At 69.9% G+C, this 115343-nt stretch carries 96 protein-coding genes, 3 rRNA genes, 1 other RNA gene and 1 pseudogene (2 of these 101 running past the window's edge); 35 read left to right on the top strand and 66 right to left on the bottom strand.

Features of this window, described 5'->3' with window-relative positions:
• Window positions 1-3051 carry the 3' portion of a multifunctional oxoglutarate decarboxylase/oxoglutarate dehydrogenase thiamine pyrophosphate-binding subunit/dihydrolipoyllysine-residue succinyltransferase subunit gene (locus tag JQS43_RS05060; RefSeq protein WP_239677890.1) on the top strand. Its footprint begins 810 nt before the window's first position, so only the last 3051 of its 3861 coding nucleotides appear in the window; its start codon lies off the left edge, out of view; the stop codon is at window positions 3049-3051.
• A 62-nt stretch (window positions 3052-3113) separates the two neighbouring features.
• Entirely contained in the window at window positions 3114-3290 is a 177-nt protein-coding gene (locus JQS43_RS05055; RefSeq protein ID WP_239677889.1) for a DUF6104 family protein, read from the top strand.
• A gap of 64 nt (window positions 3291-3354) precedes the next feature.
• Here the strand turns inward: JQS43_RS05055 and JQS43_RS05050 are convergent, their stop codons facing one another.
• The 6 genes from JQS43_RS05050 to JQS43_RS05025 form a co-directional block, all read right to left on the bottom strand.
• Window positions 3355-4326, bottom strand: coding sequence for a zinc-binding dehydrogenase (locus JQS43_RS05050; protein WP_239677888.1), 972 nt, complete (start codon window positions 4324-4326; stop codon window positions 3355-3357).
• 80 nt (window positions 4327-4406) lie between these two features.
• A 5S ribosomal RNA gene (gene rrf / locus JQS43_RS05045) occupies window positions 4407-4523 on the bottom strand.
• A gap of 72 nt (window positions 4524-4595) precedes the next feature.
• A 23S ribosomal RNA gene (locus JQS43_RS05040) occupies window positions 4596-7728 on the bottom strand.
• A gap of 224 nt (window positions 7729-7952) precedes the next feature.
• Window positions 7953-9480 (bottom strand): 16S ribosomal RNA (locus JQS43_RS05035).
• The 16S, 23S and 5S rRNA genes sit together here, the layout of an rRNA operon.
• Before the next feature lie 403 nt (window positions 9481-9883).
• Complete coding sequence (locus JQS43_RS05030; protein WP_239677887.1) at window positions 9884-11587, bottom strand: glycine/sarcosine N-methyltransferase; 1704 nt, start codon at window positions 11585-11587, stop codon at window positions 9884-9886.
• A gap of 342 nt (window positions 11588-11929) precedes the next feature.
• Window positions 11930-12265, bottom strand: coding sequence for a S24 family peptidase (locus JQS43_RS05025; RefSeq protein ID WP_275581076.1), 336 nt, complete (start codon window positions 12263-12265; stop codon window positions 11930-11932).
• A 107-nt stretch (window positions 12266-12372) separates the two neighbouring features.
• Between JQS43_RS05025 and sodN the strand changes: the two genes are divergently transcribed.
• Both sodN and JQS43_RS05015 read left to right on the top strand, forming a co-directional pair.
• A complete protein-coding gene (sodN, locus tag JQS43_RS05020; RefSeq protein ID WP_239677885.1) occupies window positions 12373-12777 on the top strand; it encodes a superoxide dismutase, Ni in 405 nt (134 codons plus the stop codon).
• Complete coding sequence (locus JQS43_RS05015; protein ID WP_239677884.1) at window positions 12774-13178, top strand: ATP-binding protein; 405 nt, start codon at window positions 12774-12776, stop codon at window positions 13176-13178. The genes sodN and JQS43_RS05015 overlap by 4 nt, the downstream gene beginning before the upstream one ends.
• Window positions 13179-13198: 20 nt before the next feature.
• On the opposite strand, the gene JQS43_RS05010 is transcribed toward JQS43_RS05015, so the two are convergent.
• Window positions 13199-13666, bottom strand: coding sequence for a hypothetical protein (locus JQS43_RS05010; RefSeq protein ID WP_239677883.1), 468 nt, complete (start codon window positions 13664-13666; stop codon window positions 13199-13201).
• On the opposite strand from JQS43_RS05010, the gene JQS43_RS05005 reads away from it, so the two are divergent.
• Together JQS43_RS05005 and JQS43_RS05000 are read left to right on the top strand one after the other, a co-directional pair.
• Window positions 13665-14600 (top strand): diacylglycerol/lipid kinase family protein, encoded by a 936-nt coding sequence (locus tag JQS43_RS05005; protein WP_239677882.1) that lies wholly within the window; start codon window positions 13665-13667, stop codon window positions 14598-14600. The genes JQS43_RS05010 and JQS43_RS05005 overlap by 2 nt on opposite strands.
• Window positions 14601-14996: 396 nt before the next feature.
• Window positions 14997-15251 (top strand): WhiB family transcriptional regulator, encoded by a 255-nt coding sequence (locus JQS43_RS05000; RefSeq protein WP_239677881.1) that lies wholly within the window; start codon window positions 14997-14999, stop codon window positions 15249-15251.
• 146 nt (window positions 15252-15397) lie between these two features.
• Here JQS43_RS05000 and JQS43_RS04995 read toward each other — a convergent pair whose 3' ends face one another.
• From JQS43_RS04995 to JQS43_RS04965, 7 genes are all read right to left on the bottom strand, one after another.
• Window positions 15398-16207, bottom strand: coding sequence for a sirohydrochlorin chelatase (locus tag JQS43_RS04995; protein ID WP_239677880.1), 810 nt, complete (start codon window positions 16205-16207; stop codon window positions 15398-15400).
• Window positions 16207-16926 (bottom strand): phosphoadenylyl-sulfate reductase, encoded by a 720-nt coding sequence (locus JQS43_RS04990; protein WP_239677879.1) that lies wholly within the window; start codon window positions 16924-16926, stop codon window positions 16207-16209. Before JQS43_RS04990 ends, JQS43_RS04995 begins: the two co-directional genes overlap by 1 nt.
• Window positions 16923-18593, bottom strand: a complete 1671-nt coding sequence (locus tag JQS43_RS04985; protein ID WP_239677878.1) for a nitrite/sulfite reductase — start codon at window positions 18591-18593, stop codon at window positions 16923-16925. Before JQS43_RS04985 ends, JQS43_RS04990 begins: the two co-directional genes overlap by 4 nt.
• A gap of 332 nt (window positions 18594-18925) precedes the next feature.
• Window positions 18926-20458: a sensor histidine kinase gene (locus JQS43_RS04980; RefSeq protein WP_239677877.1), complete on the bottom strand. Its 1533-nt coding sequence runs from the start codon at window positions 20456-20458 to the stop codon at window positions 18926-18928.
• 69 nt (window positions 20459-20527) lie between these two features.
• Window positions 20528-21562: an SIS domain-containing protein gene (locus JQS43_RS04975; protein WP_239679320.1), complete on the bottom strand. Its 1035-nt coding sequence runs from the start codon at window positions 21560-21562 to the stop codon at window positions 20528-20530.
• Window positions 21563-21593: 31 nt separating this feature from the next.
• Window positions 21594-22169 carry a GNAT family N-acetyltransferase gene (locus JQS43_RS04970; RefSeq protein WP_239677876.1) on the bottom strand — a complete coding sequence of 192 codons (576 nt, stop codon included), beginning with the start codon at window positions 22167-22169 and terminating at the stop codon, window positions 21594-21596.
• Window positions 22166-22381, bottom strand: a complete 216-nt coding sequence (locus JQS43_RS04965; RefSeq protein ID WP_239677875.1) for a biotin/lipoyl-binding carrier protein — start codon at window positions 22379-22381, stop codon at window positions 22166-22168. Before JQS43_RS04965 ends, JQS43_RS04970 begins: the two co-directional genes overlap by 4 nt.
• 130 nt (window positions 22382-22511) lie before the next feature.
• On the opposite strand from JQS43_RS04965, the gene JQS43_RS26245 reads away from it, so the two are divergent.
• Window positions 22512-22589 (top strand): 50S ribosomal protein bL37, encoded by a 78-nt coding sequence (locus tag JQS43_RS26245; RefSeq protein WP_420847679.1) that lies wholly within the window; start codon window positions 22512-22514, stop codon window positions 22587-22589.
• A gap of 134 nt (window positions 22590-22723) precedes the next feature.
• On the opposite strand, the gene hisN is transcribed toward JQS43_RS26245, so the two are convergent.
• The 3 genes from hisN to aroA all read right to left on the bottom strand — a co-directional run bounded on the left by hisN (window position 22724) and on the right by aroA (window position 25973).
• A complete protein-coding gene (gene hisN / locus JQS43_RS04960) occupies window positions 22724-23557 on the bottom strand; it encodes a histidinol-phosphatase (protein WP_239677874.1) in 834 nt (277 codons plus the stop codon).
• Window positions 23558-23594: 37 nt separating this feature from the next.
• On the bottom strand, window positions 23595-24521 hold the full coding sequence (rsgA, locus tag JQS43_RS04955; RefSeq protein ID WP_239679319.1) for a ribosome small subunit-dependent GTPase A: 927 nt from the start codon (window positions 24519-24521) through the stop codon (window positions 23595-23597).
• A gap of 126 nt (window positions 24522-24647) precedes the next feature.
• Window positions 24648-25973, bottom strand: a complete 1326-nt coding sequence (aroA, locus tag JQS43_RS04950) for a 3-phosphoshikimate 1-carboxyvinyltransferase (protein ID WP_239677873.1) — start codon at window positions 25971-25973, stop codon at window positions 24648-24650.
• 92 nt (window positions 25974-26065) lie between these two features.
• On the opposite strand from aroA, the gene JQS43_RS04945 reads away from it, so the two are divergent.
• The 4 genes and pseudogenes from JQS43_RS04945 to rsrA all read left to right on the top strand — a co-directional run bounded on the left by JQS43_RS04945 (window position 26066) and on the right by rsrA (window position 28894).
• Entirely contained in the window at window positions 26066-26851 is a 786-nt protein-coding gene (locus tag JQS43_RS04945; protein WP_239677872.1) for an SOS response-associated peptidase, read from the top strand.
• A gap of 171 nt (window positions 26852-27022) precedes the next feature.
• Window positions 27023-27367, top strand: a pseudogene (locus tag JQS43_RS04940) (WhiB family transcriptional regulator); the annotation flags it as partial.
• 458 nt (window positions 27368-27825) lie between these two features.
• Window positions 27826-28620 carry a sigma-70 family RNA polymerase sigma factor gene (locus JQS43_RS04935; RefSeq protein ID WP_420847651.1) on the top strand — a complete coding sequence of 265 codons (795 nt, stop codon included), beginning with the start codon at window positions 27826-27828 and terminating at the stop codon, window positions 28618-28620.
• Between the two features lie 4 nt (window positions 28621-28624).
• On the top strand, window positions 28625-28894 hold the full coding sequence (rsrA, locus tag JQS43_RS04930) for a mycothiol system anti-sigma-R factor (RefSeq protein WP_239677870.1): 270 nt from the start codon (window positions 28625-28627) through the stop codon (window positions 28892-28894).
• Window positions 28895-28904: 10 nt separating this feature from the next.
• On the opposite strand, the gene JQS43_RS04925 is transcribed toward rsrA, so the two are convergent.
• The 4 genes from JQS43_RS04925 to JQS43_RS04910 all read right to left on the bottom strand — a co-directional run bounded on the left by JQS43_RS04925 (window position 28905) and on the right by JQS43_RS04910 (window position 33078).
• On the bottom strand, window positions 28905-30281 hold the full coding sequence (locus JQS43_RS04925; RefSeq protein WP_239677869.1) for a dihydrolipoyl dehydrogenase family protein: 1377 nt from the start codon (window positions 30279-30281) through the stop codon (window positions 28905-28907).
• A gap of 170 nt (window positions 30282-30451) precedes the next feature.
• Window positions 30452-31459 (bottom strand): glycine betaine ABC transporter substrate-binding protein, encoded by a 1008-nt coding sequence (locus JQS43_RS04920; protein ID WP_239677868.1) that lies wholly within the window; start codon window positions 31457-31459, stop codon window positions 30452-30454.
• Between the two features lie 198 nt (window positions 31460-31657).
• A complete protein-coding gene (locus JQS43_RS04915) occupies window positions 31658-32371 on the bottom strand; it encodes an ABC transporter permease (protein WP_239677867.1) in 714 nt (237 codons plus the stop codon).
• Window positions 32368-33078: an ABC transporter permease gene (locus tag JQS43_RS04910; protein ID WP_239679318.1), complete on the bottom strand. Its 711-nt coding sequence runs from the start codon at window positions 33076-33078 to the stop codon at window positions 32368-32370. The genes JQS43_RS04915 and JQS43_RS04910 overlap by 4 nt, the downstream gene beginning before the upstream one ends.
• 82 nt (window positions 33079-33160) lie before the next feature.
• Between JQS43_RS04910 and JQS43_RS04905 the strand changes: the two genes are divergently transcribed.
• On the top strand, window positions 33161-34144 hold the full coding sequence (locus tag JQS43_RS04905) for an ABC transporter ATP-binding protein (RefSeq protein ID WP_239677866.1): 984 nt from the start codon (window positions 33161-33163) through the stop codon (window positions 34142-34144).
• Between the two features lie 118 nt (window positions 34145-34262).
• Window positions 34263-34562: a hypothetical protein gene (locus JQS43_RS04900; protein ID WP_239677865.1), complete on the top strand. Its 300-nt coding sequence runs from the start codon at window positions 34263-34265 to the stop codon at window positions 34560-34562.
• Between the two features lie 37 nt (window positions 34563-34599).
• Here the strand turns inward: JQS43_RS04900 and egtD are convergent, their stop codons facing one another.
• The 6 genes from egtD to JQS43_RS04870 form a co-directional block, all read right to left on the bottom strand.
• Complete coding sequence (gene egtD / locus JQS43_RS04895) at window positions 34600-35571, bottom strand: L-histidine N(alpha)-methyltransferase (RefSeq protein WP_239677864.1); 972 nt, start codon at window positions 35569-35571, stop codon at window positions 34600-34602.
• A gap of 27 nt (window positions 35572-35598) precedes the next feature.
• Window positions 35599-36360 (bottom strand): ergothioneine biosynthesis protein EgtC, encoded by a 762-nt coding sequence (gene egtC, locus JQS43_RS04890; protein WP_239677863.1) that lies wholly within the window; start codon window positions 36358-36360, stop codon window positions 35599-35601.
• Window positions 36360-37676, bottom strand: a complete 1317-nt coding sequence (gene egtB / locus JQS43_RS04885) for an ergothioneine biosynthesis protein EgtB (protein ID WP_239677862.1) — start codon at window positions 37674-37676, stop codon at window positions 36360-36362. Before egtB ends, egtC begins: the two co-directional genes overlap by 1 nt.
• On the bottom strand, window positions 37673-38944 hold the full coding sequence (gene egtA, locus JQS43_RS04880) for an ergothioneine biosynthesis glutamate--cysteine ligase EgtA (protein ID WP_239677861.1): 1272 nt from the start codon (window positions 38942-38944) through the stop codon (window positions 37673-37675). The genes egtB and egtA overlap by 4 nt, the downstream gene beginning before the upstream one ends.
• Window positions 38945-39105: 161 nt before the next feature.
• Window positions 39106-39282 carry a hypothetical protein gene (locus JQS43_RS04875; RefSeq protein ID WP_239677860.1) on the bottom strand — a complete coding sequence of 59 codons (177 nt, stop codon included), beginning with the start codon at window positions 39280-39282 and terminating at the stop codon, window positions 39106-39108.
• A 329-nt stretch (window positions 39283-39611) separates the two neighbouring features.
• Window positions 39612-43964 carry a S8 family serine peptidase gene (locus tag JQS43_RS04870; RefSeq protein ID WP_239677859.1) on the bottom strand — a complete coding sequence of 1451 codons (4353 nt, stop codon included), beginning with the start codon at window positions 43962-43964 and terminating at the stop codon, window positions 39612-39614.
• Window positions 43965-44172: 208 nt separating this feature from the next.
• Here JQS43_RS04870 and JQS43_RS04865 point away from each other — a divergent pair, with 208 nt between their 5' ends.
• The 7 genes from JQS43_RS04865 (at window position 44173) to JQS43_RS04835 (ending at window position 53514) form a co-directional block, all read left to right on the top strand.
• A complete protein-coding gene (locus JQS43_RS04865) occupies window positions 44173-46041 on the top strand; it encodes a transketolase (RefSeq protein ID WP_239677858.1) in 1869 nt (622 codons plus the stop codon).
• 76 nt (window positions 46042-46117) lie between these two features.
• Complete coding sequence (locus JQS43_RS04860; protein ID WP_239677857.1) at window positions 46118-46477, top strand: hypothetical protein; 360 nt, start codon at window positions 46118-46120, stop codon at window positions 46475-46477.
• Between the two features lie 12 nt (window positions 46478-46489).
• Window positions 46490-48997, top strand: coding sequence for a hypothetical protein (locus JQS43_RS04855; protein WP_239677856.1), 2508 nt, complete (start codon window positions 46490-46492; stop codon window positions 48995-48997).
• 26 nt (window positions 48998-49023) lie between these two features.
• Complete coding sequence (locus tag JQS43_RS04850) at window positions 49024-49752, top strand: hypothetical protein (protein ID WP_239677855.1); 729 nt, start codon at window positions 49024-49026, stop codon at window positions 49750-49752.
• A 146-nt stretch (window positions 49753-49898) separates the two neighbouring features.
• The gene (locus JQS43_RS04845) at window positions 49899-51287 is read left to right on the top strand and encodes an extracellular solute-binding protein (RefSeq protein WP_239677854.1); all 1389 of its coding nucleotides are present in this window, start codon (window positions 49899-49901) and stop codon (window positions 51285-51287) included.
• Window positions 51288-51296: 9 nt separating this feature from the next.
• Window positions 51297-52676: a carbohydrate ABC transporter permease gene (locus JQS43_RS04840; protein WP_239677853.1), complete on the top strand. Its 1380-nt coding sequence runs from the start codon at window positions 51297-51299 to the stop codon at window positions 52674-52676.
• Window positions 52677-52686: 10 nt separating this feature from the next.
• Window positions 52687-53514, top strand: a complete 828-nt coding sequence (locus JQS43_RS04835; protein ID WP_239677852.1) for a carbohydrate ABC transporter permease — start codon at window positions 52687-52689, stop codon at window positions 53512-53514.
• Window positions 53515-53587: 73 nt separating this feature from the next.
• Here the strand turns inward: JQS43_RS04835 and JQS43_RS04830 are convergent, their stop codons facing one another.
• From JQS43_RS04830 to JQS43_RS04815, 4 genes are all read right to left on the bottom strand, one after another.
• Window positions 53588-56560, bottom strand: a complete 2973-nt coding sequence (locus tag JQS43_RS04830; protein ID WP_275581023.1) for a UPF0182 family membrane protein — start codon at window positions 56558-56560, stop codon at window positions 53588-53590.
• Between the two features lie 55 nt (window positions 56561-56615).
• On the bottom strand, window positions 56616-57635 hold the full coding sequence (locus tag JQS43_RS04825) for a YlbL family protein (RefSeq protein WP_239677851.1): 1020 nt from the start codon (window positions 57633-57635) through the stop codon (window positions 56616-56618).
• Window positions 57636-57700: 65 nt separating this feature from the next.
• Complete coding sequence (locus JQS43_RS04820) at window positions 57701-58915, bottom strand: zinc-dependent metalloprotease (protein WP_239677850.1); 1215 nt, start codon at window positions 58913-58915, stop codon at window positions 57701-57703.
• Between the two features lie 53 nt (window positions 58916-58968).
• Window positions 58969-59475 (bottom strand): M48 metallopeptidase family protein, encoded by a 507-nt coding sequence (locus tag JQS43_RS04815; protein ID WP_239677849.1) that lies wholly within the window; start codon window positions 59473-59475, stop codon window positions 58969-58971.
• Between the two features lie 211 nt (window positions 59476-59686).
• Between JQS43_RS04815 and JQS43_RS04810 the strand changes: the two genes are divergently transcribed.
• The 3 genes from JQS43_RS04810 (at window position 59687) to JQS43_RS04800 (ending at window position 62678) form a co-directional block, all read left to right on the top strand.
• The gene (locus JQS43_RS04810) at window positions 59687-59848 is read left to right on the top strand and encodes a DUF5679 domain-containing protein (RefSeq protein WP_239677848.1); all 162 of its coding nucleotides are present in this window, start codon (window positions 59687-59689) and stop codon (window positions 59846-59848) included.
• A gap of 213 nt (window positions 59849-60061) precedes the next feature.
• Window positions 60062-61237, top strand: coding sequence for a hypothetical protein (locus JQS43_RS04805; RefSeq protein ID WP_239677847.1), 1176 nt, complete (start codon window positions 60062-60064; stop codon window positions 61235-61237).
• A 112-nt stretch (window positions 61238-61349) separates the two neighbouring features.
• Window positions 61350-62678 carry an ABC1 kinase family protein gene (locus JQS43_RS04800; RefSeq protein ID WP_239677846.1) on the top strand — a complete coding sequence of 443 codons (1329 nt, stop codon included), beginning with the start codon at window positions 61350-61352 and terminating at the stop codon, window positions 62676-62678.
• Between the two features lie 245 nt (window positions 62679-62923).
• Here JQS43_RS04800 and JQS43_RS04795 read toward each other — a convergent pair whose 3' ends face one another.
• A complete protein-coding gene (locus tag JQS43_RS04795) occupies window positions 62924-63298 on the bottom strand; it encodes a WhiB family transcriptional regulator (RefSeq protein WP_239677845.1) in 375 nt (124 codons plus the stop codon).
• Window positions 63299-63805: 507 nt separating this feature from the next.
• Window positions 63806-65908 (bottom strand): ATP-dependent DNA helicase UvrD2, encoded by a 2103-nt coding sequence (locus JQS43_RS04790; RefSeq protein WP_275581021.1) that lies wholly within the window; start codon window positions 65906-65908, stop codon window positions 63806-63808.
• Between the two features lie 89 nt (window positions 65909-65997).
• Here JQS43_RS04790 and JQS43_RS04785 point away from each other — a divergent pair, with 89 nt between their 5' ends.
• Window positions 65998-66237: a mycoredoxin gene (locus tag JQS43_RS04785; protein ID WP_239677844.1), complete on the top strand. Its 240-nt coding sequence runs from the start codon at window positions 65998-66000 to the stop codon at window positions 66235-66237.
• 120 nt (window positions 66238-66357) lie between these two features.
• On the opposite strand, the gene JQS43_RS04780 is transcribed toward JQS43_RS04785, so the two are convergent.
• From JQS43_RS04780 to JQS43_RS04740, 9 genes are all read right to left on the bottom strand, one after another.
• Window positions 66358-67095 carry an ABC transporter permease gene (locus tag JQS43_RS04780; protein ID WP_239677843.1) on the bottom strand — a complete coding sequence of 246 codons (738 nt, stop codon included), beginning with the start codon at window positions 67093-67095 and terminating at the stop codon, window positions 66358-66360.
• Window positions 67076-68041 carry an ABC transporter ATP-binding protein gene (locus tag JQS43_RS04775; RefSeq protein ID WP_239677842.1) on the bottom strand — a complete coding sequence of 322 codons (966 nt, stop codon included), beginning with the start codon at window positions 68039-68041 and terminating at the stop codon, window positions 67076-67078. The genes JQS43_RS04780 and JQS43_RS04775 overlap by 20 nt, the downstream gene beginning before the upstream one ends.
• 3 nt (window positions 68042-68044) lie before the next feature.
• A complete protein-coding gene (locus JQS43_RS04770; RefSeq protein ID WP_239677841.1) occupies window positions 68045-68713 on the bottom strand; it encodes a winged helix-turn-helix domain-containing protein in 669 nt (222 codons plus the stop codon).
• Window positions 68714-68787: 74 nt separating this feature from the next.
• Window positions 68788-69894: an NAD(+) diphosphatase gene (nudC, locus tag JQS43_RS04765; protein ID WP_239677840.1), complete on the bottom strand. Its 1107-nt coding sequence runs from the start codon at window positions 69892-69894 to the stop codon at window positions 68788-68790.
• The gene (locus tag JQS43_RS04760; protein WP_239677839.1) at window positions 69891-71204 is read right to left on the bottom strand and encodes a M16 family metallopeptidase; all 1314 of its coding nucleotides are present in this window, start codon (window positions 71202-71204) and stop codon (window positions 69891-69893) included. Before JQS43_RS04760 ends, nudC begins: the two co-directional genes overlap by 4 nt.
• The gene (locus tag JQS43_RS04755) at window positions 71201-72541 is read right to left on the bottom strand and encodes a M16 family metallopeptidase (RefSeq protein ID WP_239679315.1); all 1341 of its coding nucleotides are present in this window, start codon (window positions 72539-72541) and stop codon (window positions 71201-71203) included. Before JQS43_RS04755 ends, JQS43_RS04760 begins: the two co-directional genes overlap by 4 nt.
• An 82-nt stretch (window positions 72542-72623) precedes the next feature.
• Window positions 72624-75227 (bottom strand): TRAP transporter permease, encoded by a 2604-nt coding sequence (locus tag JQS43_RS04750; RefSeq protein ID WP_239677838.1) that lies wholly within the window; start codon window positions 75225-75227, stop codon window positions 72624-72626.
• Window positions 75228-75240: 13 nt separating this feature from the next.
• Window positions 75241-75759 carry a DUF1850 domain-containing protein gene (locus JQS43_RS04745; protein ID WP_239677837.1) on the bottom strand — a complete coding sequence of 173 codons (519 nt, stop codon included), beginning with the start codon at window positions 75757-75759 and terminating at the stop codon, window positions 75241-75243.
• Window positions 75756-76769: a TAXI family TRAP transporter solute-binding subunit gene (locus JQS43_RS04740; RefSeq protein ID WP_239677836.1), complete on the bottom strand. Its 1014-nt coding sequence runs from the start codon at window positions 76767-76769 to the stop codon at window positions 75756-75758. Before JQS43_RS04740 ends, JQS43_RS04745 begins: the two co-directional genes overlap by 4 nt.
• A 120-nt stretch (window positions 76770-76889) precedes the next feature.
• On the opposite strand from JQS43_RS04740, the gene JQS43_RS04735 reads away from it, so the two are divergent.
• Genes JQS43_RS04735 through JQS43_RS04725 form a run of 3 tightly spaced genes read left to right on the top strand, consistent with a single transcriptional unit; the run spans window position 76890 to window position 80690 of the window.
• Complete coding sequence (locus JQS43_RS04735) at window positions 76890-77798, top strand: MurR/RpiR family transcriptional regulator (RefSeq protein ID WP_239677835.1); 909 nt, start codon at window positions 76890-76892, stop codon at window positions 77796-77798.
• A gap of 12 nt (window positions 77799-77810) precedes the next feature.
• On the top strand, window positions 77811-78587 hold the full coding sequence (locus tag JQS43_RS04730) for an enoyl-CoA hydratase/isomerase family protein (protein WP_239677834.1): 777 nt from the start codon (window positions 77811-77813) through the stop codon (window positions 78585-78587).
• 24 nt (window positions 78588-78611) lie between these two features.
• Window positions 78612-80690: an acetate--CoA ligase family protein gene (locus tag JQS43_RS04725; RefSeq protein WP_239677833.1), complete on the top strand. Its 2079-nt coding sequence runs from the start codon at window positions 78612-78614 to the stop codon at window positions 80688-80690.
• 2 nt (window positions 80691-80692) lie between these two features.
• Here JQS43_RS04725 and JQS43_RS04720 read toward each other — a convergent pair whose 3' ends face one another.
• The gene (locus tag JQS43_RS04720) at window positions 80693-81010 is read right to left on the bottom strand and encodes an IPT/TIG domain-containing protein (RefSeq protein WP_239677832.1); all 318 of its coding nucleotides are present in this window, start codon (window positions 81008-81010) and stop codon (window positions 80693-80695) included.
• A gap of 195 nt (window positions 81011-81205) precedes the next feature.
• Between JQS43_RS04720 and JQS43_RS04715 the strand changes: the two genes are divergently transcribed.
• Entirely contained in the window at window positions 81206-81748 is a 543-nt protein-coding gene (locus JQS43_RS04715; protein ID WP_239677831.1) for a DUF2087 domain-containing protein, read from the top strand.
• Between the two features lie 151 nt (window positions 81749-81899).
• On the opposite strand, the gene JQS43_RS04710 is transcribed toward JQS43_RS04715, so the two are convergent.
• Together JQS43_RS04710 and JQS43_RS04705 are read right to left on the bottom strand one after the other, a co-directional pair.
• Complete coding sequence (locus JQS43_RS04710) at window positions 81900-85178, bottom strand: ATP-dependent helicase (RefSeq protein WP_239677830.1); 3279 nt, start codon at window positions 85176-85178, stop codon at window positions 81900-81902.
• Window positions 85175-88444 (bottom strand): ATP-dependent helicase, encoded by a 3270-nt coding sequence (locus tag JQS43_RS04705; RefSeq protein ID WP_239677829.1) that lies wholly within the window; start codon window positions 88442-88444, stop codon window positions 85175-85177. Before JQS43_RS04705 ends, JQS43_RS04710 begins: the two co-directional genes overlap by 4 nt.
• A gap of 217 nt (window positions 88445-88661) precedes the next feature.
• Here JQS43_RS04705 and JQS43_RS04700 point away from each other — a divergent pair, with 217 nt between their 5' ends.
• Window positions 88662-89915: an ATP-binding protein gene (locus tag JQS43_RS04700; RefSeq protein ID WP_239677828.1), complete on the top strand. Its 1254-nt coding sequence runs from the start codon at window positions 88662-88664 to the stop codon at window positions 89913-89915.
• Window positions 89916-89943: 28 nt separating this feature from the next.
• Here the strand turns inward: JQS43_RS04700 and JQS43_RS04695 are convergent, their stop codons facing one another.
• Together JQS43_RS04695 and dapE are read right to left on the bottom strand one after the other, a co-directional pair.
• Window positions 89944-90702: an LOG family protein gene (locus JQS43_RS04695; RefSeq protein ID WP_239677827.1), complete on the bottom strand. Its 759-nt coding sequence runs from the start codon at window positions 90700-90702 to the stop codon at window positions 89944-89946.
• Between the two features lie 257 nt (window positions 90703-90959).
• Window positions 90960-92045 carry a succinyl-diaminopimelate desuccinylase gene (dapE, locus tag JQS43_RS04690; protein ID WP_239677826.1) on the bottom strand — a complete coding sequence of 362 codons (1086 nt, stop codon included), beginning with the start codon at window positions 92043-92045 and terminating at the stop codon, window positions 90960-90962.
• A gap of 26 nt (window positions 92046-92071) precedes the next feature.
• On the opposite strand from dapE, the gene dapD reads away from it, so the two are divergent.
• Window positions 92072-93031 carry a 2,3,4,5-tetrahydropyridine-2,6-dicarboxylate N-succinyltransferase gene (gene dapD, locus JQS43_RS04685; RefSeq protein WP_239677825.1) on the top strand — a complete coding sequence of 320 codons (960 nt, stop codon included), beginning with the start codon at window positions 92072-92074 and terminating at the stop codon, window positions 93029-93031.
• 67 nt (window positions 93032-93098) lie between these two features.
• Here the strand turns inward: dapD and JQS43_RS04680 are convergent, their stop codons facing one another.
• Genes JQS43_RS04680 through fdxA form a run of 3 tightly spaced genes read right to left on the bottom strand, consistent with a single transcriptional unit; the run spans window position 93099 to window position 95221 of the window.
• Complete coding sequence (locus tag JQS43_RS04680; RefSeq protein ID WP_239677824.1) at window positions 93099-93764, bottom strand: nucleoside/nucleotide kinase family protein; 666 nt, start codon at window positions 93762-93764, stop codon at window positions 93099-93101.
• A gap of 3 nt (window positions 93765-93767) precedes the next feature.
• Entirely contained in the window at window positions 93768-94889 is a 1122-nt protein-coding gene (dapC, locus tag JQS43_RS04675) for a succinyldiaminopimelate transaminase (protein ID WP_275581020.1), read from the bottom strand.
• 5 nt (window positions 94890-94894) lie between these two features.
• On the bottom strand, window positions 94895-95221 hold the full coding sequence (fdxA, locus tag JQS43_RS04670; RefSeq protein ID WP_239677823.1) for a ferredoxin: 327 nt from the start codon (window positions 95219-95221) through the stop codon (window positions 94895-94897).
• A gap of 82 nt (window positions 95222-95303) precedes the next feature.
• On the opposite strand from fdxA, the gene JQS43_RS04665 reads away from it, so the two are divergent.
• Window positions 95304-95540: a hypothetical protein gene (locus JQS43_RS04665; RefSeq protein ID WP_239677822.1), complete on the top strand. Its 237-nt coding sequence runs from the start codon at window positions 95304-95306 to the stop codon at window positions 95538-95540.
• 61 nt (window positions 95541-95601) lie between these two features.
• Entirely contained in the window at window positions 95602-96108 is a 507-nt protein-coding gene (locus JQS43_RS04660; RefSeq protein WP_239677821.1) for a hypothetical protein, read from the top strand.
• Window positions 96109-96273: 165 nt separating this feature from the next.
• Here the strand turns inward: JQS43_RS04660 and ssrA are convergent.
• The 7 genes from ssrA to JQS43_RS04625 all read right to left on the bottom strand — a co-directional run bounded on the left by ssrA (window position 96274) and on the right by JQS43_RS04625 (window position 102303).
• Window positions 96274-96647, bottom strand: a transfer-messenger RNA (tmRNA) gene (gene ssrA / locus JQS43_RS04655).
• Between the two features lie 88 nt (window positions 96648-96735).
• Complete coding sequence (locus JQS43_RS04650) at window positions 96736-98253, bottom strand: SRPBCC family protein (protein ID WP_239677820.1); 1518 nt, start codon at window positions 98251-98253, stop codon at window positions 96736-96738.
• 91 nt (window positions 98254-98344) lie between these two features.
• Window positions 98345-98821 carry an SsrA-binding protein SmpB gene (gene smpB, locus JQS43_RS04645; RefSeq protein WP_239677819.1) on the bottom strand — a complete coding sequence of 159 codons (477 nt, stop codon included), beginning with the start codon at window positions 98819-98821 and terminating at the stop codon, window positions 98345-98347.
• An 89-nt stretch (window positions 98822-98910) separates the two neighbouring features.
• Window positions 98911-99786, bottom strand: coding sequence for a permease-like cell division protein FtsX (ftsX, locus tag JQS43_RS04640; protein ID WP_239677818.1), 876 nt, complete (start codon window positions 99784-99786; stop codon window positions 98911-98913).
• Window positions 99787-100467, bottom strand: coding sequence for a cell division ATP-binding protein FtsE (gene ftsE / locus JQS43_RS04635; RefSeq protein ID WP_239677817.1), 681 nt, complete (start codon window positions 100465-100467; stop codon window positions 99787-99789).
• A 129-nt stretch (window positions 100468-100596) separates the two neighbouring features.
• The gene (prfB, locus tag JQS43_RS04630) at window positions 100597-101718 is read right to left on the bottom strand and encodes a peptide chain release factor 2 (RefSeq protein WP_239677816.1); all 1122 of its coding nucleotides are present in this window, start codon (window positions 101716-101718) and stop codon (window positions 100597-100599) included.
• 69 nt (window positions 101719-101787) lie between these two features.
• Window positions 101788-102303: a PadR family transcriptional regulator gene (locus JQS43_RS04625; RefSeq protein WP_239677815.1), complete on the bottom strand. Its 516-nt coding sequence runs from the start codon at window positions 102301-102303 to the stop codon at window positions 101788-101790.
• Window positions 102304-102782: 479 nt separating this feature from the next.
• Here JQS43_RS04625 and JQS43_RS04620 point away from each other — a divergent pair, with 479 nt between their 5' ends.
• Window positions 102783-105230, top strand: coding sequence for a helicase-associated domain-containing protein (locus tag JQS43_RS04620; RefSeq protein ID WP_239677814.1), 2448 nt, complete (start codon window positions 102783-102785; stop codon window positions 105228-105230).
• Window positions 105223-106377 carry a galactose-1-phosphate uridylyltransferase gene (gene galT / locus JQS43_RS04615; protein ID WP_239677813.1) on the top strand — a complete coding sequence of 385 codons (1155 nt, stop codon included), beginning with the start codon at window positions 105223-105225 and terminating at the stop codon, window positions 106375-106377. Before JQS43_RS04620 ends, galT begins: the two co-directional genes overlap by 8 nt.
• On the opposite strand, the gene JQS43_RS04610 is transcribed toward galT, so the two are convergent.
• From JQS43_RS04610 to JQS43_RS04575, 8 genes are all read right to left on the bottom strand, one after another.
• Complete coding sequence (locus JQS43_RS04610; RefSeq protein ID WP_239677812.1) at window positions 106355-107362, bottom strand: hypothetical protein; 1008 nt, start codon at window positions 107360-107362, stop codon at window positions 106355-106357. The genes galT and JQS43_RS04610 overlap by 23 nt on opposite strands.
• Window positions 107362-108666, bottom strand: coding sequence for a M48 family metalloprotease (locus JQS43_RS04605; RefSeq protein ID WP_239677811.1), 1305 nt, complete (start codon window positions 108664-108666; stop codon window positions 107362-107364). The genes JQS43_RS04610 and JQS43_RS04605 overlap by 1 nt, the downstream gene beginning before the upstream one ends.
• 140 nt (window positions 108667-108806) lie before the next feature.
• Complete coding sequence (locus JQS43_RS04600; protein ID WP_239677810.1) at window positions 108807-110021, bottom strand: NADP-dependent isocitrate dehydrogenase; 1215 nt, start codon at window positions 110019-110021, stop codon at window positions 108807-108809.
• A gap of 52 nt (window positions 110022-110073) precedes the next feature.
• Entirely contained in the window at window positions 110074-110757 is a 684-nt protein-coding gene (locus JQS43_RS04595) for a uracil-DNA glycosylase (protein WP_239677809.1), read from the bottom strand.
• 10 nt (window positions 110758-110767) lie between these two features.
• The gene (locus JQS43_RS04590; protein WP_239677808.1) at window positions 110768-111307 is read right to left on the bottom strand and encodes a hypothetical protein; all 540 of its coding nucleotides are present in this window, start codon (window positions 111305-111307) and stop codon (window positions 110768-110770) included.
• Window positions 111304-111642, bottom strand: a complete 339-nt coding sequence (locus JQS43_RS04585; protein WP_239677807.1) for a hypothetical protein — start codon at window positions 111640-111642, stop codon at window positions 111304-111306. The genes JQS43_RS04590 and JQS43_RS04585 overlap by 4 nt, the downstream gene beginning before the upstream one ends.
• Window positions 111643-111695: 53 nt before the next feature.
• The gene (locus JQS43_RS04580; RefSeq protein ID WP_239677806.1) at window positions 111696-112988 is read right to left on the bottom strand and encodes a sensor histidine kinase; all 1293 of its coding nucleotides are present in this window, start codon (window positions 112986-112988) and stop codon (window positions 111696-111698) included.
• Window positions 112985-113641, bottom strand: a complete 657-nt coding sequence (locus JQS43_RS04575; protein ID WP_239677805.1) for a response regulator — start codon at window positions 113639-113641, stop codon at window positions 112985-112987. The genes JQS43_RS04580 and JQS43_RS04575 overlap by 4 nt, the downstream gene beginning before the upstream one ends.
• Window positions 113642-113827: 186 nt before the next feature.
• On the opposite strand from JQS43_RS04575, the gene JQS43_RS04570 reads away from it, so the two are divergent.
• Entirely contained in the window at window positions 113828-115225 is a 1398-nt protein-coding gene (locus JQS43_RS04570; protein WP_239677804.1) for a DUF418 domain-containing protein, read from the top strand.
• Window positions 115226-115301: 76 nt separating this feature from the next.
• On the opposite strand, the gene cutA is transcribed toward JQS43_RS04570, so the two are convergent.
• Window positions 115302-115343: the 3' end of a divalent-cation tolerance protein CutA gene (gene cutA / locus JQS43_RS04565; RefSeq protein ID WP_239677803.1), read on the bottom strand. Its footprint extends 282 nt past the window's final position; 42 of the gene's 324 nt are visible here — the last part of the coding sequence; its start codon lies beyond the right edge, outside the window; it ends in the stop codon at window positions 115302-115304.

The raw sequence follows: 115343 nt of genomic DNA, 5'->3' as shown, positions 1-115343 counted from the left end.
GACCTCGCCCGGCCGGACGGCTCCCGGACCCTGGTCGTGCCGAACATAAAGGCCGCCGAGGTCATGGACTTCCGGCAGTTCTGGCAGGCGTACGAGGACGTGGTCCGCCGCGCCCGTCGCAATGAGTTGACCATCGCCGACTACAACGGCACCACGCTCACGTTGACCAATCCCGGCGGGATCGGCACAATCCACTCCCAGCCCCGGCTGATGGCCGGGCAGGGCACGATCATCGGCGTCGGCGCGATCGAGTACCCCGCGCCGTACCAGGGCATGTCCGAGGAGACGCTGGCCGACCTCGCGGTCAGCAAGATCGTCACGCTCACCTCCACCTACGATCACCGGATCATCCAGGGCGCCCAGTCCGGGGAGTTCCTCCGCACCGTCCACGAACTCCTCCTCGGCGAGCACGGTTTCTACGACGAGATCTTCACCGCGCTGCGGATCCCCTACGAGCCGGTCCGCTGGACCACCGACCACCGGATCAGCACCGAAGGCCAGATCGACAAGAACGCCCTGGTCATCGAGTTGATCCGGGCCTACCGGGTGCGCGGCCACCTGATGGCCGACACCAACCCGCTCGGTTTCGAGATCCGCCAGCACCCTGACCTGGACATCCTCGAACACGGCCTCACCCTGTGGGACCTGGACCGGATCTTCCCGGTCGGCGGTTTCGCCGGCAAGCAGACCATGAAGCTGCGCGACATCCTCGGGGTGCTGCGCGACTCCTACTGCCGCCGGATCGGCGTCGAGTACATGCACATCCAGGACCCGGAGGAGCGGCGCTGGATCGCCGACCGGGTCGAACACCGCTACGAGAAGCCCGCCACCGAGGCCCAGAAGCACATCCTGAATCGGCTCAACGCCGCCGAAGCGTTCGAGACCTTCCTTCAGACAAAGTACGTGGGGCAGAAGCGGTTCTCGCTCGAGGGCGCCGAATCGCTGATCCCGCTGCTGGACGAGGTGCTGCAGGCGGCCGCCGCGGCCTCGCTGGACGAGGTCGTCATCGGCATGGCACACCGCGGCCGGCTCAACGTCCTCGCCAATATCGTCGGCAAGCCGTACGAGCAGATCTTCTCCGAGTTCGAGGGTCACATCGACCCGAGCTCAACCCAGGGCTCCGGCGACGTCAAATACCACCTCGGCATGACCGGCAAATACACCACCCCGGCCGGCGACGAGGCCACCACCGTGTCGTTGGTGGCCAACCCGTCGCACCTGGAGGCGGTGGATCCGGTCCTCGAAGGCATCGTGCGGGCCAAGCAGGACCGGCTCGACCTCGGGCTCGAGGGCTACACGGTGTTGCCGCTACTGGTCCACGGCGACGCCGCCTTCGCCGGCCAGGGCGTGGTCGCGGAGACCCTGAACCTCTCCCAACTGCGCGGCTACCGCACCGGCGGCACCGTCCACGTGGTCGTCAACAACCAGGTCGGTTACACGACCGCGCCGCACTACGCTCGGTCGTCGCTCTACTGCACCGACGTCGCCCGGATGATCCAGGCACCGATCTTCCACGTCAACGGCGACGACCCGGAGGCGGTGGCCCGGGTCGCCCGGCTGGCCTTCCAGTACCGACAGGCCTTCAACAAAGACGTCCTGATCGACCTGATCTGCTACCGCCGGCGGGGCCACAACGAGGGCGACGACCCGTCTATGAGCAACCCCCGGATGTATCAGATCATCGACGGCAAGCGTTCGGTTCGCAAGCTCTACACCGAGGAGCTCATCGGCCGGGGCGACATCACAGTCGACGAGGCCGAGGAGCAGCTGCGTGACTACCAGCAGCAGCTGGAACGGGTCTTCAAAGCCACCCGGGACGCCGCCGCACCAACCACACCCCGGATCAGCCGACCCGCCGAGCCGGAGTCGGAGCCGCCGGTGCAGACCGCCGCACCCGAATCGGCGATCCAGGCGATCGGCGACGCCCACTTGGCGCTGCCCGAGGGCTTCACCCCCCACAAGCGGGTGGGTCAGCTCCTCAAGCGCCGACAGGCGATGGCCCACGAAGGCCAGATCAACTGGGCCTTCGGCGAGCTGCTGGCGTTCGGCACCCTGCTCTCCGAGGGCGTCACGGTGCGCCTCTGCGGGCAGGACAGCCGCCGCGGCACCTTCGTGCAACGACATGCGGTGGTGATGGACGCCGAGACGGGGGCAGAGTTCGCCCCGCTCGCCAGCGTCGCCGCCGAAGGAGCCCGGTTCTTCGCCCACGACTCGCTACTATCCGAGTTCGCCGCGGTCGGTTTCGAGTACGGCTACTCGGTCGAGGAGCCGGGCGCGCTGGTGCTGTGGGAGGCCCAGTTCGGTGACTTCGCGAACGGTGCGCAGGTGGTCGCGGACGAGTTCCTCGCCTCCGGCGAACGCAAATGGGGTCAACGTTCAGCGGTGACGATCCTGCTTCCGCACGGACACGAGGGCCAGGGCCCCGACCACACCTCCGGCCGGCCGGAACGCTGGCTACAGATGGCCGCCGAAGACAATCTCCGGCTGGCCAACCCGACGACTCCGGCGAACTACTTCCACCTGCTCCGCCGGCAGGCGCTCTCCAGCAAGCGGAAGCCGCTGGTGGTCTTCACGCCGAAGTCGCTACTGCGGCACAAAGACTGCGTCTCCCCGGTCGCCGACTTCACCACCGGCACCTTCCAGCCAGTCCTGGCCGACCCGGCGGTCACCGACCCGGCGGCGATCAAGCGGGTCCTCCTCTGCACCGGCAAGGTCTACTACGACCTGGCCGAGGCGCGGACCGCCCGCGGTATCACTGACACCGCCATCATCCGGTTGGAGCAGCTCTACCCGCTCCCCATCGCGGAGGTACAGGCGGCGCTCGCCGCCTACCCCGGCGCGGAGGATGTCGCCTGGGTGCAGGAAGAACCCGCCAACCAGGGTGCCTGGTCGTTCATCGCCCTGAACCTGCTCGAACACCTCGACGGGGTCCGACTACGGCGCATCTCCCGGCCCGCTGCGGCCGCCTCCGGTGCCGGCTCCACCAAAGTCCACGAGCTGGAACAGTCGGCCCTGCTGGAAGCGGCGTTGCCGGCCAAGCCGGGCAGCTAGACAGCCCGTCGCGGGGCCCACCGACCAGCTCGGTGGGCCCCGCGACCACGTAAGGAGCAGCAATGTACTTCACCGATCGCGGCATCGAGGAGCTCGAACAACGGCGCGGCGACGAAGCGGTGTCGCTGAACTGGGTCGCTGAACGGCTCCGCGACTTCGTTGACCAGAACCCCGAGTTCGAGACCCCGATCGAACGGCTCGCCACCTGGCTCGCCCGCCTCGACGATGAGGACGAGTAACCCGTCGAGCGGCGCACGGAGGCCGCAGACGTCGACTCGTCAGCCGGGTTGATCCAGCGGGACGCTAACTGGCGGTGTGGTCGAGCACCAGCTTGCCGAACACCTCGCCGCTCGCCAACCGAGCGAACGCCGACCGCGCCTCCGGGAACGGAAAGACGGTGTCCACCACGGGGCGGATCTTCGACCCGGCCATCAGCTCCAGCAACTCCGACAACTCGGTTCGAGTGCCCATGGTCGAGCCCAGCAACTGCTGTTGCAGGAAGAAAATCCGCCGCAGGTCGACGGTGGCCGCGTGGCCGGAGGTCGCCCCGCTCACCACAATCCGGCCACCGGGCTTGGTGGACTTGATCGAATGCTCGAGGGTAGCCGCCCCCACGGTCTCGATCACAACATCCACCCGCTCCGGCAACCGGGCACCCGGCTCGACGGTGATCGCGCCCAGCTCAGCCACCCGCTCCCGCTTCTCCGGGTCGCGGCTACTCCCATACACCCGTGCGCCCAACGCCTGGGCCAGCACCACCGCGGCGGTCGCGACCCCGCCACCAGCACCAACCACCAAGACGGCCTGATCCGGGCCGACACCGCCCCGGGTGGTCAGCATGCGGTAGGCGGTGAGCCATGCGGTCGGCGCACAAGCAGCCTCCGGAAAGCTCAACCCAGCCGGCTTCGGCAGCAGATTCTGCGCCGGCACCACCACCCGGTCCGCCATTGTGCCCTGATAATGCTCGGAGAGCAGACTCCGGCGCGGATCGAGGGTTTCGTCGCCTCGAACCGGCGAGCCGATGACCGCATGAACCACGACCTCATTGCCGTGCTCGTCCACGCCGGCGGCATCACAGCCAAGGATCATCGGAAGCTCAGCTTCGGCCAGCCCAACTCCCCGCAGCGACCACAGATCGTGGTGGTTCAGGGAACTCGCCCGCACCTCCACCGTCACCCAGTCAGGCGCCGGCAGCACCGGCTCGGGCCGTTCACCCACGACCAACCCAGCTAGCGGGTCATCGGGATGAAAGGCGGACGCAAAGACAGCACGCATACCGAACGGTAACAGGGCAGGCAGGCACAAAAAAGTGGGGGAGATACCCGGAAACCGGGTACCTCCCCCACCAACGTTAAGTCCGGCGGCGTCCTACTCTCCCACACCGTCGCCAGTGCAGTACCATCGGCGCTGGCAGGCTTAGCTACCGGGTTCGGAATGTAACCGGGCGTTTCCCTGCCGCTATGACCGCCGTAACACCTATCCACACCAAAACCGGTGTGCTCAGAATCGTATAGTGGATGCAAACATCAACAAGCGAAAAGTATATGGTCAAGCCCTCGGCCTATTAGTACCAGTCCGTTCAACACATTACTGCGCTTACGCGTCTGGCCTATCAACCCGATAATCTGTCGGGGGCCTTACCCCATCACGTGGGTGGGAGACCTCGTCTAGAAGCAGGCTTCCCGCTTAGATGCTTTCAGCGGTTATCCCTCCCGAACGTAGCCAACCAGCCATGCCCCTGGCAGGACAACTGGCACACCAGAGGTTCGTCCGTCCCGGTCCTCTCGTACTAGGGACAGCCCTTCGCAAGTCTCCAACGCGCGCGGCGGATAGGGACCGAACTGTCTCACGACGTTCTAAACCCAGCTCGCGTGCCGCTTTAATGGGCGAACAGCCCAACCCTTGGGACCTGCTACGGCCCCAGGATGCGACGAGCCGACATCGAGGTGCCAAACCATCCCGTCGATATGGACTCTTGGGGAAGATCAGCCTGTTATCCCCGGGGTACCTTTTATCCGTTGAGCGACACCGCTTCCATACGCCGGTGCCGGGTCACTAGTCCCAGCTTTCGCTCCTGCTCGACCCGTCAGTCTCACAGTCAAGCTCCCTTATGCACTTACACTCAACACCTGGTTGCCGACCAGGCTGAGGGAACCTTTGGGCGCCTCCGTTACATTTTGGGAGGCAACCGCCCCAGTTAAACTACCCACCAGACACTGTCCCTGAACCCGATCCAGGGCCCGAAGTTAGATGCCCAGAGAAGCCAGAGTGGTATTTCAACAATGCCTCCACCTCAACTAGCGTCAAAGCTTCACAGGCTCCCACCTATCCTACACAAACCACTCCAAGCACCAATGTCAAGCTGCAGTAAAGGTCCCGGGGTCTTTCCGTCCTGCCGCGCGTAACGAGCATCTTTACTCGTAATGCAATTTCGCCGGGCCTGTGGTTGAGACAGTGGGGAAGTCGTTACGCCATTCGTGCAGGTCGGAACTTACCCGACAAGGAATTTCGCTACCTTAGGATGGTTATAGTTACCACCGCCGTTTACTGGCGCTTCAGTTCACCGCTTCACCCCGAAAGGCTAACAGCTCCCCTTAACGTTCCAGCACCGGGCAGGCGTCAGTCCATATACCGCGTCTTACGACTTCGCATGGACCTGTGTTTTTAGTAAACAGTCGCTTCCCCCTGGTCTCTGCGGCCACCCCCAGCTCAAACCGCCAGGGTCATCACCAGAAGTGGCCCCCCTTCTCCCGAAGTTACGGGGGCAATTTGCCGAGTTCCTTAACCACAGTTAACCCGCTCGCCTCGGTATTCTCTACCTGACCACCTGTGTCGGTTTAGGGTACGGGCCGCGGCAGACTCGCTAGAGGCTTTTCTCGGCAGCATAGGATCACTGACTTCACCTGAATCGGCTCCGCATCACGCCTCACCCACATGCACCACGGATTTACCTATGGTGCGGGCCACACGCTTGCCCCGGCACAACCACCGGCCGGGCTCAGCTACCTTCCTGCGTCACCCCATCACTCGACTACTACCATCCAGGTTCCCACGCAAACCAACCATCACCACCCGAAGGCAGCAACAGAAGACTCGGATGGTTAGCACAAACGGATTCATCGTTGGACGCCTACACGCGGGTACGGGAATATCAACCCGTTGTCCATCGACTACGCCTCTCGGCCTCGCCTTAGGTCCCGACTCACCCAGGGCAGACGAGCTTGACCCTGGAACCCTTGGTCATCCGGCGGCAGGGATTCTCACCCTGCATTCGCTACTCATGCCTGCATTCTCACTCCCGCCGCCTCCACGACTCCCTCACAGGGCCGCTTCTCCGGCGACGCGACGCTCCCCTACCCATCCACACACCTGCACCCACCACACAACATGGCAGGCGAAGCACACGTGCAGATGCCACAGCTTCGGCGGTGTACTTAGCCCCGCTACATTATCGGCGCAGAACCACTTGACCAGTGAGCTATTACGCACTCTTTCAAGGATGGCTGCTTCTAAGCCAACCTCCTGGTTGTCTCCGCGACTCCACATCCTTTTCCACTCAGCACACACTTAGGGGCCTTAGCTGGCGATCTGGGCTGTTTCCCTCTCGACTATGAAGCTTATCCCCCACAGTCTCACTGCCGCGCTTCACTTACCGGCATTCGGAGTTTAGCTGACTTCGGTAACCCGGTAAGGCCCCTAGGCCATCCAGTGCTCTACCTCCGGCAAGAAACACACGACGCTGCACCTAAATGCATTTCGGGGAGAACCAGCTATCACGAAGTTTGATTGGCCTTTCACCCCTAACCACAGGTCATCCCCCAGCTTTTCAACGCTGGTGGGTTCGGCCCTCCACACCGTCTTACCGGCGCTTCAGCCTGCCCATGGCTAGATCACTCCGCTTCGGGTCCAGAACACGCGACTCAACGCCCTATTCAGACTCGCTTTCGCTACGGCTACCCCACCCGGGTTAACCTCGCCACGCACCACTGACTCGCAGGCTCATTCTTCAAAAGGCACGCCATCACCACACCACCACACAAGGCAGCAACACAGCTCTGACGGATTGTAGGCAGACGGTTTCAGGTACTATTTCACTCCCCTCCCGGGGTACTTTTCACCTTTCCCTCACGGTACTCGTGCACTATCGGTCACCAGGAAGTATTCAGCCTTACCAGATGGTCCTGGCAGATTCACGGCAGGTTCTCGGAGCCCACCGCTACTCGGGAACACGCACAAGGCAGCCTGACAGCTTTCACCTACCGGACTATCACCGTCTACGGTCCTGCTTCCCAACAGATTCGGCTAACCATCAGAACAAACCCCGCCCAGGTGTCAGCCCAGACGACGCACACGCCCCACAACCCCGACCACGCAACCCCTGACAGGTATCACACGCAACCGGTTTAGGCATCCTCCGCTTTCGCTCGCCACTACTCACGGAATCACTATTGTTTTCTCTTCCTACGGGTACTAAGATGTTTCACTTCCCCGCGTACCCTCCTACACCCTATGAATTCAGATGCAGGTGACACCACACAACTGGTGCCGGGTTACCCCATTCGGACACCCTGGGATCACAGCTCGGTTGACAACTCCCCCAGGCCTATCGCGGCCTCCCACGTCCTTCATCGGCTCCTGGTGCCAAGGCATCCACCGTCAGCCCTTAGACACTTGACCACAAAAACACTTAAAAGATGCTCGCATCCACTATACAAATCTCAACACACCAGCCACACACCACCAACAACCCCACCAACCGGCAGAACCATCAGCAGCGCCAGCCAAGAAAACAAACCCCACACAACCGTGAGCTTGTTCCCTCACAACCCGACAGGATGCCCCAGCAGACCGCACCACACACTCGCACCACCACAACAGCAGCGCACAGAGTGTCTCCCTAGAAAGGAGGTGATCCAGCCGCACCTTCCGGTACGGCTACCTTGTTACGACTTCGTCCCAATCGCCAGCCCCACCTTCGACGGCTCCCCCCCACAAGGGGTTAGGCCACCGGCTTCGGGTGTTGCCGACTTTCATGACGTGACGGGCGGTGTGTACAAGGCCCGGGAACGTATTCACCGCAGCGTTGCTGATCTGCGATTACTAGCGACTCCGACTTCACGGGGTCGAGTTGCAGACCCCGATCCGAACTGAGACCGGCTTTAAGAGATTCGCTCCACCTCACGGTATCGCAGCCCTCTGTACCGGCCATTGTAGCATGCGTGAAGCCCTGGACATAAGGGGCATGATGACTTGACGTCGTCCCCACCTTCCTCCGAGTTGACCCCGGCAGTCTCCCATGAGTCCCCACCATTACGTGCTGGCAACATAGGACAAGGGTTGCGCTCGTTGCGGGACTTAACCCAACATCTCACGACACGAGCTGACGACAGCCATGCACCACCTGCACCGGACGCCCGAAGGCACCCCCCATCTCTGGAGGATTTCCCGGCATGTCAAACCCAGGTAAGGTTCTTCGCGTTGCATCGAATTAATCCGCATGCTCCGCCGCTTGTGCGGGCCCCCGTCAATTCCTTTGAGTTTTAGCCTTGCGGCCGTACTCCCCAGGCGGGGCGCTTAATGCGTTAGCTACGGCACAGAAACCCGGGAAGGGTCCCCACACCTAGCGCCCAACGTTTACAGCATGGACTACCAGGGTATCTAATCCTGTTCGCTCCCCATGCTTTCGCTCCTCAGCGTCAGTATCGGCCCAGAGACCCGCCTTCGCCACCGGTGTTCCTCCTGATATCTGCGCATTTCACCGCTACACCAGGAATTCCAGTCTCCCCTACCGAACTCAAGCCTGCCCGTATCGACCGCCAACCCACAGTTGAGCTGCAGAATTTCACGATCGACGCAACAAGCCGCCTACGAGCTCTTTACGCCCAATAAATCCGGACAACGCTTGCGCCCTACGTCTTACCGCGGCTGCTGGCACGTAGTTGGCCGGCGCTTCTTCTGCTCCTACCGTCACCCCGAAAGGCTTCGTCAGAGCCGAAAGAGGTTTACAACCCGAAGGCCGTCATCCCCCACGCGGCGTCGCTGCGTCAGGCTTTCGCCCATTGCGCAATATTCCCCACTGCTGCCTCCCGTAGGAGTCTGGGCCGTGTCTCAGTCCCAGTGTGGCCGGTCGCCCTCTCAGGCCGGCTACCCGTCACCGCCTTGGTAGGCCATCACCCCACCAACAAGCTGATAGGCCGCGAGCCCATCCCCTACCGGCCGAAGCCTTTCCACCTCCCACCATGCAGCGGAAGGTCATATCCGGTATTAGCCCCCGTTTCCGAGGGTTATCCCAAAGTAGAGGGCAGGTCACTCACGTGTTACTCACCCGTTCGCCGCTCGAGCACCCCCGAAAGGGCCTTTCCGCACGACTTGCATGTGTTAAGCACGCCGCCAGCGTTCGTCCTGAGCCAGGATCAAACTCTCCAACAAAAAATCCTGGCAGAAATCACACACCATGATCCCCACCAGACAAATACAGTCCGGCGCGGACCACCAAAAGCATCCTGTCGAGATATCAAGAAACAAACACACACCGCTGATCCGACCCCATCTCTGGGGAAGATCCTCAGGGCAACCCGTGTAACTCTACCCGGGCGGCGGGACTGTGTCAACCCCGCCCCCGGCTCCCGTTCGTCCTTCCGGACTCCCGCTTGCCGGGCCGAGATGGAACTCTAGCGGACCCACAAGACCGATGCAACCCGGGGGGTCACACTATTTTCGGTAGCCACAGCAACACCACCGGTAACAACACCAACACCCACAACAAGCGACGGCCCCGGCCCCACCGCAGTGGGACCAGGGCCGTCGAGCGGTCCGGTTGATGCCCGGTCGATTACGCCTCGGCGTGGAAGAAACCCCAGGCCAGGTTGCCGGCACGGCCACCGTCGACCCAGTGCCGAAGGCCGGCCTTCATCCGGGTGCGGTACGCCTCGCTCACGTGGCCATCCAGCTCACCCTCACGGCGCTCCAGCTCCTCCAGCACCCGCTGATAGTGATTGGCCAGCTGCACGGACTCGTCGTGGAAGTCGACCGCCTTCACCCCCAGCCGGTACAGCTGCCGCCGGTAGAAGCCCGGCGAGCCCATCGACTCCAGCTGGAGCCGTTCGAGGATCGGCGTCAGCGCCGCCGGCGCGGTGTTGTCGGCCGACATCGGGTCGGTGAAGATCAACTCACCACGAGGGCGCAGCACCCGCACCACCTCCTCCAGCACCCGACCACGGTCGCCGCTGTGCAGGAAGGCGTCCTGGGACCACACGACGTCGTACGCGTTGTCCTCGAACGGCAGATCCTCGAATGATCCGTCTACCACCTCGACGAGCCCGGCAAGCCCTTGCTCGCGGTTGAGCTCCCGGTTCCGGGCATTCTCCACCTCGCTGAGGTTGAGACAGGTGACCCGGCAACCATAGGTCTTCGCCAGGTAACGCGCCGCTCCGCCGTAGCCGGCACCGACGTCGAGCACCCTGGTGTCCGCGGTCAGCCGTACCCGGCTCGCCATCCGCTCGACGGTCCGGCGGCTGGCGACCGCGATCTCCTCGGTCGGTGACTCGTAGAGGCCGACGTGGATATCCTCGCCACCCCAGATGATGGCGTAGAAGTTGTCCGCGTCCTCGGAGTTGTAGTAATCCCGGGCGGTGTTCACCGCCGAGGAGTACACCTGGGCCAACTCCTCGTCCCGCCGGTAGGCCTTCTCCGCGACGTGGATGAAGAAGTCCGGATCGTGCTTGGCGTAGGTCTCCTGGAAGTCCCCGTACGTCTCGACCCGCTGGAAGCCGACCTCCCGCATGAGCCGCCGGGTGTAGTCCTTCCGCAGCGGGTACATGTTGAGGTGGTACTGCGAACCGTCGTCGTGGAAGGTGTACCGGAACCTGGCCAGCCCCTCGTCGACATGCTCCGGCTCCGCGGACACGTTCTCGCCGCAGTAGTAGTAGGTGTGCTTGCTGGAGAATCCGTCGTCCAGGATCGCGTCGTAGTTGCGCTGATCGAGGATGAGGACACCATCATGCTTCAACATCGCATAGAACTCGGCCAGTGCCTTGCGCCGGTCGCGTTCGGAGAAGAGATGGGTGAAGGAGTTTCCAAGACAGACGATGGCGTCGTACTCGCCATGAACGTCGCGGTTCAGCCACCGCCAGTCAGCGTGCACCACCCGGAGGATGTGACCGCCGTAGGACAGACCGTTCGCGAAGGCCTTCGCCAGCATCTCCGGGCTACCGTCGGCGCTGACCGTCTCGAAGCCCTCCTCCAGGAGCCGGACCGAGTGGAACCCGGTCCCGGTGGCGACGTCCAGCACCTTCCGTACGCCCCGTGCCTTCAACTGGTCGGTGAAGAAGGTGCCCTCGCTCTCGGTGCGCTTCTTCCAATCGATCAGTTGATCCCACTTCTCCACGAAGTCGGTGACGTACTCCGCAACGTAGTGGTCGGTTTCACGGACTTCCAACGGCTTGTCACCGAAGTCCTGTGGAGCATCAGAGTCCAATGGTGACTCGGGGGGCGCCTCCGCCACCGCTCGTTGATTACCGTCGTGGTCTGTTCCCATGCTCGCTCCCGAGTGTTCATGCAGCACCGGGCGAGTGGCGGTCGCCACTGCTCCGGCGCTGACCTGGACCGCTCGTACACTGAGTCCGCAGAAGGGGAAACCCTGCTGGCGGGCCGGTAGCGGCCCGCAACGGACGCCGCGGCACAAGCCGGCTAGGGGGTCAGCTCGATGCGACGTCCGCCGGTACCCGCTGGTCGCCCTCGACCAGCTCCGCGCGGCCTCCCAGGTACTCAACTGGCCGCGCGATGTTAGCCACGCTAAAGGATTCCCTGGCCAACCGCAACAGTCGGTGGTCGGCCGACGCCACGAAGAGGCGCTCTCACCTCGACAAACAGGAACCGCTCAGGTTCGCGGTGACCGGCTGTGACGGCGCCGAAGCATGGTCGGTCGCGGCCACCAACGACACACGACTCGCCCGATCACATCGGCCACACCGTACGCCCGGGAGTCGTCTGCTGTAAAGGAATTGTCCGACTCGACCCACCAGCCGTCGCTGTGCCGACGAATCGCCCGCTTGACCACGAGCAGGTCTGGCCGGCTACGAAACCGCGCCACCACAACCTCGCCGCACCGCACCTGCCCCCGCCGGCGTACCAGGATGGCGTCGCCGTGGCGCAGGGTCGGCGCCATCGACGGACCTGCGACCTGCGCAACGAACATGACCACTCCGACCAGAATGTGACATTGCCGCGGGTCGGGGCCCGCGTCGTCGGGTTACCGAGTAGGGTCGATGATAAGAGGATCATCGCAAGAATCACGGTATTTCATCCCAATGGAGGGACCCGATGCGACTGCCGCGCATGCTGACTCCGCGCGTGACCGTCCGTGCCCACTGCGACCTGCCGTGCGGGGTCTACGACCCGGCACAGGCACGGATCGAAGCGGAGTCCGTCAAGGCGATCTGTGAGAAGTACCAGGCCAGCGAAGACCCGGAGTACCGCACCCGGGCATTGATCATCAAGGAAGAGCGGTCCGAGCTGGTCAAGCATCACCTGTGGGTGCTCTGGACCGACTACTTCAAGCCGCCGCACTTCGAGAAGTACCCGCACCTGCACCAGCTCTTCAACGAGGCGACCAAACTGGCCGGCGCGAGCGGGGCAAAGGGCTCCACCGACGTCGACGTGGCCGAGCAGCTCCTCGGGAAGATCGACGAAATCTCGAAGATCTTCTGGGAGACCAAGCAGGGGTGACCGGCGGGCACGCACCGGCGATCGCGTCGGCCGACGTCGTCTTACTGACGGTGCCGGCCGACGGCGCTTATCTAGGAGTGCTCCGGACCGCCGCCGCCGGATTGGCGGCCCGGTTGCACTTCACCCTCGACGAGATCGAAGATCTCCGGATCGCCGTGGACGAGGCCTGCGCGATGCTGATCCGACTCGCCGTCCCGGGCTCGGACCTGAGCTGCCGGTTCGCGCTCACCGGTGATGAGCTGGCGGTAGAGGTGGCGGTCCCCACCACCGCGACGGCGGCGCTGCCCGCGACATCTTCGTTCACCTGGAAGGTGTTGACTTCGTTGGCGAGCGCCGCCGCCGCGTCGGTGGCGGACCAGCGGGCGAGTATCACCATGACCGCCCGCCGGGCGGAGAGCTGACCGACCGCGATCGGCCGCGATCAGCTGGCGAGTTCGCGGTTGGTACTCGGAGTAAGCAACAAGGTGACGATCGCGATGCACAGCACCGCCAGCGGCACCCCGAGCAGTGCGCTGCCACCGGTAGCCAGGACGTAGGCGAACATCAGCAGGAGCAGCTGGAGCACGATGGCCGGGGCACGGGCCCGTGGCTTGCGGCGGGCCAACGCCACTGCCACGCCGGCCAACCCGGCCGCTAGCAACGCTACATAGCCCGCGAGCGCCAACGCGTCGACCAGGCTGGCGGGTTCCGCCGCGAGCCCTTCATATCCGAAGAACCCCGCGATCACGGTGGCCACCACCGCCTCTGCCGCGAGCAACCACACCGCCCACCGCAGTGGGCCAGGCAGGTCGGTCAGGAACACGGCAAAGACCTTACCGGCAGGTACCGCCCGCACCCGCAACGGCACAGCCACCCCGGCCGCGCTGCGAAGGGGATACGCTTCGGCCATGCGTGCGCTGCTCGTGGTCAACCAACAGGCCACCACTACCAGCCGACGCAGCCGGGATGTCCTGGCGCGGGCGCTGCGGAGCGCGGTGGATCTCGAGGTGGCCTACACGCGACGACGGGACCACGCCACCACGCTCGCCCGAGAGGCCGCTGCGGAGGCCGGTTTGGTGGTGGTACACGGCGGCGATGGCACGGTGAATGAGGTCGTCAACGGTCTGTTGACGGTAGGGGAGCGCGCCACCGACCGGCCCGCGTTGGCGGTGGTCCCGGGTGGCTCGACGAACGTCTTCGCCCGAGCGCTCGGCCTGCCCGGCGACTGGGCGGAGGCTACCGGGGCGATTCTGGAGGCGCTGCGCGACGACCGCACCCGGACCATCGGCCTGGGTCGGGCGGATGACCGCTATTTCACCTTCTGCGCCGGTCTGGGCCTGGACGCGGCCGTGGTGCGCCGGGTCGAGCAGGCGCGACGCCGGGGTCGCACCTCCAACCCGTGGCTTTACGCCCGCGCGACCGCCCGCCAGTTCGTGGCAGACCGCCGACGGCCGGCACCGATCACCGTTGAAGTGCCCGGCGGCGGGCGCGACCCCCACGCCCGGCTCGGCGCCGTAGCCACCGTGATCGTGCAGAACACCGCGCCCTGGACCTACCTGGGCCCGCGCCCGATAGACCCCAATCCGGAGGCGTCGTTCGATCTCGGGTTGGACGTGATGGCGTTGGCCTCTTCGGGCCTGGCGGGTACGGCGCGGACCTTCGGTCAGCTGCTCGCTGCCCGGCGCGCCCCGCACGGACGGCAGGTGCACCGGTGGCATGATCTCTCGGAGTTGGTCCTCCGGTCCGAGACCCCGCAGCCGTTCCAGGTTGACGGCGATTACCTCGGGGAACGAGAGAAGATCCAGCTCACAGCCGCGCCGGAGGCGCTTCGCGTGTGCTGCTGAGGGTCCGCCCGGAGGCGCTCTGCCGGATTCGCTAAGCGCCGGTAGGATCGCTGCCCGGGCAGCCCGAGACACGACCGGCATGACACGGGCCACGAAATACTGGCAAAGCCGAGCAGACCGTACTACATTGACTAGCGGCTGTCGCTGTCAGGGGGCTGGCACGGCCAGCGATTCGGGACAAACCGGTCGTGAGCTTACTCACCCAACCGGCCATTTTCCCGGGTCACCCCTTGACATTGCGGCAGTTCGTGAAAGCACTCACAAGCGGACCGCAAACGGGGGCTCATCGTCTGCTCACGCGTACCGGTCGCAGCGGGACGCCGACTGCGACGGGTCTCCGCGGACGTCCAAAGCACAATCCAAGCATTCACTCACTGAACAAGGAGCGTAGCCGCCATGGACTGGCGCCACCGTGCTGCCTGCCGAGACGAGGATCCGGAGCTGTTCTTCCCGATCGGGACGTCCGGCCCGGCTCTGTTGCAGGTCGAGCAGGCCAAGGCGGTCTGTCGGCGTTGTCCGGTCACGGAGGAGTGCCTACGTTGGGCACTCGAATCGGGCCAGGACGCCGGCGTATGGGGCGGAATGAGTGAGGAGGAACGGCGAGCGGTCAAGCGCCGCGGTGCCGTTCGACTCGGTGCGCATTCGTTCTGAACTCTCAGACCAGCAGCTCGACGCCCCGGTGGCCGATCGGCCCCGGGGCGTTCTGTTGCGCAGAATCAAACACGCTGCGCTGACCGCGCAATCACCGACACCACAGGGCATCTCGTGGTGGGCTATAGCAAGTGGATGGCCACCGGTCAGGCCGTGACGAGCAGGTCGACGCCCAGTGACAGCCGCTCTGGACTAGCCACCCCCGCATGTAGATCATCCAACCGGGACATGATGAGCCGCACCAGTTCCGGGGCGGTGCCCAGCGGTTCCGCAACCGCCACCGCGCCAGCGGTGCGCGCCCCCTGGGCCGCCGCCCGGTAAAGCCGGCCAGTGGCCAGAAAATAGGCCGCCACCCCGACCCGCGTCGCACCCTGGGCACGGAGCGTCCGAACTGCGGTGCCCGGATCCGGCGCCGCGGCTGATGCGTAGGCCGCCACACACGGCAGCCCCAGGGCGTCGCCCAGGACGGTCGCGGCAGACTCGACAGTGGCGCGCGCGCCGGCGTCTTTGGTGCCCGCCGCAGCCAACACCAGCCCGTCCACCCCGGCGCTCCCGGCGAGGGACTCAGCCAGTCGACGCCGCAGCCCGCCAAGCAACCAGTGCGGCACCGTACCAGCGACCGGCCCCAGCACCGCGCTGACGCGTACCGGCGGCAGGGTGCCACGCTCCTCCGCCGCCGTGAGCATCGCCGGCAGGTCGACCCGATGGTGGTAGGCGGCGGTGAGTAACAACGGCACCACCGTCACCCCGACCACCCCGGCACCCGCCAACGCGACCAGCTCGTCGTCCGGCCGTGGGTCGGTGTGGTCGAGGTAGGCGGTTCGTACCACCATCTCCGGCCGTGCCCTAGCCAGCTCTGCGGCGAGCGCCCGGGTCGTGCTCGCCGCCTGCGGATCGGCGCTGCCATGGGCGACCAGCAACACCGCCTCCCGGCCGGCGAGGTCCGCCGGCGACATCAGAGGTGGAGCCCGCACTCGGTCTTGTCGAACATCGCCCACCGGCCGGCGCGGTGATCCTCCCCCGCAGTGGTACGCCTGGTGCATGGCCAGCAACCGACCGAACCATAACCCTGCCGGAGCAACGGATTGACCGGCACATCCCACCGTGCGATGTAGGCGTCCACATCGGCTTGATTCCAGTCGGCGAGCGGATTGACCTTCACTTTGCCGCGCGATGCTTCGAAGTGGACCACTGGCGTGTTGGCCCGGGTGGGCGACTCGTCGCGACGCAGCCCTGCTGCCCACGCGTCGTAGTCGCCCAGAGCCCGCTCCAGCGGCTCGACCTTACGGATCGCGCAGCACTCGTCGGGCGCTCGGGAGAACAACCGCGGGCCGTGCTCACCGTCCTGTTGGCCGACGGTCAACCGGGGGCGGATCGACCGGACCCGCACCGGCAAGGTCTCGACCACCCGGTCCCGCACCCGGAGCGTCTCCGGAAAGTGCAGACCGGTGTCGAGGAATACCACCTCGGTCCCTGGGGCCACCCGGGAGACCAGATGCACCAGCACCGCGTCAGCGAACGAACTGGTGACACAGAACCGGGCGCCGAAAGTGCCCGCCGCCCACTGGACGATCTGCTCCGCGCTGGCGCCCTCCAACCGGCGACCAGCCTCAGCAGCCAGGTCGATCAGTTCGTCGACGCCCCGCGCGGGGGTGGTGGTCCTCGTCGCAGTCACCGAAGTTCCTCCTCATCTGCGCGCAGCACCCATTCAGCGAATGATTCGTCGTCCTTGCGCCCGGCCACGTAATGGCCGGCGAGCCGGGCAACGTACTCGGGAAGCTCCTCGGCGGTGGTCTTCAGGCCACGCACCTTGCGGCCGAAGCTCGCCTCCTGGCCCTCGCGCAACGCGAGACCGCCGCCGAGATGCACCTGGAAGCCTTCGACCTGCCGGCCCTGCGCATCCATCACGATCTGCCCCTTCAGGCCGATGTCCCCCACCTGGGTACGGGCGCAGGCGTTGGGGCAGCCGTTGATGTTGATCGTGATGTCGGCGTCGCTGTCGGCGAGCACCTGCTCCAACCGGGCCACCAGGTCGTTCGCGAGGGTTTTGGTCTCGACGATCGCCAGCTTGCAGTATTCGATGCCGGTGCAGGCCATCACTCCCCGCCGGACCGCCGACGGCCGCGCCTGCAGCCCGAGTTCGGCGAGCGCGGAGATCAGCGACTCGGTCCGCTCCGGCGGGACATCGAGCACCAGCACCTTCTGGTACGCGGTCAGTCGGACCCGGCCGGAGCCGTGCGCCTCGGCGACGTCGGCCAGCTGCGCCAGCAGCGTCCCGGAGACCCGGCCGGCCACCGGGGTAGCGCCGACGTAGCGCCGGCCGTCCTTCTGCTCGTGCACGCCCACATGGTCGATCGGCCGGGAGGGCAGCGGCGGCGCGGGCCCGTCGACCAGCCGGCGGTGTAGATACTCGGACTCGAGCACCTCCCGGAACTTCTCCACCCCCCAGTCTGCGACCAGGAACTTCAACCGCGCCTTGTGGCGTAGCCGGCGGTAGCCGTAGTCGCGGAACAGGCCGGTGACACCGGCCCAGACCTCGGGCACCTCGGCCAGCGGCACCCAGACGCCGAGCCGCTTGGCCAACATCGGATTGGTGGAGAGTCCGCCCCCCACCCACAGGTCGAACCCAGGACCGTGCTCGGGGTGCACCGCCCCCAAGAACGAGATGTCGTTGATCTCATATGGCAGGTCGGGCAGCCACGCCACCGCCGACTTGAACTTACGAGGCAGATTGGAGAACTCCTCACTGCCGACGTACCGGTCGACGATCTCCCGAATCGCCGGGGTGCCGTCCAGCTCCTCCGCGGCCGCCACGCCGGCCACGGAGCTGCCGAGCACCACTCGGGGAGCGTCACCACACGCCTCCGTCGTCTGCAGCCCCACCGCTTCCAGCCGGCGCCAGATCTCCGGCACGTCCTCGATCCGCACCCAGTGCAGCTGCACATTCTGCCGATCGGTCAGGTCCGCGGTGTCCCGGCCGTAGCGCTGCGAGAGCTCCGCGATGGTCCGCAGCTGGGCAAGATCCAGCTGGCCGCCGTCGATCCGCACCCGCAGCATGAAGTACTCGTCTTCGAGCTCCTCCGGCTCCAGCAGCGCCGTGCGGCCACCGTCGATCCCGGGCCGGCGCTGAGTGTAGAGCCCGAACCAGCGGAACCGGCCGCGGAGATCCTGCGGGTCGATGCTGGCGAACCCGCGGTGAGCGTAGATGTTCTCGATCCGCGCCCGCACGTGCAGCGGATCGTCGTCCTTCTTGGCTCGCTCGTTGGGGTTGAGCGGCTCGCGGTGCCCCACCGCCCACTGACCTTCCCCACGTGGTCGTCGGGGCCCGTTGGTGACCGTCATCTGTCGTCCTTTGCGATCGCGGTGGCGCTGAGCAGGGGGCTTTGGAAGCTCCGAGCACCACTCGGCTGGACGCGACTACGGCGTCGGGAGGGGAGCCCGGCGGGCACGCCCCGTCACAGAGAGCTAGGGGCGGCTAACCGGCCGGACAGATCGCGCTGCGGACACGGCCATAGTCGACGTGACGGCGGGAGGTCAACCCGCTCGACGTCGAGGTGGCGGCGTGGCGCGCGAGGCTGGTCACGCCGTTTACTGTCTCATGCCGGCGGCCCGCCGTCCACCGCCGAGCAGCCACCTCCCAGATACCGAGAGGTACCTTCCGGACACGCCACCGCTCAACCGGGCGCGACGGCCCCACCGGTGCGGGTCAACGGCACCACCAACTCCGCCTCGGTGCCGCCACCGGCGCGGGGCCGAAGGTCGATCTCGCCCCGCAACTCGCCGGTGGCGAGGGTACGGACGATCTGTAGACCGAGCCGGTCCCTCGGCGGACCGTCGAAATCCGCTGGCAACCCCGCACCGGTATCGACCACGGTCACGGTCAGCTCCCGCCGGCCACGGCGGACATTAACCACCACCTCGCCCTCGTCACCCTCGGCGAAGCCATGCTCGACCGCGTTCAGCAGTAGCTCGTTGAGGATCATCACCAGCGGCGTGGCCACCTCGGCGGGGAGCGTGCCGAAACTCCCGGAACGGCGGACCTCCACCTTCGCTTCCGGCACCGCCACCTCCGCCGCCGCGGCGGCCACCCGGTCGGCGACGGTGTCCAGCTCCACCGCGTCGTCGCTAGTCATCGACAGGGTCTCATGGACGAACGCGATCGACGCCACCCGGCGTACCGACTCCTCCAGCGCCGACCGCGCCTCCACCGCGTTCACCCGCCGGGCCTGTAGCCGCAGCAGCGCCGCGACCGTCTGCAGGTTGTTCTTCACCCGGTGATGGATCTCACGGATAGTGGCGTCCTTGGTGACCAGCGCCCGGTCCCGCGCCCGCACCTCGGTCACATCGCGGACCAACACCAACGCCCCGATCGGAACGCCCGCAGGGATCAGCGGCAACGCCCGGGTGAGCACACTGGCGTCCCGCACCGAGATCTCCCGGCGGGCCGGGGCGTCGCCGCGCAGCGCCGCCAGCACCCGGGCCGCCGCCTCCGAGCCCGCCAGCGGATCCTCTGCCAACCGACTGATCAACGCCGCGAGGTCCTCGCCGACCAGGTGAGCGGTGAGCCCCAACCGGCGAAACGCCGACTGCGCGTTCGGGCTGGCGTAGGTCACCTTGCCCGCCGCGTCCAGCCGGACCAGGCCGTCGCCGACCCGAGGGGCGCTGGTCGTCTCGCCCCGGTGCCGTGGCGGCGGGAAGGTGCCGTCGGCCACCATCTGGGCGAGATCGTCGGCGCTGGTGAGGTAGTTGAGCTCCAGATGGCTCGGGGTGCGGGCGGTGGTCAGATTGGTGTCCCGGGCCGCCACCGCGATCACCGTCCCCGGCTCCCCCTCGACGGTGCGCCGCCGAACTGGGATCGCCTCATGGCGCGCCGGAGTGTCTCCGTACCAGACCGGGTCGCCCTCGCGCCAGATTCGGCCCTGGGTGAGCGCGACCGCCAGGTGCGCCACCTCCGGTCCGCTGCGTAACCGCCCCACCTGGTCATCCTGGTAAGCGGTGGCGGCGGTGGTAGGCCGGACCTGGGCCACGCAGACAAACGCCGGACCCCGAGTAGTCGGGTCACCCCCCTCGACCGGCACCCAGAGCACCAGATCGGCGAAGGAAAGATCGGAGATCAGCTGCCAGTCGCCAGCGAGCCGATGCAGGTGATCGATGTCTTCCGAGTTCAGGCTGGTGTGCTCCTCCACCAGCATCCGCAGCGTCGACACGAGCTATCGTACCCAGCTGCCGCGAGCTGCGGCCGCCATAGCTCGACTCCACCTGATCATCAAGAACGGCTATCGCGTAGTGGTGATCTTCTGCAGGCCACGCGGCGAATCTGGATTCTCGCCGCGGGCCAACGCCAACGCCAACGCCAACTGCTGCAGCGGGAGGATGTCGAGCAGCGGGGCGTGGCGCTCATCCAACGCCGGCACCCGCAGCTGCGCCGCCGCACCTTCGACCGGGCTCGGCCCGACCGCGACCACATCCGCCCGCCGCTCCCCCAGCCGAGTCAACACCTCCCGCATCGCGGTGCCGCCTGGGCCTTCGCCCACCACCGCCAGCACGGGAACGTCCGGATCAGTCATCGCCAGCGGGCCGTGCAGCAGATCCGCCCCGGAAAAGGCCAGCGCGGCCAGGTACGAGGTCTCCATCAGCTTCAGCGCGGCCTCCCGGACCGTCGGGTACGCGTACCCGCGGCCGGTGGTGACCAGCCGGGCGGCGAACCGGTACCGCTCGGCGAGTTCGGTGGCGGTGGGGTCGGCCAGGGTGAGCGCGGCCAGCTCTGGCAGGACCGCCAGCGTGGCCCGCTCCTGCGCGGGCAGCGCGCCGTCGCCCGCCCGAACCCCCTCGACCAGCATGAGCAGCGCCAACAGTTCGGCGGTGTAGGTCTTGGTGGCGGCGACCGCCCGCTCCGGCCCGGCCGCCACGTCGATGGCGAGTTCAGCCGCCTCGGCCAGCGACGAACCGGGCTGGTTGGTGACCGCCACCGTCAGCGCACCGGCCGCCCGGGCCACCCGGAGCACCTCCACCAGGTCCGGTGACCCCCCGCTCTGGCTGACCCCGATCACCAGCGCCTCCGACAGGTCGGGGCGGGCGCCGTAGAGCGTGATGCCGCTCGGGGAGGCCAGGGCCGCCGGCAGGCCCAGCCGGATCTCGGTCAGGTACGCGCCGTAGAGGGCGGCGTGGTCGGAGGTGCCGCGGGCGGTGAGCACCACGTGGCGCGGCTGGCGCGCCGCCACCCGGGCAGCGACCGCTGCGATCGCGTCGGCGTGCTCCGGTTCGCTGAGCCGGGCGTAGACCTCGGGCTGCTCGCCGATGTCCACCGCCATACCGGTTCCCTTGGTCACACCGGATCCTTTCTTATCTACCCTCGTCGTCAGACCGCCCGGTGCCGACCTCCGGGGCGGGGGTCGGGCCCGCCAGCTGGTACCGGAACGCCAACAGCCGGATCCCCGGCTGCGGGTTCCAGTCTTGCTCGGGAATCCGCCGGAAGCCGAGCCGGGTGTAGAGCCGGTGCGCGGCGTCGGCGTTGTCCCGGCTGCAGATCACCACCGCGGTGCGCTGTTGTTCTCGGGCACGCCGCAGGCAGGCCCGGACCAGCGCCTCGCCGACGCCTCGCCGCTGCGCTGTCGGTGCCACCGCCAGGGTGCGGAACTCGGCCTCATCCGGGCCGCACAGCTCGGCGAAGCGGCTGCCGCTGCGCACATAGAGCACCGAGCCGAGCAACGCCGCGCTATCCGGATCGACCGCGACCAGCAGCTCGCCGCCGGCGGCCCGGCCGGCCACGTCGGCGAGCACGGCCTGGTAGGGGCTGCCGGGCGGCAGCTGCTGGTCATCGCGGTAGGCGGTCACGGTCAGCTCGGCGATCCGCCCGAACTCGGCCGGGGTAGCCGGCCGGATCGTGACGCCCTGCCTGCTGGCCCGCGCTCGGCTCATTCGATGACGGCGATCAGGTCGCCCTCCTGCACCACGTCGCCCTCGTTGACAGCGAGCTGGCTGATCGTGCCGTCCGACTCGGCCACGACCGGGATCTCCATCTTCATGGACTCCAGGATCACCAACGTGTCGCCGTCTTCGACCGCGTCACCGACGGACGCTACGACCTTCCACACGTTGGCCACCATCTCGGCTCGGATCTCCTCGGCCATGGGCGGGTACTCCTTAGTGTGTCGCACCGGCAGGACTGCACGCTATCCAACCATGGACCCGATGGGCAGTGCCCGCCCCGCTGGTGGGTGCTCGGCTATGCTGAGGCACCGATCGTAGGAGGTCTGTGAGATGGCCAAGAAGGCACGTAAGCGCAAGGCCCGCAAGAAGAGTTCCGCCAACCACGGCAAGCGGCCGAACGCCAGCTAGGCCGCCGCCTAGCCGGCTCGATCATGGGCTTGGGGACCTGTCGCTCCGGTGACCATGGACCTAAGTTCATGATCGGCGCAGCCGGCCGGCGGGCACAGCGGACGCCGGCATAGCGGTCAGCGCCGGCATAACGGTCAGAGCGCCACCAAACCAGATGAGTTGAGCCGCTCCAGCAGGTCGCTATGTAGCCGCCCGTTGCTCACCACCGCCGACCCGCCGGCCGGACCCGCGTTGCCGTCCAGGTCGGTGAACGTGCCACCGGCCTCGGTCACGATCGGCACCAGCGCCGCCACATCCCACAGCGAGAGCTCCGGCTCGACCATGGCGTCGACCGCCCCCTCGGCCACCAGCATGTGCCCGTAGAAGTCGCCGTAGGCACGGTTACGCCAACTGCTGCGCATGATGTCCAACACCGCTGCCAGCCGCCCGTTCTGCTCCCAGCCGATCAGGTCCGAGTAGCAGAACGACGCGTCGGCGATCCGCTTGACGCCGGAGACCGAGATTGGGCTGGCCGCCGCCGTGTGCCGCCCGGCGTACGCGCCGTGCCCCTTCGCCGCCCACCACCGGCGCCCTAACGCCGGGGCCGACACCAGCCCGACGACCGGTTCGTCGCCCTCCATCAACGCGATAAGCGTCGCCCAGATCGGCACTCCCCGGACAAAATTCTTGGTGCCGTCGATCGGGTCGATCACCCACTGCCGGGAGCCTGGCCCGGCCGCCGCCTCGGTGACCCCGAACTCCTCCCCGAGCACCCCGTCGCGGGGACGGGTGCGGGCTAACGTGGCCCGGAGTGCCCGCTCCACCGCGGTATCGGCGTCGGAGACCGGAGTCAGGTCCGGTTTCGACTCCACGTGCAGGTCCAGCGCCCGGAATCGGGCAGTGGAGATCGAGTCGGCGGCGTCCGCGAGCACATGTGCCAGCGACAGGTCGTCGGAGTACCGGGACGTCTCCCCGTGCCGAGATGTCATGGTCGCAACCTATCGGACCGGACGCTGGGCGTCCTGCTCAGGCGTCACCCGCGCCGCGCGAGCCGAGCAGCCGGCGGTACGAGGCGAGGCGACGCGGGTCGGCGCGGCCCGCCGCCACCCAGGCGTCCAGCCCGCAGCCGGGCCCGCCCAGGTGGTCGCAGCCCGGTGCACATTCGGCGCTGCCCTCCGCCAGGTCGGTGAAGCTCGCCAGCAGGCTGTCCGCCGAGACGTGCGCGAGCCCGAAGCTGCGCACCCCGGGAGTGTCGATGATCCAGCCGGACTCGGGGCCGCTGCCCGGCGAGGCCGGCAGCCGCAGCGCGATCGCGCTGGAGGAGACGTGGCGGCCCTTGCCTACCGCGCTCACCGCACCCACCGCCCGATCGGCCGCCGGCACCAGCCGGTTGACCAGTGTGGATTTGCCCACTCCGGAGTGTCCGACCAGCACTGACATCCGGCCGCGAAGCCGGCGCAGCAGGGGCTCCAACGGGGAGTCGGGCCGACTCAACAGGTACGGCAACGACAGCGCGTTGTAGTAGTCGAGCAGTTCGGCGACGGCCGGGTCGTCAGCGCCAGCGGTAAGGTCGGCTTTGGTCAGGCACAGCAGCGGGTCGATCTCGGCGTCGTAGGCGGCGACCAGACACCGGTCGATGAAGCCGGTACGCGGCGGCGGGTCGGCCAACGCCGAGACGATCACCAGCTGGTCGGCGTTGGCGACCACCACCCGCTCCAGCCGGCCTTCCGGCGTCCGCTGGTCGTCGTCGGCGGTGCGGCGCAGCGTGGAGCGGCGCGGCGCCACCCGGACGATCCGGGCGAGCTGGTCCGGGTCGCCGGAGACGTCCCCCACCAACGCGACCCGGTCGCCCACCACCACCGAGCGGCGGCCGAGTTCGCGGGCGCGCATCGCCGTCACGGCGGTCTCATCCACCACACACTGGTAGCGGCCGAGATGGACGGCGACCACCATCCCCTCGACCGCGTCGGAGTGCCGGGGCCGGGTACGGGTTCGCGGGCGGGAGGAGCGGCCCGGGCGGACCCGGACATCATCCTCGTCGTACTCCCGTGGCCGTGCCACCCTCGCCCCCTCGGCCGCTCAGCCCGCCCCGCCGGGTGCACCGGAGCTGGCCACCATCGCCGCCCAGCGCTGCGGAAAATCGGGCAGCGTCTTGGCGGTACAGCTGGCGTCGGTGAGTCGCACCCCCGGCACCGCGAGTCCGATCACCGCAGCGGCGTGGGCCAACCGGTGGTCGTCGTAGGTTTCGAAGTCGGCGCCGTGCAGCGGGCGCGGGGTAATGGTGAGCCCGTCCGGCTCCTCCGTGACCGAACCACCGAGTCGCAGAAGCTCCCGACTCAGCGCCGCGATCCGGTCGGTTTCGTGGCCGCGGATGTGAGCGACGCCCCACAACCGCGAGGGCTGGTCCGCCAGCGCGCAGACCGCGGCGATCACCGGCGTCAGTTCGCTCACGTCGGACAGATCGGCCTCGATCCCCCGGATCTCCCCGCTGCCGCGGACGGTGAGCCCGCGCTGGTCCAGCGTGCAGGTCGCCCCGAACCGGGTCAGCAGGTCCCGCAGCTGGTCTCCCGGCTGGGTGGTGGTGTGCGGCCAGCCCTCGACGGTCACCTCGCCGCCGGTCACCAGGGCCGCGGCCAGGAACGGCGCCGCCCCCGAGAGGTCCGGCTCGATCTCCCAGGCTCGGCCGGGCAGCCGACCCGGGGCGACCGTCCAGACGTCCGGCTTCCGGTCGTCGACGCCAGCACCGGCGGCTCGCAACATCTCGACGGTCATCCGCAGGTGCGGCCGGGAGGGCAGCGCCGGCCCCACATGCCGGACCACCACACCCTGCCGGTACCGCGGCGCGGCGAGCAGCAGGCCGGAGACGAGTTGGCTGGAGGCGGAGGCGTCGAGGGTCAGCTCGCCACCCTCGACCGAGCCACGTCCCTGCACGGTGACCGGCAGCCCGCCGTGCGGGCCCGCCGCCACCTCGACGCCAGCGGTCCGCAGCGCGTCGATCAGCGGCCGCAGCGGCCGCAGCCGGGCGCGTGCGTCGCCATCGAAGGTCACGTCACCGGTGGCGAGCCCGGCGACCGGCGGCAGAAACCGCATCACCGTACCGGCGAGACCGACATCGATGTGGGCCGGACCGGTGAGCGGGCGCGGGCGCACCAGCCACTGCTCGTCATCCATCGTGGACACATAGCAGCCCAGCGCCCGCAGGCCGCTGGTCATCAGCTCGGTGTCGCGGGCGTGGAGCGGGCCGTGGATCGTCGAGGGCCCGTCCGAGATGGCGGCGAGCACCAGCGCGCGGGCGGTCATCGACTTGGAGCCGGGCAACGAGACCGACCCGCGTACGGGCGCGGCGGCGACCGGCGCCGGCCAGGGCGACCCGGCCTCCGGTCCGGCGGCGGTGGGTGTCTGCACCCGTACATTGTGCCGTTCCGGTCGGGTGGGTCGGTGCAGCAGCCCTCGATCGGGCGCGGCTACCCCGCCGCCAGGGCGGTTACGCTGTCGCCATGTGCGGACGGTATGCGACAACCCGCAGCGCCGCCGAGCTCCGGACACTCTTTGCGGCGACGGCCGAGGCGCACCGCCCGGCGACCCGCGAGGGCCCGGCGGCCGGCCAAGAGCGGGCGGACGGTGACCCGGCCGACGGCGGGCCGCGAACCGCCGCGGACTGGCCGTTGCCGCGTTACAACGTCGCGCCGACTGATTTGGCGCCGCTGATCCGGATCGACCCGGACGCTCCGGGGCGGGTGTTGTCGCTGGGACGGTGGGGGCTGGTTCCGCACTGGGCGAAGGACCCGCGGATCGGCGCCCGAATGATCAACGCCCGGGTGGAGACGGTAGCCACCTCCCGGGCGTACGCCGCTGCGTTCGCGTCCCGACGCGCACTGGTCCCGGTGGACGGCTGGTTCGAGTGGCGCCGGTTGCCAGGTGGCGGCAAGCAGCCGTACTTCATCACCCCCGGCGACGGGGCAGTGCTCGCCCTCGCTGGGCTCTGGAGCGGCGGGGAGGGCCGGCGATACCCGCTGTCCTTCACCGTCATCACCACCGCCGCCGCGGGGGAGCTCCAATGGATCCACGACCGGATGCCGATCCTGCTGGCGCCGGATCAGTGGGCTTCGTGGTTGGCCGCCACCCCTTCCCCGCCGCCTACCCCGTCCGCCGACCTCGTCGCCGGGCTGGAGCTGCGACCGGTCGGGCCGGCGGTCGGCAACGTCCGAAACGACGGCCCGGAGCTGCTGGCACGGATCGATGTGGACAACCCACCGGCGGCGGTCGAACCGACGCTCTTCTAAGCCCTCGGACCGGCCCCGGCGGCGACCTCCGCCCGTGCCCATATTTCCCCAATTAGAGACGGTTCCCGAGACAGATTTTGGCCAATCTTGGGGCTAGCTCTTGTCTCCGGTCTCCGTTGTGCGATACAACACAGCGCCGGAGGAACGTTTCCCGTGAGGGAGGTGGGTCAGTTGACACGGGCGCGCACGCCCCGGCCGCACGAGGTTGATGAGGCGCGCCGCGATGAGCGGTTGCTCCGCGCGCTGCGAGAGGGTGGCCGCGATCCGGCCTGGCGCACCCGTGGTGCCTGCCAGCATGTGGATCCGGAGACGTTCTTTCCCGCACCGAGCGAGCCAGCCGACGCGGCGGTCGCCATGTGCCGGCCGTGCCCGGTGCAGGGCGCGTGTCTCGCCTGGGCGCTACAGGCCGGCGATCTACACGGCGTCTGGGGCGGCACCACCGCCCGGGAGCGACGGGCCATGGCGGTGGTGTGGCACAGCGAGGAGCAAGGATCGCCAGCGCCGGAGCTGCCCGCCAACCAGCCGGTGGTAGCCACCGCGGCGGCCGCGGGGCCAGTGCTGGCCGAGTCGGTCGGCCGCCGGCCCCACGCGGCTACCACCGATACCGCCGGGTTGCCGGGGCTGCCGGTGGGCGCGTCGATGGACCGCGCGGAGTTGCTCCGGCTGGTGAACGCCGGGTGACCCTTCCTGACTCCACGGGCTGGCGGGTGAGCCGGCCGAGAGCCAGGAAGGGTCGGGAGGTTGACGCGGTCAGCCAGTCGGCCCAAAACGCTTGTTTTGCTCTGTTTTGTCGCTTTCGTACCGTTTAACGAGCGGGTCCGCCGGCGGTAACGAACCGGTCGGCCGCACGCGGCGGAATGGTCCCGCCCGCGGCGGCGTTGTGGTCATCAGACGCGGCGCGACGAGCCGGCGGGTAGCTGACCCGGGCCGGCGCGCCGAGCTTGTGAGAGCGACGACCACGGAGAGGACGCCGAGTGCACACCCTCGCACCGAGACCAGCTGCCACGGACGCACCCACGGTGCGCGTATCCTCGGCTGGTCGGCCCACCCGGCCGGCAGTACCGACCGTGCGTCGCAGCCGGCCCACCAGCCGGCCGGCGCCTTCGACACCGGCAGAGACGAGGGTGGGTGCGAGGGTGGCCTCCACCGAGACCGAGCAGCAGCGCCAGGCGCGCTTCGAGCGGGACGCGTTGCCGTTCCTGGACCAGCTCTACGCCGCTGGTCTCCGGATGACCCGCAATCCGGCCGACGCCGAGGATCTTGTCCAGGAGACCTTCATGAAGGCGTACGCCGCGTTCCACCAGTTCGAGGCGGGCACCAACCTGAAGGCGTGGCTCTACCGCATCCTCACCAACACCTACATCAACTCGTATCGGAAACGGCAACGGCAACCGATCCAGGCCCCCACCGAAGAGATCGCCGACTGGCAGCTCGCGGAGGCCGGCTCGCACAGCTCGACCGGGCTGAAGTCCGCCGAGACCGAGGCCCTGGAGCGGTTGCCGGACAGCCACATCAAGCGAGCGTTGCAGCAGCTGCCGGAGGAGTTCCGGCTGGCCGTCTACCTCGCCGACGTGGAAGGTTTCTCCTACAAAGAGATCGCCGAGATCATGGGCACGCCGATCGGGACGGTCATGTCCCGACTGCACCGAGGGCGGCGCAACCTGCGCCGCATGCTCGAGGGCTACGCGGCGGGTCGAGGTCTGGCGAACGCCCCAAGCAGCGGCCCGAACCCCGGTAACGGGTCGGCCGCCCCGGGAGAGGAGGTGTGACCAGGTGGGCCGCGAGCAATCCGAGACCGACTGTCGCGAGGTGCTGGAAGAGGTCTATCTCTACCTCGACTACGAGTGCACCAACGATCGCCGGGCGCTCATCCACCATCACCTCGACGAGTGCTCACCCTGCCTGCGCGAGTACGACATCGAGCAGGAAGTGAAGGCGCTGGTGGGCAGGTGCTGCGGCGACGAGACCGCGCCCGATGAGCTCAAAGAGCGGTTGCGCCGCAAGCTGGCCGGGCTGGTCCCGGAACGGGAGCGCGACCGCTGACCAACCCGGGTCAGGACAGGTCCCGCACCGCGTCCAGCACCCCCCGGTGGAAGGTCGGATAGGCGTAGATCATGTGCCGCAGGGTGTCGATCGGCACCCGGCCGGCGACCGCTACCGCGAGCCCGCTGAGCACCTCGCCGCCCACCGGGCCGGCGGCGGTCGCCCCGACCAGCACCTCCTCGTCGGCGTCCGCGATCAGCTTCACGAAGCCACGATTACCCGGGCCGTGGATCCAGCCGCGCGCCGTCTGGGACACCTGGGAGACTCCGGTCAGCACCCGCAGGCCGGCTGCCCGGGCCTGCGCCTCGGTCATGCCCACCGCCCCCACCTCCGGATCGGTGAAGGTCACCCGGGGCACCGCCCGGTAGTCCGCCGCCGGCCCCGGCTCGCCGAGGATGTCGCGCACGGCGATCTCCGCCTGATACACGGCGACATGCGTGAACATCCCCACGCCGGTGATGTCACCCACCGCCCAGAGCCGGTCGCCGGCCCGCATCCGGCGATCCACCGCCACCGCTTTGGCCTCCGGATCGAGGCCGACCCGCGCCAACTGCAGCCCTGCCAGGTCGGGACGACGGCCGGTGGCCACCAGCAGCCGCTGCCCGGTGACCCCCAGATCATCGCCGCACTCCAGCCGGAAGTGCGCGCCGTCATAGCTGATCCGCGAGACCTTCGCGGCGGTGTGCACGGTGATCCCCTCCTCGGCGAGCGCCTCCTGCAGCAGCGCCGAGGCCTCCGGCTCCTCCGCCGACGCCAGCCGGTCGTGCGCCTCCACCACCGTCACCGCCGCCCCGAACCGGGCGTACACCTGGGCCAGCTCTAGCCCGACCGCGCCCCCGCCGAGGACCACCAGCGACTCCGGCACCTCCCGGGCCTCGATCGCCTCCCGATTGGTCCAGTACGGGGTCTCCGCCAGCCCGTCGACCGGTGGGATCGCCGGCCGGGTGCCGGCGGCCAGCACCACCGCCCGGGTCGCGGCATATTCGACCCCCGCTACCGAGACCCGGCCCGGGCCGGTCAGCTCGGCCCGCCCCCGCAGAAACGCGCCGCCGGCCTCCTCGAACCGGTTCCGCGCCGCGGTGTCGTCCCAGTCGGCGGTGGCCTCCTCCCGGACCCGGGCGGCGACCGGTCGCCAGGAGGGTGCGACCGTGGCGGTACCCGCGAGCTGATCGACCCGCCCGGCCTCGGTCAGCACGTGACCCGCCCGAATCATCATCTTGCTCGGGTTGCACCCCCAGTAGGGGCACTCGCCGCCCACCAGGTTCGCCTCAATGCCCAGCACGGACAACCCTGCCTGGGCGAGCTTGCCCCCCACCATCTCGCCCGCTGGACCGAGCCCGACCACGATCACGTCGACCTGGTCTGTCACACCCGTCTGGTCGGCCATCTGTTCCTCCTCGCCCGCGGCGGCTACCGAAACGGAAGCAACGGCGGAGCTGGACGTCGATGACTCTTAGGATCCCATTGGCGACGAACCCCGTGGGGCCGATCGGCCAGCCGATGAGGCGGCGACTGGCCGCACGGCAGCGGGAAGTTGTTAGTGCCGGGTCAGCCGGGTCAGTCGGTGGCGAGGTCACCGTCGGCGGAGAAGACCAGCCCCAGGCTGATCTCACCGGTGCGCAGCGCCTCCTTGGTGAGCGGCCCACCCGCATCGAGCGAGAAGAACTGACCGAAGCTCAGCCCGTAGGTCTCCTCGAGCCCAGGCTGGCAGAACGGCCGCTGGGGGCACTCCGGCGGGCCGCCGAGCAGGGTCTCGGCGCCGGCGCACTCGTCGGCGAGCTCGCTCAGGGTGGTGACGCCGTACTCGTCGGCGAACTCCTGGGTCACCGCGAAGGCGTTCTGGTTGGCGGCCTCGGAGGGCTCACCGAAGACCAGCCCGACCTCCTCGCCGAGGCCACGCAGGGCGGTCACGGTCTCGGCGACGTCGCTGCTGGCGAGCGGCTCCGGGTCGGCGCCGTTGACCTCGGCGTTGAGGAACTCGGTGAGCGTGCCCACGTACTCCGGCACGATGTCGAGCTCACCCCGCTGCAACGCGGCGGCGTAGAGTTCGCGGTTGCCGACGGTGCGCACCTCCACGCTGTAGCCCGCGGCCTCCAGTGCGATCCGGTACAGCTCGCCGATGGTCTGGCTCTCGCTGAAGTCGGCGGTGCCGATCACCACCTCGCCGGTCGCGCCGGCGTCGAGGTCGCCGGTCAGCCCCACCGTGTCGGCGAACTCCTCCGCGGCCTGCTGGGAGCTCTGCCGCTCCAGGTCGACCGCCCGGTTCAGCTCGATCAGCTGCTCGGTATCGAGCGCCGCCGAGACCGCGTCCAGGGCCGCGATCAGGTCCTCCTCGGCGGTGTCGGCGTTGACCGCCGGCACCAGGTTGTCGGCGGTCTGCAACCCCTGGTCGTCCGCCAGGACCACCAGCTGCTCGCCCGCGACCGGTGCGCAGCCTTCCCCGGCAGCCGCTGGGTCGGGGGCATCCGTGCCCGACTGACCTGGCTCACCACAGGCCGCAGCGATCAGGGCCAGGGCCGCCAGCCCCGACACGGTCGACGCGCCGCGCGCAAGGTTCCATCGCATGTGATCCGCCCGCCTTCTGTGTCCCGGCGCGACGGATCGAGCGGCAAAAACCGCCACAACCCGCCGGCCGCGTGTCCCGACGGACGGTCCGAGATGCCGTCCGCGCCAGCCCAGGAAACCTCGCGGCTCAAGCACTGACAACCGGCCTGCACTAAATGTCCGGCATCGTGACGTGATTGTGACCCGGCGGCGAGCCGGTCACGTCGCCGGCTGCGCACCGGTCCGAACCCGCAGCCGACGACGCATCGGCCGGGGCGTGACCAGCCGCTGAGCCCCCGCCAGCACCCCCTCCACCGTCAACGCGAGCAGCGCTACCAGCAGGCCGCCGGCCAAAATCTGGCCGCCCCCGGTCACCATCCCGAGCCCGAAGCCGGCGCCGATGATCTGCCCCAACCCGCCGCCGTTGACGAAGACCGCCAGCGTGGCGGTCGCCACCACCTGGACCGAGGCGGTCCGGAACCCGGCCGCGAGGTAGGGCACTGCCAGCGGCAGCTCGACCCGCCCGATCACCTGATGCGGCGCCAGCCCCATCCCGATCGCGGCCTCCCGCGCCTGCGGGTCGACCTCGGTCATTCCGGTGTACGCGGTGGCGAGCAACGGCGGGACCGCGAAGATGGCGAGCGCCACGATCACCGCCGGCCGGCCGAACCCGAGGAAGGTCAACGGCAGGATGGTCAACGTCGCCAGCACCGGGATCGCGAGCGTGATGTTGGCCAGGACCACGATCGCGGTGCCGCCCCGGCGCCGGTGCCCCAGCCAGAGCCCCAGCGGCCAGGCGATCAGGCAGGCGAGGCCGACCGCGCCAGCAGAGATCACCAGGTGCTCACCCAGCCGGTCCAGGACGCCACCCGGGTTGGTCCAGTTCAATGGGTCGTTGAGCCAGGTGATCGCCTGCGAGACCGGGTTGCTCATGCCGCCGCCCGCCGGCGCGCCCACGGCGTCGCGGCCCGCCCGACCGCGAGCAGCACCAGGTCCAGCACCAGCGCTAACGCCACACAGAGCACCGCGCCGGTCAGGATCTCGGCCTTGAAGAAGTTGTTGCGGAAGCCGCCGAGGATCAGCTGGCCCAGCCCGCCGTGGCCAACCACCACGCCGATGGTGGTCATCGCCACGGTCGCGACCGTGGCGAGTCGTAGCCCGGTGAGGATGCCGGGCAGGGCCAGCGGCAGCTCGATCCGGACCAGTTGCGCCCAGCGCCCGTAGCCCATGCCGCGGGCCGCGTCGCGGACCTCGACCGGCACCTGCAACAGACCGGTCAGCGTGTTGCGGATGATCACCAATAGGGCGTAGAGCACCAGCGGCACGATCACGGTACGCGGGCCGATCCCTAGGTACGGCGCGATGAAGGCGAAGACCGCCAGCGCGGGAATGGTGTAGAGCACGCCGGCGCTGGCCAAAATCGGCCCGGTCAACGGCCGGACCCGGTAAGCGAGCACAGCCAGCGGGATCCCCAACGCGGCGGCGAACAGTATCGCCTGCCCGGTGAGCGCCACGTGCTCGGTGAGGGCGTCGAGGATCCGGTCACCGTTGGCCTGCAGGTAGCCCCACGAGAACCAGGGGTTACTGACCGGAGCGGGCTGGGCGCCAGCCGCCGCCACCACCTGCTCCGCAGCTACCATGAGCGGAGTCGTCACCTGCGCTCCACCCGCCGGCTCCGCACTCGCCCGCTCGACAGCCGGCCACCCCGCGGAAGGAACATGCGTGGACGTTACCCCGCCGCCCCAGGCCGCGCCGAGCGCGGCGGCCGCGATCACGCTGGAGTCGATCCGCAAGCAGTATCCGGACGGCACGGTCGCGGTCGACTCGCTCGACCTGCACATCGCCCCCGGCGAGCTGGTGGTGTTGATCGGCCCCTCGGGCTGTGGCAAGTCCACCGTGCTGCGGATGGTGAACCGGCTCATCGAACCCTCCGCGGGGCGGATCCTGCTCGACGGTACGGACATCACCAGCGGCGACCCGGTGACGCTTCGGCGACGGATCGGCTACGTCATCCAGCACGTCGGGCTCTTCCCGCACCAGAGCGTTCGGGCCAACGTCGGCACCGTGCCACGGTTGTTGGGCTGGTCGCGGCGGGCCGCTCGGGCTCGGGTCGACGAGTTGCTGGAGCTGGTCGGGTTGCCGCCGGGCCAGTACGGCGACCGTTACCCGGGGGAGCTCTCCGGCGGTCAACGGCAGCGGGTGGGCGTGGCCCGAGCCCTGGCAGCGGATCCGCTGGTGCTGCTGATGGACGAGCCGTTCTCAGCGGTGGACCCGATCGTACGGGGCCGGCTGCAGGACGAGTTCCGTCGGCTACAGGCCGAGGTACGAAAAACCATCGTGCTGGTCACCCACGACCTGGACGAGGCGGTCCGGCTCGGCGACCGGATCGCGGTGCTCTCCGAAGGCGGCCGCCTGGAGCAGTACGCCACGCCGGATGAGCTGCTCCGCGCCCCCGCGACCGAATTCGTCCGCGAGTTCGTCGGGGCGGACCGGGGGGTCCGCCGGCTGGCGGTCGCCCCAATCACGGCGGAGCTACTCGCCCCCCGCCGCCCCGAGGACAGCTCCGAACTGCCAGAGGTCCCGATCGGCGCGTCTCGCTACGACGCGCTGGCGGCGATGCTCACCGCCGGGGTAGACGCGGTGGTGGTGACCGGCGACGCGGACAAGCCGCTCGGCCGGCTCACCCGGGACACGCTCTTCGCGTGACCGGCTTCACATGACGCGATTCAGGTGACGCGCTCGCCGTGACCTGGTGGTCAGCCCCCGAGTTGCTAGAATCAACAACATATAGCAACTATTGCATAGTTTAGGGAGGCTACCCGCGATGGCGGTTACTCACCAGGAGCACCAGACCCATCCCCACGAGCACGCCGCCGGCTGCGGCCACGTCGCCGTGACCCACGACGACCACGTGGACTACCTGCACGACGGCCATGCGCATCACGCCCACGACGGCCACTGGGACGAGTGCCGGCCCGAGGCGCACGTCGCCGCGGAGGAGCACGCCGACCACAGCCACGGTGAGGGCTGCGGGCACGAGCCGGTCCCGCACGGCGACCACGTGGACTACCTCCACGGGGAGCACCGCCACGCCGCCCACGGCGACCACTGGGACGAGCACTGACCGCAGCCGGTCGACGGGCAGCTCAGCGGTAGGCCGGCTACCCGGTTTCGGCCAGCGACAGACTGAACCGGCCGGCCGGATCGGTCCACCAGTGCCGGAGGTTGAAGCCGGCAGCGGCGAGTTCCTCCGCCAGCAAGTCTCGCCGGAACTTCGCCGAGATCTCGGTCCGTAGCTCCTCACCGGTGGCGAACTCGATCGTCACGCCTATGGCCGGCAGGGTCACCGACATCGCCCGAGCGGCGCGCAACCGCATCTCGATCCATTCCCGCTCGGGGTCCCACACCGCGACATGCTCGAACGCCTCGACATCGAAGTCGGCGTCGAGCTCCCGGTTCAGCACCCGCAGGACATTACGGTTGAACTCGGCGGTCACTCCGGCGGCGTCATCGTAGGCGGGGACCATCACCTGCGGGTCGGTGACCAGACCGGCGCCGAGCAGGAGCCACTCACCCGGCTCCAGGGTCGCCCGAAGCTCGGCGAGGAAGCGGGCCCGCTCAGCCGGCGCCAAGTTGCCGATCGTCCCCCCGAGGAACGCGACCAGCCGGTCCCCGCTGCCCGGCAGCAGCTTCAGATGCTGGTGAAAATCTGCCACGACCCCCTCGATCCGCAGCTGCGGATAATCCGCCGAGAGCAGCGCCACGGCATCGGCCAACGCCGCGGCCGAGACGTCCAGCGGGACGAAGGTCGCCAGGTCGCCCCGCCGGTGCAGGGCGTCGAGCAACAGCCGGGTCTTCTCCGAGGAGCCCGACCCCAACTCGACGAGGGTACGGGCCCCGGTGATGGCGGCGATCCGATCCGCCTGGGCGGCGAGCAGGTCGCGCTCCAGCTTGGTCGGGTAATACTCCGGCAGCCTCGTGATCTCCTCGAAGAGGTCGCTGCCGCGGGCGTCATAGAACCACTTCGGCGGCAGCCACTTCGGCGCCGCCAACAATCCGGCGTACGCGTCGGCGCGCAGCTGCGCGGACCGGTCGGTCTCGTCCAGGTGGATGTCTAGTTCGGGCATTATCATCTCCGTCCGACGGAAAGTACGAATCGGCTAGCCGGGGACCTGGGCGGCCTCGATGTCGGTGATCTCGACCCGGTCCGGGGTCGCGGTCACCAACGCACCAGCTGGCACCGGGCGCCACTGTGGGCCTTCATCGAGCGGCTCGGAGCAGACCACTACCCCACCGTCGAGCCGGCGCACCCACAGCGAGTGGGTCACCGTCGTGGCGACGATGGTCTCGCCGTCATTTAGCAGGAGGTTGAGCCGCGACCCGGGGGCCGCGTCGAGAACCTCGGACACGATGGTCGCGACCGCCGCCGCTGGCGCCGACCCGGCGGCCAACCGCGCCCGCAGCAACGCCCACAGCAACGCCGAATCGGTCGGTGCCGGCATCGTCATCACCTGCGTGACCGGCAGCTCCGCCGCGAGCGTGGCGAGCGACTCGGGCCAGCCGACGACACGTCCATTATGGCTGAACAGCCAGCCGTCGCCGGCGAATGGTGCGCAGGCGGCCTCGGTCACCGGCATGCCGACAGTGGCCGAGCGGACCGCGGCGACCACCGCCCGGGCGGTGGTCGCGGCGGCCAGCCCGGGAAGGTCCACATCGCTCCACAACGGCTTGTCGCGGCGGTAACGGACCGGCTCCTTGCCCGGGGCCACGAACCATCCGACGCCGAAACCGTCGGCGTTGATGGTGCCGCCGCCGCGCATCTCCCGCGGCGCGGCGGCCTGGTGCACCAGGGCGTGCGGCGCGTCGTAGAGCCAGCTGGCGAGCGTGGCCGCTGGGCCGAGGTAGGCCAGGTGTCGACACATCAGCCCAGCGCCGCCCGCTCCGCCGGATCCAGGGTCCGGGCACATCGGAAACCGGAGAAGACCTGCCGGCGGATCGGGTAGTCCCAGTTCCGGAAGGTCCCCCGGCAGGCCGCCGGGTCGGTGCCGAACGAACCGCCGCGCAGCACCTTGTAGTCGGAGCCGAAGAAGACCTCTGAATACTCCCGGTACGGAAAAGGCGAGAACCCGGGGTAGCCGGTGAAGTCGGTGTCCACCCACTCCCAGACGTCACCGATCAGCTGATGCACGCCGAGCGGCGAGGCGCCGGCCGGATAGGCGCCCACCGGCGCTGGACGCAGATGCCGCTGCCCCAAGTTCGCGTGCGCCGGGGTCGGATCGACGTCGCCCCAGGGGTACCGCCGGGAACGGCCGGTCGCCGGATCGAACCGGGCGGCCTTCTCCCACTCCGCCTCGGTCGGCAGCCGTCTGCCTGCCCACCGCGCGTACGCCTGCGCCTCATGGAAGCAGACGTGCACCACCGGCTCATCCGGCGCGACGGGAGAGGTCACCCCGAACCGGGTGTAGGCCCACCCGTCGCCGTCCGGGACCCAGTGCATCGGCGCGACCAGGCCGGCCCGCTGCCGGTGTGCCCACCCCGACTCGCTCCACCACCGCGGATCGTCGTAGCCGCCGTCGGCGATGAACTGGGCGTACTGGCCGTTACTCACCGGCGCGGCGTCGATCGCGAACGGCGCGAGCTCCACCTGGTGTGCCGGCCGTTCGTTGTCCAGCGCCCACGGCTCGGTAGAGGTCCCCATGGTGAACCGGCCCCCCGGCACCACCACCTCGCCGGCGACCTCGACCGCGGCGGGCGGCGGCGGTGGCGCGGTGAGCACCGGTTCGCCGACCCGGAGCTGGTGGGTAGCGAGCATGGTCTCATCGTGCTGCTGTTCGTGCTGCACGATCATGCCGAAGGCGAAGCCCTCGTCGACCAGCCGCCGCCCCGCCAACGGCACCCGCTCCAGCAGGTCGAGCACCTTCTCCCGGACCGTCCGCAGGTAGCCGCGGGCCTCGGTCGGGTTCAGCAGCGGCAGCTGGGGCCGTTCGTGCCGGGGATTCTGGAACGCGTCGTAAAGCTCGTCGATGTCACGGCGGACCGGCTCCCGCCCGCCCACGTCGCGGACCAGCCAAAGCTCCTCCTGGTTGCCGACGTGGGCGAAGTCCCAGACCAACGGCGACATGATCGGCGAGTGTTGCTTCACCAGGTCAGCTTCGTCGACTGCCTCGGCCAGGGCGGTGGTCCGCGACCGGGCTCGGAGCAGCTCGTCGGCGATCCGCTCGCGCAGGGTGGTAGTCATCGCGTCGCTCCCTTCCCGCCGGCCAGCCGGCGGCCGACCGTCACCGTCACCTGTTCCCTGACCGGCGCGGTCAGCTCCAGCCGGTCCAGCGCGGCCATCGCCAGCTCCGCGACGGCCGCCGCAGCCGCCCGGATGCCCGGGTGCGCCAACCCGAACCGGGCCGCCTCCTGCCATGCGCTGGCCACCGGCGCCGCCCGCTCGGCAGCGGCCGCGCCCCGATCCGGATCGGCCAGTAGCGCCGCCACCACCGCCACCGGCACGAACCACTCGCCGGGCGGCTGTGCGTCGAGAAATCGCAGCTCCAGATAGCCCCGGGGGCGTACCGGGGGGAACAGCGTGCCGAGGTGGTACTCCAGGTCCTCGACCGTGGGCGCCGGCGCGAGCGCGCCGGCGAGCCAGTCGGCGAAGGTGACCCCGGCCGGGGCGGACCAACCGCCCCCCGGCCGGCGCAGGCACAACAGCGGCGCCGCCACTGCGTACCGCCCCCAGGCGGTGGCCGGATCGGGCCCCACCGGCACCGGCGCGGTGCGGGTCGGGTCGGTCGCCAGCCAGGTCCGCATCCGGGCCGATGCCCAACCGGTATCCCGGCCGGCGTGTCGAGCCGAGTTCGCGAATAGCGCGACCAGCACCGGACCGAGCTGGTGGACCGCGCGCCAGCGCTGGCTCACCTGACTCAGGGACTCCGAACCACCCCCCGAAGGGGTCGCGGCCGCCTCCCCCGCGTCCAGGCACACCTGGGTAGCGGCGGTGGCGCACATCATGGTGAGACCGGCGGAGCCGTGCAGCGCGAACGCGGCGGCCATCGCGTCGTAGCGGGGGGTGTGCAGCAACCGGCGGGGCGGGCGATGTGGGTCGATGCCAGTGTCGCCGAGGCCGAGGCCAGCGCGGTCGAGCAGGGAGGTGAGATAGGCGAGATCCGCCTCAGTGGTGCGGTGCAGTTCGGAGAGTGACACGGCCGGCGGGGTGGAGATCTCCAGTTGGCCGCCGGGTTCGAGGGTCACGGTGCCGCCGTGCGGCAATGGCTCGTGCGGGGAGTCCGGGTCGAGGGCCGGTGGGGCGTGTGGGCCGAGTGCGTGTCGTAGGCGGGTCAGGTCGAGTGGACTGGCGGGATCGTCGAGGCGGTGGAGCAGCCACTCCAGCTCCACCCCCACCCGCCGCGGAGGGCCGGTCTTGAAACAGATCGCATGCACATGCTCGAGCGCGTCCTCCATCGTCCGCAAGACCCGGGACTCGGTGGCGACGCGCGCATGGTCACTGAGGGTGGCCATGGCGACACTCCTCTCGTCAGAAGATGTCATCAACCATAACCACCGGGTCCGACAAGAGTGCGACAAGAACTCGACGGCGACGTGAACCACCCCCGGCTTGGCACCGACCCCAGCGCCACCTGCGGCGGGTGATCGGCCAGAGGGGGCCGACGGGCGATCCGTTACTTCCGGCGGACGGTCGCCACCGCGATCCCCATCAGGACGGCGGCGATCAGACCGACCATAGCGGCGTTACCGAAAGTGACCTCGCCGTCAGTCTGGGACAGCACCCAACCGGTCACGATGCTTGCGGTAGCGAGCGACATGATCGCCACCCAGGTCAGCCGTCGCTTGGACACCCCGGCCCTCCTTCAACGCTCCCGCCCCTGTATACGCCGGTGGGCCCGTTGCCAGGCAACGGGCCCACCGGGCCGCAGTCCACCCCTTCGGAGCTCGTAACACCGTCCTTGATGGATGCGAGAGTCGCGGTCAGCACGAGACGGGGCGGGATCACCGCACCTGGCCACACCTGACCGCGCCCACCATAGCCAGCGGCCGCCGCCGACCGGCGCTGGGTCACGCGACTGTTGATCAGCTCACGTCCCCACTCGAATGATCATGAGGAAAGGTACGCCGAATGGCGCCGATCATGGACCCTTAGTCCATGATCGGCGCCATTCGTTGATGGTTAGAGCTCGGCGCACTGGCCGAGCTTGCCGCCGGTAGCGGTGTTAGCCAGACCCAGATCCGTCGGCGCCGGGTCATTACCCAGACACGACAACGAACCAATGATCGTGTTACCAGCCACCACCGCAGCCGACGCCGTCGCACCGTTCACCACACTGACCGACCCGGTCACCTGGCTAGCGAACAACGACACCGACCCGGTCGCACCCGAAACCACCACCGGACCAGTTACCTGCGTAAACGACAGATCCACCACCGCGGCACCCACCGCGGACACCGGACCCTGCACCACCGCAGCCGTCGCCACCAGACCAGCACCCGCCGACACATTCACCTCACCGAGTACCTGAGCACCCGCCGCTAGACAGGTAACCCCCTCAGTGATGGTCAACGCACCAGCATGCACTCCAGTGATCGTCTCGTCGCACACCACCGGCTCACCCGGCGGATCATCGTCCTCGACCACCGACATGCTCACCGGCACCTCCACCACCGGCGAGGCCGGATCATTCGACGCCACACACAACAGCGCCTCATAATCACCCGGCTCAACCCCGGCAGCATCGAAACTCACCGCCACCGAACTCGACCCACCCGGCTCGGTGCTACCCGACGCCGGCGACACCGACAGCCACGGCACGTCGCCCGGAGCCGCGCAGCCCTGCAGCTGCACGTGAGTGATGAAGCGGGCGTTGGCGCCCTCGATCTTGGTCTCCACCAGGCTGCTGCCGCGGTCGATCTCGTGGACACCGCCGGCGTTGGTGGTGAGGATGTTGCCGTTCGGCAGCTCGTAGACGCCCCGGTTACCGGAGACACCGGTGTAGACATCGACCAGCTCACCGTCGGCGGTCAGCTCCCACACCCCAGGGGTCACGCCCCCCAGGGTGGTGAACTGGCCCACCAGCACATTGCCGTTCGGCAGCTCCTGCAGTTGCTGCGGGAACCCGAGACCATCGAAGAAGATCGGCTGGTCGTGCGGCGTCCCGTCCAGGTGGTAACGGTGGATGTCGCCGCTTCCGCTGGCCGAGACGAGCACGTCGTCCGCGCGGAAGAGCACGTCCCAGGGCCCGTCCAGGCCGCCCGCACCGTGGTCGATGAAGGTGCCGAGGAAGTTGCCCTCAGCGTCGAACTCGGCCACCGAGTGGGCGTTGCCGCCGGCCGCCACCGTCACCAGCAGCGTGCCCTCGGCCGACACCTCGATCCCTCGCATGTTCTGCAGGATCGACGTGTCCGCGCCACCGATCGGCGCGGCGACGCCCTGCCAGTCGCCGGCCAGGTCGTACGCGTTGACCACGTGACGAATCTGGTCGGAGAGCAGCAGACCATCGTTGGTCGGGTTCGGGATCATGTGGATCGGAGTCCCGAGATCCGCCGCGGCGTCCTCCGGGATGAAGTCGGCGTCGATCAGATCCCCGGTCTCCGGGTCGAAAGCCATCACCCGGTTGCCGCTCGAGTCGGGGACCAGCAGGACCCCCTCCTCAAGCAACGCCTGGCGGTTGCTGATCTCAGCCTGGCCGATCTCCCAGTCGAGGGTGGCGTCGCCGGTGTTACCCACCGACAACTCCTGCTCCACCACCCCGTCGACCGGCACCTCCGCCGACAACGAACCCGGCGACACCTCCACCACCGGAGCCGTCACCTCCTCGACCACCAACTCCACCGGAATCTCCACCACCGGCGACTCCGGATCATCAGAGGCCACACACAAGGTCCCGGCCACCACATCACCGTCGGCAAGCCCCGCCGAGTCGAAACTAACCTCGACCACCTGCGACCCACCCGGAGCCACCGCACCAGCCGCCGGCGACACCGACAACCAACCCGGCACCTCACACGACGGCTCCGACACGTCACCACCACCGGTAACCGACATCACCACATGCATACCCGGGAACCCGATCGCCGACGTATCCGTCGGCTCCGGCAACCCACACGACCCCGACGCCAAATACGACGGCGCAGTCTGACCATCCGAATTCGACCCGATGAACAACGCCCCCGACCCCGAAAGATCCGGAACATCAACCTCCACCACCAGAGTCGAACCCGCCGCCGCCGTACCCGACACCGGCACCGTCACAACCTCCAGCTCCATCGGCTCCAGCGTCTCCTCCGCCGAACCAATCAGCTCAAAGTTGCCATACTCGAACGACCCAGCCGGATCGACCATCTCATACAGATTCACCGACACCGTCGGAGAAACCCCACGCACCACCTCGACACCGAACGACACCTCGGACACATCGAACTCGTCGGTGATCCCGAAGTCATCCAACACGAAGTGCCGCAGATACGAATTCTCCGTCGTCGACAGACCCTGATCCGGCGTACACCCGACCGAGTTCTCCGCCACAATCGACATCGACTCCGAATGCGACAACGTCACCGCATCCTGCACCACCGGCACCTCCGGCGTCGCCACCCGCGGGGACGAACCAAACACCCCACGCAACAACGACGGCGCCGTCGACAACGACGCCTCACCCGAGACCTCACCCGGCTCCACCGACGTCACCGACGTCGCACCAGGCGACCCGGCCGGCTCATCCAGAATCTCCCAGGACAGCTCCGCGTCACCCACGTTGCCGATGGTCAACTCCTGCGTCACCACCGTGTCCGGACCCTGCCCCGACGACAACTCCGACGGATCCACAGTGATCGAGGGCTGGAACGCATCCGGGTCCGCTTCGAGCGCGAAGTCCACGGTGCTGGTCTCATCCTCGACGACCACCACCTCGGTGACGGTCTCGGCGAAGTAGCCGCTCGCCGAGGCGGTCACCTCGTACTCGCCAGCCGGCAACGTGACCTGATAGCCGCCATCGGCGCCGCTGGTCACGGTCCGGGTGACCTCGCCCTCGGCGACCACCGTCGCGGCGAGCGGGTCACCGCTGTCGGCGTCGGTCACCGTGCCGTCGAGAGTTCCGGTCTCGCCCGGCACCGGCGAGGCCTCGACTGCCGCCAGGACGTCGAGCTGTCCCTGACCCCAGACGTTGTTGTTCTCCGGGGTGCCGCCACAGCTCAGGTCCTCGGTGTCGACCGCGCTGACGTCCAGCACCTCCCGGGTGGCGTCGATGTCGCCAGCGAGCTCCGGCGAGAACGACCAGAGCAGCGCCACGGCGCCGGCCACGTGCGGCGACGCCATGGAGGTGCCGCCGATCGTCTGGTAAGAGCCGTTGGCCCACGCCGAGCGCACCTGCACTCCGGGGGCGGCGATGTTCGGCTTGACCTCATCGCTGTCCCAGGCCGACGGACCCCGGTGCGAGAAGCCCGCGATGTTGCCGTTGATGTCGAACGCGCCCGCCGCGTAACTCTCCGGCAGGTTGCCCGGGTTCGACGACGACCCGCACGGTGCGGCGTTGAACGGATCGTTGCCGTTCGCGAACTGCGGGAAGATCCCCGCCGCCACCCACGACTCGACGATGCCCCGATACCACGGGTCGGTGTTGGCGCCCCCGCCCCACGAGTTGTTGACGATGTGCGGCCGCAGCTCCGGTCGCGGATTCTCGCCGTTCAGGTCGGTCGGCGCCAGCATGAACTCGCCGGAGGAGAGCAGCGCGCTATCGCTGCAGGTGTTGGACTCGCAGCCCATGGCGGCGATCCACTGCGCATCCGGGGCGACCCCGATCTGGTTGCTACCGCCGTCGTCGCCGACGATCGTGCCGGTCACGTGGGTGCCGTGACCATGGTGGTCACAGGGCACCAGCGACGGGTTAGCACACACATTGGACGGGTCATGCCAGCTGTAGGCGTGGTCGAACTCCCCGCCACCCAGGTTGCCCCGGTACTGCTCCACCAGCGCCGGGTGGTCATACAGGACACCGGTGTCGATCACACCGACCACGACCCCCTCGCCGCGTACGTCGTAGGATCCCCAGACGTCCGGTGCGTTGATCCGGTCGATGCCCCACTCGACGTTGTTGATCGACGGAGGCGCCTCGTCCGGGGTCGGCTCGGGCAGGTCGAACTCCTGCTCCGGCAGGACCTGATCCACCTCCGGCCGGGCCGCCAACTCCTCGGCGAGCGCCACATCGCCGGTGACCTGCAACGCGTTGACGATCCAGAAGGAACGGAAGTCGGCGCCGCGTTCGGTAAGCAGGGCCTGTAGGCTCGCCTGGCTCTGCTCGGCGGTGTTGGTCAGCTCGTCGTGGACCTGCTCGCCGAGGCTCGCCCACTCGTCTGCGCCGGCGGCGGCCGAAAGATCGGCCTGCTGTTCCAGCAGCACCATGAAGGTGGCCTCGTCGACCTCGTCGAAGACCGCTCGCAGCTCGGCATCGATCTCCGCCCCGGTCGGGGCGGCTTCGCTGGTGCCGGCGAACGCGGCACTGTGCCCCGGGCCGGTGAGGCCCGCGGTCACCATTAACACGGTCAGGGACGCGAGGGTGCCCGAACGCCACCACGGCGTTCGGCGCCGGGGCGCGCCGCTATGTATCCGGGGGTTGGGATGCTCCATCCAGACAGCCTCGGCCACACCGCCCAGACGTAGCTATAAGTGAAAGGGCTTAATTTATGACCGCACTCGCACCAAGGGTTTACCGAATCCAGCCCCGGGTATCACGCTCGGTATGACCTGGACCGATCTGCCGCCGGATCAACGCGCCAACCACCTGGCTGAACTGGGGCAACAGTTGCGCGTCGATGCCGTCCGTTGCGCCGCGGAGGCCGGCTCGGGACACCCGACCTCCGCGATGTCCGCCGCCGATCTGGTGGCGGTGCTGCTCGGTACCCAACTGCGTTACGCATTCGATCGGCCCGACGACCCGCACAACGACGAGTTCATCATCTCCAAGGGCCACGCCTCGCCACTGCTCTACGCCGCCCTCCGGGCCGCTGGCGCGATCACCGAGTCCGAACTCCTCACCTACCGGAAGTTGGGCAGCCGGCTGGAGGGCCACCCGACTCCCCGACTGCCGTGGGTGAAGGTCGCCACCGGTTCGCTGGGCCAGGGGCTTCCGGTCGGCGTCGGCGCAGCGCTGACCGCTGCCCGCCTGGATCGACTGCCGTACCGGGTGTGGGTGCTCTGCGGCGACAGCGAACTGGCTGAGGGCTCGATGTGGGAAGCGTTTGCGCACGCCGGCCACGAACGACTGGCCAACCTCACCGCGATCGTCGACGTGAACCGGCTCGGCCAACGCGGCCCCACCCGGCTGGAGTGGGACACCGCCGCGTACGCCCGGCGGATCAGCGCCTTCGGGTGGCACACGATCGAGATCGACGGGCACGACGTGGACCAGATCGACCGTGCCTACCAAGAAGCCACGGCAACCACCGACGCCCCCACCGCGATCCTCGCCCGCACCCGCAAGGGGAAGGGTGCGCCGCAGGTCGAGGACCAGAATGGCTACCACGGCAAACCACTGGCGGACGCGGCGACGGTGATCGCCGAACTCGGCGGTGCCCGGCAGGTCACGGTGCCGGTGGCCGGGCCAGTCGCCGAGGATCAGCAACCCCACACCTTCCCGGTCCGCGGCCAACTCTCACTGCCCGAGTACGAGGTGGGCGAGTCGGTACCCACCCGGGACGCGTTCGGGGCGGCGTTGGCCGCGCTCGGCGACGCGTACGGCGACGTGGTGGCGCTGGACGGTGAGGTCTCCGACTCCACCCGCAGCGGCGTCTTCGAAGCCTCGCACCCGGACCGGTTCTTCCAGTTCTACATCGCCGAACAGCAGTTGGTGGCGGCCGCCATCGCCATGCAGGCGCGGGGCTGGCGCCCTTACCTCGCCACCTTCGCCGCCTTCCTGACCCGCGCCTACGACTTCCTCCGGATGGCGGCGATCTCCCGAGCGAACCTTCGGGTAGTCGGCTCCCACGCTGGCGTGGCGATCGGCGAGGACGGCCCCTCCCAGATGGGGCTGGAAGATCTGGCCGCGTTCCGGGCAATCCACGGCAGCACCGTGCTGCACCCGTGCGACGCTAATCAGACCACCGCGCTGGTCCGTAGCATGGCCGACCGGGCCGGCATCTGCTACCTGCGCACCAGCCGCGGCGGTACGCCGGTGATCTACCAACCCGGCGAGCAGTTCCCGATCGGCGGCAGCCGGCTACTCCGCAGCTCCCCCGACGATCAGGTGACGATCGTCGGTACCGGAGTTACCGTCCACAGCGCCCTCGCCGCGGCCGACCAGCTCGCCGAACGAGGGGTGAACGCCCGGGTGATCGACGCGTACTCGGTGAAACCGATCGACGCCGACGCTTTGCGTACCGCCGCGCGCGAGACCGCCCGGTTGCTGACGGTCGAGGACCACTGGCCGGAGGGCGGGCTCGGCGACGCGGTGCTGGAGGTCTTCGCCGACGGCGGCGTCGACCTGCCCCGGATTCGCAAGCTGGCGGTCCGCACCATGCCCGGCTCCGCCCATCCCGAGCAACAGCTGCACGCCGCTGGGCTGGACGCCGATTCGATCACCCGAGCGGCGGCAGAGCTCACCTTGGAGTGAAGGCGCTGGTCACGGCCCATACTTGACAATCCTCGGTACGGTGAGGCGAACCGACCACCGACCCAGAGGTAACGCCGTGAGCCCGCCATACCTCCACACCGAATCCGAACCGGTCCACCAGGCCGGCCGAGACGTCGCCGCCACCGCCGGCAACTGGCAGTCCTGGGCGACGACCGCGTCGGTGGCGTTCACCGACGCCGCCGACGCTGCCCGGAACTTCGCGATCGGCTCGGCCTTCGGCGCCTACGGATCGACCTGGAACCCCACGATCGCCCGACTCGCCGGCGAGGTCGACGCGCTCGGCGGCAACGTCAGCACCGCCAGCACGGTGGTGGAGCAGGCCGACGACGACGGCGCCCACCTGCTCCACACCCAGCACCAGCATGGCGGGAATCTCGCCAGTTCCCTCCGCCGAGAGATCAACTTCGCCGTTTAAGGAGCTCCGCTCGTGGTCAGCCCGGACTTCTATCTCACCGATGGGGCTGGTGGCCCGCACAGCCCGGCCGGCCGGTCCACCGACGTCTCACTGGCACCGTTCGAGAAGCACCCCGCCGACCTCGGGGAGCTCGAAACCGTAGCCGACCGGCTCACCCGGCTCGCCGACCGCGGCATCGACCTGGAAGGGATGACCGACCGGCGGTTCCAACCAGCGGTAGACAGCTGGGACGGGCTCGCCTCGGCCGAGCTCCGCGCCGCGCCGCAGCCGGTCCGGCAACGCGCCGAACAGTCCATCGGCGCGCTGGCCTGGGCCGCGGCTCCGCTGCACTTCTGGCGCGAACAGGTCCGCCTCTTCAACTCCCGGGTCGACGGCATCGAAACCCTGCGCGCCGAGGCCCGCACCAACCGGTGGGGGGTGCCGGAGGGCGACGCCTTCGACCAGGAGCTGGTACTCGCCCGGGCCGAACACGAACGGCAGATGCGCGACCGTTGGCGCGAGGCACACCAGCAGTTCATCGACGAGGGAGCGCAGGCCGCCGCCGGGATGCTCCGGCAAGGGCCCACCGCCGACAACCTGGCCCTGCTCACCGCCGCCGGCGTCCTGCAGCGGCCGACCGGCGCGCTCGCGGTCTTCCTGCCCCAGTGGCACGACCAGGCCATGGCCGACCTGGCCGGCGAGGTCGGCGACCTGATCGACCGGATCAACGACCCGAACTACGTGCCCACTACCGAAGAGCTGGCGCAGCTCGAAGCGATCCTCGCCGAACACGCCGACGATGACGCCTTCGCCTACCACCTGATGATGGCGATCGGCCCCGACGGCCTGCTGAAGCTGACCGGCAACGTCGCCTTCGTGCAACCCGCCTACGAGGCCGACCCCGACCTGGCCCAGCTCGTCGGCTCGATCCAGAACAGCCTCGCGATCGCGCTCGCCACCGCCACCACCAAACGTGGCACCGAACCCCCCCACCCCGGTGCGCGGTACCAGCCCGGTGAGCACGAGCTGCCCAGCGAGTGGATGGTCGAGCTGCTGACGCTCGGCCGGCAGAAGATCGACGTCGGATACCCCTCGCACCCCAACTACGGTGGTCTGCACGACCAGATCTACGGCCACCAGCTCCTCGGGGTGCTGATGCAGTCGCCCGACGCCCACTTCGACAGCTCGTTCCTCACGCTGATCGGTGGGGACATGCTCGACTTCGAACGCAACGGTGGCTGGTCGGTGCAGGGCGACGGCATCCCGATCTGGATGGACACCGGGACGGTGGTGGGGCTCGGGCCGGTCCAGCTGAACTGGATCCCCGGCGGAGTCGGCAACGATGGCTACGACCCGGTCGTGGGCCTGATGAGCGCGCTGGAGCGCAACCCGGACGCGGCCCGCGACTTCTTCACCGGCCAGACGCTCTTCGACGGCACCCCCGGTGGCCGACTGCCCCGGGTCGACTACCTGCTCACCGACCGGTTCTGGTTCCCCGACTACGCCAACAACCCTGACCTCGACGGCCGCGGCACCACCCCGGGGCAGGCTCTGCTCGGCGACGTGCTGGTGCGGGCCACCACCGAGGACCCGGACGAACGCTCCCACCGGATCGTCGAATCCATCATCTACGAGATCGCGACCGACGAGACTGCCCGCGGCTTCCCGAACAACCCGATCGGCGGGGCCGAGGGCGAGCAGGCGGGACGGTTCCGGGACAGCGACATCCTCCCGGACGAACTGCGGGAGTCGATGGGCGAGATCGCCGCGTTCTACATCGACGACATGCACTGGAACATGATCGGTCGGGCTGCTCCCGACGGTGCGCCCGGCGATCACGTCGTCGACGCCGCAGAGCGCCACGCCCAGATCTTTCTCGCCGAGTTGGGCAAGAATCCCGACGCCCGGGAGCAGGTGCAGATGGCGTCGGCGATCTACTCCGGCATGGTCTACGACTACTACCTCGCCGACAGCGGCACGCCGGTCGAGGAGCGCATCGCCGAGGCGGAGCGGTTCGCCGGCCACGGCAGCGGTCTGGTCTACGGGGCGCTCGACTTCGGCCACAACAGCAATGCGGTCAGTGACCAGGAGTCGGCCGACAGCGCCTACAACGACGCGCTGCGCAACAAATACTTCTTGGCCGGGTTGGGGATGGACGCCGCCACCAGCAAACTCCCCGGCCCGGTCGGCTCGGTCATCAGCGAGATGATGAGTCGGGCGGAGGAGGCACAGCAGGCCGGCCGGATCGGCGACGCCAACTACGAGGTCGGTGACGTCCGGCAACAGGGCCGGGAGCTGACCCAGGGGATGGCCGACGCGGCCCTCTACCGCAACCTCACCCCGGAGCAGGTGGCCGCGCTCCCCGCTGACCTGCTCGAGGACGGTGAGCCGATTCCTTACCATGAGTGGAGCGACCGGCAGCAGCGGGCCTGGGACGGGTACATCAGCGAGCCAGGCTCCGGCCTGTCCGGGATCGACGACGTGGATGGCCGCTACGACGACGGTTACGACCGTGCCCAGGGCGACCTTGAGAGCTACTAGCCATACCTGTGCGAGGAGGTAACCGCATGCGGAGCCGGGTAACGTCAGGTCTCGCACCGCTACTCGGCGCCACATTGGCCTTGGCGGGATGCGGCAACGGAGCAGCCGGGCCGGACAGTACCCCGGGGCCGGAGAGCACCGAACCCGCGTCGCCGGCCGACCTCAGCGCCGATGAGGTCTACCGGCAGATCGATATCGACGGCGCCCGCGAGGACAGCCCGTTGCTCTGGCGGCTCGACGAACCCGCCGACCCGGCAGCAGCAGACGCGGTGCGAGTAGTACAACACCTGGAAGGGCTGGCGGAGGCGATCTTCGCAGAGCAGCAGCCGGTCGCCGAGACGCTGGCGCTACTGCCCTATCTGACCACCCCGCCAGAGACCGAACGGTTCGAAGGGTACGCGCGCGGCGCGTCGAACCCCGGCGGAATCGACCTCCACGGTCCCCGCTGGTACACACTGCTAAGTGCTGAGACCACCTCGGACGAAGCCCTGGTGCTGCTCTGCTACGACATCGGGTATTGGACCAGAGATGGCGCGGAGGGTGCACCGCGCGCCGACGGCCAGCGCTCCTCCGTCACCGCGTATCGCCTGCTCGCAGCCGACGACGACGCGGGCGGGCCACCGTGGCGCGTCGACGGCGTCGCCTACAACAACGTCGAGACGGCCGACGGTGCGCCCGCGCTCACCGAGGAACAGGTGGCCGAGAACGAGCAGCGCTGCGACGACTGGGCAACCCACACCCTCGACGACCGCTGACCGGGCAGCCGACCCGACCGGCCCGACAAGTTCAATCTCCGGCAACCGATGGTTGGGGCATCCGTCGATGGCGTGTCTGCCCGGCACGGTCCCATGGCGGCAGTGGTCCGCGACCCGCGCGGGCCAAGCCAACCGGGGAGGGACGGATGCGCCGATCGGAACGGTCGCGCTCACCGAGGACGCTGGCGGTCGCGCTGGCGGTCGGAGTGCTGGTAGCCGCCTGCGGCGGGGACAACGGCGACCTCGGAGACGGCGTCACCGAGGTAGACGTCTGGATCGGATTCACCGACTACCGGCTGGACTGGACCCAGGAACGAGCCGACGAGTTCAGCGCAGCGCACGCCGACTATCAGGTCAACGTGCAGGGGTACGACAGCTACGAGGCGCTCTTCCAAGCGACCACGCTCGCCGCCGGGCAGGGTGACCCGCCCGCCGTGGTGCAGTACTTCGAGGTCGCGACCCAGGAGGCGCGGGACGCGGTGGCGCCCAGCGGCGACCCGTTGTTCGCCTCGGTGGAGGGCGCCCTGGCCGGGCGAACCGAGGTGCTCGGCGAGCCGGTGGTGCTCGACGACGTGGTCGCCGCCGCCCGCGACTACTACACCACCGACGGCGAATTCAGCTCCATGCCGTGGAACACCTCCTCCACCCTGCTCTACGCCAACGGTGACCTGCTCGACGCGGCGGGCGTGGCCGAGGTGCCCGCAACCTGGGCGGAGATCGAGGCGGCGTGCGAATCGCTCGCCGACCTCGATGAGCCCCCCACGCACTGCATCACCTGGCCCAACCACGGCTGGTTCTTCGAACAGTCGATCGCCCAGCAGGGCGGCCTGCTCGCCGGCAACGACAACGGCCGGGCCGACCGGGCGGAGCAGGTGCAGCTGGACTCGCCGGAGATGCTCTCCTGGGTCGAGTGGTGGGCTGAGCTGGCCGAGAACGACCACTATGTCTACACCGGCACCCAGCGGGATTGGGACGGGACCAAGAATGCCTTCGCCGCCGAACAGGTCGCGTTCCTGCTCACCTCCTCAGGCGACGCCACCGCCGTGGTGCAGGACGGCACCGACGCCGGTTTCCCGGTGGAGGTGGCCCCGATGCCCTACAACCACGACGTCCCGTACGCCGGCAACCTGATCGGCGGGGCGACGCTGTGGCTGATAGCTGGCCTGGACGAGGTCACCGAAGACGGCGCGCTGGCGTTCCTCCAGTTCCTGAACAACCCCGAGAACGCCGCCGACTGGCACCGGACCACCGGCTACATCCCGATCACCGAATCGGCGGTAGCGCTGCTCGACGACGAGGGCTGGTTCGAGGAGAATCCGTACCACCGGGTGGCGAACGAACAACTGGCGGCGGCCGACGGCTCGCCCGCCGCACAGGGGGCGCTACTCGGAGCCTTCGTCGGCATCCGGGATGTGATGACCCTGGCCATGGAGGATGTGCTGGTCTCCGGCGCTGACCCGCGGTCCCGGTTCGCCGAGGCGACCGAGGAAGCGCAGGCGCTGCTCGACGAGTACAACTCCCTCTACGTCGGCTGACCTGCTCCGTTGCCGGTCTATCCTGTGCTGCTGCCGCTCTTCGCGGTCGCGGCGGTCGCCGGCGCCATGATCGGCCGGGCGGCCTGGCGATTCGCCGGGCTGCCCGGCTACCGAGGGGCGCTGATCGTCGGTGGGGCGGGGGCGGCAGGCCCGCTGCTGACCATGGTGCCGCTGCGTGCCTGCACCTTCGAACCTGGTCGCACCGCGCTCGACTACGCGGTGGGGGTGGTCGCTTTCGCCGCCGGGGCAGGGGTGGCGATCGCCGCCGCGGTCTGGCTGGGGCGGGCGCTAGCTGTCCCGGGCGGAGTCTCGCGGCTCGACCAGGGCGACCGCAGTGGCACCTTCCGCACCGCCGCGTGGCTCCCGCTCGGGCTGCTGCTGCCGACGTTGGCCATCCTCGCGCTCTTCCTCTACTGGCCGCTACTTGAGACGCTGCGAATGTCGACCCACACGGTCCGGCTCGGCGCGCCGCGGCAACCGTTCGCCTGTGTCGACAACTACACCCGGTTGCTGGGGCCCACCTTGGAGTGGTGGCTGCTGCTGCCGGCGCTGCTGCTCGGGGTGGCGCTGCTGCTCGGGTTCGTCACCCGGGGTGGTGCCGAGTGGCCCGGCAGCGGCGCGCTGCCGCGGGTACGCGGCTGGCTGACGATCGCCACCGTCCTGGCGGCAGCCACCGCGCTGTTCGGACCGGCGTACCGCAGCGTCTTCGTCACCACCATGATTCTCACCTCGGGCACGGTGGTGATCGGCCTAGCCGTGGGCCTCGCCATCGCGGTGCTGCTCTCCCAGCCGGTACGCGGTCGCGGGATCTACCGCACCCTGCTGATCTGGCCGTACGCGATCAGCCCGCCGATCGCCGGCATCCTCTTCTTCGTCATCTTCGATCCGCTCTCGGGTATCGCCGGGCAGGTGGTGGAGACCCTCACCCCGTGGCAGCTGCCGAACTACCGCACCGACCCATCGTTGGCGCGGGCGGTGGTGATTCTCGCCAGCGTCTGGAAGACGCTCGGCTTCACCATCCTCTTCTACATCGCCGGGCTGCAGAACGTCTCATCCGAGATGTTGGAGGCCGCGCACTTGGACGGGGCGAACGCCTGGCAGCGATTCCGCTGGTTCGTGGTGCCCGCGCTCAGTCCGATCACCTTCTTCCTGGTGGTGACCAATGTGACGTACGCCTTCTTCGAGGTATTCGGCACCATCAACTACCTCACCCGGGGCGGCCCGTCGGGGGCCACCACCGATGCGATGACCTCGATCGTGCAGGTGGCGCAGGTCCAGGGATCGTTCGGCGACGGGGCGGCGCGGTCGATGGTGTTGTTCGCGATGGTGTTGGCGGTGACCGCCTGGCAGTTCCGGTCGACCGGCCGCCGGGTCAGCTACAGCAACTAGAAAGGATCCGATGCTCGTCTCTGGTCGGCGGCCGCGCCGCACGCTGCATCTCCACCTACTCCTGTGGGTAACCTGCGCGGTGCTCTGCGCGCCGGTGCTCTACGCGATGCTGGCGGCGACCCAGAACAACGCCCAGCTGGTCAATTTCCAGCTCTGGCCAGGTGATTCGCTGGCCCGGAACTTTGAGATCGTCTGGCACAACCGGAGCCTGGGCCAGTTCATGCTGAACTCCACAGTGATGTCGTTGACGATCGCCCTCGGAAAGACCGTCACCGCCCTGCTGGCGGGCCTGGCGTTCGTCTACTTCCGGTTCCCCGGGCGGTGGCTGCTGTTCTTCTTCGTCCTCGTCACGTTGATGATGCCGACGGAGATCTCGATCCTGGCGCTGTTTCGGATCGTCTCCGGGCTGGGGTGGGCAGACTCGCTCGCTGGGTTGACCGTGCCCTTCCTCGCCTCGGCGACCGGAGCGTTCCTGTTCCGGCAACACTTCGCCAGCCTGCCGGCGAACCTGGCCGAGGCAGCGCAGCTCGACGGGGCCAGCCCGCTGCAGTTCCTGTGGCGCGTGCTGGTCCCGCTCTCCTGGAACGTCATCGGCGCGTTGACGGTGATCCAGTTCCTGTACGGCTGGAACATGTACCTGTGGCCGCTACTACTCGTCTCGGACCAACGTGACCAGGTGGTTCAGGTTGGTTTGGCGACGTTGCAGCAGGCCGGACAGGGTCAGCTCTACGGCCCGATGATGCTCGGGGCGCTGATCGCCTCGATCCCGCCGATCGTGGTCTTCCTGGTGCTCCAGCGATCACTCATGAGCGGGCTCTCGCTTCCCCGGGACAAGTAGCGCTAGATACCGGTGGGGGTGGCGGCCAACGCCGCCACCCCCACCGGTGTGCTCATCGGGTCAGACCGACCGGCTAATCCTCGCCGGCCTGCCCCTCGGCCTGCTGCAGCTCATCGCGAGCCTCCGACCACTCCTCCAAGGCGGTGGCGAGCCGGTTGAGGTCGCCGGACTGGTACGCGTCGACCAGCTCCTCTTCGGCGGCCTCCATCCGGGCCTGCGCCTCCTCCAGGTCGGCCGGCGGCTGAGCGTCGTCCGGCGGCGGCTCCTGGGCCGGCGGATCGGTCGGCGGGGCCTGCTGCTCCGGTGGCGCCTCATCCTCCGGCAACGGCAGATCCTCGTCGTCCGGCAGCGTCGGCGCCTGGCCCCGACCCTGCTCGACCAGATCCTCCAGCCCCTCCTCGACCGAGGAGGAGAGCGTGACGTACTCGCCGTAGCTCATCAGCACCAGCTGCATCAGCGGGAACGCCTCGGCCGCGGTGGTCTGCACGTAGACCGGCTCGATGTAGAGCATGCCGTCCTCGTACGGCAACGACAGCAGGTTGCCGTAGGTAACCCGGGCGGAGCCCTCCAACAGCGTGATCCGTTCTCGGATGTGGGCCGCGTTGGTCATGTCCTGGTGGACCTGCACCGGCCCGGGGATCCGGGTGTCGTCCGGCAGCTGCCACGCCTCCAGCTGCAACTCGCCGTCGTTGTAGGCGCCCGAGATCACCGCCGCCAGGTTGAGCCGGTCGACCGGGCTCACCGCCGAGGTGAGCTGGAAGGTCGGTTCGTCCTGCCCCGGGAACTGGGTGAGCAGGTAGTACGGCGGCTGCACGAACGGCGAGTCCGGGTTGGCCGGAGTGTTCGGCACCTCCCAGAAGTCGGTGCCGGCGAAGAACTCACCCGGGTTCTCGACGTAGAACCGCTGCAACAGGTTCCGCTGCACCTTGAACATGTCCTGCGGGTACCGGAAGTGCTCCATCAGCTCCGGCGGAGTCTCCGCCTTCGGCACCACCAGGTCGCCGCCGAACGCCGAGTTCCAGGCGTCGAGCACCGGGTCCTCTTCGTCGAACTCGTACAGGGTGACGGTGCCGTCGTAGGCGTCGACGGTCGCCTTCACCGCGTTGCGCATGTAGCTGACGTCCTCCTGCGCCAGCTGCGCCACGGTGCCCTCCCCGACCTGCGCGTCGGTCGTCTCCTGCTGGAGGTTGATCCGCTGCGAGTAGGGGAAGGTCTCGGCGGTGGTGTAGGCGTCGACGATCCACACGATCCGGCCGTCGACCACCACCGGGTACGGGTCGCCGTCGACGGTGAGGAACGGTGCGACCTTCTCCACCCGGGTCCGCGGCTCCCGGTCGTAAAGCACCCGGGACTCGGGGTTGACCACTTCGGAGAGGATGAAGTTGGTCTCCCGGAAGTGGATCGCGTAGAGCAGCTTGCGACCGAAGCTGCCGACGTCGACACCGCCGTCGCCGGTGTAAACGTACGTGTCGTCGCCGGTGGCGGTGGGGCGGTCGAACTCGTCCCGGCCACCGACCACGACGTAGTCGTTCATCTCGTCGCCGTAGTAGACCCGCGGCTGGTCCGCGCTCAGCTCCGGCAGGTCGGAGAAGCGGCGGCACCGATCACCGTCGATCACCTGCTCGGCGGCCTCCTCATCGGCCGTGCCGAGGAAGCCGGAGACGAAGAACGGACGACCGTTACAGACGATCTCGGCGGCCGGTGCGGCCACCATGCCGTACCCGTGGCTGTAGTAGCTGTGCCGGTTCTGCCACTGCCGCTGCTGGTCGGTGAGCCCGTCATCGGAGATCTGCCGGAGCCCGACCACATAGTCGGTCACCCCTTCGCCGTCGGCGTCGTTGTAGCGGACCACGTCCAGCTTCTCGCCGAAGCCGTAGAACCCACGCACCTGCTGCAGCTGGGTGTAGGTCTGCGGAAGGATCTCCGGGTCGAGCAGCCGGATGGCGGAGCGCAACGTCTCGTCGTCGGCCATCTCCTCGGGCGGGGTCTCGTTGGTGCCCGGATACGGGGTCATCTCGGTGTTGTCGAGACCGAAGGCGTACCGGGTGGCCTCGATGCTGCGCTCGATGTACGGCTCTTCTTTGTCCCGGAGGGTGGGGTTGACGTCGAAGGTCTGCACCCCCCACGGGTAGATGCCGCCGATCACGACCGCGGCCAGCACCAGCAGCGCCAGCGACGCGCCCGGGTAGGTGAGGTTGCGGAAGACCGCGTTGGCGAAGACCAGCACCGCGACCGCCACGATGATGGCGATCCACATCAGCATCTCTTTGGCGCCGAGCATCGCGTTGACGCCGGATGACCCGGCGCCGTACAACCCGATGGGTTCGTTGTACTCCAGCATCAGGCTGCGCCGGTCCAGCCAGTAGGCGACCGCCTTCAGCCCGATGAACGACGCGACCAGGATCGACAGGTGAGCGCGCGCGGCGGTGGTGATCCGGTCACCGACGCCCTGCAGCCGCACCGCGCCGTACAGGTAATACATCGCCAGGGCGCCGATCAGCGACAGCACCACCACGGCGAAGCCGACCCCCAGCAGGAACCGGATGAAGGGGTATTGGAAGACGTAGAAGCCGGCATTCACGCCGAGCTGCGGGTCGCTCCAGTTGAACTCGCCGCCGTGCCGGAACAGCATCCAGTCCGGCCAGCGGCCCTGCGCGGTGAGTCCGGCGAACAGCCCCACCACGCCACCGACCAGGGCGATCCAGAGCCCGATCCGGGGGGTGAGCAGCATCCGGTACCGCTCGAGCGAAGCCTGCTCCGGCGAGTGTGGCCGCAGTAGCGGCCGGAGCCGGAAGGCGAGCCATAGATTGAGCGCCACGATCAGCGCCATGCCGACACCGAAGGCCGCGAACAACCCGGCCCGGGCGAACAGCACGCCGGTGAAGACCTGGGTGAACTCGACCTCTCGATACCAGAGGATGTCCGTCCACAGATCAACGATGGTGCCGAGCAGCATGAACAACACGATCACGCCGGTGACCACGCCGATAGTCGCCTTCGCGCGCCGGCTGAGACCGGGCAGCGGGCGACCCTCCCGTACGACCAAGACCAGCTCCGAAACTGTCGCTATCTGTTAGGGGTAACCCACAGGGTACCTGCGCCTAACAGGCGACCGGCTCCCGGTCTGCTCGGAGGTCCGCGAGCGCGGTCAGGGCATCATCCAGCGTGTCGACGCGTACCAGGGTTAGGCCTGGTTGTGGGTTGGCCAACGCCTCCGCGCAGTTCGCCGAGGGGACCAGGAACGCGCTGGCGCCCAGCTCTCGCGCGGCGACCAGCTTCTGCGGAATGCCCCCGATCGCACCCACCTGCCCCAGCTCGTCAATGGACCCGGTGCCCGCGATGGTTTCGCCGCCGGTGAGGTCTTCGTCCTGAAGCTTGTCGATTATGCCGAGCGCGAACATCAACCCGGCGCTGGGACCACCGATCCGGTCCAGCTGGATGCTCAGCTCGAACGGGACATCGAACTCGTGGGTGATCTCCACCCCGATCCGGGGGGTGCCGTCGTCGGCACCCTCGGTGGTCAGCTCGGCGGACCCGGGCTCACCGTCGCGGAGATACTCCACCCGCAGCGTGCTCCCGGCCTCGCCGGCCGCCACCTGCTCCTGCAACTGGCTCGCCTCGCTGATCGCCACCCCGTCCACCTCGGTGATCACGTCGCCGGCCTCGAGCACCCCGTCGGCGGGCGCCCCCTCGACCACCCCCATCACCGCGACCTGCGTGGGGTAGCCGAGGTGCGACAACGCAGCCGCTTCGGCGCTGGTCTGCGACCGCGAGAACTGTTCGGCGTTGCGTTGCTCGACCTGCTCCCGGGTCTGGTCCGGCGGGTAGACGAGCTCTTCGGGAACCACCGCCTCTTCGCCGTCGAGCCAGGCACCGAGGGCGGTGAGCAGGCTGACCTCCGGCTGCACCGAGACGGTGGTGAGGTGCAGCTCGCCGGCGGAGTCGGCGGTGTCGGCGCCGTCGATCTCGATGACCTGACCACCCTCGGCCCCCTCGCCCAGGGTGTTCCAGGTCGGACCGGGTTGGAGCACCACGTACGGCACCGGGGCGAGCATCACCCCGAAGCTGAGCACCATGACGATGAGGGCGCCAACCAACACCGTGATCCCGCGACGTTGCATACCCGCCAGCCTATCGGGAGCAGACCACTAGCCCGCCGGTGCCGCGACGTGGTTGGTGCGACGGGTCAGTTCTCCTCCGGCGGGAACTCCAGCTCGGGCGAACGGCTGGCGAAGCCCTCCGGGTCGCCGAAGTCGTCGGCGGTGGGGAGCAGATCCGGGTGGTCCCACAGACTGTCCCGACCGTCCACTCCGCGGTGTTCGGTCAACGCGCGCCAGAGCGTCGCGGCCTCCCGCAGCCGGCGGGGCCGCAGCTCCAGACCGACCAGCGCGGCGAAGGTCTGCTCCGCCGGGCCACCGGCGGCCCGGCGCCGCCGGAACGCCTCGGAGAGGCGCACCATGGCGGGCAGCCGGTCGGTGGCGGCAGCGTCGACCACCTCGCAGACCCAACCCTCCACCAGGGCGAGCGCGGTCTCCAGCCGGGTCAGCGCGGCGGTCTGCTCCGGGGTGGAGTCCGGCGAGAAGATCCCCTCGACCTGGAGCTGTCGCATCGATTCCGGGTCGGCGGGGTCGAACTGGCTCATCGCCTCCTCGACCGCCTCCCGGTCGACCCGGATCCCGGCCGCGTACGCCTCGACCGCGCCGAGCACATGCGCCCGCAGCCACGGCACATGGCCGAAGAGCCGCTGGTGGGCGGCCTCCCGGAGGGCGACGTAGAGGCGTACCTCTTCAGCGTCGATGGAGAGACCTTCGCCGTAGGCGTTGATGTTGGCCGGGATCAGCGCCGCCGTGCCCGCGGGGCCGAGCGGCAGCCCGATGTCGCCGGCGGAGAGCACCTCCGCCGCGAGCGACCCGAGCGCCTGCCCGAGCTGGCCACCGAAGAGCGCGCCGCCGAGCGCCTTCACCATGGTCTGCATCGGCCCGAGGCTGCCCTGCGCCTCCGGTGGCACCAGGTCGTTCATGGCGCCGACCATGCGGGAGGCGACCGGATCACAGAGCTTCTGCCACACCTCGAGCGTGTGGTAGATCCACTCGTTGCGGTTCCAGGCCTCGCCGGTGCGCACGCCGGAGGGCAGCGACGTGGTCGGGTCCAGCCACAGGTCGGCCAGGCGCAGCGCCTCCACGACCTGCTCCCGCTCGGTGGCGGGGACCGCCGGGTCGCCGGTGGAGTTGAGGTGGCTGGCCGCGACCTGGCGGGCCAGCTCCCAGTTCACCGGGCCGGCGGCGCCGGGGCCGGCGAGCAGTTGTTGCAACTGCGCGAGCAGTTGCTGCATCTGTTGCGGGTCGGTCGGGTCCGGTGGTTGTCCGCCAGGCATGGCGAAGCCGAACGGGTTGTCTGCCACACCCCCACGGTACGCCCCATGGCGCGCGGCCGGTGGCATCCACTCCCGGAAGATCAGCCGGTGGCGGCCGCCGAGATGCCTTCGAGGTAGCCGCGGGCGCGTTCGCTCTTCGGATACCGCCCGACCAGCGCCCAGAAGTAACTGCCGTGCGTAGGGACGATCAGGTGCACCAGCTCGTGCAACAACACGTAGTCGAGGACCCATTCGGGCATCGCCCGCAGCCGCTCGGAGATCCGGATCGTGCCGTCTTCCGGGGTGCAGGAGCCCCAACGGCTGCGCTGATTGGAGACCCAGCGCACACTCGCGGGCGAGAGTGCGTACTCGGCGAGGTAGCGGTCGGCCAGCCGCCGAGCCCGGGCCGCCAGCTCTTCGTCGGAGTGGGCGGCCCCGGCGTGCCGGGCCGCGAGCCGGGCGAGCATCCGGTCGACCCATTCGCTCTCCTCCGCGCGGGAGAACCGGTCCGGAATGAGCACGACCACTCGCTCGCCGTCCCGATATGCGGACACGGTGCGTCGACGACGTCGGCTGCGCCGCACTTCGACCACCGGCTTACTGCCCATCAGCGGATGGCGGCCACCGCCGCAACGTTACTGCTCACGACCGCAACCTAGCGGCATACGGCCGGTTCCCGCTACTGTTGCTCGAGGATCTGTCGAGTATGCGACCAGTGTCCGGCGTGTCACTTTCCACCTTCTTTGCGTCGGGCATCACGGCAGGCACACTGCTCGGAGTGCGGCGACCCGGCCGCAACTCGGACAAAGGGGTGGGGACGTGGCCGAAACGGCCCAGACGTACAACGGTTACTGTGTCAAGTGCAAGGAGAAGCGGGACTTCGAGGGCACCGTCGCCATCTCAAAGACCGGAATGCGAATGGCGAAAGGGCCCTGCCCGGTCTGCGGCACCACCGTCAACCGGATCCTCGGCCGCGCCTGACCGCCCGCCGGGTCCGCGGCCTGGCAGCAACCAGCAGGCAGCAGCCAACTGGGACTGGGCCAGACCAGTCACGTTCAGTTGTCAACTCCCCGACTCGGAGCCACCTTCCCTGTGGATAACCAGGCGAGATCTGTGGACAACCCACGGTATTACCGACGGACCCTGTGGATAACTTGACGCAGTGCGTGACCCCCGGTGACAGCGTGTTAGGGCATGGGAAGCACTTCACACACCGCCGCGGTCCCCAGCCCGTCGTCGGCCTCGCTACCGCGGCCGACGCTGCTACCTGGCCTACGGCGGATCTGGCGCGGCACGAACCGGCTGCAACTAGGCACCGACCCCGCCCGCGCGGTAGTCCTTGACCTCCCCAACCCCGCGGTCGCCCGGCTGCTCGACCTGCTCGACGGCGGTCGGTCCCAGCGCTCGGTGCTTACCACCGCCGCCCAGCGGTACGGGGTGGCGGAGTCCGACGCGCTGGCCCTGCTGAACTCGCTGACCCGGGCCGGGCTGCTGATGGGAGCCCAGGCGCTGCTGCCGAACAGCCTGCCGGCGACGGCCCGGCGACGCCTCACCGCCGAAGCGAGCGCGCTCGCCCTGCGCCGGGCCGAGTCGAACCGCACCCCCGCCCAGCTGCTGCGGCGGCGGGCCGCCGCCCGGGTGCTGGTCACCGGCTACGGGCCGCTCGCCGCCCCGGTGGCGGTCGCACTCGCCCAGGCCGGGGTCGGCCATGTCGCGCCCAGCATCGTCCCGGCCCCGACCATCGCCGCCCCGGCCAAGGTCCCCGAGCGACGACCACCGGCCCGCGGCACCACCGGCCTGCCCGCCCCGCCAGACCCCGCGGCCGGCGGGCCCCCGCCTCCCATCGACCCGGAGATCGCCGAGTCGATCACCCGGGCGGCCCCGGACACCCGTACCTGGGCGCCTCGGCGCCGCGACACCAGCCTGGTGGTCCAGGTCGGCGGCGCCGGCCCGGCGAATCTGATCGCCGAGGGCTACGCTCGGCACCGGCTAGCACACCTCGCCATCGGCGTCCGCGACGCCGCCGCCGTGATCGGACCGTTCGTACCGCCCACCGGCGGGCCCTGCCTGAACTGCCTCGACCTGCACCGGCGAGATCGAGACCCGGAGTGGCCGGAGGTCGCCTCGCAGCTGGCCCAGCCCGCCAACGAGCCGTGCTCCACCGCCACCATCTTGACCGCCGCCGGCTTCGCGGTCGGCGAGGCGCTGTGCTGGCTCGACGGCGGCACCCCGGGCACCCTGGGCGCCAGCCTGGAGATCGTCGCCCCGGGCCAGCCGCGTCGCCGCAGCTGGCCACCGCACCCGGAGTGTGCCTGCTTCGACCGCTACCTCAGGTCCCGCCCGCGGCCGGTCGGGGCGTCGCCCCAGTGACGCCCCGGGGCGCCGGCGGGGTGGTCGCGGGGCGCTGGCGGGGTGGTCGCGGGGCGCTGGCGGGGTGGTCGCGACCATCGGCCATCCGCGCCGCGTCGGGCACAATCGTCAGATGAGTGATATCCCCCGCCGAGCGGTCAACCGCACTGCCCGCCTCGCGGGCCTACCGCTGGGGTTCGCAGGCCGGGCCGCGCTCGGCCTCGGCCGCCGGGTGACCGGCTTCGCCACCGAGGTGATCACACCGGAGGTGCAGCACCGCACCGCCGAACACCTGTTCCGGGTGCTCGGGGAGCTCAAGGGCGGCGCCATGAAGGTCGGCCAGGCGATGAGTATCTTCGAAGCCGCACTGCCGGAGGAGCTCGCCGGGCCCTACCGGCAGGCGCTGACGAAGCTGCAGGAGGCCGCACCGCCGATGCCGGCGGCCACGGTGCACAAGGTCCTCACCGAGCAGCTCGGTGCGGACTGGCAGGAGCGCCTCGTCGAGTTCGAGGACGAGCCCGCCGCCGCGGCGAGCATCGGTCAGGTCCACCGCGGCAGCTGGCGGGACGAGACCGGAACCATCCGCCGGGTCGCGGTGAAGGTGCAGTACCCGGGCGCCGGGGAGGCGCTCACCTCCGATCTGGCGCAGCTGTCCCGGATGGCCGGGTTGTTCCGGGTGATTCAACCCGGGATCGACGCCAAGCCGCTCGTCACCGAGTTGCGGGCCCGCGTCGGCGAAGAGCTCGACTACCAGCTGGAGGCGGAGTCGCAACGGGCCTTCGCCGCGGCCTACGCCGACGACGAGGAGATCATGGTGCCCGCGGTCGTCGCCGCCGCCGACCGGGTGCTGGTGACCGAGTGGCTCGACGGCACCCCACTGGCGGAGATCATCGCGGAGGGGTCACCGGAACAGCGCGACCACGCCGGTCGATTGCTGGCGGTGCTGCACTTCTCGGCCCCGCAGCGGGCCGGTCTGTTACACGCCGATCCGCACCCGGGCAACTTCCGGATCCTCGCCGACGGGCGGTTGGGCGTGGTGGACTTCGGCGCGGTCGCCCGCCTGCCGGAGGGCCACCCGGAGCCGATCGGGCGGCTGGTCCGGCTGGCGCTCGACGGCGACGCCGACGGCGTCTTCCAAGGGCTGCGCGACGAGGGATTCATCAAGCCGGATATCGACGTAGACCCGGCCGAGGTCCTCGCCTATCTGCTGCCCATGTTGGAGCCGGTCCGGGCGGATCAATTCCAGTTCACCCGCGCCTGGCTGCGCAACGAGGCGGCCCGGATCGCGAGCCCTCGCAGTCCGGCCTACTCGCTCGGACGACAGTTGACGTTGCCGCCGTCCTACTTGCTCATCCATCGGGTGACTATGGGCTCGATCGGGGTGCTGTGCCAGTTGGAGGCGGCGGCGGCCTACCGCGCCGTACTGGAGCGCTGGCTACCCGGTTTCGTGGCGACCGAGTAATTGCCCGCCAGCGTGGGCGGCACCGGCCCCCCTCGGCCGGCGCCGCCCTCGCTGGCGATGGATCAATGTCGTTGCCCGCCGAGCCGGCGACTGTGCGTCCGGCGGGCGGACTGAGCTACCTGTCGAGCAGGCCGCCCGGCCGCACGCCGGCCAGACATTCGTGCTCGGGACAAGAGTTCAGAAAGTAGATAGGTCTCAGGTACGTGCCACATGCTGCAAAACCTTTCGGGTAGTACCGGCCGAACTCAGGCGGCCAGTCGCAATGCTTGACGTGCGTCGACCGCCTCGACTGCGCGGGCGGTTCGGGCTGCGGCCTCATCCCGCAGCGCGGCGTCGCGGGCGACATCCTCCTTGCGCGGCCGGCCACGCGGCCGCTTGCGGGCCACGACCTGTCCGTGCTCGAAGATCTCGCCGCCCCAGACACCCCAGGGCTCCTGTCGTTCCGCCGCTCCGGCCAGGCACTCCAGCCGCAGCGGGCAACCGCCGCAGAGCGACTTCGCCAGCTCCAGCTGCGCCGGGGCGTCAGAGAACCACAGGTCAGGGTCGAAGTTCCGGCAGGGCAGCGCGTCCTGCCCGACCCGTGGGGCGGGCCGTAGCGTTGGCGCCGGCGCCAGGCTCATCTTCCGGTCACCTCTCCTTTGCTCTGATCGAACTCTTGGCAATAACTAAGGCCGCGGATCCCGGTGTACGGGTTCCGCGGCCTCGAGGTGAGCCGGTGGTCTAGCGACTAGACCGGTCTCCCTCGAGGTGGGACTCCGCGCACATCACCCATGTAGGCGTTGCCGTTGGTGAGGCCACCGAAGGCGGCAGAACCAGCGAAACGACCCACAGCGGCAGCGTGCCGTGCGGCGGCACCAGTGATCCGAACTCCACGAACCCGCAGTCGCGACGCCACCGGCGCCGACTTCTGCAGGGCCGACTGACCCACCGAGTGGTGGGGCGGGAGGAGATCACTGTGGTGCGCCGGGGCGACGACAGCAGGCATCGACAGCTGCCGCATGGAAAGTTCGTTCTTCACTGTCAACACCTCCTGTCCTGATCTCGAAACAGCACCGCAACCGGTAGTTGCGAGCCATCTGGTCGGCTTCAGGTCACGCTACGCCCGCCCCGTGCCCCGCGCAATCGAATTACTGGGGTGGTGGCAAATTTGTTACCTGGGCCACGGAAGCGCCCGCCACCAACGCGATCACGGCCTCGCCGTACTGCTCGATCTTGCGGGGGCCGATCCCACCGATCGCGGAGAGCTCCGCCACCGTCTGCGGCGAACGCTCTGCCAACGCCGCCATCGTCGCATCGGTGAAGACGACGTACGCCGGGACGTGCTGCTCGCCGGCGACCACCCGCCGCCACTCCCGCAACCGCTCGTAGAGCTCTTCGTCGCGATCGGACGGGCAGTCAGGGCACCGGCCCAGCTTGCGGTCCGCACCGGCGAACAGCGTCGCGCCGCAGACCCGGCACGCGACCACCTGATTGCGGCGCCGGGCCGCCCGCCGCTGCGCGGGATCGCCGCTGTCCGAAGCCGCCGCGGAGCCGGCCAGCTGCGGCAGGAACCGGCACGGCCGCCGGGCCCGCCCGCCCGGCGAACGGGACTGCCCGTACGACAACCACAGCCACTGGCGGGCCCGGGTGATCCCGACGTAGAGCAGCCGGCGCTCCTCCTCGACCGCCTCGTCGGTCCGGGCGTACGTGGTCGGCAGGGTGCCTTCGGCGAGTCCGACCAGGAACACCGCGTCCCACTCCAACCCTTTGGCCGAGTGCAGGCTCGCCAACGTCACGCCCTCCACAGTAGGGGTGTGTTGGATAGCTTCCCGCCGCGCCAGTTCGGCACAGAAGTCCGCCAACGACGACGAGGCCACCTCCTCCGCGAGCGTCACCAGCGCGGCCAGCGCCTCCCACCGTTCGCGGGCGGCGCCGCCGCCGGGCGGCGCGTCCGGCTGCCAACCGGTCGCCACCAGCGCCTCGGTAACCTGCGCCGGCAGCGGCTCGTCCGGCACCGGCGGGCTCTTCGCGGCGGCCCGCAGCGCCATCGTCGCCTGCCGTACCTCCGGCCGTTCGAAGAACCGCGCAGCGCCGGTCACCACCGCCGGCACTCCGACCTCCGCCAGCGCCTCCTCGTACGCCTGGGATTGGGCATTGGTCCGGAACAGCACCGCGATCTCGCGCGCGGGGGTGCCCGCGGCGACCAGTTCTCGGCAGCGCGCGGCGACCGCCGCCGCCTCGGCCGGCTCGTCAGAGAAGATCCGCAGGTCGGGCTCCGGCCCCGGCGGCCGTTGCCCCTGCAACGCCACCCGCAGCCGGGCTTCGCCCCCGCGGGCCTGGGAGATGACGTTGTTAGCGAGCGTCACCACCTGCGGCGTGGAGCGATAGTCGCGGACCAGCCGGACCACCACCGCGTCCCGGAACCGCCGCGGAAAGTCCACCAGATAGGTAGCGCTCGCGCCGGTGAACGAGTAGATCGTCTGACTGGCGTCGCCGACTACGGTCAGGTCCCGGCGCCCGCCGAGCCAGGCGTCGAGCAGCCGTTGCTGCAGCGGGTTGACGTCCTGATACTCGTCGACCACGAAGTGGCGGTACTGGGAGCGGATCTGCTCGGCGACGTCCGGGTGCTCCTCGATCCCCCAGACCGCCGCCCGCAGCATGTCCTCGAAGTCGATCAACCCGCGGGCACGCTTCAACTCCTCGTACGCGGTGAAGACCTCGCCCACCTTCGCCGCCTCGAACGGGGGTTCCCGCTGTGCCTTGACCGCCGCAGCGGCATACTCTCCCGGCTCGACCAGGTTCGCCTTGGCCCATTCGATCTCACTGGCCAGGTCCCGGGCGGTGGTCCGGTCTGCCCGCAGACTGGCCCGGGCCGCCGCCAGCGTCACCAGCCGGGCCTTACTATCGACCAGCTCCGGCATCTGCCGGCCGGCGAGCAGCCGGGGGGCGAAGTAACGCAGCTGCCGCAGCCCGGCGGCGTGGAAGGTGCGCGCCTGCACCCCGTCGGCGCCCAGCTGGGCCAGCCGCTCCCGCAGCTGGCCGGCGGCCCGGGCGGTGAAGGTCACCGCGAGGATGCGTCTCGGGTCGATCTCACCGCTGACCACTCGGTACGCGATTCGCCGAGTGATCGCCCTGGTCTTGCCGGTGCCGGCACCGGCCAGGATGCAGACCGGTCCGGCCGGTGCGGTCACCGCGGCCCGTTGCTCCGGGTCCAGCCCTGCCAACACCTGCGCCGCTGCGTCATCCGCCACAGTCAGGCATCATCGCAGTCGTACCTGACGTTGCCCAAAGGTAGTGGCGAACCCCCCGTTCGCCGACTTTCTGATCTTGGAGGTCCCCCGTGCTGACCATGTACTCCACTCCCTGGTGCGGCTACTGCCGCCGGCTCGCCGCCCAGCTGGACCGGGAGGGCATCGGCTACACCGTCGTCGACATCGAGCAGGACCCGGCCGCGGCCGACTACGTGATGAAGGTCAACGGCGGTAACCAGACGGTGCCGACGGTGACATTCCCGGACGGAACCGCCCTGACCAACCCGACCATCACCCAGGTACGCGAGCAGCTGGCCGCCGCCGGCTGAGGACCCGCCTGCCCGCACCAGGCCGGCCGTAGTGATCAAATACCCTGCAGCTGTACGACCCGCGGTGTGTCGTACAGCTGCAGGGTATTTGATCACCGGTACCGCCGATCGGCGGAGCGGTCAGGCCCGGCGGGTCATCACCCGGTAGGTGACGCCGAGGCCGACCACCGCCCAGCCGGCGAGCACCAGGAAGGGCACCGCCGACAGCCCACCGGCGGGGGTGTCGAGGGTGTCGCGTAGCGCCTGGGCCAGGTATTGGAAGGGCAAGAACTGGTGCGCGGCGGCGAGCCAGTCTGGCAACCGTTCCGCCGGATAGTTGACCGGGGAGAACATCATCGTCATGATCAGGATCAGGTTGGTGATCACGCCGACCACCTCCGGTTTGACCAGGTAGGCGACTGCGTACCCGACCGAGACCGCAACCAGCGCCACTAGCAGCGCCGCCGGCAGCACCAGCGGGCTCACCGACAGGGTGAGGTCGAATCGGGCTACGCCGACCAACAACGCGGCGATCATCCCGGGGATCGCCACCACCATCCACACTGTCGCATCGGCGGCGAGCATCGCCATCCGCGGCACCGGCATCGCCCGTTGGTAGTCGAACATGCCGCGGAGCTTCTGCTGGGCCACCATCTGCGGCGCCAGCACCATCCCCACGGTTACCAGGGCGACGGTCGGCGCGCCGGTAGTGAGGTAGAGCGCGGTTTCCCGGTCATAGCTGGGCATCAGGAACGAGAAGCCCAGCACCACCCCGACCGAGAGCAGCGTCTGGATGATCAGGAACAGCGGCAGCTCCGTCCGCAGCCGTAGGATGTTCCACCGCAGCAACAATCCGTAGCTACGCAGCCAGTTCGGCACGATCCCGTTCCTCCTCCGCGCCGCCTTCGGCGCCGACCAGCGAGATGTAGATGTCTTCCAGGCTCACCGGCGAGACGGAGAACTCGTCCACCCGGCCGACCGCCTGCTGTTGCTGCGCCCACGCCAGCGCGCCCGCCGCGTCGTCGGCGCGGATCGGGGTCACCACCCGGCGGCCGCTCACCACCGCTGGGGCTGCGCCAACGTACTCGGCGGCGAGCGCGCCCGCGGCCTGATCGTCGACCGCGAGCACCTCCAGCCGGAACCGGGCCGCCCGGTCACCGCGCAGCTGGGCCGGGGTGCCCTGCGCCACCACCCGGCCGCGGTCCAGCACCACCAGCCGTTGCACCGCCCGCTCCGCCTCGACCACGTTGTGGGTTACCAGCACCACCGCGCAGCCCTGCTCGGCGAGCGCCGTCACCTGTTGCCATAGCAGCCGCCGGCGCACCGGGTCCACATCGTTGGTCGGCTCGTCGAACATCACCACCCGACCCGGCTCGGCCGCCGCCATACAGAACGCGGTGAGTCGGCGGACACCGCCGGAGAGTCGCTCGCCGACGGTGTTTGCCCACGCAGACAGGTCCAGGGCGGTCAACAACTCGTCGGCGCGCTGGCGGGCCCGCTTACGGCTGGCGCCCCGGATCCGCGCCATGATCTCGATCGCCTGCCGCGGGGTTACGCCGTTGAGCGGCGCATGCGCCTGCGGCTGCAGGGAACAGAGCCGCCGGGCGGATGCGGGATCGGTGACCGGGTCGGTGCCGTCGATCCGGATCCGGCCGGAGGTCGGCCTCGCCAGCCCCACCACCTGATTGAGCAGGGTGGTCTTGCCGGCCCCGTTGTGGCCCAGCAGGCCCAGCACCTCGCCCGCCTCGACCCCGAGGCTGATGCCGTCGTTGGCGCGCACGCCGCGCCGGTAGACCTTGACCAGGTTATCGATCTCCAGTAACACTCGTCACTCTCCCTCGGGCTCGGCCGACTCGGGCGCTTCGGCGGGTTGGTAGACGGGGCCGCTCGGCGCCCCGAGGGCGAGGAACCGGACCGGCCGGGCACCGGCTGGCCGCTGCTCGGGGTCTATCCGCTCCAACCGGGGCAGCAGGTGCCGGTCGACCACCTCCAGCAGCTCCCGCCGGAACTCGGCGAACTCGTCAGCGTCCAGCCAGGCGTAGTTGACCTGGCAGGTGATGCCGGTGTCCCGCCATGGCTCGGGCTCGCTGGCCCGCTGCTGCTGCCAGGCCCGCCACGACTCCAGATCCCGGGCGATCAGGGTGTCGATGAGCGCCTCCCGGGCGGTCGCGAAGCCCGGCTCAGCCGACTCGGCCGCGACGCTGACCGCCTGCGGCACGTATCGCCAGGGACGCTGCCGGCCGGTGCCCCGCTCGGCCTCCTCGACCACCCCGTGCTTGGCGAGTAGACGGAGGTGCCAGGAGCAGTTCGACGCCGACTCCCCCAGCCGTTGCCCCAACTCAGTAGCGGTGAGCGGGCCATACGTCAACAACTGGTCGATGATCCCCATCCGCACCGGATGGGACAACGCCCGCAACTGCCGCGGATCGCTCAGCTCCCGATGTGGCAGCGCTGCGTTGGCGCCATCGACGGAGGCTGCCGGTTCATCCTCAGACATGCTCGAAGCTTAGCTTTCGAAAGGATCCCTTCGCAAGAGATCTTTCGAAAGCTACGCTTCGAGACGCCACCCAGTTAACTCTGCTCCAACTCCGCCACCCAGCCGTGGATCAGGTAGTGCGCGATCGAGGCCGGCCCGGGCAGGGCCAGCGGCGAACCCGCCGGCGCCTCCCCGTACGGCGCCCCGGTCGGATCCGGCCGCTCCGGCAGCAGCGCCGCCACCTCGGCGCGGGTGAACCACCGCGCCTCCGCGATCTCGGTGGGCTCCAGTCGCAGCGGCTGCGCCGGGTCCCCGACACCGGTGAACCCCAACATCAGCGAGCCGGGGTACGGCCACGCCTGGCTGGCCTGGTAGCGCAGGCCCGAGACGGGCACCCCGACCTCCTCGTACACCTCGCGGACCACCGCCGCCTCGGCGGACTCACCGGGCTCGACGAAGCCGGCGAGGATGGAGAAGAACCGTCTACCCCCCGGGCGGTGCCGCCAGGTGGCGTTCCGGGCCAACAGACACTGCCCGGCAGGGCCGGCCACCCCGTCGTGGATCAACATGATCACTGCCGGGTCGGTCCGCGGAAAGAGGTGTTGGCCTGCGGAGTCCACCCGGATCCAACCACCGTCCGCCGGGGTGGTGGCCTCCCCGGTCATCGGCGAGAACCGATGACGGGCGTGCCAGTTCACCAACGAGGCGGCGGTGGTGAGTAGGCCGGCGTCGCGATCGTTGAGCTCCGCCCCCACCTCCCGCAACGACACCAACCTCGCGCCGGCATGTGGTGGCGTGGGCGACTCCGAGACCACGGCGAAGTACGGGACGCCCGCCTGATCCTGCCCCAGAAAGAACCGCTCGCCGGCGGGTGCGGCCTCGGCCGAGCTGAAGACCAGCTCCGGGGTCGCCGAGTCGGCGGCGGCGCAGAACGCCCGACCCTTCGGATCGACCACCAACACGCGGCTTCGCGACCACGCCTCGGCCAACCACTGCGGGTCTCCTCGCCGCAACGCCGCCCGGTCCACCCCGGCTCGCGCCAGCGGAGGTCCGGCCGGGATCTGCGGCACACTGATCTGCCCCGGGGCCGCCCGGTGCCCCGCGGCCTGCCCCGCAGTGGCCTGCCCCGCAGTGGCCTGGCCACCAGCGGCCTGGCGCGCGATGTTCTCCCGCGCGGCGGTGGGCCTGGACGGTCCGGTCATACCGGCTCGCGAGTCACCGGCGTCAACGTCGCCAACGGCGCCTCGACCACCGTGGCGTCCCCGAGCACCACCGTCACCGCCTTCGCGGGCGCCAGGTACCGACTCGCCGCCGCCGCAACATCAGCCACGGTCGCGGTCGCCAACGCCTTGACGTGATGCTCCAGATAGTCCAGTCGCAGCCCGAAGCCGGCGTAGGTGCTCGCCAGCCCGGCCAACCCGGACTGCGTCGCCAGCCCCAGCTGGACGGTGCCGAGCGCGTACTGCCGGGCCTGCTCCAGCTCCGACTCGGTCGGCGCGCCGTTGGCCAAGCGGCCCAGCTCGTAGTAGGTCTCCAGCAACGCGGGCGCGGTGACCTCGGTCGCCACCTCCGCCGCGATCACCAACGACGAGCCAGCGACCGAATGCTCCACACCCGAATGCGGGCCGTACGTGTAGCCCTTGTCCTCGCGGATGTTCTCGACCCAACGCGACGAAAAGTAACCACCGAAGACCAGATTGGCCAGCTGCAGCGCCGCATGGTCCGGATGGGTCCGCCCCACCGCCGGCAGCGCCATCCGCAGCGACGACTGCACCGCGTCCGGCCGATCGGCGACCAGCAACGGCCCCGGGCGCAGCGGCGGAGCGGCCGGCAACGACACCGGCGGCGCGCCACCGTCCCAGTCACTCAGCGCCCGCACCGCGGCCGCCAACGCCTCCGCCGGCCGCAGGTCCCCCACCAGCACCAGGGTTGCCCCGGCCGGATGCACCCGGCCAGCGTGCAGTTGCCGCAACACCGCGGTGTCGACGTCGCGTACCTGCTCCGGCTCCGGCGTCTGCACCGCGTACGGGTGGTCGCCGAACATCCGTCGCAGCAATGTCTTCCGGACCAGGTGTGACGGCTGGCTGCGGGCGACCTGGATCCGGTCAGCGAGCCGTTCCCGCTCGGTGACCACCTCCTCGGCCGGATAACGAGCCTCGGTCAACACGTGCGCCAGCAGCTCCAGCACCCGATCGAGCCCGCTCACCAACGCGTTGCCGGAGACCAGCAGCCGGTCGGGATCGACTCCCACCCCGAGCGCGCCGCCGACCGCCTGCAGCTCGGCAGCGATCTCCAGGTTGGTCCGTTGGCTGGTACCCGAGAGCATGGTCTGGGTCAGCACCGAACTGGCCGCCAGGTCAGCGCCCCCGAACGGCACTCGCAGCCGCAGCTCGACCAGCGGCACGCTGGGCCGACGCAGTGCGATCACGGTGAGCCCGTTGGGCAGCTGCTGCTCCGCCGAGTCGGGCAGGGTCAGCTCCCCGAGCGGCCCGAGCTCCGGCACCGGCCTCATGCCGCACCCGCCGCGGCGGCGATGGCGTCCGGGCTGCTCTGCGCCGCCCCCGGCAGGACGCTCTGGCTGGCCCGACGCTCCGGCCGGAGGGTCGCGGCGGCCGCGACCACCTGATCGGGGGTTACCGCACCGAGCAGCCGGGGCAGGTCGTTGATCATCGCCGGGTCGCCTCGTTGCAGCTCCAGCACCGCCATCGACAACCCTCTCCCCAACACGCCATCAGCGTCCCGCAGCAGGTGGGTGGCCATCCGTGCCTGCACCCGCCGCAGCTCCGCTTCGGTGATCCCGTCGGTCGCCAACCGCTGCAGCTCCTCGTCGATCGTGGCGAGCACCGGGTCGACCGAGCCGCCCGGCGGCAGGTGCGCCCGCAGCAGCAGCACCGTAGGGTCGCGGACACCGAACGGTTCGCCGAGGAAGCCGATGTAACCACCGATGCTGGTCACCGAGCGGTCCCGCAACACCAATCGGGAGACCAGCCGGGAGGCGTCACCGTCGGTGAGCACCTCGGCCAGCACCACGTACGGCAGGTAGCCGGCGAAATCCCGCAGCGGGTCCGGCACCCGCCAGGCGGCGGCGACCGCGGGCAGCGGCGCCAGCCGGTCTTCATACTCGGCCCGCGCCTCGGCGGCCAGATCCGGCTCGGCGAAGCTCGGCCGCGCCGGCGCCGGCCGCGCTGGCACGTCGCCGAAGTGCTGCTCGACCAGCCGGATGGCGTGGTCAGGGTCGAAGTCGCCGGCGAGCGTCAGCACTGCGTTGCCGGCGGCGTAGTAGGTCTCGAAGAACTCCGCAGCATCGGCGACCGTGGCCGCCTCAAGATCACCGAACGAGCCGTACCCGTCGTGGGCGTTCGGGAAGGTATCGAAGATCACCGGCGGGAGCGTCAGGAACGGAAACCCGCCGTACGGCCGGTTCAGCACGTTCACCCGGATCTCTTCCTTGACCACGTCGACCTGGTTGCGCAGATTCGCCTCGGTGAGGGTGGGACCGCGCATCCGGTCGGACTCCAGAAACAGCGCCCGTTCCAGGCCACCGGCCGGCAGCGTCTCGTAGTAGTCGGTGTAGTCCAGGTGAGTGGAGCCGTTGAAGGTGCCGCCGGAGCCCTGCACATAGCGAAAGTGGGCCAGCTTCTCCAGGTTCGCCGAGCCCTGGAACATCAGGTGCTCGAAGAGGTGCGCGAAGCCGCTGCGGCCGGGCGGCTCGGAGCGGATGCCGACGTCGTAGAGGACCGACACCGACACCACCGGGGCGCTGCGCTCGGGCGCGAACACCACCCGCAGCCCGTTGTCGAGGGTGGTTCGCTCCACTGGGTAGCTGGTCCCCGGGATCTCGGGCGTCATGATTGCCGACACTCGCCGACCGTACACCGTTACGGGGAGGGGTGTGGCGGTCCTGCCCACCACGCCCCTCCCCGTACTCGGCTCAGCCCACCCGATCCGGCGCCGGCCGGTCCCGCCCGGTCCAGTAGTGGTAACCGAAGACCGCGACGAACAGCGCGAACCCGAACGCGTCGCTGGCCAGCCCACCGCCGAGCAGGCTCAGGCTGGCGACCAGCAGCAGGATCCGGGTCCCCCAGTGCAGCGGCCGGTCCAGGTAGCCGGCGACCGCGGCACCGAGCGCGGTCACCCCCACCAAGGCGGTGGCCACCACCGCTATCGCCCCGCTCCAGGTGACGTCGAGCAGCAACAGCTGCGGGTTCAGCACGAACATGTACGGCACGATGAAGCCGGAGATGGCGATCCGGAACGACCACACTCCGGTCCGCAGCGGGTTACCACCGGAGATCCCGGATGCCGCGTACGCGGCGAGGCAGACCGGCGGGGTGATGTCGGCCATCACCCCGAAGTAGTAGACGAACATGTGCGCCGCCAGCAGCGGCACCGCGTCGAACGCGATCAGCACCGGCGCCGCCAGGGTGGCGGTGATGACGTAGTTCGCGGTGGTCGGCACGCCGATGCCCAGGATCAGGCAGGAGATCATCACCAGGAACATGGTGATGATCAACAGGCCGGTGACCCCGACCTCCGGCAGGTTCAACCAACCGCCGACGACGTTCAATACGCCGGCGATCTCGCCCGCGAGCGAGGTCAGTTCGCCCACCAGCTTCAGCCCGAGGCCGGTCAAGGTGATCACTCCGGCGATCAACCCGGCGGCGGCACAGGCGGCGATGATCGGCAACGCGATCCGGGCCGCGTCTACCAACCCTTCGAGCAGCCGGCCCGGGGTGAGCTTGTCGTCCACGTTACGCCACTGCGCAACCGCGCCCCTCACCCACGGTGGAGCATCCGCCAGCCATCGCCGCCAGCGCAGTCGCTGTCGCCGCTGCCACTCGTAACCCCGGCGCCGCAGGCGGTGGCTCCACAACCGCCCGCGCCACCAGATCTGCCCAGCGACCAACCTCAGCCTGCGAACGACGCGGCGCAGCCCCGCACCGCTCGCTGGCTCAACCGCCGGGGGTGCCGGCTCCTCGCGGCTCGGCGCCGATGCCAGATCAGCCGCCCCGGGCTCCAGCGGCGGCGGATCGCGGCGGGCCGCGCCAACGACCAGGGCGCCGAGCTGGACCACGATGTTGATCACGATGGTGGCACCGATCGCCCACAGCGCGGCCCGCATCGGGGTGAACCCGGAGGCCAGAATGACGAAGATCAGGATGATCGGGGCGAGCAGGTACCCCTGGATCGCCAGCAGCCGGCGGACGCTCGGCAGCTGCTCCCGGGGTAGGCCCCGGATGCCCTGCTTCTTCGCCTCGAAGTGGATCACGATGAACTGCGCGACGAAGAAGAGCACCGCCGGGATCGCCGCCGCCTTGATGATCTCGATGTACGGGATCCCGGTCATCTCGATCATGATGAAGGCGGCGGCCCCCATGATCGGCGGGGCGAACTGGCCGCCGGTCGAGGAGGCCGCCTCGACCGCCCCGGCAAAGTCCCGCTTGAAGCCGGAGCGGCGCATCATCGGGATCGTGAACGCACCGTTCGAGACGGTATTCGCCACCGAACTGCCGGTGATGGTGCCGGAGAAGGCGCTCGTCAGCACGCCCACCTTGGCGGTGCCGCCGGTGTAACCGCCGGCCAGCCCCAACGCCAACCGGGTGAAGAACTTCTCCATCCCGGTCCGCTGCAGCATCGCGGCGAAGATCATGAAGAGGAAGATGAAGGTGGCAGAGACCGCGATCGGAGTGCCGAACACCCCCTCGGAGCCCAGGAACGAACTGGCGACGATCCGGTCCACCGAGTAGCCGCCATGGGCGAGAAACCCCGGCAGGTACGGCCCCACGTAGGCGTAGACCAGCATGATCGCCGCCAGGATGGTCAGGGCTGAGCCGATCGCCCGCTGCGCCGCCACCAGCACCAGCAGAATCCCGACCGTGCCGGCCCAGAAGAACGGCGTCACCGACGCGTCGACCGTGGGCACCCGGCCCGCCGAGCGCAGCAAGGTGTCCACGTCGAAGAAGAGGTACAACCCGGCGGCGAAGCCGAGTAGCGACAGCAGGATGTCGGCCAGCGGCATCCCCCACAACCGCAGCGGCAGGTGCCGGGCTGCCTGCACCACCACCAGCACGACCGCCGCCGGAATCAGGATGTAGGGGTAGGCCTGACCGGTCACATAAAGGTAGGCCAGCAGGAACAGCCCCAGGCCGGTGAGCGCCCACCCGGTCCAGAGCTGGCGCGGCCCTTGCGGTCGGGACGCGGGATAGATCAGGAAGATCAGCCCGAGCCCGAACGCCACATGGAAGGTGCGCTGCTGCAGGCTGGGCAGCGTGCCGAAGATCGCGGTGTAGAGGTGGAACAGGCTGAGCGCCAACGCCAGGAGGAAGACCACCCCGCGCCAGAAGGCGTGCTGGTCCTTCCGGGTCTTCGGCGCCGCCTCGGCGAAGCTTTGGTCCGCCACCAGCTGGCTGATGTCACGCTTGGCGGCGTCATCGTCGACCACTGCCGGCTGGCCCGGACCGAGCTCGGGCTCGGCTCCGGCCCCGCGATCCGGTCCCTGCTCGGGCACCGGCCGGCGGTGAACCTGTTCGGACACGGTCTCTCCTGTCTCAGCCTCCGGTGACCCGGAGCTCCACGTACGCACCTGCCCGGGCGATCTCCAGCAGCCGCAGGTCGGCCCCGTCGAGGAAGGTCAACACATGATCTACTGAAGCGCTACCTACTCGCAATGGGACGGTCGGTAGGAGCCGGCCATGATGCTCCACCCGGAAACCGTCGGACTCGCGGTGGAAGGTGGTGGTCACCGAACCGATCTGCTCGGGCCCGGCCGGTAGGTTCGGGCCGAACTCGTCGAACCACAGCTCCTCCAAGCCGATGCCCGCGGCGCCGGTGATGGAGAAGGTCTCCACCACCGGCCGCCGGGTCACCGAGTGGGTGTGCCGCAGTTGGAACGTCTCACCAGCAACCACCGGCCGCTGGTAGGCGACCGCTTCCCGCTCGTGATCCCACACCTGCAGGTGCAGCCCGTCGATCGGGTCGGCCCGCTGCGGGAGCAGCCAGCCGGTGACCGCCGCCGCCACGAGCGTCGAGGCGGCGGCCACCAGCGCTACCACCCGCCGCCGGGTCACGGCAGGTCGACGCCCTGTTCCTCGTAGTACCGCTCGGCTCCGGGGTGCAGCGGCACGCCGCCGAGCCCGTCGATCGCGGTATCCAGCTGGATTTCGTCCGCCACCGCGTGGCCCACGGTGTCCGGGTCCATCCCCTCGTACATCAGGCTGACCAGCTCGTACACCTGGTCCTCGTCGAGGCCGGGGGCGACATAGAGCGTCGCCCAGTTAGTCACCCAGGTCGCGGCGTCATCCTGGCCCGGGTAGGTGCCCTCGGGCACCTCCACCGCGCTCAGGCTGGCGTCGTCGGCGAGCATCTGCTCCAACGGCTCCCCTTCGAGGTCGACCATCACCAGGTCGGTACCGGTGGCGACGTCGATGATGCTGGCCGCCGGCAACGCCAGAATCCCGAAGGCGGCGTCCACGGTGCCGTCCCGCAGCTGGTCAGCGGCGTCGCCGAAGCTGTCCTGGAAGGAGTCGATGTCGCTGTCCGCATCGATGCCGTGGTAGTCCAGGATCTGCCGGGCCGACACCTCGGTACCGCTGCCGGCCGGGCCGATCTGGACCCGCTTGCCCGCTAGGTCGGCGATGGTCTCGATCTCCGCGTCGGCACGGGCCACGATCTGGGTCACCTCGGCGTACACGTTGCCGATCGCCATGAAGTCGTGGTCCTCGCCAGCGAAGTCTCCCTCGCCGTTCATCGCGTTGATCGCGACCCCGTTGACCGCCATGATGAGCTCCACCTCGCCGGCCTGTAGCAGCCGGAGGTTCTCCACCGAGGCGCCGGAGGCCTGGACACTCACGGTCAACCCGTCGATCCCCTCCGACCAGATGCTCGCCATGCCCCCGCCGAGCGGGTAATAGGTGCCCCCGGTCGACCCGGTGGCGAGCAGCATGTGCGACAGCTCGCCCGCGTCACCTGGTTCCTCGCCATTGGAGTCGTCGGGCGCACAGGCAGTTGTCAATATCAATGCCGTTACCGCTGCCGGGATGGTCGCGCGGAGCGCCACCCGGCGGGTCACTGCAGTCATGCTCATCCTCCCAAAACCATGAGTGAGGTCGGTACCGTATTCTGCCGTCTCCATCTATGCAAGGCTCTATGCCACATTGAGTTGAAACCGCAAGCGAATCGTGCAAGTGTTGTCACTCGCATGAGCACCCCGGATAGCTACTCCGCCCTCGCCGCCCGGATCCACGAGCGGGCGCGGCAGCTGACTCCGGCCTACCGAACCCTCGCTGACCAGGTGTTACAAGATCCAGCGGGGGTCGCATTCCTGTCCGTGGCGGAGTTCGCCGAACAGGTCGGCGTCAATGTTTCCACTGTGTCACGATTTGCCCAATTCCTAGGGCTCCCCGGTTACCCGGCCCTACGGCGGCTGTGCAAACAACACCTGCACGACCAGGCCCAGCTCGTACACCGACTCGAGACCGCCGGTGACCCGGCGACCGCCGGTGACCTCTGGGAGCGGGCCGCGCGCGCCGACCAACAGAACCTGGCCCGCACCTTCGCCCGCCTCCCGCCGGGGCAGCTCACGCAGGTGTCGACACTGCTCAGCGCGGCCCCGGCGGTGCACGTGCTCGGGCTGCGGAAGTCCCACAGCCCCGCCTACCTGCTGTGGTACCTACTGCAGCTGGTACGGCAACGGGTGCGACTACTCACCCCGGGCACGATCGTCGACCAGCTTCGTGAAGTGCACCCCGGCGACGCGTTCGTGGCCCTCGCCATCCACCGGTACTCAGCCGACACCGTCACCGGGTTCCGCTGCGCCCGGCAACGGGGAGCAGCCACCGTGGCGATCACCGACAACACCGGTTCGCCGCTGCTGCCGTCGGCCGATCACGCCCTACTCACCGACACCACCGGCCCGGCGGTGTTGCGCTCCATGACCGCGGTGGTCTCGCTGGTCCAGGCGATCGCGGCCGAGGTGGCGGCGCGGCTCGGCGCCGAGTCCCGCGAAGCCCTCGCCACCGAGGAGGCGCTCCTCGAGGAGTTCGCTGTCTACTATGAACCGCCGCGGCGCCGATCGGCCCGGGCGGGACGCAACCAGCCCACCACTTAGGAAGGATCCCTCGTGACCGGCCCGGTGCTAGACGAACAAGACGGCCCAGTACTCACCCTCACCCTCCACCGGCCGGAACGGCTCAACGCAGTCAGCGAACCGATGTACACCGCGCTGCGGGAACAGCTAGCCCGGGCCGGAACCGACCCGACCATCCGGGTGGTGGTGCTGCGCGGCGCCGGCCGGGCCTTCTGCGCCGGCGCCGACCTCAAAGCCCACGCCGGCAGCGAACGGACCCTCGCCGACCGGCGCGGCTACGCCGAACTTGCCGGCGCCGCCGTCACCGACCTGGTCGGCCTCCCCAAACCGGTGCTGGCGGTGGTGCACGGCTACGCCTTCGGCGCCGGCGCCGAACTGGCGACCGCGGCCGACTTTCTCATCACCACCCCGGAGACCGTCTTCGCGTTCCCCGAACTCACCCTCGGCACCTACGTCGGCGGCGGCGTCACGATGCTGCTGCCACAGCTGGTCGGCCTGGCCCGGGCCCGCGAGCTGCTCTTCACCGGCCGCCGCTTCACCGGTGCCGAGGCCGCCGCGTGGGGCCTGGCCCACCAGGCGGTCGCCAGCCCGGAGCTGCCGGCGGCCGTCAGCGACCTGACCGGCCGGCTCGCCGACTCCGCACCGGTACCGACCGGGCTGCTCAAACAGCAGCTCAACCAGCCCGACCAGATCGGAGCGGCGATCGCCGAGGAGGTGTCGGCGCTGACCACCTGCATGGGGACCGCCGACTGGCGGGAAGGCCTGGCGGCCTTCGCCGAACGGCGGACCCCCAGCTTCGAAGGGCGCTGAGCGATGCGGTCGACCGTCGACAGGATGTTCGATCCACACGCGATCGCCGTGGTCGGCGCCTCCAACCACCACGGCAAACGCGGCAACCACGCGGTCCGGCAACTGCTCGACGACGGTTACCCGCACCCGGTCTACCCGGTGCACCCGCGGGAAGCCTGCGTACTCGGGCTGCCCGCCTACCCAACGGTCAGCGCGATCGGCGCCCCGGTGGATCTCGCGTTCATCGCCACCCCGGCGCGGTCGCTGCCGGCGGTGCTCGCCGACTGCGGCGCCGCCGGGGTAGCCGGCGCGGTCGCGGTCGCGGTCGGCTTCGCCGAGACCGGCGACGAGGGCGCCCGCTACCAGGCCGAGGCGGTGGCGGCAGCCCGCGACCACGGGGTACGCCTGCTCGGGCCGAACACCTCCGGCTGCTTCCACCTACCCGCCCGGATCAACCTGGTCGGCCTGCCGGAGGTGCCAACGGGCCCGCTCGGGGTCATCTCCCAGAGCGGCAACCTGCTGCTCAGCGTAATCGCGGCGGCGCACCGCCTCGGCGGTACCGGATTCAGCCGGTACGCGGGGGTCGGCAACGAGGCGGACCTCGGCTTCCCGGAGCTCATCGATTATCTCGGCGACGCCACCGACGTCGGCGCCGTCTGCGGCTACGCCGAAGGGTTTCGACGTGGCCGCGAGACGCTGGCGGCGATCACCCGGACCGCCCGGCGCAAACCGGTGGTCCTGCTCAAAGGGGGCCAGAGCGATGCTGGCGGTCGCAGCGCCCGCTCGCACACCGGCGCCGTCGCTGGCGACGCCACGGTGGCGACCGCCGCGCTGCACGCCGCCGGGGCCGAGGTGGTGGCGCGGGAGGACGAACTGCTGCCGGTGAGCGCCGCCCTGGCGAACTGGCCCGCCGCCGGCCCGCGGGTGGCGGTGCTCGCCGACGGCGGAGGCCACGCCACCATGACCGCCGACGCGATCGCGGGCACTGGTCGGCTCCGGCTCGCCGAGCCGGCCGAAGCCACCCGGAGCCGGCTCCGGAGACTGCTGGGGCCGGCCGCGGCGGTCCACAACCCGGTCGACGTGGCGGGCGCCACCGACACCGACCCGGCGCGTTTCGCCGAAGCCGCCGAGCTGCTGCTCGCCGACGCCGAGGTCGACCAGGTAATCCTGGTCGGGCTGATCGGGGGGTACGCGCAGCGCTTCGATCCGACCCTGGCCGCGGCTGAACAACGGGCCAGCCAGGTGCTCGCCGAGCGCGCCGTGGCCGGCAAACCGTTGCTGGTCTGCAGTGTCTACCCGGGTGAACGCAGCCCGGTGCTGGCGCCGCTGGCGGCGGCCGGCGTGCCGGTCATGTCCAGCGTCGACGTCACGGTCCGGTGCGCGGCGGCGATCGCGGCCCGGCAGCAATGGTTGGCCGCGGCGGCACCGCAGTGGCCACCACTGCCCTCCCCCGCGGCGCCGCCGGACGGGCTCCGGCCCCTGACCGAGCCGGCGGTCCGGGAACTACTCGCAGCCGCCGGGGTGCCGATCGGTCCGCATCGGCTCGCCCGCACCCCCGCCGAGGCCGCACAAGCCGCTGGTGAGCTGGCCGGGCCGGTGGCGCTCAAGGTGGTCTCACCCGACGTGGTCCACAAGTCCGATGTGGGGGGAGTTCGGCTCGGGGTGGCGCCGGCCGACGCCGCGGTGGCCTATCAGGAGCTGCTGGCCCAGGTGAGCAGGGCCGTTCCGACCGCGGCGCTGACCGGTGCGCTGCTCACCCCGATGGTCGAGACGCCGGGCGTGGAGCTGCTGATCGGGGTGGCGCAGGACGCCACCTTCGGTCCGGTGCTGACCGTCGGCGCCGGCGGCACGCTCGTCGAGTTGCTGCGTGATGTCTCGGTCCAGCCGCTGCCGGTGACGGCACCGCAGGCGCGCGCCATGCTCGACCGACTCGGCGTGGCCCGGCTGCTCCGGGGCTACCGCGGCGCGCCCGCGGCCGATCTGTCCGCGGTGGTGGCCCTGATCGTCGCGGTCGGCGAGGTTGTCCTGGCCCATCCCGACGTGGTCGAGCTTGAACTCAATCCGGTACTCGCCCAACCGGCCGGAGCCACCATACTGGATGCTCGGGCGTTCGTCGTCGACTGAGGTCACGCGACGCTGGCGACCGCAGCGCTCACCTCGCCGCCGGGGCCTAGGTCGACCAGCACCTCGTCGCCGGCGTCGCCCTGCGCGACTACGCCGAAGAGCTGGGTCTCGCTGCACCCCTCGACCCGGCGCACCGGGCGGCCGCCGATCCGGATCTGCGGTGGCATCACCCCGGACCGGAGCCCGCGACCACGAATGACCACATCCAGCCCGCCATCGGCGCGGGTGGTCAGCTCGCAAGAGTCGATCACCGGAGCTGGCCGCGGACGCCGCGTGGCCCAACGTGGGGCGAGCCAGAGTTCATCGCGTGACTTGGACATCTGGACTCCTCAGAACTAGGGGGTTATGCCCGAATTACTCGTGAAAGGTATTTACTCACGTTTCACCCGACAAATCTGACACGCTGCATTCACCCGTTCGGACGCCCGGCGCCGTACCGGCCTCGCCCGGCGGCCTCGCCCGGCGCCCCGGGCCGGCCGCTGTTAATGGGTTGGCCCTGCAGGTAGCGTCGAACCGTGGGACCTCGTGAGTTGTGTGGCCTGCTCGCCGAACCAGATCGGCTGGCGGTCTTCGCGGCAGTCACCCTCGGCGCCACCACCCCCGACCAGGTGGCCAAGACCACCGGAACGCCGCTGCGCGAGGTGATGGCGGCGCTCCGGCGCCTGGAGCGCGCCGGATTGCTGTATCAGGTGGACGGTGCGCTCACCGCTGACCGGGAGGCCTTCAAACGCGCGGTCCGCGAGACTGCGGCAACCTCGCCGCCCGCCGAACCGCTCGACGCGGACCCGGCCCGGGACACCATCCTGCAGACCTTCCTGCAGCAGGGGCGACTCACCCAACTCCCGGCGGCATGGGGCAAGCGCCGGGTGGTACTTGAGCACATCGTCGCCGCGTTCGAGCCGGGCGTGCGTTACCCGGAACGCGAGGTGGACGCGACCCTCCGGGCCTGGCACCCCGACTACGCGTCGCTACGCCGCCATCTGGTCGACGAGGAGCTCATGGCCCGAGAGGCCGGGACCTACTGGCGCATCGGGGGCCCGACGCTGCTCACCGACTGACGGCGGGCGGATAGTCTCACCCGACTTGGCGGGTTGAGTGGTGCCTGGTTTGCCAGTTCGGCCCTGGTTTGTCGCGTAGTGGATCACCACTCAACCCACCAAGCGGCGGACGGCAGCGCGGGTCAGGCGGTGCCGGAGGTGCACCGTCCGCTCAGGATGGGGCCGGCTCGGCCGTAGGGAGCGCGGTCACCAAGGTCGCCAACGCGTCCGCGTCGAGCAGGTCCACGGGCCGCGCCGTATGGCCCTCGGCCACGTAGTGGAAGCCGGCCCGCACAGTGGTGATCGGCACGCCGGCCAGCTCGGCCCAGGCCAGCCGGTAGACCGCCAGCTGCACCGCCACCGCCCGGGTCGCCGCGGCGCTGCTCGGACGCCGGCCGGTCTTCCAGTCGATCACGTCGAATCCGCCGGCCACTCCGCCGTACTTCGGGGCGTCGGCGAAGACCGCGTCGATCCGGCCCCGCACCACCACCCCGCCGATCTCCGCGGCGAAGGGCACCTCGACCTGGGCAGGCACCCGGTCGGCCCATTCGCTGCCGAGAAACCGCTGCTGCAGCTCGGTCAGGGCCGCATCGCCGGCGGCGTCGGCGTCCGCGGCCCCGGGCAGCTCGTCGAGATCCAGCAGCTGGTCGCCCTGGAACCGCTGCTCCAGCCACATGTGGAACGCGGTCCCCCGCCGGGCGTACGGGTCGGGTCGGGCGGGCATCGGCCGGCGGAGCGTCCGCGCCAGCGCCGCCGGGTCAGCCGAGAGCGTCACCAGCTGCGAGACCGACAGCTGCGCCGGCAGCCGCACCGTCAACTCGCCACCCCGGCGCTGCCGCTCGGCGCGTTCGGCGAGCAGCAGCGTGACCCGCTGCCGCCAGTCATCGCCGACCGGGTCGACCTCGCCGGTCTGACCGTCATCGGTGCCCTCGGCCGCCGCCATCGCCGACCGCACCAGCTCCGCGGCCGCCGCCAGCGCTGGCCGCCGCGGCCCCAGCGGGTCCACCGGCCACGGCGCAGTAGCATCCAGCGCCGCAGTCGGATTGGCCGTCTGATCAGCCGGCGCCGGCGCCCAGCCGTCGACCACACCCGCGCCGGCCCGGCACTCGTCAGCGATGTCGAGCAGGAAGCCGGACGGCCCCCGCGGCTTCTTCACCCCGTCGCCCCACCAGTAGCCACTGGCGAGCAACTGCCGCCGCGCCCGGGTCACCGCCACGTACGCCAACCGGCGGTCCTCCCGCTCGTCGTACTCTCGCCACGCCTCCTCGAAGGACTTCCGGGCCGCCTCCACTGCCCGCTGGTCCTCGGCCCCGGCAACCGAGAAAGCGGGCAGGCTGTCGGCGTCACCGCGGAGCGGGAACGGCAGCACCCCGAACCCCTGCAGATAGTGGTCGGCACGCTTCGGCGGCGACGGCCACACCTGCTCGGTGAGGCCAGTTACCGCGACCACATCCCACTCCAGCCCCTTCGCCGCATGGGCGGTCAGGATCTGCACGGCGCCCTCGATCACCTCGACCTCGCCGGGCGCCAAACCTCGCTCCTCGTCCTCGGCCGCGGCTAGATAGGCGAGGAGCCCACCCAATGTGGCGCCCGGCGCCTCGGCGGCGAACTTCGCCGCCACCTCGCCGAAGGCGTCGAGGTGCCCCCGAGACAGGCCGGCGTCGCCGTCCCCGGCCGCGCTCGCCCGCACCGCGACCTCGACATCCAGGCCCATGGTGGCGACCACATCGGCGACCAGATCCGGGAGCGGCTGATCCAGTCGAGCCCGCAGCGCCGCCAGCTCCGCGGCGTACTCGACCAACCGCTGATAGCCGGGTACCGAGTAGCCGACCGGGTCGCCGAGGTCGGCTAGCGCCTCCGAAAGGGTGGCCTCGTCGAGCCGGTCCGGCACGATCTCCGGCTCGTCTGTCGACTCCGGACGGCGGGCCGCCGCGAGCGCCCGGGCCCGCCGGTGCAGCGCCACCAGGTCCCGCGGGCCGATCCGCCACCGGGCCCCGGTGAGCATCCGGACCAGCGCCGCCCCGTCCGCCGGGTCGGCGAGCACCCGAAGCGTGCACACCACGTCCCGGACCTCGGGAGTGTCCAGCAGCCCGCCGAGCCCCACCACCTCCACCGGCAAGCCGCGGGCCCGCAGCGCCGTCTCCACCGCCGGGATCTGATCCCGCCGCCGGACCAGCACCGCGCTGGTCGGCGGCTCGTCCCGCTGCCACGCCACCCAGATCCGGTTCGCCACCCACGCCGCTTCGTCCAGGTAGGTCTCGGCGAGATGGCACCGGATAGTTGCCCGCCCCACCGGGTCGGCCGGCCGGGGCGCGGCCGCGAGGGTGGCCACCCGGGCGCCGGCGGCGCGTAACGGGGCGGCCAGCCGGTTCGCCACCGCTAGGATCTCGGGCCGGTTGCGCCAACTTGTGGTGAGTTGCCGGACCGGAGTCGGGGCATCAGCGCCGGTGAAGAGCTCGGGAAACCGGTCAAGGGTGCCGGCGCTGGCCCCCCGCCACCCGTAGATGGACTGACAGGGGTCACCCACCGCGGTCACCGCGTGCCCCGCGCCGAACAGCGACCGCAGCAATACCACCTGGGCGTGGCTGGTGTCTTGGTACTCGTCGAGCAGCACCACCGGGAAGCGTTCCCGCTCCACCTGCCCCACCTCCGGGTGGTCCCGGGCCACCTGCGCCGCCCGGGCCAGCTGGTCGCCGTAGTCGAGCGCTTCCTCCTCCTGTTTGCGGCGCTCGTAGCCCCGAACCAGCGGCAGTAGCCGCAGCCGCACCTGGGCGCGGTCGAGCACCTCCTGGACGCCGGCGTAGACCCGGCCGGGAGCGGCGGTCACGGCGTCGCTGAACCGGCCGGTCCACCGGGCCACCTGGTCGGGGTGGGCGAGGTGCTCGGAGAGTTCAGCCGCGAGCGCCAACACGGCGTCGGTCACTGTCGACGGGGCGAAGGTGACCCCGGCCATGTCCCCGTCGTAGTTGCGGACCAACTCGTCGGCGAGTTGCCACCGGGCCGCCTCGGTCAGCAGCCGGGCCGCCGGCTCGTGCCCGGCACGTACCCCGTGCTCGGCGAGGATCCGCGCGGCGTACGAGTGATAGGTGGCGATGGTCGGCTCGCCGGCGCTGACGTACTGGTCGGCCGGCTCCCGGCCCAGCCGGCGCTGCAGCTGCCCCAGCCGGGTACGCACCCGGTGGGCCAGCTCGCCAGCGGCCTTGCGGGTGAAGGTCAGCCCAAGCACCTGCTCCGGCCGCACATAGTCGTTGGCGACCAGCCACACCACCCGGCCGGCCATGGTCTCGGTCTTGCCGGAGCCCGCCCCGGCGACTACCAGCAGCGGGCTCACCGGGGCCTGGATCACCGCCGCCTGCTCCGCCGTGGGCGGCGCCAGCCGCAGCAGCTCCGCCAGCTCGTACGGGGTGTAACGGGGGCCGGCGTCGTAGGCGGGCCGCGCTCGCCTGGTCACGGCTGCACCACCTGCCGTCCCTGCCCGGAGATCGGGCAGCTGGTCCGCACCGGGCAGGTGCGGCACCGGTTGTTGCGCACCGCGGTGAAGGTCGACCCGGCCATCACCGCCCCGGTACGCCGAACCAGCGCCCCCGCCCACTCCGGGTCACCGGCGTCGGCGAGGCCGGACTGTGCCTGCTCCCTGGCGTCCTTTGTGCCCGTCCCGAGCTGGACCAAGGTTGCCCCGCCGGGCTCGTCGCCGTGTTCTGCGAAGCCGCCGGCCGCCACCGCCGCCTGGTAGGCGCCGAGCTGCGGATGCTGCTCGATCTCCGGCCCGGCCGGCGCCTGCTTTCCGGTCTTCAGGTCCACCACCACCAGCCGGCCGGCCGGATCCAGCTCCAACCGGTCCACCCGACCGTTGAGCTCCACGTTGTCCAGCCGAACGGTGAACTCCTGCTCGATCGCGAGCAGCCGGCGGGGATTGCCGGCGACCCACCGGACCAACTTGTCGATCATCTGCTCGGCCCGGTCCCGCTCCGGCCCGGCGAGCCAGCGCGCCGCATGCTCGATCGCGTCGAACCGGGCACCCAGCCACGCCACCAGCTCCGCCCGATCCACTGTGGCCCGGTCGGCGAGCATCGCGGTAGCGTGCACCAGGTTCCCCACCCCTTGGGCGGCGCTGGGGGGCTCTCCCCCACCGTGCTTCTCCAGCAGCCAGCGCAGGCTGCACCGCAGCGCCGACTCGATCGCCGACGGCGAGACCCGGATCACGTCCCCGTCGCCGGCCAACGGCCGATCGTCCGAGAGCGCCGCCAACCCCCACCACTGGTCCGGGTCGGCGCCGGGGACCCCGGCCCGCGCCAACCTGGCCAGCTGCGCGGCGGCGGCCTGCCGGCGGGCCGCCGACTGCCCGGGGTCGGCCACCACACCCCGAAGCTCCGCCACCACGCCGGGCAGGGTCAGACCGAGGCCACGGCTCAACTCACCGGCGGCGACCCCGGCCACCGCCGGCGCCCCGGCGTCGTCCTGCTCGTCGAGCGGCAACGCGTCCGGGGCCAGTTCCCGCAAGAACCGGGAGGGTTCCTGGGCCAGCTCGTCGCCGCCCACCGAATCGGCCGCGACCGCGCTGGCGAGCACCGTCCGCCGCGCCCGGGTGACCGCCACGTGGAAGAGTCGCCGCTCCTCGGCCAGCAACGCCGAACTCTGCCCGGCGGTGCCGACCTCCCGGCCCGCGTGCAGGTCGACCAGCCGCTCCGCCCCCAGCAGGCTGCCGCGCAGCCGCAGATCCGGCCACACTCCTTCCTGCACCCCCGGCAGCGCCACCACCTCCCACTCCAGGCTCTTCGCCGCGTGAGCGGTGAGCAGCCGGACCGCCTCGCCCCGGTCCGCGCTCGGCGCCAGCGTGTCCGCCGGCAGCTCCTGACCCTGCAGATAGTCGAGGAACACCTCGATCCGGGCTCCCGGCAGCCGGTCGGCGAACCGGGCCGCAGCGTCGAAGAGCACCACGATCGCGTCCAGATCGCGGTCGGCAGCGGCCGCCCGGGCCGCCTCACCCCGGCCCTCACCCCGGCCCTCGCCGATGGCCTCGGCGCCGCCGCGGTGGCCGGTGGCGACCGCCTGCCAACGCTCGGCGAGGCCGCTCGCCCGCCACACGGCCCACAACACCGCTTCGGCGGTGGCGCCCGGCACGGCGGCCGCCTCGCGGGCGGTCGCCAACAGGCCGCTGACCGCCTTCGCCGGCGCCGCCCACCGGCGGTCGACCATCGCCAGCTCCGCCGGCTCCCGCAGCGCCTCCACCAGCAGCATCCCGGAAGGCCGTTGATCACCGGCAGAGCGGGCCAGCGCCCGCAGCCCTTGCCGCAGCCGCCGCTCAGTGAACGGGTCGGCGCCGCCCAGCGGCGAATGCAGCAGACTCACCGCCGCGGCCTCGTCCAGTCGGGCCGGATCGAGCGCGCAGCGCAGCAGCCGCAGCAATGGCGCGACCGCCGGCTGGCTCGGCAGCGGCAGGTCCTCGGCGTGGGTGACCACCGGTACGTCCGCCGCCCGCAGCGCCCGCCGGGCCCGCGCCAACTGGCCCCCCGCGCGCACCACCACTGCCATCGCCGACCAGGGCACCTGCTCCCGAAGGTGGATCTCCCGCAACCGGTGCGCCAGCCAACTGTGCTCGGTCGCCGGCGACCGGAACAGCCGCACCTCGACACTGCCCGGCGGTCTCCCCGCGGCCGCCGTCACCGACCGGTGCCGTGCCGGACCTCGTAGCCGGGTGGCCACCCGGGCGGCGGCGGCGCCCACCGCCGCCCCGCCGCGGTGGCCGTGGCGCAGCGTCAGCACCGGCGCGGGCGCCCCGGCCGGGGTGGGGAAGTCGTCGGGGAAGGTGCGCACCCCCGCCGGGTCGCCGCCGCGGAACCCGTAGATGGCGGAGTCCGGGTCGGCGAAGACCACCAGCGGCGCCCCACCCCCGGCCACCAGCGCCAGCAACTCCCGCTGCACCGGGTCGGTGTCGGCGTACTCGTCCACATAGACCGCCCGTAGCCGGGCCCGCTCGGCGGCGAGCAACTCCGGGTCAGCTTGCAGCAGCCGCACCGCCGCGGCGACCAGTTCGGCGTAGTCATACCCCACCGAGGCCCGGCTGGTCGCGTCGCGCAGCGCCAACACCGCTTCGTACTCGGCGCGAAACTCGGCGGCCGCCCGCCAGTCGTCCCGGCCCGCCTTCTCGCCGTAGGCGGCGAGCGTCGCCGCGTCGATGCCCCGCTCTGCCGCCCGCAGCAGCAGGTCCCGCAACTGCCGGGCGAACTCCCGGGTGGGCAGCGCCGCCCGCATCCGTTCCGGCCAGCGCGCCTCATCCCCGGCGAGCAGCTCGCGGATGACTGTGTCCTGCTCCGGCCCGGTGAGCAGCCGCGGTGGCGGTTCCCCCCGGCTCGCCGCGGCCCGCCGCAACAGGCCGAACGCGTACGCGTGGAAGGTGCGCACCAGCGGCTCCGGGACGGTGCCGGCCGCCTCGGTCAGGCGCCGCTCGATCCGGCGGCGCAGATCACCGGCGATCCGCCGGCCAAAGGTCAACACGAGCAGCCGCTGCGGGTCGACACCGCCGACCACCCGGGCCGTCACCGCCGAGACCAGGGTGGTGGTCTTGCCCGTACCGGGTCCGCCGACGACCAGCAGCGGCCCGTCGACGTGGGCCACGGCCGCAGCCTGCTCCGGGTCGGAAACGAAACCCTCCGGCCCCGCCGGCTCGACCGGCCGGACCAACCGGTACCCGCGCCTCTCCCGACTCACACGTGCCATCACACCACGCCAGTACGACGAGCTGACCCGCCCGGCCCGCGGGTATGGGCCAGCCACGCTCGGCAGCGGTGCCAACAGGTACGACCAGCCGACCACGGCAGCTATGGCCAAGTGACCACGGTAGCCATGGCTAGGTGACCACGGTAGCCATGGCTAGGTGACCACGAACCTAGCGGCCATCTGACCGTTGATCTTGATTATCGGCGACAATGACGTCATGTCGACCGATCGCCGCCTCCTCAGTCGCCACGCGGAAGAGCTGGTCACCGAGGCACTGGCCGATACCCGGGTAGTGCTCATCAACGGTGCTCGGCAAGCGGGCAAGAGCACACTCACCCGGTTGTCGACCGAAGCCACGATTCCCACCAGCGTTCGCATGCTGGATGACCCAGCAACACTGCTGTCTGCCCGCGATGATCCGACCGGCTTCGTGGATCACGACGGGCTCATGATCATCGACGAGATCCAGCTAGCGCCTGAGCTGTTGTCGCCGATCAAGCTGACCGTCGACCTCGACCCACGTCCTGGCCAGTTCCTACTGACCGGATCCTCCCGCGTGCTCTCACTCCGCCACCTCCCGGACACACTGCCCGGGCGGATGGAGATCATAGAACTGTGGCCGTTTTCGCAAGGCGAGCTGACGAGCACACCGGATCGTTTTGTGGACGCGGTCTTCCGACACGGCCCGGAACTCGAACACACCTCTGAATTGCGCCGCCGAGACTACCTTGAGCGGGTAACGATCGGAGGCTTCCCAGAGGCGGTAAGACGAACACCGCGGCGCCGCAGCGCATTCTTCGACTCGTACCTGGCTACTCTGATCGAACGCGATGTGCTGGAGCTCGCCAGCATCGAACGCCACGGCGAACTGCTCTCGCTGCTCGGGTTGCTGGCTGCGCACACCGGTGGACTACTCGTGCCCGCCGCGATCGCGGGCCAGTCTGGCATCCCACGCACCACGCTGAATCGTTACCTGGAGTTGCTCACCGCGGTTTTCCTGATCAAACGCATCCCGGCCTGGTCGCCGAACCACGCCCGACGGATCGTGGGTACTCCCAAGTTAGCCTTTGTGGACTCCGGTATCGCGTGCCACCTGCTTGGGCAGGACGCCCATCGGCTAGGGGAGCCGGGTGGCGCCGCTGGCCCGATACTGGAGAGCTTCGTACAAATGGAGTTAGCTAGACAACTAACCTGGTCGCAGCAGCGGGGCAGGCTCTACCACTACCGGACCAAGGAGCAACGCGAGGTCGACGCGGTGATCGAGTCTCCGGACGGCAGAGTGGTCGGGATCGAGGTCAAAGCTGGCGCGACCGTACGTGCTGAGGACCTCGCAGGCCTGCGCGACCTCGCCCGACAGGCGGGCGACCGATTCGTAGCCGGCATTGTGCTCTACACCGGAGGGCAGACGCTCCCTTACGGAGATCGACTGCGCGCCCTGCCGATGGACGCGCTCTGGCGGCTCGAGCCCTGAGCAACGAGCCCTCGCGGAGCTGCCCCGGTCACAGCCCGGAGTCGGCGGCCTGGATGTGCGCGATCGCGTCGGCCACGTCGTCGGTGACGTGGATCAGGTCCAGATCCGACGGTTTGATCTTGCCGTCGGCGCTCAACGTGTCCCGCAGCCAGTCCAACAACCCCTGCCAGTACGCCGAGCCCATCATCACCACCGGAAACTGGGTGACCTTGCGAGTCTGCACCAGAGTCAGCGACTCGAACAGCTCATCCAGGGTGCCGAAGCCTCCCGGCAGCACCACGAACGCGCGAGCGTACTTGACGAACATCGTCTTCCGGGCGAAGAAGTACCGGAAGTCGATCCCGATCTCACACCAGTCGTTGAGCTTCTGCTCGAACGGCAGCTCGATGCCGAGCCCGACCGACAGGCCACCCGCCTCGGCGGCGCCGCGGTTCGCCGCCGACATCACCCCCGGCCCGCCGCCGGTGATCACCGCGTACCCGGCCTCCGCCAGTCCGGCGCCGACCCGCCACGCCAGGTCGCACTCGGGGCTGTCGGGCTCGCTGCGGGCGGAGCCGAAGACGCTGACCGCCGCAGGCAGCTCGGCCAGGGTGTCGAACCCCTCGACGAACTCGGAGAGGATCCGCAGCGCCCGCCACGCGTCCTTGGTCTTCCAGTCGGCCCGGGCCCGGGAATCGAGCAGGCGTTGGTCCTCAGTGAGCCGGGGCACCGCGTCGCCGCGGAGGGTCACCGCCCCCCGGTGCCGCTCCGGCCCGGCCAGCCCGTGCCCGTCCTCCTCGTACGCCATGACGCTCCACCCCATCCAATGCCGCCGAAAAAATCGCCGCGAGACGCAACCCACCGGACCGTCTCCCGCGTCTTACCTAACACATACGCGGTATGTGGTGGGCCACCGGGAGGTACGACATGATGAGCGTTCACGACCTGGCCCGCGTGCGTCGGCAGTCGCGGCGGCGAATCCGGCTCCTGCTGGCGCAGCGGCGGGCCGCGGCCGCCAACGACGCCCCGCACCCGGTGAGCGCACCCCCGGCCCCACCGGGTGCGTCAGCTCGCAGTCTCCTCCCCGGCGAGCCAGCGCCGGAGCACTGACGCGCCCTCGCTGATCTTCGCGATCTCCACCCGTTCGTCCCGGGCGTGGGCCAGGTTGGGATCTCCCGGCCCGAAGTTCAGCGCCGGGATGCCGAGTTCGGCGAACCGGGCGACATCGGTCCAGCCCAGTTTCGCGTTCGGCGGTGACCCGACCGCCCGCAGAAACTCCACCGCCGGCGCCGCGGTCAACCCGGGCAGCGCCCCTGGGGCGGCGTCGACCACCGTCACCTCGAACCCGTCGAAGACCTCCCGGACATGATCGGAGGCGGCCGCCACTGACTGGTCGGGGGCGAACCGGTAGTTCACCTCCACCCGACACTCGTCGGGAATCACATTGCCGGCGACCCCACCGTTGATCCGAACCGCGTTGAGCCCTTCCCGGAACTCGCAGCCATCGATCGTCACCCGGCGGGGCTGGTAGTCGCCCAGCCGGGCCAGCACCTCACCGGCGGCGTGGATCGCGTTCTCGCCGCGCCACGAACGCGCCGAGTGGGCACGAACGCCGCGGGTGGTCACCATCGCCCGCAGCGTGCCCTGGCACCCCGCCTCCACCAGCCCGTACGTCGGTTCCAGCAACATCGCGAAGTCGGCGGCGAGCCACTCCGGATGCGCCTGGGACACCAGAAACAGCCCGTTGCGCTCCGACTCCACCTCCTCGGCCTCGTAGAAGAGGTAGGTCACGTCGTACCGGGGGGCCGGCACCGTCATCGCCAGCTGCAGCGCCAGCGCCACTCCGGACTTCATATCCGAGGTACCGCAGCCGTGGATCACCCCGTCGGCGACCCGGGCCGGCAGGTTGTCGGCGACCGGCACCGTGTCCAAGTGCCCGGCGAGCACCACCCGCTGCGCCCTGCCCAACTCGGTGCGGGCCATCACGTTGTGCCGGTAGCGGTCGACCGTCAGATGCCCGGCGCTCCGCAACGCCGACGCCACCGCGTCGGCGATCGTCTCCTCGTCGCCGGAGACCGACTCGATGTCGACCAGCGCCCGGGTCAACGCCACCGGATCGGCTAGCACGGGCGGGGTCAGCGCTTCGCTCATGACCAGAAACGGTAGCGTCTGCCGGTATGAGCTTCTCCACCTCACCGGCGTGGGGCGCCGGCCTCGCGACCATCACCAACGACGACACCGTCCTTGACGTGTGGTTCCCGGCCGGCTCGCTCGGGCTGGGCGCCGCCACCACCGGCGGGATGGCGGTGCTCGTCGACGACGCCGGCCTCGCCACGATGGTCGGGCCACGGGTGCTGCCGGGCGTGCGCACCGAAGTGGTGGAGGTCCACCTCTCGTCGCTGGCCGACCCGCCGAAGGACGCCGCCGACGCGTACCTGCGGTTGCATCTGCTCTCGCACCGGCTGGTGCGGCCACACCAGGCCAACCTGGAAGGCATCTTCGGGCTGCTCGCCACGGTGGCCTGGACCTCGGCCGGCCCCTGCCCCACCGACCGGGTGACCGAGCTGCGGTTGCTGGAGCGCGGCAACAGCCGCCAGCTGGCGGTGTACGGGGTGGACAAGTTCCCCCGGATGACCGACTACGTGGTGCCGGAGGGGGTCCGGATCGGCGACGCCGACCGGGTCCGGCTCGGCGCCCACCTGGCGACCGGCAGCACGGTGATGCACGAGGGGTTCGTCAACTTCAACGCCGGCACCCTCGGCGCCTCCATGGTGGAGGGCAGGATCTCGGCCGGGGTGGTGGTCGGGGACGGCTCCGACGTGGGTGGCGGCGCCTCGATCATGGGGACGCTCTCCGGCGGCGGCACCGAGGTGATCAGCATCGGTGAGCGGTGCCTGATCGGCGCGAACGCCGGCATCGGCATCTCGCTCGGCGACGACTGCGTGGTTGAGGCGGGCTGCTACATCACCGCGGGCTCCAAGGTGACGCTGCCGGACGGCGGGATCGTCCGGGCCCGCGAGCTATCCGGCACCTCCAACCTGATGTTGTGGCGCAACTCCGTCACCGGCGCGCTAGAGGCCCGCAGCCGCACCGGGTCCGGCATCCTGCTCAACCCGGCGCTCCACTCCCACAACTGACCGCTGACGCGTTGATCATGGGGTTTGGCACCTGATCTGGCGCTGATCATGGACCCTAGGTCCATGATCAGCGCGGGGGTGCGGGGCGGCGCGGGGTGAGGTGCACGATCAAGTCGGCGCGGTGCCGGGTGCCGGCGATCAGCTCCGCGTTGCGTTGGTCACTACCGCGCGCGCGATCTGCCGCCTCCGCCAGACTCCGCCCGTACGCCTGGTGCCGGGCGGTCAGCCGGCCCACCCGCGTCGCCTCGTCGCGCTCGATGAACCACACCTCGTCCAGCAGCTCCCGCACCGCTTGCCAGACCCCCTCGGCCAGCAGCAGGTAGTTGCCCTCGGTCACCACCAACGGCAGCTCCGGCGGCACCGGGATCGCGCCGGCGACCGGGTCTTCCCGGGACCGGTCGAACCGCGGGGCGTAGACCGGCTCCGGCGCCGGGTCACGCAGCCGGCTGAGCAGCTGGACGAAGCCGGCCGCGTCGAAGGTGTCGGGCGCGCCTTTCCGCAGATGCCGGCCGAGCCGGTGCAGCTCGGCGTCGGCCAGATGGAAGCCGTCCATCGGCACCAGGACCGCGGCCGGGGCCAACTCCGCCACCAGCAGCTCGGCCACTGTCGACTTACCAGCACCGGGCGCGCCGGCCAACCCCAGCAGCCGCCGGCCGCCCTGCCCAGCCAGTCGCCGGGCGCGCGCCCACAACGGCTCCAGGTGGTCTTCTGGCAGCTCCAGCCGCTCGGGCATGGCTCAGCCGGTGAGCCGGGAGACCGCGGCCGCGACCCGCTCATCGCTGGCGGTCAGCGCCACCCGCACATGGTGATCGCCACCGGGCCCGTAGAACTCACCCGGACTCACCAGGATCCCCCGCTCGGCGAACCACGCCACCGTCTGCCAGCAGGGCTCCTGCCGGGTGATCCAGAGGTAGAGGCCGGCCTCGGAGTGCTCGACGGTGAACCCGGCCTTGACCAGCGCGGGGCGGAGCAGCGCCCGGCGGGTCGCGTACCGCTCCCGCTGCGCCCGCGCGTGCTGCTCGTCGGCCAACGCCGCCACCATCGCCGCCTGCACCGGCGCCGGCACGATCGCCCCGCTGTGCTTGCGCACCTCCCACAACTGGCCCACCAGCTCCGGATCTCCGGCGATGAAACCCGCCCGGTAGCCGGCGAGATTCGACCGTTTGGACAGCGAATGCACCGACAGCACCCGGTCGTACCGGCCGTCGCACGCGGCCAGCACCGAGATCGGGTCGCCCTCCCAGCCCAGCGTCAGGTAACACTCGTCACTCGCGAGCACCGCGCCTCGCTCCCGCGCCCAGGCGACCAGCTTGCGCAGATGCGCCATGGGCAGCACCCGCCCGGTCGGGTTGGCGGGCGAGTTCACCCAGACCAGCCGGGTACGCGACGACGGGCCCACCGCGGTCAGCGAATCGCTGCGGACCACCGAAGCGCCGGCCAGCAGCGCCCCGACCTCATAGGTCGGGTAGCTGATCGACGGCACCACGACCGTGTCGCCGGGGCCCAGCCCGAGCTGTGCGGGGAGCGCTGCGACCAGCTCCTTCGAGCCGATCGTCGGCAACACCGCCAGCTGCTCCGGGGAGACCCCGCAGCGGGTGGCGACCCACTCGGTGATCGCCTCCCGCAGCCGGGCCGTCCCGGCCACCGTCGGATAGCCAGGCGAGTCCGCGGCGGCGCACAGGGCGGCCCGCACCGGCTCGGGCACCGGATCCACCGGTGTCCCGACCGAAAGGTCCACCACGCCGTCCGGGTGGGCCGCTGCCTGCTCCTTCGCCGGGCGCAGCCGGTCCCAGGGAAAGTCGGGCAACGCGGCGGCGCGGCGCGGCCGGTCGGCGGCGCCGCGCTCCGCTGGCGACACGGCCGTCAGTGGTCGGACTGCTGGGGCGGCTGGGCGGCGACGAACGCCGCGTCCTTGTCGAGCTTGCCGACCTTCGCGGCGCCACCGGGCGAGCCGAGGTCCTCAAAGAACTCGTAGTTCGCCGCGGTGTACTCCTTCCACTGCTCCGGCACGTCGTCCTCGTAGAAGATCGCCTCTACGGGGCAGACCGGCTCGCAGGCGCCGCAGTCGACGCACTCGTCCGGATGGATGTAGAGCATCCGGTTGCCCTCGTAGATGCAGTCGACCGGGCACTCCTCGATACATGCCTTGTCGAGCAGATCAACGCACGGTTCGGCGATGATGTACGTCACTGGTCGTCCTTTCAGACGTGCCTAAGCCGCGATCGCCCGCGGCACCACCCAGCCTAATATCTCCGGTAGGAGGTGGTCGACGGTGCTCGGACCGCATGATCTGGGGCACCGGGTGGTCGTGCGCCGCATCGTGGGCGAGCGGGCCGGCCGGCCGGTGCTCAGCGACGCACTCGGCACGTTGACCGACATAACCGACACCTCGCTAAGCGTCGCCACGGACACCGCTGAGCTGCACATCGACCGCCGGGCGGTGGTCGCGGCGAAACGGATCCCGCCCCGGCCCCCACGCCGTTCGCCGCGTCGGCCCCCGGAGGTTTAACCGCGGCCAGCAGTGGGCACTGACTTTGACGCCATTTGCCGACCCCCCGTGGAGGTGGCGCATGATTCGCGTACCCGACTCAGACAATCTTGGGCGGACCCGTGACGACGTCACGGCCGCGGTAGAGCAGCTCTTCTCCGCCGCCGAGCACGGCGCCAAGCAGGTCGGGCGGACATCGCGGCGCAGTGGCCAGGTCGCGCGGCGACGGGTGACCGACGCCGGCCGGGCACTGCGCGGCGAGCCGCCGGTAGACCGCTGGCGGTGGCTGGGCACCGGGCTCGCCCTCGGCGCAGTCGCTGGCGCCGCGGTGGCGACCCTGCTGGCTCGCCGGGAGACCCGGGAGGCGATCCTGCCGGAACAGGTGCAGGCCACCGCCGCCTCGCTCCGGGAGCGGGCCAACGGCACCGCGGAGACCGTCCGCGAGCGGGCCGGGGCCGCCGCCGAGGACGCGGCGAACGCCACCCGCGAGGCGGCGGCGAAGGTCCGGGACGAAGCGACGAAGGTCCGCGACGAGGTCAACAAGCATCGTCCCACCAAAGACGCCAAGTCATCCGGCCAGGACACCTGAGACCACATAACCGGAGTCACCTCACGGTAGGCGGCCAGTCATGCCAGGGACTGGCCGCCTACCCCTGTGCGCTGACTACCTCAAGGTATGACCGCTCCATGTATGGCCGGGGCCTACCCCGGAAAGCGCGAAACCGCCGGCCACAGGGTGGCCGGCGGTTCGCTTGGGTGGAGGTGCCGGGAATCGAACCCGGGTCCTCCGCCGCATTACCAGGGCTTCTCCGAGCGCAGCTCGCTACGTCTCTGCTCGGCCCCATCGATCACGCGAGCGAGTCGATGTGACGGGCCCAGTCGCTGATTAATCTCGCGTCACAGACCCCGCGACCGGGTCTGGTCTGCCAGCCTTCTCACTGATGCCGGCTGCTGGGACGAAGGCGCTCCCAGACCGACAGACTAGCTACTCGCTCAGGCGGCGAGAGCGTAGTCAGCGCGCTTATTGTCGGCGCTTGTGGTTTCCGACGGCCGTTTTAACGAGCGGGCGTCGGCTTCCTCGGCTCGCTTCCCCTGGCGCAACGTACGAAGTCGAAACCTGTCACCCCCTCGGGATTGCGACCAGCTGTCGCACCCTCAGCATAACGCCGCGCCGCCCGCCCGGCATTCCAGTATCTCGCTCGTCCGCCCAGCCCGCTCATCCGCAGGCCTGCCCGTCGATCTGGCAACCGGTCGGATCCCGGGCACCGATCAGGCCCAGCACCGGAGCTCGCAGGTGGAACTCGAAGACCTGACTCTCGCCCGGCCCCAGACCGGCCGGGGCGGTGAAGATCGCCTCGTCTCCCACCCGGGCATACTCCGCGCCTGTGATGTTCACCACGTCCTGGACGCCGACCTGCATGGTTACCGTCCACTCCGCCGCCGAAGAGCCGGAGTTGTTGACCGTCACCGCCACCGCCCGGCCACCGAGCAGCGGCAAGCCCGCGGTGCTCATTGTCGCGTCGAAGACCGCCGGCTCCTCCGGCGGCGACCCGTCCGGGGGTGACCCATCCGGTGGTGACCCATCCGGCGGCGGCCCGGCGGACGGGGTGACCGGCGGTGCCGAACTCCCACCACCGGGCGGGGCGGCGGGAAAGTCCGCCGACCCGGTGACCGAGACCGGACCCCCACCGGGGTCAGGCAGCTCACCCGTCGGCGCCGCCGACACCGACCCGGCCGGGACTCCGTCCCCGGGCCGGGCACCGGTCGCCACCGGCACCGTGCCGGGCTGGAGCGCCATCCCCGGCTCCGGTGGCCCGTCGAGCGGCCCGTCTCCGACCGGCGGCGGCCCCTCGGACCCGTCCAATGGATACACCATCGCCGCGAAGACCACCGCGGCCGCCAGCGCCGCCGCCCCGCCGATCGCGAGGCTGCGCAGCCAAGCCGTAGCGGCGACCGGTCCGTCGACCGAGCCGGCGGGCCGGGGCGCTTTCGCCGCCCGGGTGTGGCCGGAGCCCGCCGGGCGCGCCGATGGCGCCGGAGCCGCGACCGGCCCAGGAAGCTGCCCGGCAGCCGGCTTAGTCTGCGCCAGCCCAGCCCGCGCCAGCCCAGTCCGCACCGGCCCAGCCCCGCTGAGCCCGGCCAGGTCCGGCGCAGCCCGACCCGGCCGGTTCGCCCGCACATCCCGCGTACTGGTCGCCTCCCAGGCGGTAATCGCCGCGTTCGCCCGCAACCGACGCCGCCGGGTCTCCGCGGCGGCGACCGGCGACGGCGGCCGAAGCAGCGGCGCGCCGGCCGCTGCCGAACCGGCCGCTGTCGACTCCCCGGCGGCCATCCGGCCCAGTAGCTCCGGGAGGCGCCGCGCAAACAGCTCCGCATAGGTGGTTCGGAGCGCGGCGATCCGCAACGCCGCCGGTGCGCCGATGAAGCCGCTCTGCACCAGCACCAGCCGGCACGCGTCGCCGGAAGGGAGCAGCTGCCAACTCACCCGGGTGTGGAGCTTCTCTGCCTGCCACCGCATCACCAACTCGTCCGGGGCGGCGACGGTCACCACCTCCCCGGTGATCGGGCCGAGAAAGCCCGGCCGGGTCCCCGGATCCAGCTCGAACTCGCTGCCCTCGCGGGGTGCCAGGTCGGTGGCCATGAACCATTGGCCGAGCAGCCACGGCTCGGTCAGCGCCCGCCACACCCGCTGCCGGGGGTGCGCGAGATCGAAGTGGAGCCGCAGCTCGGCCATTGCGCGAATATATGTCGGATGACGGCGTGACGCATCACGACTGTCTGCTATCGGGGTGACCGCGTGGGTCGCCCCGATAGGTCGGATTGGGCTACTCCTTGCCCTTGGCGCGTCTACCCACCGCTCGGGCGATCTCTCGGTCGGCGTCCCGGCGCGCTAAGTCCTGCCGCTTGTCGTAGGAGCGCTTCCCCCGTACCAGCGCCAGCTCCACCTTGGCCCAGCCATTTGCGAAGTAGAGGGTCAGCGGCACCATGGTGATACCCGGATCCCGCAACTTGCCGACCATCCGGTTGATCTCCCCGCGGTGAAGCAGCAGCTTCCGGGTCCGCCGCGGAGCATGATTGGTCCACGTGCCCATCGAATACTCCGGAATGTGCAGCTGGTGCAGCCAGATCTCGCCGTTCGACTCTTGCGCGAAGGCGTCCACCAGCGAAGCGCGGCCGGCCCGCAACGATTTCACCTCGGTGCCGGTGAGCGCGATCCCCGCCTCGTACGTGTCGAGAATGGCGTAGTCGTGTCGAGCCTTCCGATTCGACGCGACCAGCTTGCGCTCTGGTTCCCGTGCCACCGCCAGCCATCCTCTCGTACGACGCGACCGGCCATGTTACCTCGGGTCCGGCCCGGACGGTGGCGATTTCCGGACCGGACCCGGGGGGGCTACTTCCGGAGGTAGAAGCGCAAGGTGAGCCAGCCGGTAATCGCGCTCACCAACGCTCCGACCCCGGCCAGCGCCGGCAAGGTCAGGATCACGTTGCGCCAGGGCACCGGCGTAAGCAGATCGGCCAATGGTGAAAGCGGCCCGTCGATCAGGAAAGCCTTACCGGCGGCCAGCGCACCGAAGGCCAGGATCGCACCGAGTAGGCCGGCGACCATCGCCTCCAACACGAACGGCGTCTGGATGAACCAGTTCGGCGCTCCGACCAGTTTCATCACCGACACTTCGCGGCGTTTGCTATACGCCGCGACTTGAATCACGTTCGCCACCAGCATCATCGCCGCCGCCGCCATCACCGCCGCGCCGACCAGCGCCATGGTCTGCACCGCCGTCAGCACCGAGAAGATCTCGCTGACGAGCTCTTCCTGGTCGACGATCTCGCTGATCCCCGGCACCGCGCTGTAACGGGCGTCGATCTCCTGGAAGCGCTCCGGGTCGGTCAGCCGAACCCGGAACGACTCCGGTAGCGACTCTGGCCCCACTGCCTCGATCAGGTCCGGCTGGTCGGCGAAGAGCGCCCGGAACTGCTCGTACGCCTCTTCCTGGGTTTCGTAGAAGTAGTCGGCGACCAACGGATCGGTCGCGAGCGTCTGCTCCAGCTCGGTTCGTTCCTCGTCCGACACCTCGGGGCTCAGGAAGATCGAGACCTGGATCTGGTCGTAGTAGAGGTCCTTGATCTTGTCGACCTGGAGGAACAACAGACCACTGGCGCCGAGCATGGTCAGAGAGACCGCCATGGTGATGATCATCGCCACCGTCATGGTGACGTTCCGCCACAGCCCGAGCGCCGCCTCAGTAAAGACGTACTTCGCGCGCATCTAGCCGTACACTCCTCGCGGCTGGTCCCGAACGATGCGACCGCTCTCGATCTCAACGACCCGGCGACGCATCTGGTTGACGATGTTGGAGTCGTGGGTGACCATCACCACAGTCGTGCCGGTCCGGTTGATCCGGTCCAGCAGTCGCATGATCTCGATCGAGGTGTCGGGGTCGAGGTTCCCGGTCGGCTCGTCCGCCAGCAGCACCAGTGGCCGGTTCACGAACGCCCGGGCCACCGCGACCCGCTGCTGTTCACCACCGGAGAGTTCGTGCGGGTAGCGGTGCTCCTTACCGCCGAGCCCGACCAGCTCCAGCACCTCCGGCACCACCCGCCGGGCGACCGACTGCGACCTCCCGATCACCTCGAGCGCGAAGGCGACGTTCTCGTACGCGGTCCGGTTGGGCAGCAGCCGGAAGTCTTGGAACACGCACCCGATCGACCGGCGGAAAGTGGGAATCCGCCAGGACCGCATCGATCCGACATCGCGGTTGTTGACCACCACCCGCCCCTTAGTCGGGGTGATCTCCCGCAGCAATAGTTTGATGATCGTGGACTTACCCGAGCCGGAGGGCCCGATAAAGAACACGAAGTCACCCTTGTCGATGGCGACGTCCACGTTGTCCAGGGAGGGCCGCGCCGCCTTCGGATAGGTCTTGGTCACACGCTCAAGGCGAATCACGGGAGGAGAGTCTACGCACACCCGCGCCCGGACCATAGCCCCGGCGTAGGGCGTGGGCCCCGGTACTGCTACCGGGGCCCCGCCGCCACCCCATATCGTCCGATTTGCCCAGCCGGCAGCGACTCGGCGTCAGCTTGCACTCGCGGTGAGCTGCTGCTGCCGACGCCACCGGATACCGGCCTCGATGAACGAGTCGATGTCGCCGTCGAAGACCGCGGTCGGGTTGCCGGTCTCAAACTCGGTCCGAAGGTCCTTCACCATCTGGTACGGGTGGAGGACGTACGAACGCATCTGATCCCCCCAGGAGCCGGCAGCGTCGGTCCGTAGCTCCTTCATCGCTGCCTGCTCCTCGGCCCGCTTACGCTCCAGCAACCGGGCCTGCAGCACCCGCATCGCCGCCGCCCGGTTCTGCAGCTGCGACTTCTCGTTCTGGCAGCTGACCACGATCCCGGTCGGCAGATGCGTGATCCGCACCGCCGAATCGGTGGTGTTGACGCTCTGCCCACCCGGCCCCGAGGAACGGAAGACATCGATCCGCAGCTCGGTCTCCGGGATCTCGATCCGGTCGGTCTGCTCGACCACCGGCAACACCTCGACGCCGGCGAAGCTGGTCTGGCGCCGCCCCTGGTTGTCGAAGGGGCTGATCCGCACCAACCGGTGGGTGCCCGACTCGATGCTCAGGGTGCCGTAGGCGTACGGCGCCTTGACCGCGAACGTGGCCGATTTCAGCCCCGCCTCCTCCGCGTACGACGTGTCGTAGACCTCAGTGGCGAAGCCCCGCCGCTCCGCCCACCGCAGATACATCCGCAGCAGCATCTCGGCGAAGTCGGCCGCGTCGACCCCACCGGCGCCGGCCCTGATCGCCACCAATGCTTCCCGCTCGTCGTACTCACCGGAGAGCAGCGTCCGCGTCTCCAACGCCTCGATCGCCCTGGTCAAGGCGCCGATCTCCGCTTCCACCTCAGCCAACGACCCGGCATCCTGCTCGGCGTCGGCCAACTCCAGCAACACCTTGGCGTCGTCCACCTGTCGGCGGAGCCCTTCCAGCCGAGAAATCTCCCCGTTCACGTGTGACAGTCGGGAGGTCACCTGCTGCGCGTTGGCCTGGTCGTCCCACAAACCCGGGGCCGCCGCCTCACGCTCGAGCGCGGCGCGCTGTGACCGCAGCTCCGTCAGATCGAGCACCGCCTCGATGCCCTGCAAGGTGGTGTCGAGGCGCTGGAGCTGGTCGGAAAAGTCAACTGCGTTCACGCCGACCAACCCTACCCGTGATAGTCGGTGAGCACGCTGACCCGCCGCCTCGGTGACCCGTCCGCTGACCTACTTCGCGGGGACGTTCTTGAGCCAGGCGAGCGCCGCCTTGTGATACCCGATCGCGAATTCGAGCGCGGTCGCGCCGTACTCGTCGCCCTCCTTCTTGGCCTCCTTCGCTTGGTCGCGACTCCGCGCCAGCTCCTGGTTGTGGTATTCGACCGCGGACTCCTGCAGTTTGCGAAGCTGCGCCGACGACTGCTTGTCACCGAAGGCGACCTTCAGCGCCACCGAGTTGCGCAAGGTGTCACGGCCCGGATCTTCGGTCAGCCACCGGACGAAAGCTCGCTTACCCGCCGGGGTGATCGAATACGGTTGGCTGGAGCGCGGACCCGGCTTGCCGAGTTTCACGTAACCGAGCTCCGCCAAAGCTGGCAGCTCCCGGTAGACCTGGCTACGGGTCATCGACCAGTAGCGCCCGAGTCGCTCCTCCGCCGTGGCCATCAACTGGCCACCAGTCATCTGCCCATCGTGCAACAGACCGAGCAGGGCTGCTGCCGTTGCGTTAATTCCAGTCTGAGCCATGCTTCATACGTTGCCACGCTTTCGGCGAGCTGTCCACTATTTCCGGGAATTTTCTCCACAGTAGCCCCTCTACAGTGAACCGTCTGGCGCCGACTGTCCCCGACAGAAACGGAATCGTCACCCAGCGCCGACTTTTGGGCACAGACCACCGAGGGCACCGGCCCATTCTCCGGCACCCTCAACCCGCCCCGCGGCTCCCGCCACAAGCGCGCGACAGAACCGCCCCGGCCTCACCCCGAATCCGACATCTGACCCACCCGCCACAGTGGCTACCCCCGACTCGCCCATTCCGCACACTCAATCGACCCGCCTGCCGAACCTCGGCAGGCGGCCCGCGATCCGCCGAATCGGAGGTTTCCCCACCCTGTGCTAATTGTTGCATATAGGGCATATTGTGCGGCGCCGGTCCAGGATGGCGCCGGCGTGTCGCCGAAGCCCGGCCCGGCGCCCCCGCGCAGGCCGGGCATTAGGGTGGCACCGTGGCCGCCACCTTCGCCGACTGGCTATGCTCGCGCTCCCCGGCGCAGCTCACCACCCTCCTGACCCACCGGCCAGAGGGTTCCCTGCCGCCGGCGCCAACTAACCTCCTGGAGCTCGCCGACCGCCTCGCCCACCCCAGCACTGTCGCCGCCGCGCTCCGCCGCCTCCCAACACCGGCCATTCAGGTCGTCGAGGTCCTGCAGCTGCTGGAGCCCGACGGAGGCGACCCCGCCGCGCTCGCCGACTGGCTCGGGCGCCCAACCGACGACGCCGACCTCGCCGCGGCCCTCGATCGGCTCGCCGACGCCGGGCTGGCGTGGTTCGACCCGGGCGCCGGCGTACTCCGGATGGTCGAACCCTGCTATCGCGCCTTCTCCGCCCCGCTCGGTCTCGGTCTGCCCGCGGCGACGCTGCTCACCCGCTACCCGGTCGAGCAACTCCGCCCCATCGCCCGCGCGCTGGGCCTACCCGCGAGCGGCCGGGCCAAGCAGCTGGTCACCAGTATCAGCACCGCCCTCGCCGACCCTGGCCAGATCCAGCGAATCCTCGACAACGCCGAACCGGCGGTCCGCGCGGAGCTGCTCCGACTCGACCAGGCCGGCCCCGAACCAAGCCACGCCCACGGCTGGTACACCAGCCCACGATTGGCTTCGGAGCTGGTGTGGGCTGCCCAGCACGGCCTGGTACTAACCGACCCGTGGGGGAGCCACCAATTACCCCGCGAGGTAGGCCTCGCGCTACGCGGACCAGACTGGCGCGCGCCATTCTCCCCGCACCACCCCACGGTGCCACTGAGCACAGTCGCGCCCGAAATCGTCAGCAACGAGGCCGGCGCCGTCAGCGGCATCGCCCTGCAATCGCTCGACGCGGTACTCGACACGGTGGCCGAGACACCCCCAGTGATGCTCAAATCCGGCGGCGTCGGCGTCAAAGAACTCCGCCGGCTCGCCAAGGCCACACAACTCACCACACCGGTGGTACGCCTGTGGCTGGAGGTGGCCTACGAAGCCGAACTGCTCACCGTCGTACCGGACCGCAGCGGGGGCGGCGAGTTACTTCCCAGCGCCCGCTACGACCAGTGGGCCGACCATGCGCCGGCCGACCGGCTCGCCGCGCTGCTGCCGGCGTGGCTGGCGCTACCGGCCAGCCCGATGCTCGACCCCGACGTGATCGGAGAGAAGCCGCCCCCGGCGCTGATCCGCGACCACCGCGGCCCGGTCGCCGCGCTCGCCCGGCACCTCCTCCTGACCTTCCTGGGAACCCTCCCATCCGGACAGGCGGTCCGCGATCCGCAGGCGCTGACCGAACCGGTCCGATGGCTGGCACCGCTGCGGCTTCCCCCCGACCCGATGACCACGGAGCTGATCGCCGCCGCCTGGCGGGAAGCCAGCCACCTCGGCGCGGTCGCCCACGGTGCGGCCACTGTGCTCGTGGCACCGCTCCACGCCGGTTCGCCCGCCGAGCTGGCCGACGCGTACCGCGAGCTACTTCCCCCGACCAGCACCGAAGCGGTCTTCCAAGCTGACCTGACCGCAGTGGTACCCGGCGTACCCGACCCGGAGCTGGCCCGGTTGCTCGACGACGCAGCCGACCGCGAATCCGGCGGCGGCGCGACCACCTGGCGATTCACCGCCGGATCGGTACGCCGGGCGCTCGACACCGGACACCAGCCGGCCCTGCTGCTGGACCAGCTGACCGGCCGCGCGGTCGGCAACGCCCTGCCACAACCCCTGACCTATCTCGTGCACGACATCGCCCGCCGCCACGGCAAGATCCGGGTACGGGAGGCCAGCAGCGTACTCCGAGTCGAAGACGAGGCCCTCGCCGCCGAACTCGCCGGGGCGAAGGCGCTCAAAGCCCTCCGGTTGACGACGATCGCGCCCGGCGTACTCACCGCCGCCGCCCCGCCCGCCGAGGTGCTCGCCGCGCTGCGCACCGCGGGCTACGCCCCGGTCGGTGAGTCCGCCGATGGGGTACCCCAGTTCGGTCGGCCCCCGCAGCGGCGCGCGCCCGAGCCACGCCGGGGGCAACCGCCGCACCCGTTGCCGGGACCCCGGGAACCAGAGTCGCCGGAGTCGCTCGCCCGCCGGCTGCTGGCCGCGCCGCTGCCCACCAGCGCCCCACGACCACGGTCACCGGGGGCCAGCGCGGCGCGCGGCCGGCGGCCGGACCTCTCGTCGCGGCTGGCGAGCGCCGCCAACCACCTGACCAAGGCCGAACGGCGACTGCTAGAGACGGCGCTGACCACCGGTGACCCGGTAACCATCAGCTACACCGACGCCCAGGGTCGGACTAGCATGCGCGTCATCGACAGCGCCGAGCTGGACGGCGGGCACCTGTTCGCGTGGTGCCACCTTCGCGAAGACGAGCGGATGTTCGCCCTCGCCCGGATCGAGGCCGTCGAGCCTGCCCCCTACGGACTCTTCGAGGACGCTGACAGTGACTAGTGACCTGGCTCCCCATCCGGACCATCGCCGCCCCCACCGCACCGCGGTCACGCTCGCCGACGGCCGAGAACTCTACTACTACGACGATGCGGACAGCCCGCTGCCGGCGGGTCGAGACCGGGCCGACGCCCGAACCCTGCCCCCGCCGCCGCCCGCCTCACAGCTGCGCTACGACCCGCTGCTGGCGGAGTGGGTCGCGGTCGCCGCCCACCGGCAGAGCCGCACCTTCCTACCGCCCGCCGACCAATGTCCACTATGCCCATCATCGGCCGAGCGGCGCAGCGAGATACCGGCCGCCGACTACCAGGTGGCGGTCTTCGAGAACCGGTTTCCCGCCTTCTCGGGCCGACTGTCCGATCCCGGGCCGGCGCCGACCCCGTACAGCCCGGTCGCCGCCGGCGCCGGGCGGTGTGAGGTGGTCTGCTTCACCGCCGAGCACGACACCAGCTTCGCCGCGCTCACCCCGCGGCGAGTGGAGACCGTCCTGGCCGCACTGGCCGACCGCACCGCGGCGTTGTCGGCCGACCCGGCGGTGGCGCAGGTCTTCTGCTTCGAGAACCGCGGCGTCGAGATCGGCGTGACGCTGCACCACCCGCACGGCCAGATCTACGCCTATCCAGTGCTGCCGCCGCGTGCCGAACGGATGCTCGACACCGCCCGCCGCCACGCGGAACAGACCGGCGGACGCAACCTGTACGCCGATGTACTCGCCGCCGAACGCGCCGCCGGAGTCCGGGTGGTGGCGGAGAATCCGCACTGGGTCGCCTACGTTCCCGCCGCCGCCCGCTGGCCCTACGAGGTCCACTTGGCGCCCACCCGCCAGGTGCCGGACCTGCCGGCGCTCACCGAGCCGGAGCTGGCCGCGCTCGCACCGCTCTATCTCGACCTGCTCCGCCGGTTCGACAACCTCTTCGACGGCGCACCGGCCCCCTACATCGCCGCCTGGCACCAGGCCCCGGTCCACCAGGACCGGCAGCTGGGCTACCTGCATCTACAGGTGTTCACCATCCGGCGGGCGCCGGGGAAGCTGAAGTATCTCGCCGGCTCCGAGTCGGCGATGGGCATGTTCATCAACGACATCGCGCCGGAGGACGCCGCCGCGGCGCTCCGCGCGGCGACCGGGGTCACCAACCCGGATCAAAGATGATCGAGCCACCCCGCGGCGCCGCGGTCCCCGAGACCGGGAACGGCACCCGGGTCTCGAAGCTGCCGCCCAACCCCCGCACCCCGGCGACCACCGCCACCCCGTCCTCGGCGCTCTGCACCAGCAGCACCGTCTCCTGGTGCTGCTCGACCGGCTCCACCGTGATCCGGGGGTAGCTCTCGATCCGCCACTGCACGTCCTCCGCCGCGGCGAGAACCGCATACCCGAACGGGCACCCCGGCGGCACTAGCTCGGTGCGCTCGGCGCACTCGTCGAGCAGCGCCGAGATCCGCTGCTCGACCTCGTCCCGGACCTCCGACCGGACCACCAACGGCACCCGTACCTCGGTCGTGCGCTGCGGATGGACGGTGGCCGCCACCGACCGCTCCTGCCACAGCGACTCACCGGCCGGGACCGCCACTTCATACCCGCCGGGTAACGCCGGCAACACCGCGGGCCCGTGCGGCTCGTGCGCCGCCACCGGGTGCCCGTTGACGGTCACCTCGTCGGGCGCCTCCGTCAACGTCAGTGTGCCGATCGCGTCCACCACCAACCAGCGGGGCAGCAGCCGGTCGGCCGGGCCGTCGTCGCGACGCAGCCGCATCGACACCTCATGCTCCCGGCCATCGAGCCGGTAGCTCACCTCCGCCACCGCGGACCGGTCCTCGACCGTGGTGTCGTGGACGGTCCACTGCTCCGGCGGTTGATAGCCGTCGGCCAGCACCTGGTCGTTGATCGCGTCGGCGGCCACCGGATCGGCGATCTCCGGGGCGACCAGATCGTGCACCGCCTCGGCATCCCGGTCCGCCAACGCCTGGAAGAAGGCGCGCACCGCCGCCGCCGGCGGCGAGATCGCCGCCCGCACCGCGAACCCCGCGAGCAGCAGCACCGCCACCGCCGCCGCCGCGCCGACCACCAGCCACCATCGGCGCGAGGCCGGCCGGTAGTCAACGAAGACACTGCCCGGATCCGGGCCGGCGACCGCCATCAGCCGACCCCAGCCGCCGGGGTTGCCGCCGACTCCGCCGCCGCGCCGTCCGCCGGATCGGACGCCGGATCGGGCGCCGTCAACGGGTAATGACCGTGTGGATCCTCCAGCTTCTCCAGCCGGAGCTCGTTCGGCGGGTGCACGGCGCAGACCGCCCGCGTCCACCCGTTCCGGCCCACCTCGAAGGAGCCCCGAAGCTGCTCCAGGACGCACCGTAGCCCGTCCCGGTAGCCCGCCAGCACCGCCCCCTGGTCGGCCCGGTACTCGGCGCGGCGGAGGTCGGCCGCCTGGGCCGGGATCACCACCAGCCGAACCGTCAACAACACCGGCCAGAAAATCAACCACAGCAGCGCGACCGCGAACGCATGGTTAAGGCGTTCAGTGACCCAACCGACCCCGGCGTAGACCAGGTAAAGCGGCAACGCGACCCCCCGGATGAAGACCGCCGAGATCGGATCACCGTTGCGCCAGTGGACCAGCTCGTGGCAGAGGACGCCAGCGAGCACCTCGCGCTCGTACCCGAACTCCTCAAGCAACCCGCGGGTGACCACGATGTGCCGGGCGTAAGCGGCCGCGCTCGGCTCCTCGTCGTCCTCGATCAAGATCGGCGGATGGTTCGCCAGGCCCAGCCGATGAGTACACTCTTGCAGCGCCGGCAGTAGTAGCTCCCGCTCCCGGCGACTGAGTCGCCGGGCCCCGGTCCGGCGCAGGATGAGCGACTCGAACCCGACCCGGTAGAGCGTGTAGACCACGCCGACCAGCAGCCCGGTGACTACCGCCCCGAGCGCCCAGCCCACTCCGGACAGTGGGTCCCCGGCGAAGGCGAGCACCCAGAACAGCAGCAGACCACCGACGAATCCGAGTATCAGCCCCAACAACACCCCGACGAGTCCACCCAAGACACCGCCGGAGGCCGGGAGGAAGGCGTCGACCGCCGCACCCAGCACCGGCAGGTCGCTGACGAACGCTGGGGCCTGCCCGTAACTGAACAGGAAGCCACCGAAGAAGCCGGTGATGCCCAGTACCACCGCGCAGACCGCGCTCATTATCATCGCGAACGGCACATAGAACCAGGTGCCGAACAGCGCGCCGAGAATGCCTAACCGGCTGCGCCCCATCCCTACCCGCAGCCAGGTGACGACGCTCGGGAAGTAACGGGGCCGGCCACCGACGCTGGGCGCGGCGCTGCCGGCAGTCGGCTGGGCCGGGCCGGCCATGGTCACCGGTGGGTGTGCCGCCGGTGGCACGAACCCTGCCCGTTGCTCCGGGACCGGCGGTCGGGGCGTCGACCGGTCGCTGTCCACCTGACCTCCGCGGGGGTGACGGATGCGGGACGTTCGGCCACAGTCTACTGATCGGTCACCGATCCAGACAGCCGATCATGGACCTAGGCACCTCGAAAAGCCCCGATAGGGTACCTAGGTCCATGATCGGCCGGGGATGGTCAGTCGAGGGCGCGGGCGAGGTTGTCGCCCAACGCTGCCATGAACTCATCGGTGGTCAGCCAGCCGGCGTCGCCACCGATCAGCAGGGCTAGGTCCTTGGTCATCTGGCCGCCTTCGACCGTGCCGACGCAGACCCGCTCCAGCGTCTCGGCGAACCGGGTCACCTCCGGGGTGCCGTCCAGCTTGCCCCGGTGCGCCAGCCCGCGGGTCCAGGCGAAGATCGACGCGATCGGGTTGGTGGAGGTCTTCTCCCCCCGCTGCCACGCCCGGTAGTGCCGGGTCACCGTGCCATGGGCCGCCTCGGCCTCCACGGTCTGCCCGTCCGGCGTCATCAGCACGCTGGTCATCAGCCCGAGCGAGCCGAAACCCTGGGCGACCGTGTCCGACTGCACGTCACCGTCGTAGTTCTTGCAGGCCCAGACGAAGCCGCCGTCCCACTTCATCGCCGCCGCCACCATGTCGTCGATCAACCGGTGCTCGTAGGTCAGGCCGGCGCTCTTGAACTGCTCGGCGAACTCGGCGTCGAAGACCTCCTGGAACAGGTCCCGGAACCGGCCGTCGTACGCCTTGAGAATGGTGTTCTTGGTCGACATGTAGACCGGGAAGCCGCGGCTGAGCCCGTACCGGAACGACGCCCGGGCGAAGTCCCGGATCGAGTCGTCGAAGTTGTACATCCCCATCGCCACACCGCCGCCGGGGAACTTGGCGACCTCGAACTCCATCGGCTCGCCGCCGTCCTCCGGCTGGAAGGTGACGGTCAGCGTGCCCGGCCCCGGCACCACGAAGTCGGTCGCTTTGTACTGGTCGCCGTGCGCGTGCCGGCCGATCACGATCGGCTTGGTCCAGGTCGGGACGTACCGCGGCACGTTGCTGATGATGATCGGCTCCCGGAAGACCACCCCGCCGAGGATGTTCCGGATGGTGCCGTTCGGCGAGCGCCACATCTTCTTCAGGCCGAACTCCTCGACCCGGTCCTCGTCCGGGGTGATGGTGGCGCACTTCACGCCCACCCCGTTGCGCCGGATCGCGTACGCCGCGTCCACGGTCACCTGGTCGTCGGTGGCGTCCCGGTTCTGGATCGACAGGTCGTAGTACTCGAGCGGGACGTCGAGGTACGGCAGGACCAGCTGCTCACGAATCTGCTGCCAGATGATCCTGGTCATCTCGTCGCCGTCGAGCTCGACGACCGGGTTGGTTACCTTGATCTTCGCCACCGGGGTGCTCCTCTCGCCTGTCCTCGCGATCCCGTACGAGCGTACTGGTTCATCAGACCCACCTGACACCGGCACGACCGGCCTCGGCGAGCGCCGCGTCGATCTTGCCGAACGGGCGGCAGCCACGGAAACCGCGCACGTTCATCGGGCTCGGATGACCGGCGGTCAACACCACATGCCGGTCGCCGGTGACGAGTGCCGCCTTACGCTTCGCGTACGCCCCCCATAGTACGAACACCACCCGCTGTCGGCTGGCGGCCAGTGCCCGGATCGCGGCGTCGGTGACCTGCTCCCACCCCTGCTTGGCGTGCGAGCCGGGCGCGCCGGCCCGCACCGTCAACACGGCGTTGAGCAGCAGCACCCCCTGCCCCGCCCAACCGGTGAGATCGCCGGTGGTGGGCGGGTCGACCCCGAACTCCTCGGCCAACTCCCGGTAGATGTTGCGCAGCGACGGCGGCACCGGCACTCCCGGGCGCACGCTGAAGCTCAGCCCGTGCGCCTGCCCAGGGCGGTGGTATGGATCCTGCCCGAGGATCAACACCTGGGTGGTTTCGAGCGGACACAGCCGGAACGCCCGGAAGAGATCTTCCTGCGGCGGATAGACGACATCACTCGCGTACTCTTCGGTGAGGAAGCGGTTCAGCGACGCCACCACCGACTGGTCGAGGTACGGCGTCATCGCCTCCCGCCAGTCGTCGGGCAGCTGCTCGCGGATATCTATCGTGGTCGTCGCCATGCCGGTAATCTCATCGATTCTTCGCTATCTGAACACCACCCACCATCAGGCGCAGGAATCGGCGAAGCGATTCGTCGTTCGCCTTCTCCAAGCCGCGCACTCTTTGTACGGCATCGCGTGCGGTTGCCACCATGAGGAGCGCGTCGCGCCGCTTGACGTCGTAGTCATGGTCATAGTCAGCCCGGTGGCGAGCAGTTTGGAGCGCGACAAACGCCTCAGCTACGCGCACGAGGTCCGCATGGGCCTCGCCGAGGACCGCGGCGAGCGCGCGCTTCTGTCGATCCCGACCCGCGGCCACAGCCGCCAAGATCTTCAGATCCCCGTGAGCGAACCAGCGCGCCGCCTGTCGGCGTTGCAGCTCCACATTCGAATCGTCGCCGACCAGTTCTCGGGTGGCGTGCCTGATCAACTCGTGAAAGAGAGCATAGTACGCGGTGGAGACGGCCCGGCGAAGCTCGACCGTCCTGGGCCTGCCGCGACCGGCGTCAACAGGCACCAAATCATCCGCCAGGTTCAGAAGCTCGTCGGCCATGATGGGGCGCGCGGTCACCCTGGCGCCCCGGGCGACTCGTCCTCCTCGCCAACCAGCTCGTCGGAGGTGTCGCTGTCCCCGGCCGAGGTAATTGTGATCTCCACCTCTGTCGGCACGTCGATCTCGGCAGCAGCTTGACGCGCCCTCTCTCGAAGGTGGAAGGCGTCGTCCAATGGCCAGGTCGCCTCCCCCGGGGGCGGCTCCGAGACGATCAGCGTCACCAGTATGTACTCGTCACCAGCTGCGTCAAATCGGGGCTCGACCTCGACCGCGTTCACCGTGGTGGTGCCGGCTCGCTCATTCAACAGTCGGCTCCGGAGCTGCCCCGAAAACCGCTCAGTAATACCCACCATCACTCCCAGCCAAGGCAGTTCACTCGCACACTATGACACATCTGGTGCCGGGCTCAGGTGCTGCGGGATGGCTGATGCACCGGGGCAGCCGCCGGCGAGGCGGGGCGAGAAGCGGCCGGGAGGGTCGCCCGCACCCGCCAGCCGCCGTCGGCGGTGGGGCCATGATCGAGCGACCCACCCACCAGCTCCGCCCGCTGGGCCAGCCCGCGCAACCCCTGCCCGGAGCCGGGCAGGGGCACTACCGGGCGGGTGGCCGGAGTGTTGACGATCTCCACTCGGATGACGCCGTCGACCAGCGCCACCCGGACCGTCGCGGTCGCTCCCGGCGCGTGCTTACGGACGTTCGTCAGCGCCTCCTGCACCGTCCGGTAGATCGCCCGCGCAGTGGGCGGGTCCACCTCCGGCAGCTCCCCCAGCTCCAACCGGGCATCGACCCCGCCGCCGGCGACCAGCGGCGCCAGCTCCGCCAGCGTGGGTTGCGGCGCCAGCTCAAGCACTCCCCGCTGGTCTCCTCCACCCTTCCCCCCACCGCCTGGCTCACGCAGGACGGTCACCATGTGCCGCAGCTCGTTGAGGGTCTGGACGCTGAGCTCCCGGATGGTCCGCCCGGCCTGGCTCGCCTCGGGGTCGCGGGTGTGTACCTGCAGCGCGCCGGCCTGCACCGCGATCAGGCTGACCTGGTGGGAGACGACGTCATGCATCTCCCGCGCCAGCTGCGCCCGTTCGGCCGCCAGTGCCCGCTGAGTGACCAGCCACTGTTCGTGGTCGCGCGCCTGCGAGATCTCCACCAGCTTCTGTGACAGGTCCCGTCGGACCTGCACCAACTGCCCCAAGAACACCGCCGCGGCGGCTTGCACGAGTCCTTGACCGAACCAGATCGCGGTAAGCTGGTCGACCTGTTCTTCCCAGCCCGCGCCCCACACCCAGGTGGAGTGGACGGCCAGCAGCAGCGCGCAGGCCCCGAGCAGCAGCCGCTGACGGGACAGCGACGCCAGCGTATAGAGGGCGATCAGAGTCGCCGCGGTCTGCGATAGCCACACCAACGGCGGCAGGGTGACGAGGAAGACCGCCAACGGCCACCGGCGGCGGGCCGGCAGCACCACCACCCCGAGCGCGAGCAGGCTGAGCAGCACCCGGTCGTCGAAGTAGAGGCCCCACCACAGGCCGTGCTCGGCCACGATCTCGGAGACGTGGTAGACGCCGGGCTCTCCGTGCTCGTAGAGCCAGCCGCCGTCGACCACTTCGTAGAGCGGGGACAGCTGCCAGACCCGGGCCCACGCATCCGCGGCGGCCACGGACAGCACCACCAGGTCGACCACCCAGCGCGGCACCCGGCGGCCGGTCACGCTCGGCCGCCCGGCCCCAAGAGGCCGGCGCGCTGCGCGACCAGCGCCGCCTGCACCCGGTTGTGCACCCGCAGCTTGGTCAGCAGCGCGCTGACGTGGTCCTTGACCGTGCCCGCGCTGAGGTGCATCCGGGCGGCGATCTCGGCGTTGGAGATGCCCTCGGCGAGCAGCTCTAGCACGTCCCGCTCCCGACCGGTCAACCGGGAGACCTCGGGATACGTGGCCGGCCGCTCGCCGTTGGCCAGGTAGCCGTCGACCACAGTACGGGTGACCCGGGCGGAGAGCACCGTGCCGTCGCCGGCGAGCGTGCGAACCTGGTGGGCCAGGTGCTCCGGGTCGGTGTCTTTCAGCAGGAATCCGACCGCTCCCAGCCGTAGCGCCGCGGAGACGTACTCATCTGTGTCGAATGTGGTCAGGATCGCCACCACCGGCGGGTGGGGCGCCGCCCGGACCTGCCGGAGGACCGTGAGCCCGTCCACGTCGGGCATCCGGATGTCGAGTAGCACCACATCTGGGCGCGATCGGCCAATCTCGGCCACGGCCCGCCCGCCGCTGACCGCCGCCACCACCTCGATGTCCGGGGCGGCGTTGAGGATCAGGGTGAAGCCGGACCGGATCAACGCCTCGTCGTCGACGATCACCACCCGGATCATGAGCCCTCCCGCGAGCATCCTGGAACATAGTGGCATAAATAGTGCTGTTCCCCCGCTGTTCGGCGGGGGTCCCCGCCCAGCGGGGGGCGCCGCCACCCGACCGGGCTACGCGGCCACCACCTGAGCACCGGCCGGAAGCGGCGCAACGCGACGGCGTGCGACGACGCGGCGTTCTAGGTTTACCCCATGTCTATGACATATCGCCCTATTCGCTCATCCACACCTACGAACGCGGACAAACCAGACGGCTGTGCGGCGGCACCGCCGACCAGTGCCGAGCCGGCTCGTTCGGGCGCCGAGTCTTCGGGCCGCATCGTCGCCGTCGACCTCGTCCGGGCGCTCGCCCTGTTCGGGATGTTCGCGGTCAACCTGGGTCTGCATGAGGAGTGGGCCGCCGCCGGGGTGCCGGACTGGCTGGCGGACCTACCGCACGGCCGGTCCTCGGCGACCTTCGCGGTGCTGGCGGGGTGGTCGCTGGCGCTGCTCTCCGGCGGTCGGGCGGCGCGGACCGAACGCGGCCGCCGCCAGGCCGCCGTGAAGATCGCCATCCGCGGGGTGCTGCTGATCGTGCTGGGCACCGCCCTGGTCGCGGCCGGCGCCACCATCCCGGTGATTATCGCCTCCTACGGCGTCTTCTTCCTGCTGTCGCTACCGTTCCTCCGGCTGGGTGTCCGCGGCCTGGCGGTAGCGGCCGGGGTGGTCGCGGTGGTCGGGCCGGTGATCGTGCGCTACGTCCACCTGCTGGCTTCCCCGGCGCAGCTGGAACGGCTGCTGCCCTACGACCCCGTGATCGGGCTCGGCCAGCTCTTCACCGCCGGGTTCGGCGACATCATCCACGGCGGCGAGCCGCCCTACCCCGGCTACGAGTTCCCGCTCGCCGGCTACGAGCTGGGCGCCTTGCTGATCTACGGGTTCTACCCCACCGGCGCCTTCCTGACCTACGTGCTGGCCGGCATGGCGCTGGGCCGGCTCGATCTGGCCCGCCGGGCGACCCAGCTGCGACTGGCGGTCCTCGGCCCGGTGCTGATGATCGTCGGTTACGGCGTCCCGCTGCTGCTCCACTGGTTGCGCTATCCGGTGATCCCACCGTTCGACATCCCGGAGCCGGAGCCGGCCCCGCAGAGCCTGGCGGAGTTCAAGACCGCTCTGGCCGGGCTCGAGCCCTGGTCCCTCGTCGAGGAGAGCTCGGCCTACCAGATCGACCGGGAGCGCAGCGGGTTGCTCGACGCGTACGCCCACAGCGGCACCACGTTCGAGATCCTCGGCAACCTCGGAGTCGCGATCGCGCTGCTGGTGATCGCGACCGCGCTGCTCACTCGGTGGGAGTGGCTGCGGTCGCTGCTTGCCCCGGTGGCCGCCGCCGGCACCATGACCCTGACCGCCTACACCGCACAGGCGCTCGGGTTCGCGGTGCTCGAGGACGGCAGCCCGATCCGGTGGCTGCCGCAGACCCCGCAAGCGGTCTTCGGCTGGTTCGTAGTGGGCTCGATCGTCTTCGCCTTCGCCTGGTCGCAGCTGTTCCGGCGGGGCCCGCTGGAGCAGCTGTTCTACCTCGCGACCAAGCCGGCCCGCCTGATCCGGTAGCACCCGGGCCGATCATGAGGGTGTACGCGGACATACCGGGCGTGTCCGCTTACACGCTCATGATCGGCGGCGCGGTTCATGCGACCTCGTGGTCGAGCCACTCCAGGTACGGACGGTG

The sequence above is a fragment of the Natronosporangium hydrolyticum genome (assembly GCF_016925615.1).
Lineage (GTDB): Bacteria > Actinomycetota > Actinomycetes > Mycobacteriales > Micromonosporaceae > Natronosporangium > Natronosporangium hydrolyticum.
This window is presented reverse-complemented; position numbering and strand designations above follow the sequence as displayed.

Bases quoted from the DNA above. Each gene is read 5' to 3' on its own strand.
- JQS43_RS05055 (WP_239677889.1), top strand. From the start codon at position 3,114: ATGTACTTCACCGATCGCGGCATCGAGGAGCTCGAACAACGGCGCGGC.
- JQS43_RS05050 (WP_239677888.1), bottom strand. From the start codon at position 4,326: ATGCGTGCTGTCTTTGCGTCCGCCTTTCATCCCGATGACCCGCTAGCT.
- JQS43_RS05030 (WP_239677887.1), bottom strand. From the start codon at position 11,587: ATGGGAACAGACCACGACGGTAATCAACGAGCGGTGGCGGAGGCGCCC.
- sodN (WP_239677885.1), top strand. From the start codon at position 12,373: ATGCGACTGCCGCGCATGCTGACTCCGCGCGTGACCGTCCGTGCCCAC.
- JQS43_RS05005 (WP_239677882.1), top strand. From the start codon at position 13,665: ATGCGTGCGCTGCTCGTGGTCAACCAACAGGCCACCACTACCAGCCGA.
- JQS43_RS05010 (WP_239677883.1), bottom strand. From the start codon at position 13,666: ATGGCCGAAGCGTATCCCCTTCGCAGCGCGGCCGGGGTGGCTGTGCCG.
- JQS43_RS05000 (WP_239677881.1), top strand. From the start codon at position 14,997: ATGGACTGGCGCCACCGTGCTGCCTGCCGAGACGAGGATCCGGAGCTG.
- JQS43_RS04995 (WP_239677880.1), bottom strand. From the start codon at position 16,207: ATGTCGCCGGCGGACCTCGCCGGCCGGGAGGCGGTGTTGCTGGTCGCC.
- JQS43_RS04985 (WP_239677878.1), bottom strand. From the start codon at position 18,593: ATGACGGTCACCAACGGGCCCCGACGACCACGTGGGGAAGGTCAGTGG.
- JQS43_RS04975 (WP_239679320.1), bottom strand. From the start codon at position 21,562: ATGGCGGTGGACATCGGCGAGCAGCCCGAGGTCTACGCCCGGCTCAGC.
- JQS43_RS04970 (WP_239677876.1), bottom strand. From the start codon at position 22,169: ATGAGCCGAGCGCGGGCCAGCAGGCAGGGCGTCACGATCCGGCCGGCT.
- JQS43_RS04965 (WP_239677875.1), bottom strand. From the start codon at position 22,381: ATGGCCGAGGAGATCCGAGCCGAGATGGTGGCCAACGTGTGGAAGGTC.
- JQS43_RS26245 (WP_420847679.1), top strand. From the start codon at position 22,512: ATGGCCAAGAAGGCACGTAAGCGCAAGGCCCGCAAGAAGAGTTCCGCC.
- hisN (WP_239677874.1), bottom strand. From the start codon at position 23,557: ATGACATCTCGGCACGGGGAGACGTCCCGGTACTCCGACGACCTGTCG.
- rsgA (WP_239679319.1), bottom strand. From the start codon at position 24,521: ATGGTGGTCGCCGTCCATCTCGGCCGCTACCAGTGTGTGGTGGATGAG.
- JQS43_RS04945 (WP_239677872.1), top strand. From the start codon at position 26,066: ATGTGCGGACGGTATGCGACAACCCGCAGCGCCGCCGAGCTCCGGACA.
- JQS43_RS04925 (WP_239677869.1), bottom strand. From the start codon at position 30,281: ATGGCCGACCAGACGGGTGTGACAGACCAGGTCGACGTGATCGTGGTC.
- JQS43_RS04920 (WP_239677868.1), bottom strand. From the start codon at position 31,459: ATGCGATGGAACCTTGCGCGCGGCGCGTCGACCGTGTCGGGGCTGGCG.
- JQS43_RS04915 (WP_239677867.1), bottom strand. From the start codon at position 32,371: ATGAGCAACCCGGTCTCGCAGGCGATCACCTGGCTCAACGACCCATTG.
- JQS43_RS04910 (WP_239679318.1), bottom strand. From the start codon at position 33,078: ATGGTAGCTGCGGAGCAGGTGGTGGCGGCGGCTGGCGCCCAGCCCGCT.
- JQS43_RS04900 (WP_239677865.1), top strand. From the start codon at position 34,263: ATGGCGGTTACTCACCAGGAGCACCAGACCCATCCCCACGAGCACGCC.
- egtD (WP_239677864.1), bottom strand. From the start codon at position 35,571: ATGATAATGCCCGAACTAGACATCCACCTGGACGAGACCGACCGGTCC.
- egtC (WP_239677863.1), bottom strand. From the start codon at position 36,360: ATGTGTCGACACCTGGCCTACCTCGGCCCAGCGGCCACGCTCGCCAGC.
- egtB (WP_239677862.1), bottom strand. From the start codon at position 37,676: ATGACTACCACCCTGCGCGAGCGGATCGCCGACGAGCTGCTCCGAGCC.
- egtA (WP_239677861.1), bottom strand. From the start codon at position 38,944: ATGGCCACCCTCAGTGACCATGCGCGCGTCGCCACCGAGTCCCGGGTC.
- JQS43_RS04865 (WP_239677858.1), top strand. From the start codon at position 44,173: ATGACCTGGACCGATCTGCCGCCGGATCAACGCGCCAACCACCTGGCT.
- JQS43_RS04850 (WP_239677855.1), top strand. From the start codon at position 49,024: ATGCGGAGCCGGGTAACGTCAGGTCTCGCACCGCTACTCGGCGCCACA.
- JQS43_RS04845 (WP_239677854.1), top strand. From the start codon at position 49,899: ATGCGCCGATCGGAACGGTCGCGCTCACCGAGGACGCTGGCGGTCGCG.
- JQS43_RS04835 (WP_239677852.1), top strand. From the start codon at position 52,687: ATGCTCGTCTCTGGTCGGCGGCCGCGCCGCACGCTGCATCTCCACCTA.
- JQS43_RS04825 (WP_239677851.1), bottom strand. From the start codon at position 57,635: ATGCAACGTCGCGGGATCACGGTGTTGGTTGGCGCCCTCATCGTCATG.
- JQS43_RS04815 (WP_239677849.1), bottom strand. From the start codon at position 59,475: ATGGGCAGTAAGCCGGTGGTCGAAGTGCGGCGCAGCCGACGTCGTCGA.
- JQS43_RS04805 (WP_239677847.1), top strand. From the start codon at position 60,062: ATGGGAAGCACTTCACACACCGCCGCGGTCCCCAGCCCGTCGTCGGCC.
- JQS43_RS04800 (WP_239677846.1), top strand. From the start codon at position 61,350: ATGAGTGATATCCCCCGCCGAGCGGTCAACCGCACTGCCCGCCTCGCG.
- JQS43_RS04795 (WP_239677845.1), bottom strand. From the start codon at position 63,298: ATGAGCCTGGCGCCGGCGCCAACGCTACGGCCCGCCCCACGGGTCGGG.
- JQS43_RS04770 (WP_239677841.1), bottom strand. From the start codon at position 68,713: ATGTCTGAGGATGAACCGGCAGCCTCCGTCGATGGCGCCAACGCAGCG.
- nudC (WP_239677840.1), bottom strand. From the start codon at position 69,894: ATGACCGGACCGTCCAGGCCCACCGCCGCGCGGGAGAACATCGCGCGC.
- JQS43_RS04760 (WP_239677839.1), bottom strand. From the start codon at position 71,204: ATGAGGCCGGTGCCGGAGCTCGGGCCGCTCGGGGAGCTGACCCTGCCC.
- JQS43_RS04755 (WP_239679315.1), bottom strand. From the start codon at position 72,541: ATGACGCCCGAGATCCCGGGGACCAGCTACCCAGTGGAGCGAACCACC.
- JQS43_RS04740 (WP_239677836.1), bottom strand. From the start codon at position 76,769: ATGACTGCAGTGACCCGCCGGGTGGCGCTCCGCGCGACCATCCCGGCA.
- JQS43_RS04735 (WP_239677835.1), top strand. From the start codon at position 76,890: ATGAGCACCCCGGATAGCTACTCCGCCCTCGCCGCCCGGATCCACGAG.
- JQS43_RS04725 (WP_239677833.1), top strand. From the start codon at position 78,612: ATGTTCGATCCACACGCGATCGCCGTGGTCGGCGCCTCCAACCACCAC.
- JQS43_RS04720 (WP_239677832.1), bottom strand. From the start codon at position 81,010: ATGTCCAAGTCACGCGATGAACTCTGGCTCGCCCCACGTTGGGCCACG.
- JQS43_RS04705 (WP_239677829.1), bottom strand. From the start codon at position 88,444: ATGGCACGTGTGAGTCGGGAGAGGCGCGGGTACCGGTTGGTCCGGCCG.
- JQS43_RS04700 (WP_239677828.1), top strand. From the start codon at position 88,662: ATGTCGACCGATCGCCGCCTCCTCAGTCGCCACGCGGAAGAGCTGGTC.
- JQS43_RS04695 (WP_239677827.1), bottom strand. From the start codon at position 90,702: ATGGCGTACGAGGAGGACGGGCACGGGCTGGCCGGGCCGGAGCGGCAC.
- dapE (WP_239677826.1), bottom strand. From the start codon at position 92,045: ATGAGCGAAGCGCTGACCCCGCCCGTGCTAGCCGATCCGGTGGCGTTG.
- dapD (WP_239677825.1), top strand. From the start codon at position 92,072: ATGAGCTTCTCCACCTCACCGGCGTGGGGCGCCGGCCTCGCGACCATC.
- JQS43_RS04680 (WP_239677824.1), bottom strand. From the start codon at position 93,764: ATGCCCGAGCGGCTGGAGCTGCCAGAAGACCACCTGGAGCCGTTGTGG.
- JQS43_RS04660 (WP_239677821.1), top strand. From the start codon at position 95,602: ATGATTCGCGTACCCGACTCAGACAATCTTGGGCGGACCCGTGACGAC.
- JQS43_RS04650 (WP_239677820.1), bottom strand. From the start codon at position 98,253: ATGGCCGAGCTGCGGCTCCACTTCGATCTCGCGCACCCCCGGCAGCGG.
- ftsX (WP_239677818.1), bottom strand. From the start codon at position 99,786: ATGCGCGCGAAGTACGTCTTTACTGAGGCGGCGCTCGGGCTGTGGCGG.
- JQS43_RS04625 (WP_239677815.1), bottom strand. From the start codon at position 102,303: ATGGCTCAGACTGGAATTAACGCAACGGCAGCAGCCCTGCTCGGTCTG.
- JQS43_RS04610 (WP_239677812.1), bottom strand. From the start codon at position 107,362: ATGGCGGTCGCCGGCCCGGATCCGGGCAGTGTCTTCGTTGACTACCGG.
- JQS43_RS04595 (WP_239677809.1), bottom strand. From the start codon at position 110,757: ATGGCGACGACCACGATAGATATCCGCGAGCAGCTGCCCGACGACTGG.
- JQS43_RS04585 (WP_239677807.1), bottom strand. From the start codon at position 111,642: ATGGTGGGTATTACTGAGCGGTTTTCGGGGCAGCTCCGGAGCCGACTG.
- JQS43_RS04575 (WP_239677805.1), bottom strand. From the start codon at position 113,641: ATGATCCGGGTGGTGATCGTCGACGACGAGGCGTTGATCCGGTCCGGC.
- JQS43_RS04570 (WP_239677804.1), top strand. From the start codon at position 113,828: ATGTCTATGACATATCGCCCTATTCGCTCATCCACACCTACGAACGCG.